This window comes from Streptomyces sp. NPDC002640 (assembly GCF_053592575.1).
On sequence record NZ_JBSFVZ010000001.1, the window covers coordinates 171,806 to 287,148 of the forward strand.

Here is a 115,343-nt window from a genome sequence, read left to right on the forward strand (position 1 = left end):
TGTAGGGCAGCAGCGCCATCTCACGGCTGTTCTTCACGGCCGTGGCGACGTCACGCTGGTGCTGCGTGCAGTTGCCGGTCACGCGGCGGGCACGGATCTTGCCGCGGTCGGAAATGAACTTCCGCAGCATGTTCGTGTCCTTGTAGTCCACGTACTGGACCTTGTCCTTGCAGAACGCGCAGACCTTCTTCTTCGGCTTGCGCACAGGCGGCTTCGCCATGGTGATTCTCCTGTGTGATCAAGAAGTGTGGGTGACGACCCCGCCCTAGAAGGGGGGCTCGTCCGAGTAGCCACCGCCGCCGCCGGAGCCGCCGCCCCAGCCGCCGCCACCACCCTGGCCACCGGCGGGAGCCCCGCCACTGGCCCACGGGTCGGGCTGCTGCGAGCCGCCGCCCTGCTGACCGCCGCCGGGGCCACCGCCCCAGCCGCCGCCACCCTGGCCGCCACCGCCGCCGTAACCGCCCTGGCCGCCACGGGCACCGCCGCCGGAGGTCTTGGTGACCTTCGCCGTGGCGCTCCGCAGGCTGGGGCCGACTTCCTCGACGTCCAGCTCGTAGACCGTCCGCCTGACGCCCTGGTTGTCGTCGTAGGACCGCTGCTTGAGCCGGCCCTGAACGACGACGCGCATGCCCTTGGTCAGGGACTCCGCGACGTTCTCCGCCATCTGCCGCCAGACCGAGCAGCTCAGGAACAGGCTTTCGCCGTCCTTCCACTCATTGGTCTGCCGGTCGAAGGTGCGGGGGGTGGACGCGACGCGGAAGTTCGCGACCGGCGCACCGGACGCGGTGAAGCGCAGCTCGGGGTCGTCGACGAGATTGCCGACGACCGTGATGACGGTCTCGCCTGCCATGGGGGAACCTCTCAGCGGGTTTGCTGCTGGCTGGTGGTGCTACTCGATTCCCGGGATCGACCGAGCCGACAGGCTCAGTGCATCTCGGGACGGAGGACCTTGGTCCGGAGGACCGACTCGTTCAGGTTCATCTGGCGGTCGAGCTCCTTGACGACCGCAGGCTCGGCCTGCAGGTCGATGACCGAGTAGATGCCCTCGGGCTTCTTCTTGATCTCGTACGAGAGACGACGACGGCCCCAGGTGTCGACCTTCTCGACCTTGCCGTTGCCCTCACGGACGACGGAGAGGAAGTTCTCGATCAGGGGGGCGACAGCGCGCTCCTCCAGATCGGGGTCGAGGATGACCATCACCTCGTAGTGACGCATGTGGAACCCACCTCCTTTGGACTCAGCGGCCACGGTCGATCCGTGGCAGGAGGGTTGTATGCGTGGTGGTGCGTGAGCAACGGTATCGGGACCCACCGACAGTCGGGCTGGTCGCCGTCGTGACGTGGGCAGACACCGGTGCAGACGGTACAGACTACCCGCACACCGGCTTCCGGTTGAAATCCGTGCGCGAACAGCGTCAATCCATCCCATATCGGGTACTCGCCGACTAGGATGCGCCGCTTCCGTCGGGAGGTGCTCATGGCACAGACAACGCGTTCGCAGCCTCGGCCCGACATCCACGGGTCCCTCTTCGCGACCGATCATCAGCCCCACCGGAAGGTGAACACCCTGCTCGGGGTGACCATGGTGCTCGGCGTGCTGGCCCTGGTGACGGCCGGTTTCCACCACCTGCACCTGATCACGTCGTGGGCCGGTCTGATCGGCATCGTCACCGGCGCCTTCGGCCAGTTCATCTCGGCGACCACCCGGGAACGGTTCGGTCTGATCGTCGGGCTCGGCGCCTGTGCGCTGGGGTTCTTCCTGGGCATGTCCCACGGAGGTCTCTTCGGTGGGGTCTTCTCCTAGACCGGCCGGTCCAGGAGGGCGCTCCCGCCCTTTCCCCGCATGTCCCGTCCGCCCCGGTCCGTTCCGGCTCCGCCGGTCACGGACCGGGGCGGACTCCCTACGTGTCCGTCAGTACGTTCGGCAGGCACAGTAGGCTTCGGCGCGAGAGCCGGAGCCCCTACATGTGGGGACACGCCAGCCCGAGGAGCGCCCCGAACATGAGCCTGACCCTGAGGACGATCAGCCGAGAACAGCATCTGGCCTACATCCAGAGCCTGCCCTCGGCCAGCCACATGCAGGTACCGGCGTGGGCCGACGTGAAGGCCGAATGGCGTGCGGAGAGCCTCGGGTGGTTCGACGACCGCACCGGTGAACTGGTCGGCGCGGGCCTGGTCCTCTACCGGCAGCTCCCCAAGATCAAGCGTTACCTGGCCTACCTGCCCGAGGGCCCGGTCATCAACTGGTTCGCGCCCAACCTGACCGACTGGCTCGAGCCGATGCTGGCGCACCTCAAGGCCCAGGGCGCCTTCTCGGTGAAGATGGGCCCGCCGGTGATCATCCGCCGCTGGGACGCCCCTTCCATCAAGAAGGGCATCCAGGACACCGACGTGAAGCGGCTGCGGGACATCGAGCCGGACTTCATCGAGCCGCGGGCCTTCGAGGTCGCCGACAAGCTGCGCCGCATGGGCTGGCAGCAGGGCGAGGACGGCGGCGCCGGCTTCGGCGACGTCCAGCCGCGGTACGTCTTCCAGGTTCCGCTGGAGAACCGTTCGCTGGAGGACGTCCACAAGAACTTCAACCAGCTGTGGCGCCGCAACATCAAGAAGGCCGAGAAGGCCGGCGTCGAGGTCGTGCAGGGCGGCTACCAGGACCTGGAGGAGTGGCAGCGGCTCTACGAGATCACCGCGGTCCGCGACCACTTCCGGCCCCGCCCGCTCTCCTACTTCCAGCGCATGTGGACGGCGCTCAACGCCGAGGACCCGAACCGCATGCGGCTGTACTTCGCCCGCAAGGACGGGGTGAACCTCTCCGCGGCGACCATGCTGATCGTCGGCGGGCACGTCTGGTACTCCTACGGCGCCTCCGACAACATCGGCCGTGAGTTCCGCCCCTCCAACGCCATGCAGTGGCGGATGCTCCGGGACGCCTACGCCCTGGGCGCCACCGTCTACGACCTGCGTGGCATCTCCGACTCGCTGGACGAGTCGGACCACCTCTTCGGACTGATCCAGTTCAAGGTCGGTACCGGCGGGCAGGCCGCGGAGTACCTGGGCGAGTGGGACTTCCCGCTCAACAAGCTGCTCCACAAGGCCCTCGACATCTACATGTCGCGCCGCTGACCGTCCCGGTGTTTGCTTCCATAGTCAGCTGAGGCCGCCACCGGGCGGCCTCGGCATTCCACACCTCCCAACCGAAGCACCTCCCATCCGAAGCCACGAGAAAGGGTCCGGACCGGCCATGGCGCTCACGCTCTACGTCGACACCGCGCGCTGGCGGGCACACCACAAGCACGTGCAGGATTCGTTCCCCGGCCTCGTCCCCGTCTGCAAGGGGAACGGTTACGGCTTCGGTCACGAGCGTCTGGCCGAGGAGGCGACCCGGCTCGGCTCCGACATCCTCGCCACCGGCACCACCTACGAGGCCGCCAGGCTCAAGGACTGGTTCGGCGGGGACCTGCTGGTCCTGACGCCGTTCCGGCGCGGCGAGGAGCCGGTGCCGCTGCCCGACCGTGTCATCCGCTCCGTCTCGTCGGTGGACGGGGTCTACGGCCTGGTGGGGGCGCGGGTGGTCATCGAGGTGATGTCCTCGATGAAGCGCCACGGCGTCAGCGAGGCGGAACTCGCGCAGCTGCACGCTGCCATAGAGAACGTCCGCCTGGAGGGCTTCGCGCTCCACCTCCCCCTGGACCGCACCGACGGCTCGGACGCCGTCGAGGAGGTCATCGGGTGGATGGACCGTCTCCGGGCCGCCCGCCTGCCGCTGCACACCATGTTCGTCAGCCACCTCAAGGCCGACGAACTGGCCCGTCTGCAGCAGCAGTTCCCGCAGACCCGCTTCCGCGCCCGGATCGGCACCCGGCTGTGGCTCGGCGACCACGAGGCGACCGAGTACCGCGGCGCCGTCCTCGACGTCACCCGGGTCTCCAAGGGCGACCGGTTCGGCTACCGCCAGCAGAAGGTCGCCTCGGACGGGTACCTGGTCGTGGTCGCCGGCGGCACCTCGCACGGCGTCGGCCTGGAGGCCCCCAAGGCGCTCCACGGCGTGATGCCGCGCGCCAAGGGCGTCGCCCGGGCGGGTCTGGCCACCGTCAACCGCAACCTGTCGCCGTTCGTCTGGGGCGGCAAGCAGCGGTGGTTCGCCGAACCCCCGCACATGCAGGTGTCCATCCTGTTCGTCCCGGCGGACGCCCCCGAGCCCAAGGTGGGCGACGAGCTGGTCGCCCACCTGCGGCACACCACCACGCAGTTCGACCGGCTCGTCGACAACTGAGCCGTTCCAGGCGTTGCCGCGCCCGGCGCCGCTCCTAGGCGTTCCCGTTCCCGGCGGTCTCCTCCTTGCGGAGGGGGCCGCCGCGGTACTTCCAGGGGTTGTCGTCGTCGCCGGGATCCTCGTCCGCCCCGTCACCGGCCTCGGCTTCGGCCCCGTCCGTGTCCTGGCCGTGGGACGCGCGGCGCAGGACGAAGACGTCGTCCGCCCCGTCGAGGACGCCGCCCGACGGGTCGTCCTGGCCCGTGCGCCGCACCACGTCGTCCTCCGGGCGGAGGATGTCCCGGACGACCACGAAGCACAGGTAGAGCGTTCCCAGCAGGTGGACGAGGATCGCGAAGTGGTACCCCTCCGGCGGCAGCCCCTTGGCCTTGTCGCCGCCGCTGGTGTACGCGAGGTGCATCCAGATGCCCAGGAAGTACATGACCTCGCAGGCCTGCCAGATCAGGAAGTCGCGCCAGCGCGGGCGCGCCAGGGCGGCCAGGGGCACCAGCCAGAGGACGTACTGCGGCGAGTAGACCTTGTTGGTGAGGATGAACGCCGCCACCGCGAGGAAGGCCAGCTGGGCGAAGCGCGGCCGCCGGGGCGCGGCCAGGGCGAGTGCCATGCCGCCGGCCAGCGCGGCGACGGTGAGGACCAGGGCGAGCGGATTCACCGTTTCCGGGGTGAGCCCCATATCCAGGCGCTGGTTCAGGAGCAGCCAGAAGGAGCCGTAGTCGACCGAGCGCTCCTGGCTGAAGCGGTAGAACTTCGACCAGCCCTCGAAGGCGAAGAGCATCACCGGCAGGTTCACCACCAGCCAGGCGCCCGCCGCGCCCGCCACGGCGGTCGCGTACTCCCGCACGCGCCCGGCCCTCCAGCAGAGGGCGAGCAGGGGCACCAGCAGGAAGACCGGGTAGAGCTTGGCGGCCGTGGCCAGGCCCAGCAGGACACCGAAGGCCAGCGGGCGGGACCGCGCCCACATCAGCATCGCCGCGGCCGTCAGGGCCACCGCCAGCAGGTCCCAGTTGATGGTGGCGGTCAGCGCGAAGGCCGGGGCCAGGGCGACCAGCAGGCCGTCCCAGGGACGCCGCGCGTGGGTGCGGGCGGCGCACACCGCGATCACCGCGGCGCAGACCATCAGCATGCCGGCGTTGACCATCCAGTAGTTCTGGCTCTGGTCCTGGTAGCTGCCTCCGTCGGGGGTCAGCCAGGAGGCCACCTCCATGAACACGCCGGTGAGCACCGGGTATTCGAGGAACTCCATCTGATCGGGCAGCCGGTCGAAGTACGGCACCAGATCCTGGGCGAATCCCCGTGCGTGGTACAGGTGCGGAATGTCCGAGTAGCAGGCGTGGGTGTACTGCGCGCCGGCGCCGAAGAACCAGGCCCCGTTGTAGCAAGGTGCCTTCTGGATCAGCCCCAGGGCGAAGAGGACCATCGCCAGCAGCACCACCACACGCGTGGGCGACCACCAGGAGCCGCCGGTCAGGGCGTGCCGTCCCAGGGGACCCCCTAGGAACTCGCTGCCGGAGGCGGACACCGGGTCCTCGCGGGTGGGGGCCACGGGCTCCTCCGCCTCCCGCGCCACGGTGGCGCCGGTCCCGGGCTCGGGGATGCTCTCGTGCGTCGTCTCAGCGCTGGGCATGGCGCACATCCTGCCGTACCGACGCCGGGAAAGGGCGAGGGCCGCCGCACTCGAAGGTGCGGCGGCCCATGTTTCACGTGAAACGGACGTGACGGCCGAATCCGGAGCTAACCGGTGGATCCGCCTCTGCCGTTACTGCCGCCGCTGTTGGTATTGCCGAAGACGGTGCCTTCGCTCACGGTGCCGGAGTCACTGCCATCGGTGGTACCACCGTTGTCGGTTTCGCCGTTCATACCTCCGCCGTCCGTCTCGGCGAGGGTCCCACCGTCGGTGGTCTGCCCGTCGGTGGTGCCACCGTCCTCTTCACACCCGAAGTCGAAGGGGCGGCAGGTGGTCGACGGCTGGGGCGGCGCACTCGGCGTCGGCTTGTCGTCCTCCTTCTCCTCCTCCTCGGTCTCGGTCTCCGAGGGGGTCGGCTCCGGGCTCGGCGACGGGTTGTACACGGTGCCCAGGGGCGCCGGGTCCGGGAAGGGCTGCGGGTTGTAGTCCTTGTCCTGCATGGCCACCGACATGTACTCCTTCCACACGTCGGCGGGGATGTCACCACCGTGGATGGAGGACAGGCCACCCACCATCTTCATGGAGAGCAGTTCCTTGTCCTTGGGGTTGGTCCGGAACATCGCCACGGCGGTGGAGAGCTCCGAGGTGTACCCCACGTACCAGGCGGACTTGTTCTCGTCGGTGGTACCGGTCTTGCCGGCGTTCGGGAAGGGCAGGTCCGCCAGCGCCTTGGCCGTACCGTTCTGGACGACGTTCTCGAGGACCTTGGTCACGTTGTCCGCGACCGCGGGGTCGAGGCCCTTCTTCTTCTCCGGCTTGTCGAAGTTCGGCAGTTCCTTGCCGGTCTTGGTGTCGACGACCTTGGTCACCGAGAACGGCTCGTAGTGCTTGCCGGAGGAGGCGAAGCCAGCGTAGGCGTCCGCCATCCGGATCGCGCTGGGGGTCGAGGTGCCCAGGGAGAACGAGGCGTTGTTCATGTTCCCCGAGTCGAAGCTCTCCTCGAGGATGCCCAGGTTCATGGCCGTCTTGCGGGTGTTGTCCAGCCCGACGTCGATGCCCAGCTGCACGAACGGCACGTTGACCGAGTGCTGCATGGCCTTGTCGAGCGTGATCATGCCCCACTGCTCGGTGCCCTCGTTCTTCTGCCGGAACGGGCCGCCCTTGTCGTTGGGGATGGGCTTGCCGTTCTGGTCGACGATCACCGAGAGGTCGTTGCCCTGGTAGAGGCTCTGCGGGGAGAGGGGCTGGCCATCGGTGTGGATGGTGCCGTACTCCATGGCGGAGGCGAGCACGAACGGCTTCCAGGTCGACCCGACGGGCACACCCAGGGTGTCCGCGTTGTTGGTGTAGTGACCCTTGTCGTACCCGTCACCTCCGTAGACGGCCACGATGGCCCCGGAGTCGGGGTCGATGGAGGCACCGCCGAACTGCACGTGGGTGTCGGTGTCGGGGCGCTTCTTCTCGTCGAGGAGCTCATCGCTCGACTTCTGGACTGCCTTCTCCAGCTCCCGCACACGGTCCTTGTCGAACGTCGTGTAGATCCGGTAGCCGCCCCGCTTCTCCAGCTCGTCCTGCGAGATGTCCGCCTTCTTCGCGACATAGCTCTTGGCGATGTCGATCAGATAACCGGTCTGTCCGGAGAGCTTGGACGTCTGCTTCTTGAGCTTCGGGAAGTCGGTGACCTCACTCCGTTCGGCGGCGGTGAGGCTGCCCACCTCGACCATGCGTCCCAGGATCCAGTTCCAGCGCTTCTCGGCGCGCTCGGCGTTCGCCTTCGGAGTCGCGGCGGAGCCCACACCACCGTCGGGGTTGTAGAGGTTCGGCCCCTTGAGGACCGAGGCCAGGAAGACGCTTTCGGCAGGCGACAGCTTCTTGGAGTCCTTGCCGAAGTACGCCTGCGCCGCGGCCTGCACACCGTAGGCGTCGCGCCCGTAGTAGGCGGTGTTCAGATAGCCGGCGAGGATCTCGTCCTTCTCCAGCTTCGCGCCGACCTTTATGGAGATGAACAGCTCCTTGAACTTACGGGTCAGCGTCTGGCTCTGGTCCAGGTACGTGTTCTTCACGTACTGCTGGGTGATGGTCGAGCCGCCCTGGACCTCTTCGCCCTGGGCCATGTTGAAGAGCGCGCGGGCGATACCCATCGGGTCGACACCCTTGTCCTCGTAGAAGGACGCGTTCTCGGCGGCGATCACCGCCTGCTGGAGCTCCTGCGGGATGTCGTCCAGCGGCACGATCTGGCGGTTGGCCTTGCCACCCGTGGTCGCCATCTGGGTTCCGTCGGCCCAGTAGAAGACGTTGCTCTGGGCCGTCGCCGCGGCCAGCTCCTGGTCCGGCACCTCCACCATGGCGTAACCGATGCCGCCCACCAGCAGCAGGCTGGCGAAGAAGCCCACGAACATGCCTGAGACCAGGCGCCAGGACGGCACCCAGCGGGCGGCCCCGTGCTTCCCGGCGCGCGGGTAGTCGATGAAGCGGTCCCGGGACGCGGCTCGGCCGCCCCGTCCCTCGGGGGCCGCTCGGCGGCGTCCGCCGCCGGCTCCTCCGGACCTCTGCGCGGCGCGCCGGGCCTCGGCCCGACCACCGTACGGGCGCTCCTCCGCCTCCGGCCCCTGATAGGAGCCGGAGGGGGATCCGGTGGCTCCTCGCGGTGCCGCGCGGCGGCCGGAGGACGAACCGGACTGGGCGCGTCGGGCCGCGGCACGTCCGCCTCCCTGCGGCTGTGGCGGTTTGCGACGGTGCTCGCTCATCGAACGATTACTCCTCGGGCAGGCACGCAGACGCGCGCCTGGAAACAGCGGCTGGTTTCCGGTCCCCCCGACGTACGGCCGATGGTCGATCGCTCAGCCGTACTACACCTGGGACGTGGACGTATCACGGACGTCACTTGGTTCCCGGCGGTATGCATGCCGCACAGACTACGCATCTTCGAATTGCGCCAAATCGGGTTCTCGCCCACGAACACCGCATAGCACTGCACCCGAATCGGCGATGTGACGCCGGTCACCGGGTCTCCCCTTGTACGCCGCTCGGAGCCGACCTATCGTCTAGATGTATCGAGTCGATACATCGGGGGAACATAAAGTCCACCGCGACAGTCCGCGGCAGAGAGGAGGCGACGATGAGCCGGCGATCCGGGATCCTCGAGTTCGCCGTACTCGGCCTGCTCCGCGAGTCACCGATGCACGGCTATGAGCTGCGCAAACGACTCAACACGTCGCTGGGCGTCTTCCGTGCCTTCAGTTACGGAACCCTCTACCCATGCCTCAAGACGCTGGTCGCAAACGGCTGGTTGATCGAGGAGCCCTCGGCCGAACCCGTGGACGCCCTGGCCGCCCCGCTCACCGGGCGCCGCGCCAAGATCGTCTACCGGCTGACGGCGGAAGGTAAGGAGAGGTTCGAGGAGCTGCTGTCGCAGACCGGACCCGACTCCTACGAGGACGAGACCTTCGCGGCTCGCTTCGCCTTCTTCGGGCAGACCTCCCGCGATGTGCGCATGCGCGTGCTGGAAGGCCGCCGCAGTCGGCTCGAGGAGCGCCTGGAGAAGATGCGCGCCTCGTTCGCGCGGACCCGGGAGCGCCTCGACGACTACACCCTTGAGCTCCAGCGCCACGGCATGGAGTCCGTGGAGCGCGAAGTGCGCTGGCTGAACGAGCTCATCGAGAGCGAGCGGGCGGGGCGTGACCAGAAGCGGTCACCCTCCCCGGACTCCGCTCAGCAGGACACGTCATCCGGAGCGACGGGCGACCAGACCCGGCGTGGGGACGGCACCCCGCCCGAGACGCCCGAAGACAACAACACGTGAAGCCACCGGGTTTCACCGAGTACACACAGGGAGCCACCGCAATGGGTTCGGTTCGCGTAGCCATCGTCGGCGTGGGCAACTGCGCCGCCTCGCTGGTGCAGGGCGTCGAGTACTACAAGGACGCCGACCCGGCGTCCAAGGTGCCTGGCCTGATGCACGTCCAGTTCGGCGACTACCACGTCGGTGACGTGGAGTTCGTCGCCGCCTTCGATGTCGACGCGAAGAAGGTCGGTCTCGACCTCGCGGACGCCATCGGAGCCTCCGAGAACAACACCATCAAGATCTGCGACGTCCCGCGCACCGGCGTCACCGTCCAGCGCGGTCACACCCTGGACGGTCTCGGCAAGTACTACCGCGAGACCATCGAGGAGTCCTCCGAGGAGCCGGTCGACGTCGTCCAGGTCCTCAAGGACCAGCAGGTCGACGTCCTGGTCTGCTACCTGCCCGTCGGCTCCGAGGACGCTGCGCGCTTCTACGCCCAGTGCGCCATCGACGCCAAGGTCGGCTTCGTCAACGCCCTGCCGGTCTTCATCGCCGGCACCAAGGAGTGGGCGGACAAGTTCACCGAGGCCGGTGTCCCGATCGTCGGTGACGACATCAAGTCCCAGGTCGGCGCCACCATCACCCACCGCGTGATGGCGAAGCTGTTCGAGGACCGCGGCGTGGTGCTGGACCGCACCATGCAGCTGAACGTCGGCGGCAACATGGACTTCAAGAACATGCTCGAGCGTGACCGCCTGGAGTCCAAGAAGATCTCGAAGACCCAGGCCGTCACCTCCCAGATCCCCGACCGGGACCTCGGCGAGAAGAACGTCCACATCGGCCCCTCCGACTACGTGGCCTGGCTCGACGACCGCAAGTGGGCCTACGTCCGCCTCGAGGGCCGTGCCTTCGGTGACGTCCCGCTGAACCTCGAGTACAAGCTCGAGGTCTGGGACTCCCCGAACTCGGCGGGCGTGATCATCGACGCCCTGCGCGCCGCGAAGATCGCCAAGGACCGGGGCATCGGTGGCCCGATCCTCTCCGCGTCCAGCTACTTCATGAAGTCCCCGCCGGTCCAGTACTTCGACGACGAGGCCCGGGCCAACGTCGAGAAGTTCATCGCGGGCGAAGTCGAGCGCTGATCCCCGCCCCCCGTCCGTCCAGGACGGGAGCACCACAGGGACCCTGGAGGGGCCCCGGGCATGTCGCCCGGGGCCCCTCCCCCCGTTCCCCGCCCCGGGTATGTGAGGCTGAGCGCCATGTCCGCCGTACGCGACCTGTCCGTCCTGCTGCGCCTCCGGGACTTCCGCCGCCTCCTCGGCGTGAGGCTGCTCTCCCAGGGAGCGGACGGGGTATACCAGGTGGCGCTCGCCACGTATGTGGTCTTTTCCCCGGAGCAGCAGACCTCGGCCGTGGCCATCGCCTCCGCCATGGCCGTGCTCCTGCTGCCGTACTCGTTCATCGGCCCGTTCGCCGGCGTCCTCCTGGACCGGTGGCGTCGCCGGCAGGTGCTCTTCTTCGGCAGCCTGCTGCGGGCGCTGCTCGCTCTGGTGACCGCCTTCCTGATGCTGGGCGGCGCACCCGGCCCGTTGTTCTACGCCTCCGCCCTCTGTGTCACCGCCGTCAACCGTTTCGTGCTGGCCGGTCTCTCCGCGGCGCTGCCCCGGGTCGTCGAGGGCGAGCACCTGGTCACCGCGAACTCCCTCACCCCGACCGCCGGCACTCTCGCGGCCACCGCCGGGGGCGGGCTGGCCTTCGTGGTCCGGCTCACGGGGGCGGACTCCGACGCAGTGGTGGTGCTGCTCGGCGCCTTCCTCTATCTCTGTGCCGCCCTGGCCTCCCTCCGGATGGCCCCCGACCTCCTGGGGCCCGACCGCGACGGAGAGCCCGCCCCTCGGCTGCGGCAGTCCCTCACCGGCACCGCGCACGGCCTCGCCGACGGACTGCGGCACCTCGCGGAGCCCGGTCGGCGGCAGGCCGCCTGGGCGCTGGCGGCGATGACGGCCATGCGCTTCTGCTACGGCGCCCAGACGGTCCTGGTCCTGATGCTGTGCCGCTATGCCTGGAACGAGGAGACCACCGTCACGGGCCGGCAGGACGGCCTGGCGCTGCTGGGAGTGGCGGTCGCGGTCTCAGGAGCGGGTTTCTTCGCCGCAGCGGTGATCACGCCGTCGGCGGCGGGCCGCCTGGGGCCGGTGCGCTGGATGACGTTCTGTGCGGCCTGTGCCACCGTTCTCGCTCCGGCCCTGGTCCTGCCGTTCGCCCCGGTCACCGTGATGGCGGCCGCCTTCGTCCTGGGCCTCGTCACCCAGGGGGCGAAGATCTCCACCGACACGGTGGTGCAGTCCAGCGTCGGGGACCGGTTCCGGGGACGGGTCTTCTCCCTGTACGACGTCCTCTTCAACGTCGCCTTCGTGGGTGCGGCAGGTGTGGCCGCGCTGATGTTGCCGCATGACGGGCGTTCACCCGCACTGGTCCTGACAGTGGCAGCGCTCTACGGGGTCACCACGCTTGCCCTGCTGCGGCTGGCGCGGAGGCACTGATGTCGGCGCAGCTCCCAGGGCACGACGGAGCCCTGAGCGCGCGGCGGAGCTCTGTACGCACGTTGGAGCTCTGCATGCACGATGGGCGATGTTTCACGTGAAACATCGCCCATCGCCACCTCGCCCCCGGACCGGGCACCGATGTTTCACGTGAAACACCGAGCCCCCGCTCCGTCGGATCCCTCAGTTCTGCGCGGCCCACCAGTCTTTGAGCGCCGCCACGGCGGCCTCGTGCTCCATGGGGCCGTTCTCCAGGCGCTGCTCCAGCAGGAACGTGTACGCCTGGCCGATCACCGGGCCGGGGCCGACGCCCAGGATCTCCATGATCTGGTTGCCGTCGAGGTCCGGGCGGATGGAGTCCAGCTCCTCCTGCTCCTGGAGCTGGGCGATGCGCTCCTCCAGCCCGTCGTAGGCGCGCGACAGAGCGGTGGCCTTCCGCTTGTTCCGCGTGGTGCAGTCGGAGCGGGTCAGCTTGTGGAGGCGGTCGAGGAGGTGGCCCGCGTCCCGCACGTAACGGCGGACCGCGGAGTCGGTCCACTCGCCGGTGCCGTAGCCGTGGAAGCGGAGGTGCAGCTCGACGAGGCGGGAGACATCCTTCACCATCTCGTTGGGGTACTTCAGCGCCGTCATTCGCTTCTTGGTCATCTTGGCACCCACCACCTCGTGGTGGTGGAAGGAGACCCGGCCGTCCGACTCGAAGCGGCGCGTCCGCGGCTTGCCGATGTCGTGCAGCAGCGCGGCCAGCCGAAGCGTGAGGTCGGGGCCGTTCTCCTCCAGGTCGATGGCCTGCTCGAGGACGATCAGCGTGTGGTCGTAGACGTCCTTGTGCCGGTGGTGTTCGTCCCGCTCCAGGCGCAGCGCCGGCAGCTCGGGGAGCACCCTGTCGGCCAGCCCGGTCTCGACCAGCAGGCTGATCCCCTTGCGGGGGTGGGCGGAGAGGATCAGCTTGTTCAGTTCGTCGCGCACCCGCTCGGCGGAGACGATCTCGATCCGCCCGGCCATCTCGGTCATCGCGGTGACGACTCCGGGATCCACCACGAAGTCGAGCTGTGCGGCGAAGCGGGCTGCGCGCATCATCCGCAGCGGGTCGTCGGAAAAGGACTCCTCCGGGGTGCCCGGCGTCCGCAGTACCTTGCGGGCCAGATCCTCCCGGCCGCCGTGCGGGTCGATGAATTCCTTCTCGGGCAGGGCGAGCGCCATGGCGTTGACAGTGAAGTCGCGGCGCACCAGGTCCTGCTCGATGGAGTCCCCGTAGGACACCTCCGGCTTGCGGGAGGTGCGGTCGTAGGCCTCCGAGCGGTAGGTGGTGACCTCGATCTGGTAGCCGCCCTTCTGACAGCCGACCGTGCCGAAGGCGATGCCCACCTCCCAGACGGCGTCGGCCCAGGGCCGCACGATCCTGAGCACGTCCTCCGGGCGGGCGTCGGTGGTGAAGTCCAGGTCATTACCCAGCCGGCCCAGCAGGGCGTCGCGGACCGATCCGCCGACCAGGGCAAGGCGGAACCCCGCCTCCTGGAATCGGCGTCCTAGGTCGTCGGCGACAGGGGCCACGCGCAGCAGTTCGCTCACCGCGAGGCTCTCGGCCTGGCTCAGGCTGGACTTGTCTTCGTTGGCGTTCGGCACAACAGAAAAGAGTACGTGTCCTGGCGCTGGGGACGCCCGCCAGTAAATTCGAGGGGACGACGTGACGGGACGACGTGACGGGCCGCACAGCGACCGGAGGCCCGCTACAGCGGTCCGTGGCACGTCCTCTTCTTCCACCTCGTTACCATGCCTGGACGCACACTCGGACAGGCACCGACGAGCGGCACGAGCCCGCGACCCGACGCCGTACGAACGGCAGCCGAAGATCCGGTACCGAAGACCATCACCGACGACGAGGGACGGACGAGCGCGTGGCCCAGGCGGCAGACTTCCAGGGGATGAGTTCCTCACCTGGCCGCCGGTTGTTGCGGCGCACCGGCGCAGTGCTGGCCGGAGCTCCGCTGCTGGCCGGCTTCCTCCACCTGCCCTCCGCGGAGCAGGCCGCAGCCGCTCCCGCGACCGCCCCGGCAGCCGCCCAGGCCGCGCAGGACGCCTCCGGGCCCGTCTCGGTCTCCCTGGACGGAGTGACGCCCGGCGTCGTCTCCGAGGGCGACACACTGACCGTCTCGGGGACCGTCACCAACACCGCCGGGCAGGCCGTCACCGACGCCCGCGTGGACCTCCGGCTGGGGCAGGCACCCCTGCAGACCCGCTCGGCCATCGATGGTGTCTCCCGGCGGACCACGTTCCAGAACGGGGTGGACGGCAACCCGGTCGGCGGCAAGTACACGACCTCCTTCGACCGGCTCGAGCCGAAGGTGTCGCAGCCCTTCACCATCACCGTCCCGGCGGACGAGCTCGACCTGGGCCAGGCGGGGGTCTACCAGTTCGGCGCCTCCGTGTCGGGCCGCACCGCCGACCAGCCCTGGGCGGAGCAGGTCCTCGGCATCCAGCGCACGGTACTGCCCTGGCAGCCGGAGGATTCGGGCACCGCCACCCGGACCACGTTCCTCTGGCCGTTGATCTCCGACGTCCGGATGACCGCGGAGACCGGCTCCGACGAGCAGCAGTCCCCGGTGTTCCTCAACGACTCGCTCGCCGCGGAGATCGCTCCTGGCGGTCGCCTGGACCGGATGGTGTCCCTGGGCGACCAGCTGGACATCACCTGGGTGCTGGACCCGGACCTGCTCGCCACCGTCGACGCCATGGCGAACGGCTCCTACGAGGTCAAGGCGGAGGACGGCCGGGTCGTCGCCGGCGCCCACCGGGACGAGGCCGTCCGCTGGCTGGCCAAGCTCTCTGCGGCCGTCAAGGACGAGGAGGTCGTGGCCCTCCCTTACGGGGACCCGGACCTGGCCTCCATCGCGCACAACGGCCGCAACGTCAGCGGCACGCTGAACCAGCTCAAGGAGGCCACCGACGTGGCCGCCGGAACGGTGTGGACCGTCCTGCATGTGAAGGCCAGCACCGAGTACGCCTGGCCCGTCGAGGGCGCCCTGGACCCGGCGATCAAGAACGTCTCGACCTCGGCCGGCGCCGACAAGATCATCACCCGGAGCGACAGCCTCAGGGACGATCTCGCCTACACCCCCTCGGCCGCCCGGCCCATCGGCGGCGGTACCACCGCCGTGGTCGCCGACGCCTGGATGTCCACGGCGTTCGAAGGCGACCTCGCCCGGGCGGAGAGCTCCACCCTGGCCGTGCAGCAGTTCCTCGGGCAGAGCGTCGCGATCAGCCAGCAGTCCAGCCGGGAACGCGACATCGTCGTCGCCCCGCAGCGGACGCCCTCCGCGAGCCAGGCGCAGGCGATGGCGGAGGCCCTCACCGCGCTGGGGAACGGGGGATGGGCGGCACCTCAGGCACTGGCGGACGCCGTGGAGGCCGATCCCGACCCCCGGGCCTCCAGCGTGCCTCCGGCCTCGGCGTACCCGTCCTCGCTCCGCAAGAAGGAGCTCCCCCGGGAGGCCTTCGAGCAGATCGCGCAGACGCAGACGAAGCTCAACAACTTCAAGGTGATCCTCAGCAACGAGGGCCGTGTGGTGATCCCCTTCGGGCGCGCCATGAACCGCGCCATGGCGGTCTCCTGGCGGGGTCACGCCGGTGCGGCGCGTGACTACCGTGCCGATGTGAAGGCGTACCTGGACGACCTCGCGGACCAGGTCTCGCTGATCGACAAGTCGGAGACCAAGCTCTCCGGGCACAGCGCCACCATCCCCGTGACGGTGCAGAACAACCTGGTGCAGGGCGTCGAGGGCCTGGTGCTCCGGCTGACCTCCACCAACCCGTCCCGGCTGGAGATCAACGGCAAGAAGTACGACGAGCAGCCGATCACCGTCTCCGGCGGGCACAGCCACTCGGTGAAGTTCACCACCTCGGCCAACGCCAACGGCCCCGTCAACGTCACCGCTCAGCTGTACACCGAGGACGGGCGGGCCTACGGCCGGCAGGTGTCGTTCGTGGTCCGCGCCACCGAGGTGACCGCCACGGTGATGCTGGTGATCGGCGGTGGAGTGCTGATCCTGGTGCTGGCCGGCTTCCGGATGTACACGCAGCGCAAGCGCGCCACCGCCCGCGGCGAGGCGGAGGCCGAGGCAGCCGAGGCAGCCGAGGCCGGGGACGGCACCGCGGACGCACCGGATGCCCCGGAGCAGGCGAGTGACCCCGGCCCGGACACCTCGGCCGAAAGCGCCGACCCGTCCGCCACGGGTGAGAAAGTGGACCGTTGAGCGATGTCGTGGCCGGTGGGCCCGGGAAACCATGAGGTGGGGTAACCATGAACGCGCCGTACGACGGTGACCGCGGCCGGTCCGCGAGCGGCTCGGGCCACCCCGGCGTGCCGCCGACCGAGCACGGGCAGGTGCCGCCGCACCCGCCCGCGGACATGTATCTCCAGGACGCCTACGACCAGGACCCCTACCGAGGGCAGGACCTCTCGACGCAGGATCCGGTCGGCGAGGCGCTGTACGACCGAGGCATGCGGCCGCCTGCCACGCCGGAGCCTCACGCCTCGTACGGGCACCACCAGCCCCAGGAGCCGCCTCGCGCCCCGGACCCACGGGTCTGGGCCCCGCCGCCGGGCCACGGGCCTGGGGGACGGCAGCCGTCGCCCGAGCACCCCGCCTCCCCGTACGTCGGCGTCGACGAACTGGTGACCGGGGCGTCCTCGCCCCAGCAGCAGAACACCGACGCCTTCGCCAACCTCTACCGCGACCAGCAGCCGAACGGGACCAGGCCGCCGGGCGACCCCGCGGCAGGCCCGGGAATGGCCCCCGTCGGCGTTCCCGGACCGGTGCAGCCCCCGACGGTCCCCGGTGTGCCCGCGGGCCCCGCAGGGCCCGCCGGGCCGCCTCGGCCCGTCCCCCAGCCGCCCGGCCCTCCGGCACCAGGCCCCGGCCCCGGCCCGGAGTCTGCGGCAGCACCGGCACCGGCACCGGCGGCCAAGAAGGGCGGCCGCGCCTCCAGCCTCTTGAAGTCGAGCGCCGTGATGGCCGCCGGCACCCTGGTGTCGCGCCTCACCGGCTTCATCCGCTCGATGCTGATCGTCAGCGCTCTCGGCCTCGGCCTGCTGGGCGAGTCCTTCCAGATCGCCTACCAGCTCCCCACGATGATCTACATCCTCACCGTGGGCGGCGGCCTGAACTCCGTGTTCGTGCCGCAACTGGTGCGCGCCATGAAGAACGACGAGGACGGGGGCGAGGCCTATGCCAACCGCCTCCTGACCTTGGTGATGGTGGCCCTCGCCGTACTCACCGGGCTCGCCATGCTGGGCGCCCCGCTGCTGGTCCGCGCCATGTCGGACTCCATCGCGGGCAACCCGGCCGCCAACGACGTCGCCGTCACCTTCACCCTGTACTTCATGCCCTCGATCTTCTTCATGGGCATCCACGTGGTGATGGGCCAGATCCTCAACGCGCGGAACCGCTTCGGCGCGATGATGTGGACGCCGGTCCTGAACAACATCGTCATCATCGTCACGCTCGGCATGTTCATCTGGGTCTACGGCACCGCCGCCGACTCGAACATGAAGGTGAACACCATCCCGCCGGAAGGCCTGCGCCTGCTCGGCATCGGCGTTCTCCTCGGCCTGGTAGTCCAGGCCCTGGCGATGATCCCCTACCTGAAGGAGAGCGGCTTCAAGCTGCGGCTGCGCTTCGACTGGCGGGGCCACGGCCTGGGCAAGGCGGCCAAGCTGGCCAAGTGGACCATCCTCTTCGTCCTCGCCAACCAGCTCGGCGCCGTGATCGTCTCCCAGCTGGCCACCGCGGCCTTCCTGGACGGTCGGCAGGTCCCCGGCACCGGCTTCAGCGCCTACGCCAACGCGCAGCTGATCTGGGGCCTGCCACAGGCCATCATCACGGTCTCGCTGATGGCCGCGCTGCTGCCCCGGCTGGCGCGTTCGGCCGCCGAGGAAGACGCCGGCGCGGTCCGTGACGACATCTCGCAGGGCCTGCGGACCACGGCGGTCGCGATCGTGCCGGTCGCCTTCGGCTTCATCGCGCTCGGCATCCCGATGTGCACCCTGATGTTCGGCGGCTCCGGTACCACCGCGGCGACCAACATGGGCTACATGCTGATGGCCTTCGGCCTCGGCCTGATCCCCTATTCGGTCCAGTACGTCGTCCTCCGCGCCTTCTACGCCTACGAGGACACCCGGACGCCCTTCTACAACACGGTGATCGTCGCGGCGGGCAACGCCGGCGCCTCGTTCCTCTGCTTCCTGCTGCTCCCCGCCCGCTGGGCCGTGGTCGGCATGGCCGCCTCCTACGGCATCGCCTACGGCATCGGCGTCGGCGTCGCCTGGCGGCGCCTGCGCAAGAAGCTGGGCGGCGACCTGGACGGCGCCCGTGTGCTGCGCACCTACGCCAGGCTCTGCATCGCGTCGGTGCCGGCCGCGGCGCTCAGCGGAGCCGTCTGTTACGGGATCGGTCAGACCCTCGGCTGGAGTTTGCTCGGATCGCTGAGCGCGCTCGTCCTGGGTGGGATCGTTCTCCTCGGGGTCTTCTTCCTCGCCGCGCGGCGGATGCGGGTGGAGGAGCTCAATTCTCTGGTCGGCATGGTCCGGGGACGCCTCGGGCGGTAAGACCGGGGTAGGCGCACAACCATCGGCCGCCACCGCTTGTCGTGCGGAGTGACGGACTGTGGGCACAATGGGTTTCGGCGTGGCGAGCACGCGATGGATGGGGAGGCAGGAACGACGGTGGCGGAACGAAGCACAGCTGCCGTCGACGTGGCAGGCAACAGCGGCGACGGGCCGCTGACCGCCGAGGCGGACCAGTCCACGGCCGACGGGGTGGCCCAGAAGCGGCGACCGGGCACGGAGCACGACCAGTCACAGGGCGACGCCGCGGCGGCGGAATCCGTCCCTGCCCGGGCGCTCGACCTCCACAGCGGCCACAAGCTGGCCAGGCGCTACCGCCTGGAGGAGTGCGTCACTCGCCTGGACGGCTTCAGCAGCTGGCGAGCGATGGACGAGATGCTCCGCCGCGCCGTCGGCGTGCACGTCCTCCCGGCCGACCACCCCCGCGCCCGTTCCGTCCTCTCCGCCGCCCGCTCGGCGGCCCTCCTCGGCGACCCCCGGTTCGTCCAGGTCCTCGACGCCGTCGAGGACGACGACCTGGTCTACGTGGTCCACGAATGGCTCCCCGACGCCAGTGCGCTCACCGGCCTGCTGGCCTCCGGCCCGCTGGAGGCGCACGAGGCCTACCAGATGGTCCTCCAGGTCTCCCAGGCCATGGCGGCCGCACACCGCGAGGGACTCGCCCACCTCTGCCTCACCCCGAGCACCGTCCTGCGCACCTCCACGGGTCAGTGGCGGATCCGTGGCCTCGCCGTGAGCTCCGCGCTGCGCGGCATCAGCACCGACACCCCCCAGCGCGCCGACACCGAAGCCATCGGCGCCCTGCTCTACGCCTCGCTCACCCACCGGTGGCCGTACGAGACCGATGCCCACGGTCTCGCCGGCCTGCCCAAGGACCTCGGACTGATCCCCCCGGACCAGGTCCGGGCCGGTGTCCACCGGGGCTTGTCCGAGCTCGCCATGCGCGCCCTCGCCAACGACGGCGCCACCGCCTCCCGCCACGAGGCCGCCTGCACGACGCCGGAGGAACTCGCCAAGGCCGTCGTCGAGATGCCCCGCGTCCGGCGGCCCGAACCGGCCTTCACCACCCCGTCGGAATACCCGCGCCCCCCGTACGCTCAGACCGCGTACGCGGCGGCGGGGCCCATCCCGCCGCCTGTGCCACCTCCGCCCGCGCCTCTGGAGACCCGCACCGGGAAAGCGCTCAAGTGGACCGTCTCGGCGCTCCTGATCGCCGCTCTCGGCCTCGGCAGCTGGCAGCTCGCGGACGTCCTGATGGGCAAGAACAAGAAGCCGCTCGACACGGTGGAGCAGACCCAGCAGCAGGACGAGAAGCCGAAGAAGCCCGAGGCCATAGCGATCAAGGGCGCCACCGACTTCGATCCCTACGGGAGCGACGGCAAGGAAAAGCCGGCGGACATAAGCAAGGTCTACGACTCCCAGTCCGGCACCTACTGGCAGACGGACTACTACGAGACGTATCCCGAGTTCGGCAACCTGAAGCCGGGCGTCGGGGTCATCCTGGACCTCGGCAAGGTCCAGCCCGTCAGCAAGGTCACCGTCGAGTTCATGGGCGAGACCTCGGTGGAGCTCCGCGCCGCGTCGAGCAAGGCCGCCTCGCAGCCGACCTCCTTCGACGACTTCACCAAGGCGGCCAAGGGATCCGGCACCACGGTCACCCTCACCCCGGGCAAGGAGCTCGAGTCCCGCTACCTCCTGGTCTGGCTGACCAAACTTCCGCCGGAGAGCGCGGGCACCTTCCGCGGACGGGTCGTGGACGTCAAGGTGACCGGCTGACACACCGAAACGGGCCGCGCCCCCAGCACCGCCGGGACGCGGCCCCACCGGGGGAGCGGACCACAGGGGGAGGACCGGATGGCCGACGCCGTCAGGTACGAGGGAACGAGCGACCAGGACCTGCTCGGTCTCCATCTCGACGGGGACCCCGATGCCTTCGGAGAACTGGTCCGCCGGCACCGCGACCGCCTCTGGGCGGTGGCGCTGCGCACCCTCGGCGACCGGGAAGAAGCCGCGGACGCCGTCCAGGACGCCCTGGTCTCCGCCTACCGCAGCGCCCACACCTTCCGCGGCCACTCCGCCGTCACCACCTGGCTCCACCGCATCACCGTGAACGCCTGCCTGGACCGCCTCCGCAAGGCGGCCACCCGCAGAACCTCACCGGTGGACGACACGGAGCGCTTGGACCAGCTGCTCGAGCCGCACGAGGCCGCCTCCGCCCCCGCCGAGCGCAACGACCTCCACCGCGAGCTCATCTCGGCCCTCGCCACCCTGCCTCCCGACCAGAGGGCCGCCTTGGTCCTGGTGGACATGCAGGGCTATCCGGTCGCCGAGGCAGCGGGCGTCCTTGACGTCCCGGTCGGCACGGTGAAGAGCCGCTGCGCCCGCGGCAGGGCCAGGCTGCTCCCTCTGCTGGCTCATCTACGACCCACCGGCGAGCGACCGAAACACCCTCCGGGTGAAGGACGGAACCGCTTGCACCGCGCTTCCGTCCCACCCAGGGCGTCAGAGACGCCCACCCCTGCATCCACCGATCCAGCTACCGCGAAGGGCGGAGGTGAACGAGCGTGACCTCCACCAAGGACACGGCCGGGCACCCGGACGTCACGGAGATCTCCGAACTGGTGGAGGGTGTGCTCGCACCCGACCGCACAGTCTCGGTGCGCGAGCACCTCGACGACTGCGCCCTGTGCGCCGATGTCCTGGCGGCGCTGGAGGAGATCCGGTGCTCCTTGGGGACCCTGCCGGGGCCGGTCCGGATGCCGGCCGATGTGGCAGGCCGGATCGACGCCGCCCTCGCCGCCGAGGCACTGCTCAGCGCCTCGGGCAACGGCACCGCAACGGCACCCGCACCCACCGTGGGCACCGCGCGCACCAGTGCCACCCATCCCCGTCGTCGCCCCACGGATGTTTCACGTGAAACATCGCCGCCCTCTCCAGCCCCAGTCCCTGGCGGACGATCCGGAGGAGCAGCGGGCTCTCCTCCGGCGCGCCGCACCGGCCCGACCGGGCCCGGCCGCGACGGCCGGAGCTCAACGCGGCCCGGTGCGGCACGCCGACGCACGCTGACCCTCGGCGCCGTCCTCGCCGCCGCCGCTCTCGGTATCGGTGTGCTCCTGACGCAACCGTTCCAGGAAGACCCGGCCCCTCCGACCGCGGCGTCCTTCTCCGGCCGCCCCCTGGATCAGCAGGTGACCGGACTTCTCGCCGAAGCCGGTCGCTCCGAGGAGTCCTCCTCCCCCCAGCCCAGAACCATGATCCGGCCCGCGGTCGAGGTCCCGTCCTGCATCCGGTCCGGCATCGCCCGTACCGAGGACGCCATCGCCGCCGAGAAGGGGAGGTATGACGGCAAGGACGCGTACCTGGTGCTCCTGCCCGACCCCAAGGCGGACTCCCGCGTTACCGCCTATGTGGTGGACGCCTCCTGCATCAGGGAGTCGTCGGCGGGCAAGGAGACAAAGGGAGACGTCCTCCTGAAGCGCTCCTACGCCCGCTCCTCGAGCTGATACGGACGGGCGGCGAAGCGTCACGTGCCCGGGCAGCGAGACACTCGCGTGCCCGCGCACAGCGGGGAATGCCCGGCCTCTAGGATCCGTTGGGGTGATGTGAAAGCACCGCACCAGGCGCACCGCATCCGACGAGCCCGCTAGCGAGCCCGCTAGAAGACCTATCCCAGAGACGAGGAATCCTGCCGTGAGCGACGTCCGTAACGTGATCATCATCGGCTCAGGGCCCGCCGGCTACACGGCGGCGCTCTACACCGCGCGCGCGTCGCTGAAGCCGCTGGTGTTCGAGGGCGCCGTCACCGCCGGTGGCGCGCTGATGAACACCACCGAGGTGGAGAACTTCCCCGGCTTCCAGAGCGGGATCATGGGACCCGAGCTCATGGACAACATGCGCGCGCAGGCCGAGCGCTTCGGCGCCGAACTGATCCCGGACGACATCGTCTCGGTGGACCTCGCCGGGGAGATCAAGACCGTCACGGACACCGCGGGCACCGTGCACCGCGCGAAGGCTGTCATCGTCGCCACCGGCTCCCAGCACCGCAAGCTGGGCCTGCCCAACGAGGACGCGCTCTCCGGTCGGGGTGTCTCATGGTGCGCCACCTGTGACGGCTTCTTCTTCCGGGAGCACGACATCGCCGTCATCGGTGGCGGCGACACCGCGATGGAGGAGGCCACCTTCCTTTCCCGGTTCGCCAAGTCGGTCACGATCGTCCACCGTCGCGACACCCTGCGCGCCTCCAAGGCGATGCAGGAGCGTGCGTTCGCCGACCCGAAGATCCGCTTCATCTGGGACAGCGAGATCGCCGAGGTGCAGGGCGACGCGAAGCTCACCGGTTTGAAGCTGCGCAACGTGAAGACCGGCGAGCTCTCGGACCTGCCGGTCACCGGCCTGTTCATCGCGATCGGCCACGACCCGCGCACCGAGCTCTTCAAGGGCCAGCTCGAGCTCGACGGCGAGGGCTACCTCAAGGTGGCCGCTCCCTCCACCCGTACCAACGTCACCGGCGTCTTCGCCGCCGGCGACGTGGTCGACCACACCTACCGTCAGGCGATCACTGCGGCCGGCACCGGTTGCTCCGCCGCGCTGGACGCCGAGCGGTACCTGGCTTCCCTCTCCGACTCCGAGCAGCAGGCGGAGCCGGAGAAGACCTCCGCCTGATTCCCCTCCCCATATCCGTAGTTAGGAGCCCTCAGTGGCTGGCAGCCTGAAGAACGTCACCGACGATACTTTCGAGGAAGAGGTCCTCAAGAGCGACAAGCCCGTCCTCGTGGACTTCTGGGCCGCGTGGTGCGGCCCGTGCCGCCAGATCGCGCCCTCGCTGGAGGCGATCGCTGCCGAGCACGCCGACAAGATCGAGGTCGTCAAGCTCAACATCGACGAGAACCCGGCAACGGCCGCCAAGTACGGCGTCATGTCGATTCCCACGCTGAACGTCTACCAGGGTGGTGAGGTCGCCAAGACCATCGTCGGCGCCAAGCCGAAGGCGATGATCGTGCGCGATCTCGACGAGTTCATCTCCGAGTGAGCGACGCAGCCTGAAAGCCTGAGAGTCATGTTTCACGTGAAACCTCGTTTCACGTGAAACATTCGGGGCCCGCGAAAGGGCCGACCCTGGGAACAGAGTCGGCCCTTTCGCGTTGCCCTTGCGCGTTCTCCCGGTCTCCCGTCCTTCAGAGGGGGCGGAGCGCCGGTTCCTTCTGCACGGCGCCCAGCAAGCGATCCAAGGCCATCTCGACGTCTTCCTTCCAGGAAAGCGTCGACCGCAACTCAAGACGCAGCCGCGGGTAGGTCGGATGCGAGCGGACCGTCTTGAAGCCCACGGCCAGGAGATGGTCTGCGGGCAGCACACAGCCGGGTTCCTTCCAGCGCGCGTCACCGAATGCTTCGATCGCCTTGAAGCCACGCCGCAGGAGGTCCTTGGCGACCGTCTGGACCAGGACCCGGCCGAGTCCCTGCCCCTGATACTCGGGGAGGACGAAGGCCGTGATCAGCTGCACCGCGTCGGGCGAGACCGGGCTGGTGGGAAACGCCGTGGAGCGCGGCACATACGCCGGTGGGGCGTAAAGCACGAAGCCGGCAGGAACGTCGTCCACATGGATCAGCCGGCCGCACGACCCCCAATCCAGCAGCACCGCCGAGATCCAGGACTCCTTCTCGACCTCTGCCGTCCCCTCCTTGAGTGCTGTCTCCCCGCTGAAGGGATCGAGCTCCCAGAAGACGCATCCCCGGCAGCGCTGGGGAAGGTCCTGGAGATTGTCCAGCGTGAGCGGAACCAGCCGACGCCCCATGAACGCTCTTCCTCGCTTCCTGTCGTCTCACCCTCCACCATGAGGCCCCAACACCTTTCCTTCAAAGCAAAGCGCGGGTCGTGTCCGGAACTCGTCGGACCCGACCCGCGCCTGCGGGGAACTGCCTGTTGGAGCCTGCTCGGCTACTCGGCCGCGGCCTCGGCTTGATCGCCTTCGGTCTCGCCCTCGACCTCGCTCGCGGAGAGCGTCTGGAGCACCGGCGTCTCGTCGGGCGCCAGCGTGGTCAGGATGCGTTCCAGGTCCTCCATGGAGGCGAACTCGACCGTGATCTTGCCCTTGGACTTGCCCAGGTCCACCTTGACCCGCGTCTCGAAGCGGTCGGAGAGGCGGGTCGCCAGCTCGGAAAGGGCCGGGGAGACCCGGGAACCGGCCCGCGGGCCCTTGGCCCGGGCAGGCTTCTCGGGGGTGGTCCCCATCAGGGTGACGATCTCCTCGACGGCCCTGACCGAGAGTCCTTCGGCGACGATCCGCCGCGCCAGCCTGTCCTGCTCCTCGGCGTCGTCGATGGAGATAAGAGCTCGGGCGTGACCGGCCGAAAGTACCCCGGCGGCCACCCGCCGCTGCACCGCAGGTGAGAGCTTCAGCAGTCGCAGCGTGTTGGACACCTGTGGCCGGGAGCGGCCGATCCGGTCCGCGAGCTGGTCATGCGTGCACTTGAAGTCCTGCAGGAGCTGATCGTAGGCCGCGGCCTCCTCCAGCGGGTTCAGCTGCGCACGGTGGAGGTTTTCCAGCAGCGCGTCCAGGAGGAGCTTCTCGTCGTCGGTGGCGCGGACGATGGCCGGGATCGCCTCCAGGCCGGCCTCCCGGCAAGCACGCCAGCGGCGCTCACCCATGATGAGCTCGTAGCGGCCCGAACCGATCTGCCGGACCACCACGGGCTGGAGCAGGCCGACCTCCTTGATGGAGGTGACCAGTTCCGCCAGGGCGTCCTCGTCGAAGACCTCACGCGGCTGTCGCGGGTTGGGAGTGATGGCGTCCAGGGGCAGCTCGGCGAAATGCGCGCCCATGGGGGAAGCCGGAAGATCAGGGCCCCCCTGAGGAGTGTCCGCCGCCTCGCGCTGGGGCTGAGAGAGGGACGCCAGCTTGGCAGCCGGCACACCGCGCTCGCCCACGGACCCAGGAACGCCCGGGGCCGTCTGGGTGGCCGTGCTCGCAGGGGCCGAAGCGCCGGCCGCCGGACCGCCGACCGGCCGGTCCCCCGTCGGCGCTGCGGGGATCAGTGCGCCAAGCCCGCGGCCCAGCCCTCTGCGTCGTTCACTCACTGGATCCCCTCCACCATGCTCTGTCCGCTCATCATCTGACCGTCCGCGACCTGGCCGCTCTGCGGTTGCCCGCTGGGCAGCTGACCCATCGCAGCGCCCGTGTGGGCCTGCGAGCCGTCGTAGTGGATGCCCACACCCCGCAGTGCGATCTCCCGGGCCGCCTCAAGGTAGGAGAGGGCACCACTCGAACCTGGATCGTAGGTCAGAACAGTCTGTCCGTAACTCGGGGCCTCCGAGATGCGGACCGATCGCGGGATGCTCGTCCGCAGCACCTCACCGCCGAAGTGGCTCCGAACCTCTTCGGCCACCTGGGACGCCAGCCGGGTACGGCCGTCATACATGGTGAGCAGGATGGTGGAGACATGCAGGTTGGTGTTCAGGTGCCCCCGAATCAGCTCGACGTTCCGCAGCAGCTGTCCCAGGCCTTCCAGCGCGTAGTACTCGCACTGGATCGGGATCAGCACTTCGGCGCCGGCGACCATCGCGTTGACGGTCAGCAGGCCCAGTGACGGCGGACAGTCGATGAGGACGTAGTCCAGCGGCTGCTCGTAGGCCTGGAGGGCCCGCTGCAGGCGGCTCTCGCGGGCCACCAGGGAGACCAGTTCGATCTCGGCGCCGGCCAGGTCGATCGTGGCGGGCGCACAGAACAGGCCCTCCACGTCCGGTACGGGCTGCACCACCTCGGAGAGGGGACGGCTGTCGACCAGGACGTCGTAGATGGACGGGACCTCGGCGTGGTGGTCGATACCCAGTGCCGTCGAGGCGTTGCCCTGGGGGTCGAGGTCGACGACCAGGACCCGGTTGCCGTGCAGAGCCAAGGAGGCGGCGACGTTGACCGTGGTGGTGGTCTTACCGACGCCGCCCTTCTGATTGGCGACCACGATGATCCGGGTCTGCTCCGGGCGAGGCAGACCTTCCCCGGCGGCACGCCCCATGGCGTCCACCGCCTGCTGGCTGGTGTGTCCCATAGGGGTGTCGTCCATGGGGGGCGGTGTTTCACGTGAAACATCGTCCCCCAACGACTCGGTGCGGGGACCGGGGACCGGATCGGTCATCGGTCCCGCGATGTTGGCGTCGGACCGCAAGGATTCACTCTCCTCGACTTCAGGCTCTCTCTGTACAGAGCGTCCCATGCCTTCGGGGGTGCGAACCAGTGAGGCCGGTTGTTCTGTGGAGAAATCCGCCTCTGTGGACAACTTGTCACCCCTGGACGGTGAAGCGCTTGAGGGCTTCCGCAGGGGCGAGGGCTTACGGTCGCGCGGTTCGGCGGCGGCGTGGCTGCGGCCAATGATGCCTTGGAGCAGTGAGCGACGTTTCACGTGAAACAACGATGCCGAGGTCGGGGCGAGGGGACCTGCCGACACTCCGGGCGACAGCTACGTCGGTCACCACAGGAACCGTGGTGGACCATCCGGACGGCCCCATGGGAGGGCTCACGAGACTCTGCGGGCTCCTGAGGCCGTGAGGCCGTGAGGCCGTGAGGCTCTGCGGGCCCTGAGGCTCAGAGGCTTTGCACGCTCTCAGGCTCAGAGGCTCTGCGGCCCTGGCCGGCCCTCCCATGGAGCGAGGATCGTCAGCGGCGACGACGCGAGGGGCGAGCGGGGCGGGCCGCCTTGGCCCGCTTGGCGGCGAACCGGACGCCACCGGGGCTCTCGCCGACCTTCACCTGGACCACCGTCGACAGCGGATCCACCACACCCTCACCGACCTGAAGAACGTCCGTCTCCACCGCACCCAGCTTGCTGAGGGCGGAGCCGGCCGCCTTCAGCTCCTCGTCGGCGGTGTCGCCCTTCAGCGCCAGCATCTCGCCGTACGGGCGCAGCAGCGGGATGCCCCACGTCGCCAGGCGGTCCAGCGGTGCCACGGCCCTGGCCGTGACCACATGGACCGGTGGCAGCTTGCCGAGCACCTCCTCGGCACGCCCGCGGACCACCGTCACGTGGTGCAGACCGAGCAGCTCGACCACCTCGGTGAGGAAGGTGGTCCGCCGCAGCAGCGGCTCCAGCAGCGTGATCTTCAGGTCGCCGCGGACCAGGGCCAGGGGGATGCCCGGGAGGCCCGCACCCGAGCCCACGTCGCACACGGTCACACCCTCCGGCACGACCTCGGAGAGCACCGCGCAGTTGAGCAGGTGGCGCTCCCACAGCCGGGGCACCTCGCGCGGGCCGATGAGCCCGCGCTGCACACCGGCGTCCGCCAGCAGTTCGGCGTACCGCACCGCATCGTCGAAGCGATCACCGAACACTGCACGCGCCTGCTCGGGCGCAGGGGGAAGCTCTGCTGCCTCCGTCACGGGGGACCGTCCTTCCGTACCGCAAAGAGCGCACTGGGCGCTGACCACGAGAACTACCAGGCTGACAAAGTACGGCCCCGTCTGCTCAACAGACGGGGCCGGTGGAACGTACGCGAACCGATCAGGCAGGCAGTACGACCACGAAGCGCTGCGGTTCCTCGCCCTCGGACTCGCTTCGCAGGCCCGCGGCCTTGACCGCGTCGTGGACGACCTTGCGCTCGAACGGGGACATGGCCCGCAGTCGCACCGGCTCGCCGGTGCTGCGCGCCTCCGCCGCGGCCTTGGCGCCGATCTCCGAGAGCTCGGCACGCTTGCGCGCCCGGAAGCCGGCGACGTCCAGCATCAGCCGACTGCGGTCACCGGTCTCCCGGTGCACGGCCAGGCGCGTGAGCTCCTGGAGGGCCTCGAGCACCTCACCGTCACGGCCGACCAGCTTCTGCAGGTCACGGCTGCCCGAGTCGCTGATGATCGACACGGACGCCCGGTCCGCCTCGACGTCCATGTCGATGTCGCCGTCGAGGTCCGCGATGTCCAGCAGACCTTCCAGGTAGTCGGCCGCGATCTCACCCTCCTGCTCCAGGCGGGTCAGGGCGTCCGCACCGTCGGCGGCGGAGGGGATGGTGCCTTCCGTCACGGGATGGGCTCCTTCTTACTTCTTGGACGAGGACTTGGAGCGCTGCTGCGGACCCTTGCGACCCGACTGGGCGCGGCTGCGGCCGCCGTTGCCGGAACCGCCGGCCTTGGTGGCACCACCCTGCGGCCTCTTGGCCTGGGGCTTGGCGCTCTCCGGACGGTCGGCCTCGGCCGTCTCCGCGGCTTCGGCTTCGGCCTCGGCCTCGGCGTCCTGGGCCGCCTTGACGGCTGCCTGGCGCTGGGCCTTGGTCTGCCGCTTGGGCTGCTGGCGCTTGGCGGTGCCAGCCGGCGTGGCGCCCGAGCCGTCGTGCGCCTGGTCGGCGGCGAGCTTGTCGCTCTTGACCACGCTGCCGTCGGGCTGGGCGGCGAAGCCCAGCTTGTTCAGCCCGTTCACGAACTTCCGCTCGGCCGGGTTGCGGTCACGGCCCTTGGCGACGATGGCCTTGACGATGGCGCGACGGCCACGGCCGCGGATCGTGCCGCTGCGCTCTACCTTCTTGGTCAGACGCTCGAGGTAGGCGGCCTGAGCCGTGGAGCCCGGGGTCGGGTTGTTGTGGATGACGTACATCTGCTGGCCCATGGTCCACACGTTGGTGGTCAGCCAGTAGACGAGGACACCGACCGGGAAGTTGATGCCGAAGACGGCGAAGATGATCGGGAAGACGTACATCAGCATCTTCTGCTGCTGCATGAACGGCGTCTTCACCGTGGTGTCGACGTTCTTCGTCATCAGCTGGCGCTGGGTGAAGAACTGCGACAGCGACATCAGAACGATCATGATGACGGTCACGACGCGGACGTCGGTGACGCTGGCGTTCAGCTGCGAGATGACGTCGGCGCTGTCGGTGAACTTGCTCGCCAGCGGGGCGCCGAAGATGTGCGCCTCACGGGCGCTGTCCACGAGGTCCTGGTTCAGGACGCCGATGGTCTTGCCCTGGGCGATGGTGTTCAGGACGTGGTACAGCGCGAAGAAGAAGGGCGACTGCGCCAGGATGGGAAGGCACGAGGAGAGCGGGTTGGTACCCGACTCCTTGTACAGCTTCATCATCTCTTCGGACTGGCGCTGCTTGTCGTTCTTGTAGCGCTCCTGGATCTTCTTCATCTCGGGCTGCAGCGTCTGCATGGCCCGGGTCGCCTTGATCTGCTTCACGAAGAGCGGGATCAGGCAGATGCGGATCAGGATCACCAGGGACACGATCGAGAGACCCCAGGCCCATCCACTGGACTCACCGAAAACGGCGCCGTACAGCGAGTGGAACTGGACGATGATCCAGGAGACGGGTGTGGTGATAAAGCTGAAGAAGCTGGCAATCGTGTCCACTAATCATGCTCCTTGGGCATGGGACGGGGTCTCTGCGGCCGGGCTCGGGGGGAGGTCGGGCCGGCTGCCCGTCTCTCCACGCTCCTCGGTGGCGGAATCGGCGGAGGGCCCGCCCTTGCGTGCGCGCCATGAGGCCCGCAGCATCTCGTGCCACCGCGGGCGCTTCCGCGGAGGCACATGGTCCACGCCGCCGAGCGACCACGGGTTGCAGCGCAGGATGCGCCACGCGGTGAGCGCCGATCCCTTGATCGCACCGTGCCGGTCGATGGCCTGGTAGCCGTAGTGGGAGCACGACGGGTAGTACTTGCACACCGGCCCGAGCAGCGGACTGATCGTCCACTGGTACAGCTTGATCAGAGCCAACAGCGGGTACTTCATCGCTTGCCCCCTCCCAGCAGCCGCTGGAGGGCGGCGTCCAGGTCTCGGGCCAGTTCTTCGTTGGCCGCACCACCCGCGGGGGGCAGCGCGCGTACCACTACCAGGCTACCGGGGGGCAGCAGAGCGACCCGCTCGCGCATCAAGTGACGAAGTCTGCGCTTCACCTTGTTGCGCACCACCGCTCCGCCCACGGCTTTGCTCACGACGAAACCCGCACGCGCCGGGGAAGCGCTCTCCCCCTGCGCGTGCGGGTCCGTGGCACCGCTACGAAAGTGGACGACGAGGTGCGGACGGCCTGCCCGGCGCCCTCGTCGTACAGCGGTCGCGAAGTCCTCGCGCCGCCTCAGCCGGTTGTCGGTGGGCAGCACGATCTCATGACCTGACCGGGATCAGGCGGACAGACGGGCGCGACCCTTGCTGCGGCGGGTCGCCAGGATCGCGCGGCCGGCACGGGTCCGCATACGCAGCCGGAAGCCGTGGGTCTTCGCGCGACGACGGTTGTTCGGCTGGAAGGTGCGCTTGCTCACTCGGGGGCTCCAGAAATGAATCGGTGGGTGGCGGGTGTCGTCTGGCTGTCACCGTGCGCCCACGAGTAGCTCGCTTACGCCCGAGTGCACCGCTTCTCGATCACTGGTGCGTGATCTTTGCCCATCGGAGGCAGGCGGCAGCAGCCATCGACAACTCGGCCTGGTTACGGTACGCGCGGCTGCGCCATCCGGTCAAACTCGACGGTCGTGTGACCCCGGCAGCTTACCCGGTGAGCGCTGCTCACGACGGGTGCGCGAGAGGTTGCGGTGCACCTGGCGCGGGGTCCGCACAGCGCTCGATTTCCGGCCCGACGTGGGGCGGCGGCACACTGTCCACAGGCTGGGGACAACGACTTGATGCACAGCCGTCGGCCTGACTACCGTGGGTGGACTCCCGATTCGTTCGGTTCCCCCCGGCCCCTACTGATTCGTTACCCGCCGTCCGCCGGACGGCCGACCTGATCCTCCCGCGCACCACGCAGACGCGGGACCTGTGAGAGAGCGTGCACTGTGGCTGACGTACCCGCTGATCTTGCCGCAGTGTGGCCTCGGGTGCTGGACGGGCTCCTGGGAGAGGGCCGCGGGCAGGGAGTGGAGCCGAAGGACGAGCGGTGGCTGCGCAGCTGCGTGCCGCTGGCCCTGGTGGCCGACACCGCGCTGCTCGCCGTGCCGAACGAGTTCGCCAAGACGGTGCTGGAGAACCGGCTGGGCCCCCTGGTCAGCGAGTCGCTGAGCCGTGAGTGCGGACGCCCGATCCGGATCGCCGTGACGGTGGACACGTCCATGGGGGAGCCGCCGGCGCCTCCCGCGGCCGCGGCGGGCGGGTCCCAGGACGACTCGGAGGGTCCCGCCTCCGCGCCGGAGTCCCGCCAGGAGCCCCTGCCCACGGCGCGTCCCGCCTATCCGGAGCACCAGCGCCCGGAGCACCAGCGGCAGGAACACCAGCGCCAGGAGCCGGGTGCCTGGCCGCGGCCCGGACAGCAGCAGGACTACGGCTGGCAGCAGCAGCCGCTCGGCTTCCCCGACCGTGACCCGTACGCCTCCCCCTCGTCGCAGGAGTACGGCGGCCAGGAGTACGGGGGTCAGGAGTACGGCACCCCGGACTACGGCGGCGGCCAGGACTACGGACGGCCCCGTCCTGCCTACGGCCGGCCCGCCGAGTACGAGCGCCAGGACTACCCGCGTCCCGAGTACGGCCGACGGGACCACGACCGCCGCGACTACGACCGGGGCGAGTACGACCGCGGCTCCGCGGACCGCTCCGAGTACGAGCGGCCCGACTACGAGCGCGCCGACCGCAAGGAGTTCGAGCGGCCGGAGTACCCCCGCTCCGACTACGACCGCCCCACCGAGGCGCGCAACGAGCGCGACGAGCGCCGTGACGAGCGCATCGACCGCGAGGGCCGGCAGGAGCGCCAGGACCGCGGTGAGTACGAGCGCCCGCAGCGCGGTGACGGCGGGCGGCCCGACTTCGACCGCAGGGGGTACGAGGGTTACCCGTCCGGGCCGTCCTCGGTCTCCTCGATGCCGTCGATGTCCTCCTCCTCGCCCTCGGCCTCCTCGCTCGTGGGTGGCGGTGCCGGATCCGGCTCGGGCGGCGCGGGGACTCCCGGGGTGGGCGAGCCCGCGGCACGGCTCAATCCCAAGTACCTGTTCGAGACGTTCGTCATCGGCGCCTCGAACCGCTTCGCGCACGCCGCCGCGGTGGCCGTCGCGGAGGCGCCGGCGAAGGCGTACAACCCCCTCTTCATCTATGGGGAGTCGGGGCTGGGCAAGACCCATCTGCTGCACGCCATCGGGCATTACGCGCGTAGCCTCTATCCCGGCACCCGGGTGCGGTACGTGAGCTCCGAGGAGTTCACCAACGAGTTCATCAACTCGATCCGCGACGGCAAGGGCGACAGCTTCCGCAAGCGCTACCGGGAGATGGACATCCTGCTGGTCGACGACATCCAGTTCCTCGCGGACAAGGAGTCGACCCAGGAGGAGTTCTTCCACACCTTCAACACCCTCCACAACGCCAACAAGCAGATCGTGCTCTCCAGCGACCGGCCGCCGAAGCAGCTGGTGACGCTGGAGGACCGGCTGCGGAACCGGTTCGAGTGGGGCCTGATCACCGACGTGCAGCCGCCGGAGCTGGAGACGCGGATCGCGATCCTCCGGAAGAAGGCGGTGCAGGAGCAGCTCAACGCCCCGCCGGAGGTACTGGAGTTCATCGCCTCGCGGATCTCGCGGAACATCCGCGAACTGGAGGGCGCGCTGATCCGGGTGACGGCCTTCGCCTCCCTCAACCGCCAGCCGGTGGACCTGGGGCTGACCGAGATCGTCCTCAAGGACCTGATCCCCGGGGGCGAGGACTCGGCCCCCGAGATCACGGCGTCGGCCATCATGGCGGCCACGGCGGACTACTTCGGACTGACCGTCGAGGACCTGTGCGGGACCTCCCGGGGCCGTGCGCTGGTGACGGCGCGGCAGATCGCCATGTATCTGTGCCGTGAGCTCACCGACCTGTCGCTGCCGAAGATCGGCGCGCAGTTCGGCGGGCGCGACCACACCACGGTGATGCACGCCGACCGGAAGATCCGCGCGCTGATGGCGGAGCGCCGCTCCATCTACAACCAGGTCACCGAGCTGACCAACCGCATCAAGAACGGCTGACACGGCCCACCGGACATACGCAGCTACACAGCTGCACAGCACGACCTGAGCGCCCCGGGAGAACCCCGGGGCGCTTCTCGTCCTCCGCGGCACTCACGCGAGGCGGCGCTCGCGGGACGGACGCCGACGCGAGGCCTGAGCCTCCTCAGTTCCCCGCCCTCGCCCCGCCCCGCCGGAGCCCCAACACACCCCCGCTACCCCCGCCCCGGAGGCCCTGCAGCGAGCCCTCAACGAGCCGCCGGCGCCCGGCCGGAGGCGGCCGGGGACGGGAACACCCGACCAACGCGTTCGAGCCGGGCCAGGGTTACGGTCTTCCTCCACAGATTTGGGCACTTTCTGGCGTCCACAGCCTGGGGAGGGTCAAGTTGTCCAGAAAGTGTCCACAGGTAACGGCCGTGAAGTCTCATCAGAACAGGTCAGCGCCATGTGGATTCGTGGACGAAGACTGTCCACAGCCTGTGGACAGTTCAGATGCCCACAACGCCCGCCTCGCGTTGTCCACCGGCAACCCACAGGTTGGGGCTCGTTGTCCCCAGCGAACCGCCGGTTCTCCACACCACTGTCCACTGTTCGACAACGCCGAGGCCCGGATCACTGCTCGGAGTGAAAGGCGTCACACGAGGCGGCTGGAGTGGGGTGTGGGAAACCTGGGAAAAGCTGGGGACGCAGCTGGGGAGAAGTCGCCCCTCCCTGTGCACGGGCTGTGCAGAACTTTCCCCCGTCCACAGAGACCCCGAGTTGTCCACCGGGCCCACCCACAGGCCCGGTGGATAAAAAACCGGCGCTGACCTGGGAAAACGGGGTTATCCACGGTATCCACAGCCCCTACTACTACTCCCAACCTGAGAGAGCCGGGAATTCGTTTCGAAGTGGGTCCTGTGCACAACTCGGCTCCGGCCGCCCGAGCGGCCTCCGGTCCGACTTGACCCGAGGGGCAACAGCTGTCAGCGGGATGCGTCAGACTGGTCCCCGGTGGTTCTCCCCTCCCAGGGAGCGAGCTACACCACCGACGAAGGCCAGCAGGGCGAGGGACGCCGGCAACAGCAGGAGGCGGCAACGGTGAAGATCCGGGTGGAACGCGACGTACTCGCGGAGGCGGTGGCCTGGGCTGCGCGCAGCCTGCCCGCCCGTCCGCCGGCCCCGGTCCTCGCGGGCCTGCTGCTGAAGGCCGAGGACGGGCAGCTGAGCCTCTCCAGCTTCGACTACGAGGTCTCGGCCCGTGTCTCCGTCGAGGCCGAGGTCGAGGAGGAGGGCACGGTGCTCGTCTCCGGCCGCCTCCTGGCCGACATCTGCCGCGCCCTCCCCAACCGCCCGGTGGAGATCTCCACCGACGGCGTGCGGGCCACCGTGGTCTGCGGCTCCTCCCGCTTCACCCTCCACACACTGCCTGTGGAGGAGTACCCGGCGCTCCCGCAGATGCCGAACGCCACCGGCACGGTCCCCGGCGAGGTCTTCGCCGCGGCCGCCGCCCAGGTCGCGATCGCCGCGGGCCGCGACGACACCCTCCCGGTGCTCACCGGTGTGCGCATCGAGATCGAGGGCGACACGGTCACCCTGGCCTCCACCGACCGCTACCGCTTCGCGGTCCGCGAGTTCCTGTGGAAGCCGGAGAACCCGGACGCCTCCGCGGTCGCCCTGGTCCCCGCCAAGACGCTGCTGGACACCGCCAAGGCGCTGACCAGCGGTGACAACGTCATCCTGGCGCTCTCCGGCTCCGGCAAGGGCGAGGGCCTGATCGGTTTCGAGGGCGCCGGCCGCCGCACCACCACGCGGCTGCTGGAGGGCGACCTCCCGAAGTACCGGACGCTCTTCCCGACCGAGTTCAACAGCGTGGCCACCATCGAGACCGCGCCGTTCGTCGAGGCCGTCAAGCGCGTGGCCCTGGTCGCCGAGCGGAACACCCCGGTGCGGCTCTCCTTCGAGCAGGGCGTGCTGATCCTCGAAGCCGGATCCAGCGACGACGCACAGGCTGTGGAAAGGGTCGACGCCAACCTGGACGGCGACGACATCTCCATCGCCTTCAACCCGACCTTCCTGCTGGACGGCCTGAGCGCCATCGACTCCCCGGTGGCCCAGCTGTCCTTCACCACGTCCACCAAGCCGGCGCTGCTCAGCGGCAAGCCGTCCGTGGACGCGGAGGCCGACGAGGCCTACAAGTACCTGATCATGCCGGTCCGCCTCAGCGGCTGACCTGCTGTCTCTCCGCGGTGCAGGGGATCCGTCCCGCGCACCGCGGAGCCGTTTTCCGGACGGGTCCGCGGTGCGCGGGCCCGCTCCGGACGGGCGTCGCCGCGTTGGCGCAGCCCGCACCGGTCGAAGCACTAGGTCAAGGGGCCGCCCATCGGGTGGCGGTGCGGAGCCGGGTTTACGCTCGGACGTGGGTGCCCACCGGCATCCACACCCCACCTCGCAACCACCTCGCAACCAAAGGGAACAACTGATGGAGCTCGGTCTCGTCGGCCTCGGCAAGATGGGCGGCAACATGCGCGAGCGGATCCGCCGCGCCGGCCACACCGTCGTGGGATACGACCGCAACCCGGACGTCTCGGACGTCCACAGCCTGCGTGAGCTTGTGGACAGCCTGCAGGCGCCGCGAGTGGTGTGGGTGATGGTTCCGGCCGGCGCCGCGACCCAGTCCACCGTCGACGAGCTGGCCGAGCTCCTCGAGCCCGGCGACGTGGTGGTGGACGGTGGCAACTCGCGCTGGACGGACGACGAGAAGCACGCCGCGGAGCTGGCCGAGAAGGGCATCGGCTTCGTGGACTGCGGCGTCTCCGGCGGCGTCCACGGCCTCGCCAACGGCTACGCGCTGATGTACGGCGGCGAGGCCGAGCACGTGGCCAAGGTCCAGCCCGTCCTGGACGCGCTCAAGCCGGAGGGCGACTTCGGCGCCGTGCACGCCGGCAAGGTCGGCGCCGGCCACTTCGCGAAGATGGTCCACAACGGCATCGAGTACGCCATGATGCAGGCTTACGCCGAGGGCTGGGAGCTGCTGGAGGCCGTGGACTCGGTCACCGACGTCCGGGAGATCTTCCGTTCCTGGCGTGAGGGCACCGTCATCCGCTCCTGGCTCCTGGACCTGGCCGTCAACGCCCTCGACGAGGACGAGCACCTCGACAAGCTCCGCGGCTACGCCCAGGACTCCGGCGAGGGCCGCTGGACGGTCGAGGCCGCCATCGACAACGCCGTCCCGCTGCCCGCCATCACCGCCTCGCTCTTCGCCCGGTTCGCCTCCCGCCAGGAGGACTCGCCCCAGATGAAGATGATCGCCGCGCTCCGCAACCAGTTCGGCGGACACGCGGTCACGCAGAAGTAGTCCGCAGCACCACGGGGTCCTGTGCGCTCTGGCCACAGGACCCCGGCACCGCCTAGCAGTCCACGCCGGGGAGGTCGGCGCCCGTCCATGCATGTCACGCATCTCTCGCTGGCCGACTTCCGCTCGTACGCCCGGGCCGAGGTCGCTCTCGGCCCGGGCGTCACGGCGTTCGTGGGGCCCAACGGGCAGGGCAAGACGAACCTGGTCGAGGCCGTCGGCTACCTGGCCACGCTGGGCAGCCACCGGGTCTCCTCCGACGCCCCGCTGGTGCGGATGGGCGCCGAGCGGGCGATCGTGCGGGCCCAGGTGCGGCAGGGCGAGCGGCAGCAGCTCATCGAGCTGGAGCTCAACCCCGGGCGCGCCAACCGGGCCCGGATCAACCGGTCGTCGCAGGTCAGACCGCGCGACGTGCTGGGCATCCTGCGCACGGTGCTGTTCGCGCCGGAGGACCTGGCCCTGGTCAAGGGCGACCCCGGTGAGCGCCGGAGGTTCCTGGACGAGCTGGTCACCGCGCGGTCCCCGCGGATGGCCGGGGTCCGCTCCGACTACGAGCGGGTTCTCAAGCAGCGCAACACCCTGCTGAAGTCCGCCGCGCTCGCCCGCCGTCACGGTGGGCGGAACATGGACATGTCGACCCTGGACATCTGGGACCAGCACCTGGCCCAGGTGGGCGCCGAGGTGCTGGCGCAGCGGCTGGACCTGGTCGCGGTGCTGCAGCCGCTCGCCGACAAGGCGTACGAGCAGCTCGCGCCGGGCGGCGGGCCGGTCGCCCTGGAGTACAAGGCGTCCGCGCCCGGTGAGGGGCACACCCGGGAGGAGCTGTACCAGCAGCTGCTGGAGGCGCTGGCCGGGGTGCGCAAGCAGGAGATCGAACGCGGCGTGACGCTGGCCGGGCCGCACCGGGACGACCTGGTGCTGCGGCTGGGCCGACTGCCCGCGAAGGGGTACGCGTCGCACGGGGAGTCCTGGTCGTACGCGCTGGCGCTGCGGCTGGCCTCCTACGAGCTGCTGCGGGCCGAGGGCAACGAGCCGGTGCTGATCCTCGACGACGTCTTCGCCGAACTCGACGCGCGGCGCCGGGACCGGCTGGCGGAGCTGGTGGCGCCCGCGGAGCAGGTGATGGTGACGGCGGCGGTCGACGAGGACGTGCCGTCGGCGCTGACCGGCGCGCGGTTCCGGGTCGCCGAGGGGACGGTGGAGCGGACGTGACGGCGGCGGGTGCGGGGGCCGAGGGTTCCTCCGGCGCGGCTCAGCCGTCCGGGGTCGACCTGGCGAGGGTGGCGCTGCGGGCCGCCCGGGAGCAGGCACGGGCGCGGGGCGAGGCCACGCGGCAGACCAAGGGCGCGGGCGCCGGGCGGCGCGGCGGGCGGTCCGGGTCGCGCGGGGACGGGCGTGACCCGATGGCCCTCGGGGCGGCGATCAACCGGCTGGTCACCGAGCGGGGCTGGGAGCGGCCGGCGGCGGTCGGCGGGGTGATGGGCCGGTGGCCGCAGATCGTCGGCGACGACGTGGCCAACCACTGTGCGCCGGAGCGGTACGACGAGGACGAGCGGGTGCTGGTCGTGCGGTGCGACTCCTCGGCGTGGGCGGCCAACCTGCGGCTGCTGGCGCCGCAGATCCTGGCGCGGATCAACGCGGACCTCGGGCACGGGACGGTACGGCTGATCAACGTGCTCGGGCCGGCGGGGGCGGTCCGTCCGCGGTACGGGCCGCTGCGGGCCCCGGGCGGCCGCGGCTCCCACGACTGGTAGCCCCCGGCCCCCTTTCTTCGACGGCCCCTTCCTTCGGCGGCTGCCGCTTTTTCCATTGCTGTCCCCTTCCATGGCTGTCCCTTTCTTGGCTGGCGCCTCTTGCATGGCTGCCGCTCCGCCGCTGCCCCCTTTCCTGGCTGCCGCGCCGCGGCGCCACTTCGGCCCGGGTTCCGCAAGGGTTCCGCTCGCGTTCCGCCCGCGCTCCGCCCGGGTCCGCCCTGGGCACGACCTCGCGGCACAGCCCCGGCGGACAGCACTGCTTCCTCTCCCCGGACCCGCCCCGCAGCCGCCCCGAACCCCGCCCCCCGGCCCGCCCCCTCCCGGCGCGATTGCGCGCGCGGACGGCGGAAAACAGGGGTAGGGCGCGTGTTCGAGTGAAGGCGGGGGCGGGAGTGAAGCCGTGGTGGCCGAGGGTTGACAGGGCGAGGCGCTGAGTGCCGCTGTGAGGCTCTTGGAGCCCCGTCCCGCATATGGGGAGTCGGTGCGGTCCGGTTCAGGGCGGCACATGCGAACTGAGGTGCCCGCAACGGCCCATCACTGTCGGCGCTACCGGTAGACTGGAGCACAATCCCGCCCCACTTGTGGGACACACACCGAGCAACGCTGATCCAGGCTTGAAAACCGCAACATGCCGCAGCCGCTCCGGTCGGGTCATCGGCCGCGAGTACGGCTTGTGCTGTGCCAGAAAGGGCGCTTCGTGGCCGATTCCGGCAACCCCAACGAGAACATTCCGTCCAACGACGCCGCCGCCGCCGAGGCGAACCCGTCCTCGTACGACGCGAGCGCCATTTCCGTGCTCGAGGGTCTGGACGCCGTCCGCAAGCGACCCGGCATGTACATCGGCTCGACCGGTGAGCGTGGTCTGCACCACATGGTGCAGGAGGTCGTGGACAACTCCGTCGACGAGGCGCTGGCCGGCCACGCGGACACGATCGACGTCACGATCCTCGCCGACGGCGGCGTGCGCGTCGTCGACAACGGCCGTGGCATCCCCGTCGGCATCGTGCCGGGCCAGGGGAAGCCGGCCGTCGAGGTCGTGCTGACCGTCCTGCACGCGGGCGGCAAGTTCGGAGGCGGCGGCTACGCCGTCTCCGGCGGTCTGCACGGCGTCGGCGTCTCCGTGGTGAACGCCCTGTCCACCCGGGTGTCCGTCGAGGTCAAGACCGACGGCCACGTGTGGACGCAGGACTACAAGGCGGGCGTGCCGACGGCCCCGCTGGCCAAGGGCGAGGCGACCGAGGAGACGGGCACCTCCGTCACCTTCTGGGCGGACCCGGAGATCTTCGAGACCACGGAGTACTCCTTCGAGACGCTCTCCCGCCGGTTCCAGGAGATGGCGTTCCTCAACAAGGGCATCTCCATCAGCCTGACCGACGAGCGGGAGACGGCGAAGGCCACGGCCGGCGCCGACGAGGCGGGCGCGGACGACAAGCCCGAGGTCAAGCGGGTCGCGTACAAGTACGACGGCGGCATCGTCGACTTCGTGAAGTACCTCAACTCCCGCAAGGGCGAGATGGTCCACCCGACCGTCATCGACATCGAGGCGGAGGACAAGGAGCGTCAGCTCTCCGTCGAGGTCGCGATGCAGTGGAACGGCGGGTACAGCGAGGGCGTCTACTCCTTCGCCAACGTCATCCACACCCACGAGGGCGGTACCCACGAGGAGGGCTTCCGCGCCGCGCTGACCACGCTGATCAACAAGTACGCGCGCGACAAGAAGCTGCTCCGCGAGAAGGACGACAACCTCACGGGCGACGACATCCGCGAGGGTCTGACCGCGATCATCTCGGTCAAGCTGGGCGAGCCGCAGTTCGAGGGCCAGACCAAGACCAAGCTGGGCAACACCGAGGTCAAGACCTTCGTCCAGCGCGTGGTGCACGAGCACCTCACGGACTGGCTGGACCGCAACCCCAACGAGGCCTCGGACATCATCCGCAAGGGCATCCAGGCCGCCACGGCCCGCGTCGCCGCCCGCAAGGCGCGTGACCTGACCCGGCGCAAGGGTCTGCTGGAGTCCGCCTCGCTGCCGGGCAAGCTGGCCGACTGCCAGTCCAACGACCCCGCGAAGTGCGAGATCTTCATCGTCGAGGGCGACTCCGCCGGCGGCTCCGCCAAGTCCGGCCGGAACCCGCAGTACCAGGCGATCCTCCCGATCCGCGGCAAGATCCTCAACGTCGAGAAGGCGCGGATCGACAAGATCCTGCAGAACCAGGAGATCCAGGCGCTGATCTCCGCCTTCGGCACCGGTGTGCACGAGGACTTCGACATCTCCAAGCTCCGCTATCACAAGATCATCCTGATGGCGGACGCCGACGTCGACGGCCAGCACATCAACACCCTGCTGCTGACCTTCCTGTTCCGCTTCATGCGGCCGCTGGTCGAGGCCGGGCACGTGTTCCTCTCCCGCCCGCCGCTCTACAAGATCAAGTGGGGCCGGGACGACTTCGAGTACGCCTACTCCGACCGCGAGCGTGACGCCCTGATCGAGCTCGGCCGCAGCAGCGGCAAGCGGATCAAGGACGACTCGGTCCAGCGCTTCAAGGGCCTCGGCGAGATGAACGCCGAGGAGCTGCGGATCACCACCATGGACCAGGAGCACCGGGTCCTCGGCCAGGTGACCCTCGACGACGCCGCCCAGGCCGACGACCTGTTCTCGGTCCTGATGGGCGAGGACGTCGAGGCCCGCCGCGCCTTCATCCAGCGCAACGCCAAGGACGTCCGGTTCCTCGACATCTGAGTCGGTCACTGCCGCGGCCGCCGCACGGCTGAGCCGCGAAGGGAACGCTGACCGCACCAGGAAGGATCTTCACCAGCAATGGCCGACGAGAACACTCCCGTCACTCCCGACCCCGAGAACGCTCCGGCGAGCCCGGTCGCACCCGTGCTCGCCGAGGGCGAGATCGCGATGCGGATCGAGCCGGTCGGGCTCGAGACGGAGATGCAGCGCTCGTACCTCGACTACGCGATGTCCGTCATCGTCTCGCGTGCGCTGCCCGACGTCCGGGACGGCCTCAAGCCCGTCCACCGCCGCGTCCTGTACGCCATGTACGACGGCGGCTACCGGCCCGAGAAGGGCTTCTACAAGTGCGCCCGCGTCGTCGGCGACGTGATGGGCAACTACCACCCGCACGGCGACTCCTCCATCTACGACGCCCTGGTCCGCCTGGCCCAGCCGTGGTCGATGCGGATGCCGCTGGTGGACTCCAACGGCAACTTCGGTTCCCCGGGCAACGACCCGGCCGCGGCCATGCGGTACACCGAGTGCAAGATGGCGCCGCTGTCGATGGAGATGGTCCGTGACATCGACGAGGAGACCGTCGACTTCACGGACAACTACGACGGCCGCTCCCAGGAGCCGACCGTCCTGCCGTCCCGCTTCCCGAACCTGCTGATCAACGGCTCCGCCGGCATCGCGGTCGGCATGGCGACCAACATCCCGCCGCACAACCTGCGCGAGGTCGCGGCCGGCGCCCAGTGGTACCTGGAGAACCCGGAGGCCTCGCACGAGGACCTCCTGGACGCCCTGATGGAGCGCATCAAGGGCCCCGACTTCCCGACCGGCGCCCTCGTGGTGGGCCGCAAGGGCATCGAGGAGGCCTACCGGACCGGCCGCGGCTCGATCACCATGCGCGCCGTGGTCGAGGTCGAGGAGATCCAGAACCGCCAGTGCCTGGTGGTCACCGAGCTGCCCTACCAGGTCAACCCGGACAACCTGGCGCAGAAGATCGCCGACCTGGTGAAGGACGGCAGGATCGGCGGCATCGCCGACGTCCGCGACGAGACCTCCTCGCGCACCGGCCAGCGCCTGGTCATCGTGCTCAAGCGGGACGCCGTCGCCAAGGTCGTCCTCAACAACCTCTACAAGCACACCGAGCTGCAGACCAACTTCGGCGCCAACATGCTGGCCCTGGTCGACGGTGTGCCGCGCACCCTCTCGCTGGACGCGTTCATCCGGCACTGGGTGGCGCACCAGATCGAGGTCATCGTCCGCCGGACCCGCTTCCGGCTGCGCAAGGCCGAGGAGCGCGCGCACATCCTGCGCGGCCTGCTGGCGGCCCTGGACGCCATCGACGAGGTCATCGCGCTGATCCGGCGCAGCGACACCGTCGAGGTGGCCCGCGCGGGCCTGATGGACCTGCTGGAGATCGACGAGATCCAGGCCAACGCGATCCTCGAGATGCAGCTCCGCCGGCTCGCCGCCCTGGAACGCCAGAAGATCATCCAGGAGCACGACGAGCTCCAGGCGAAGATCGACGAGTACCACCGGATCCTCGCCTCGCCGGTCCGGCAGCGCGGCATCGTCAGCGAGGAACTGACGGCGCTGGTCGAGAAGTTCGGCGACGACCGCAAGACCAAGCTGGTGCCGTACGACGGCGACATGTCCATCGAGGACCTGATCGCCGAGGAGGACATCGTCGTCACGGTCACCCGCGGCGGCTACATCAAGCGCACCAAGACGGTGGACTACCGCGCCCAGAAGCGCGGCGGCAAGGGCGTGCGGGGCACGAAGCTGAAGGAAGACGACATCGTCGACCACTTCTTCGTCTCCACCACCCACCACTGGCTGCTCTTCTTCACCACCAAGGGCCGGGTCTACCGGGTCAAGGGCTACGAGCTGCCGGACGCCGGCCGGGACGCGCGCGGTCAGCACGTCGCCAACCTGCTGGCCTTCCAGCCGGACGAGCAGATCGCGGGCATCCGCGCGATCCGCGATTACGACGCCGCCCCGTACCTGGTGCTGGCCACCAAGAGCGGCCTGGTGAAGAAGACCTCGCTGAAGGACTACGACTCCCCGCGCTCGGGCGGCGTCATCGCCATCAACCTCCGTCAGATGGCGGACGGCAGCGACGACGAGCTGATCGGCGCCGAGCTGGTCTCCCCCGACGACGACCTGCTCCTGATCAGCAGGAAGGCCCAGTCCCTGCGGTTCACCGCGACGGACGACTCGCTGCGCCCGATGGGCCGCGCGACCTCGGGCGTGAAGGGCATGAGCTTCCGCGAGGGCGACGAACTGCTCTCGATGAATGTCGTGCGACCGGGTACGTTCGTGTTCACCGCGACGGACGGCGGGTACGCCAAGCGGACCGTCGTCGACGAGTACCGGGTGCAGGGACGTGGCGGTCTGGGCATCAAGGCTGCCAAGATCGTCGAGGACCGCGGATCGCTGGTCGGCGCGCTGGTGGTGGAGGAGACGGACGAGATCCTCGCCATCACCCAGGCCGGCGGCGTGATCCGCACCCGGGTGAACGAGATCAGGGAAACCGGCCGTGACACCATGGGCGTCCAGCTGATCAACCTGGGCAAGCGTGACGCGGTGGTCGGCATCGCGCGCAACGCCGAGGCGGGACGCGAGGCGGAGGAGGTCGACGGTGACCTCGACGAGGCCGCCGAGACCGCCGCAAGCGCCGAGGGCACCGACGAGACCGGTCCCGAGGCGACGACCGCTGAGGCCGGGACCACCGGCCCGGACGAGGGTGACACGCCCTCGGCCGAGTAGGCACGAGGAGTGAGACGAGCGTGAACGGAGCCACGGGCGCCGGACCGACCGGTGGGGAGACGGACGGCGGCGGCCGTGGCTCCTTCGCGCAGCAGCAGGACCCGTCGCGGCAGGCGGCGGGAGACACCCCGACCCATGGATCCCAGGGGGGAACCGTGACCCAGCCCACCCAGCCCTACGAGCAGCCCGGCCAGGCCCAGGCGCAGGGACGTCCCGAGGTGACGCCGCTGCCGATGTCGCCGCTGCCCGGCGAGCGGCAGGGGCAGCAGGGCGCCTCCGGGCCGTACCACCCGCCGCAGGCCTACGAGGCCGGCACGGTCGCCGCACCGCCGGCCGGCGCGGTCCGGCGGCCCCGGACGGGGGCCAAGCCGGTCCCGCGCACCCGCAAGGCGCGACTGCGGGTCGCCAGGACGGACCCGTGGTCGGTGATGAAGGTCAGCTTCCTGCTCTCCATCGCCCTGGGCATCTGCACGATCGTGGCCGCGGCAGTGCTGTGGCTGGTCATGGACGCGATGGGCGTCTTCTCGGCGGTGGGCGGCACCATCGCCGAGGCCACCGGCTCCAACGAGTCCAACGGCTTCGACCTGCAGGCATTCCTGTCGCTGCCGAACGTCCTGATGTTCACCGCCGTGATCGCGGTGGTGGACGTGGTGCTGATGACCGCGCTGGCGACGCTCGGCGCCTTCATCTACAACCTCTCGGCCGGATTCGTGGGCGGCGTGGAGCTCACGCTGGCCGAGGACGAGTGACGCGTTCCGCGAGCGCGGCGCGGTGGGCCTGCGGCAACCGATTTTGGGAGTTCGCATGTCGTGCGCTAATCTTCAGGAGTCAGCGCGCGGGACACACACCGCACAGCGCGGCGGGGCTATAGCTCAGTTGGTTAGAGCGCATCCCTGATAAGGATGAGGCCACAGGTTCAAATCCTGTTAGCCCCACAGCAAAGACCCTCGGTCCTCGGACCGGGGGTTTCTTGTTTTCCGGGTTTCCGGGTTTCCGGGTTTTGGGGTTTTGGGGGAGACGGCCGAACGGCGAGACGGCGAAACGCCGCCGGCCCGCCGGTGAGGGCGGGCTCGAGGCGGTGGTCCGGGGAACCGCTGCCGCACGTGCGGTACGGCCCGGCCGAGTGTCGGCGGGCCTTCGGGGTGCGGTGCGCAGCGGAGCGCGGATGCGCGGCCGCGTGGGCCGTGGTGCGGCGCGTGGTGGTGCGGGGTGCGGGCTTGCGGGGACGGTCGTGCGGGCGCGCTGGCGTGCGGGCTTGCGGGAGGGGTCGGTGTCCTGCCGGGGTGGGAAGCGTGGGCCGGGGTGGTGGGGAGCGGGCGGGTGGTGCGGCCTGGGTGGGTCGGTGCGGGGCGGGGGGCTTCCGGTTGGTGCGGCGGTGTGAGGCGGTCCGGGGGCGCCGGGGGGCGGTCGCGCGGGGGGTGATCACGGGCGGGAGAGCGGTGTGGGGCGGTTCCAGGGGTCTCCGGGGCGGTTCTGAGGGGGCGTCGGCACCGGGGGAGGTGCGGGGCGTTCGGCCGCGCGGTACTGCGGGGGCGTGCTGGTGTCGGGGCGGGCCTGGCCGGGCGGTGCCGTGTCGCGGGTCCAGGGGTGGTCCGCTGCCGGCGGAGGCAGGTGGGGTGCCGGTCGGGTGGGTGGTACGGCAGGGCGTGGTGCGAGGTGTTCGGGCGCGGCGGCGGAGGCCGGCGTGCGGAGGTCGACGGGGGCCGCAGGGGCGACTCGGAGGGCTCAGGGCCCGGTGGACGGCCTTGCCGAGCTCCGGCCGGCCGGTGTCGCTCAGGAGGGCGGCCAGGGCGTCCGTGGTGTCCAGGGTGTTGCGGGCTCCCCGGGCGCTGCGGCAGGGGCCAGGGTGGCCGGTCCGGGCCTTCCGGGCAGGGGCGTGGGCGTGTGCGTGGCGGTGGTGCGGGCCGCGGAGGGCCGTGCGACGCGTGCGGGCGGTGCTCGGTGCGGTGGTGCGGTGGGGCCGTGGGGCGCCGGTGGGGGCGGTGTGTCCGGCGCGGGCGGGGTCTATGGCCGGCTCCTGCTCGGTGGCCTCGAGGAGCGGGTCGGAGGCGTCGCGGCGGGCCGCCGTGTCCGGGCCCGCGGTGGGCGCGGTGTGGAGTTCGGCGGGGGCGGCGAGGACGGCGGTGCCGACGCCGGTGCCGCCGTGCGCACGGGACTGCGGGGAGCCGCCGTGGGCCTCGGCGAGGATCCGCTGCTTCATCGTGGGCGGCAGCGCCCGGTACGAGGGCCGGACGCCGTTCCTGGGCGTCTGGCGCGGTACGGCGGCCGTGGCCGTGGCGCGGGGCGCCGGGACGTCCGCCCGGCGGCCGCTGCCGCCGCGGCGTCCGCCGTTGCGGGCCGGCTCGCTCCGGGGTACCGCGGTCGCGGCCGGGGCGGAGACGAGCCCCAGCGCCGTGAACAGCGCGAGGAACGCGGAGACCAGCAGCTGCCACATCTTCCTGACCTGGGTTCCGGCCATGGATGACCTCACATTCGGGTTGGGCGATTTGCGTACTTTCCTCATGATGTGTATGCGTGGAGCGATCCGTGGGACGCTCGCCCATGGCGCGTCGATGGTCCGATGAACACCACCCGGATGGACCCACGGGCGGGAAGGAACGGTCGGCCCGCCGCCCGGACGGGCTTCGGGGGCCGGTGATCCGTGCCGCGCGGGGGGCAGTTGGGTGGGGCCCCCTTGGTCACCGTTCGGTATCGGTCGGTGTGTATAGTCGGGCGCCAGAGGTCTCCTACGTCAACGAAAGACGAGGTCGCGCGGTGAAGAAGCTCCTCCTGGTCGCCCTGGCCGCCATCGGCGGTCTCCTCGTGTACCGCCAGATCCAGGCGGACCGCGCCGAGCAGGACCTGTGGACGGAGGCCACCGACTCCGTGCCCAGCGGTTCCTGAGCCGGCGCTACCCGAAAACACACGAAGACCCCGGCCGCCCGAAGGCGGCCGGGGTCTTCGTCCGTTACCGGAGCCACAGGAGCCACAGGAGCCACAGGAGCCACCGCAGCTCCAGCAGCTCCAGGAGCCGGTGCGGGCCGGCTCCGGGGTCAGCTCTGGTGCACCTGGTAGTGCGCGACCGCGTCGGCGGTGCGCCCGGCGCCGTACACACGCAGGAACTCCGCCAGTTCGGGGTGGCTCTCCCCGAGGCTGTCGGCGGCCTCGATGATGTCGCCGGCCGCGGCCAGCGACCGCAGGAGACTCTGTATCTCGCGCACCACCCGCTTGACCGTCGGAGCGCCCACCGGGCTCCCCACGGCCTGCTGGGCGGCCGCGCTCAGCACGGAGCCGCCCTGGGACTTCTTGATCTCCTCCATGCGCTCGGCGGCCTCGGCCGCGCTGACGCTGCCGTCGGCCACCTGGGCCGCGAGGTCCTGCAGCAGCCGCACCCGCTGCACGACCGCGGGGTTGCCGATCTTCGCCCGCTGGCCGCTCATGAGCTGGGACAGCATCGGCGCCGACAGGCCGAGCACGCCCGCGAGCCGCGCCTGGTTGAGCCCCAGGTCGTCGATCAGCCGTCGGAAGAGCTCCCCCAGAGGCTCTCCGTACCAGTTCCGCTGCAGCTCGCGCGCCCTCGCGGTGGCCTCCTGCTGTGCGGCTTCCATGCGTCTCCCCATCGCTTCCCCATGTACAGGGTTCGCTCGAGCGAACCACGTACCGAATCTTACGGAGGGCGGGGGGCGGCGGGGACCCCGCCGCCGTCCTGGTTGACCAATCCTTTTGCGGGATACCGGGGGTGACCGGGTAGTCTGGTCGTCGGCTCGCACCGGTGGTTCGCGGATCCCGGGGCGTACGCCGCCATTGAGGGGCCTTAGCTCAGTTGGTAGAGCGCTGTCTTTGCATGGCAGATGTCAGGGGTTCGACTCCCCTAGGCTCCACTTCTTCACCACGGACGTGCACGAGGCCCTCCCCACGGGGAGGGCCTTCGCACGTTCGCGGGGGGCCGCGCCGACACGGCGTCAACCGGGCCCACGGGTCCGGGCGTCGGGCCGCGGCGGCTACGAGCCCCGGATCTCCTTGGGCGGCGTGCGCCGCTCGTCCACCGGCTCCACCCGCACCAACTCGCCCCAGACGATGTACCGGTACTCGGAGGTGTACATCGGGGTGCAGGTGGTCAGCGTGATGTACTTCCCGGGCTTGTCCCGCCCGGACTCCTTCGGCACCCGGTCCAGGACGCCGACGTTGAACCGGGAGGTCTGCGGCAAGGTCTCGAAGACCTTGTAGACGTACCACTTGTCCTTGGACTCGAAGACAATCGGGTCGCCCTCGCGGATCTTGTGGATGTCGTGGAACTTGGCCCCGTGGCCGTCGCGGTGCGCGGCCAGGGAGAAGTTGCCGTTCTTGCCCGTGGTGGGCAACGTCGCCTTGATCGGGTCGGTGTAGTAGCCGGCCGCGCCGTCGTCGAGCACCTTCGGGTCGGTGCCCTTCTTGATCAGTATCTGGTCGTCGTCCATGGCCGGGACGTGGAGGAAGCCGATGCCGTCCCTGGTGTCCAGCTTGCCGGGGGCGCCGGCGCCCTCGATCTCCTGCTCCCACTGCTCGCGGATCCGGTCGCTCTCCTGGTCCGCCGCGCGGTCGGCCAGCAGGTTGGTCCACCACAGCGAGTAGGCGACGAAGAGGCCGAGCACGACGCCCGCCGTCATCAGCAGCTCGCCCAGGACGCTGACCACCGTGGCCACCGGTCCCCGGCCGGGGCGACGACCGCCGGGCCGCTGCGCGCGGGTGTCCTCGCCGCGCCGGTCGTGCTCTACCGCTGCCACTGTGGCCGTCCCCCGTCGAGTGCCGTGTTCACGCTGTCACGGGTTCACCAGCGCGTCGGGCTTCCCCTTGCCGCGCGGGCGTTCCTCGTCCATCTTGCCCCAGACGATCATCCGGTAGGTGCTGGTGAACTCCGGGGTGCAGGTGGTCAGTGTGATGTAACGGCCGGGCCCGGTGAAACCCGACCCCGGCGGCACCGGGTCCAGTACGGAGACGTTGCTGGGCGAGGTCGAGGGAAGGATCGAGGTCATCCGGTACACGTAGTACGTGTCACGCGTCTCCACCACGATCGGGTCACCCGGCTTCAGGCGGTTGATGTAGCGGAACGGCTCGCCGTGGGTGTTGCGGTGGCCGGCGATGCCGAAGTTGCCCTTCTCCCCCGGCATGGCGGTCGGGATGCTGTCCTCGCCGTAGTGGCCGACCATGCCGCGGTCCAGGACGCGCTCCTTGTCGATGCTCTCCGCGACCGGCACGACCACGTCCAGGGTCGGCATGTGCAGGAGGGCGAAGCCCTGGCCCGCCTCGAAGGTGCCGGGGTCGCGGGCGCCCTTGTCCCAGTCGTCCTGGAGCTGGACGGTCTCCCGGTCCACGTCGGCGGCGGCCAGGACGTTGGTCCACCAGAGCTGGTAGGCGACGAAGAGGATCATCAGCACGCCGGTGGTGATGAACAGCTCGCCCACGGCACGGCTGATCACCACGGCCGGCCCGGGTCTGCGGGCCCGTTCGGCGCGGCGGCGCTCCACGCGGGAGAGCGGGGGGCCGTCCCCGGCGGTCCCGGAGGCGGCCTCGGAGGCAGTCCCGGAGGCGGCAGCCTCCTCCGGGGCGCGGGGCGCCGCACGGCGCCCGCGGCGGCCCTTGGCGGCCGCCGCGGCCCGTCTGCGGGCCGCCCGGCCCCCTTCGGCGGGCGGCACGGCGGTGTCCGTGGACGACGCGGCGCCGGGCGGGGACACGGCGGCCAGCCGCATGGTGCTCGCCGGGTCGGTGGTACCCGGGGCCGTGGTGCCCGGGTCGGTGATACCCAGGTCGGTGATACCCAGGTCGGTGGTACGGGCACCGTGACGCGGCTCGTCGAGCTCCGGTGGGGCCGCCGCGTCGGGGCGGGTGACGGTGTGGAGCGTGCCGTCGGCGCGCAGCGGGTCGCCGGCGGTGCGACGGGTGGGACCGAGGGGTCCGGTGGGGTCGGTGGGGATCCCCGGGGTGCCCGGGGGTATGCGCAGCGCCACCGTCTCGTCGTCCTCGGGGCGCCACCCGGTCACGCCGTGGACCTGCCGACGACCGGGGCCAGGCCCTCGGAGCGCGCCACCGCGTCCGGGTCGCCGCACTCGGCCAGCCAGTTGGCCAGCATCCGGTGCCCGTGCTCGGTCAGCACCGACTCCGGGTGGAACTGGACGCCTTCGACGGCGAGTTCGCGGTGTCGCAGGCCCATGACGATGCCGTCGGACGTCCGCGCGGTCACCTCGAGCTCCTCCGGCACGGTCACCGGGTCGGCGGCCAGCGAGTGGTAGCGGGTGGCGGTGAACGGCGAGGGCAGGCCGGCGAAGACGCCCCTGCCCTCGTGCTCCACCGGCGAGGTCTTGCCGTGCAGCAGCTCCGGCGCGCGGTTCACCACGCCGCCGTACGCCACCTGCATCGACTGCATGCCGAGGCACACGCCGAAGACCGGGATGCCGGCCGCGGCGCAGTGCCGCACCATGTCGACGCAGACCCCGGCCTCCTCGGGCGAGCCCGGGCCGGGCGACAGGAGCACGCCGTCGAAGCCCTGCTCGGCGTGGGAGAGGGACACCTCGTCGTTGCGCAGCACCTCGCACTCGGCGCCGAGCTGGTACAGGTACTGCACGAGGTTGAAGACGAAGCTGTCGTAGTTGTCGACAACCAGGATCCGCGCGCTCACTGTTCGTCCACCGTCACATCGCCGAAGGGAAGGAGCGGCTCGGCCCACGGGAAGACGTACTGGAAGAGCACGTACACCGTGGCCAGCACGAGAAGCAGCGCGAGCAGGGCCTTCACCCAGGTGTTGCCCGGCAGATGCCGCCAGATCCAGCCGTACACGGGTCCCAGCCCCTCCCCATCGTCACCATCGCATCGCGCCAGCCGCGGTACGCCGCCGTGCGTCACGGAGCCGTACAGCAACCAGACTAGGGCCTTTCGGAGGCGTTTCCGGCGGGCTTGGCGTACTGGAGGTCGACGGCGCCGGTGTAGCCGGGCAGGGTGCGCACGCCCTCCTCCTCGACCTTCCAGCCCAGGCCGTAGACGTTCACGTAGACCATGTAGTTCTGGACGGCCGGCGACTTGGCGAGGGCCTTCTGCAGCCGCTCCGGGTCGCCGACGGCGGTGACCTTGTAGGGAGGGGAGTAGACCCGGCCCTGGAGGATCAGGGTGTTGCCCACGCAGCGCACCGCGCTGGTGGAGATCAGCCGCTGGTCCATGACGCGGATGCCCTCGGCGCCGCCCTTCCAGAGCGCGTTCACCACGGCCTGCAGGTCCTGCTGGTGGATGACCAGGTAGTCCGGTTCCGGCTCGGGGTAGCCGGGCAGCTTCGCGGTGGCGTCCGGCGGGGCGTCGTTGAGCGTGACGGTGACCGCCTCGCCCTTGACCGGCTCGGTGCCGGCGGCCCGCTCCAGCTCCTTCAGTTCGGCGTCCTCGGCCTCGGTGGCGCCGTGCTCGCGGGCGGCGAGTCCGTCGACCTCCTCGCGCAGGCCGGCGTTGGACTCCTGCAGCGCGGCGTTCTCGCGGCTGCGCTCCTGGATCAGGTCCGAGAGCCGCAGCAGGGAGTCGTCGGTGCGGAGGTTGGTGCCCTTGGCGGTGTGGAAGCTGGTCGCGAAGAGCAGGCCGGCCAAGGCGAACACGGCCAGTGTCAGCCCCTTGACCGGACGGAACCGGGAGCGGCCGGGGCTGGTGCCCGTCCCGGGGGAGTCGGCAGAATTGCTCAACGTACCCTTGTCTCCTTCGGCGCCGCGGAAGCACTACGCTAACCGACGCCCGGGGGAGTGCTCAGTCGTCCCTTGTTGTACATCTGAACATCCCTACGCAGCTGCCCCGGAGCGTGCACCGTTCCAGCGCGGCACGCAGCGCATCGACAGGAGAGACCCTCGTGCCGAAGTCACGTATTCGCAAGAAGGCCGACTACACGCCGCCCGCGACCAGGACGCAGCCGACGGCGATCAAGCTGACCAACCGCGCCTGGGTCGCGCCGGTGATGCTGGCGCTTTTCCTCATCGGTCTGGCCTGGATCGTCGTCTTCTACGTGACGGACGGCTCGCTGCCGCTGGAGGCCCTCGGCAACTGGAACATCGTGGTGGGCTTCGGCTTCATCGCGGCGGGCTTCGCGGTCTCCACGCAGTGGAAGTAGAGGCCCCGATCCTCACCGAGCCTCGTCGTCGCACGCGGCACGGGGGAGTTATCCACAGGAGTTATCCACAGGTGGAAAAGAAAAGACGATCTGTGGATAACCGCCGGACTCCGATCCGGATGTGATCGATCCCTCACTGCTCGAATACCTGTTCCCCCTGGTTCTGACCTGCGGAAATCGCGGTCGAGCGCAGGGGGTTCGGTATTTCCCCAGGTGGGCGGGGCAGCACCCCAAACCTGTGGACAAAGCTGTGACGCTGGGCGATGACTCAGGTGAGCTGTGCAGTTCTCAACAGAGTGCCGACGACCACCACGAGCAGCACCAGGGCGCAGCTTCCGTACTGGATCAGCGTCCGCCGGGGACCGCGGGCCGTCAGCATCGCGAAACCCATCACTCCGCCCGCGACGAGTCCGCCGATGTGGGCCTGCCAGCCGATCGAGGAGCCGGGGAGGAACGGCAGCGCCAGGTTGAGCACCAGGAGGACCAGCATGGGGCCCTGGTCGCGCTTGAGCCGGCGCTGCAGCGCGATCGTGGCGCCGAAGAGGCCGAAGACCGCTCCCGAGGCGCCCAGCGCGGTGCCCGCCGGGTCCATCAGCAGGTAACCGAGCGCACTTCCCGCCAGCCCCGAGATCAGATAGAGCGCCAGGTACCGGACGCGGCCCAGCATCTCCTCGAGCGGGCCGCCCACCAGCCAGAGGCTCAGTATGTTCAGCGCGAGGTGCCAGACCTCCAGGTGACTGAAGACCGGGGTGATCATCCGGTACCAGTCGCCCAGGTAGGCGATGCCCGCCGGCCACATCACCAGGTCCCGGGACAGGTCCGGCACGATCATGAGGGCCAGGAAGACCGCGAGGTTGACCCCGATCAGGATCTTGGTGACCAGCCGGGTGTCCGCCACCACCGGCGCTCCGGCCAGCGTCCGAGGGGCCGACGAGCCGCTCTTCGCGCCGTCGCGCACGCACTCCGGGCACTGGAACCCGACGGAGGCGTTGATCATGCAGTCGGTGCAGATGGGACGGTCGCAGCGGGTGCACCGTATGCCGGTCTCACGGTCGGGATGGCGGTAGCACCCGGGCAGGGCGTGGGCCTGCTCCTGCTGTCCCGGACCGTTCCCCTGGCCGTTCCCCGCGTCCATACCGATCCCCTCGCTCCCGGCGGCGGCGCGTCCAGCGGCCGCGGGCGGAAAGACGTCCCGCCCCGCCCGCCTCTACGGGCGAGCGGGGCGAAAGGTTCCCTCGACGGTCTGCGTCAGCGGGACTCGATGACGACCGACTCGATGACCACGTCCTTCGCGGGGCGGTCGGAGCGGTTGGTCTCGACCTCCGCGATGGCGTCCACGACGTTCTGGCCGTTGGTGACCTCGCCGAAGATGGTGTGCTTGCGGTTCAGCCAGGCCGTCGGCGCGACGGTGATGAAGAACTGCGAGCCGTTGGTGCCCGGACCGGCGTTGGCCATGGCCAGCAGGTAGGGCTTGTCGAAGGACAGGTCCGGGTGGAACTCGTCCTCGAACTGGTAACCGGGACCGCCGGTGCCGTTGCCGAGCGGGTCACCGCCCTGGAGCATGAAGCCGCTGATCACCCGGTGGAAGACGGTGCCGTCGTAGAGCTTGTCGGTCGTCTTCTGGCCGGTGGCGGGGTTGACCCACTCGCGCTCGCCCTTGGCGAGCTCGACGAAGTTCTTGACCGTCTTGGGCGCGTGGTCCGGGAAGAGCCGGATCTCGATGTCGCCGTGGTTGGTCTTCAGGGTGGCGTAGAGCTGCTCGGCCACGATCTGCCTTCCGTTGTCGTCTGTGACTCTCCGATCCTCCCACGCCCCGTGGTGGGAGGCGGGCACCGGTCGCCGTCCGGAGCGGATCGGTGGGTTTCGGTTGCGCCCGCCGGACCGACTCGTCGCGGAAGCGGTCTCTTTCGGCCGCCTATGACCCGGATCGTGACCCGGATGCCCGCCGCGGCATGCCCGATAACGCGCCCAGAGGCATGATCCGACAAAGGGTGGAAAGCCGATGGAAACCGTACGCCACCGAGGAGGAGGAACCCGTGACCCGCAAAGATTGCGCGCGCGCCCGGTCCGGTTCGGCGAAGGACAGCGTGCTGCACGCCGGTCAGGCGCTGGCGCCCTACGCCGACACGGCCAGGGTCAGGGCCGCGCAGTACGCCAACGAGGCGCGCGTACGGCTCGCGCCCGTGGTGACCCAGGCCGCCGGGCAGGCCCGCGCCCAGTACGGAGCCCATGTGGCCCCGCGACTGGCACAGGCATCCACGTATGTGCCGGCCAAGGTCGATACGGCCGCCCGGGAGGCGGCGCTGCGCACGCGGCTGGCGGCTCAGCAGGCCGTCGAGTACTCCCGGCCGGTGATCGAGCAGGCCCGGGCCAACGCCGGCCCGGTCAAGGAGGAGGCCGCCGCACGGAGCGCCGCCGCGGTGGCCGCGCTGCGCGGCCAGGTGTCCGCCAAGGACATCCAGCGCCTGGTGAAGAAGCGCCGTCGCCGGTCCGCGATGGGCCGTTTCGCCAAGAAGACGTTCGTGCTGAGCCTGGTGGGCGCGGCCGCGTTCGCCGCCTGGAAGTGGTGGGACGAGCAGGCCAACCCCGACTGGCTGGTGGAGCCGCCGGAGGCCACCGAGGTCCCGGACGACGCGAGCAGCCTCACGTCGGAGGACGACACCAGCGGTCCGATCGCTCCCACCCCGGAGAACGCCCGTACCGACGAAACCACCGGGCCGTCGACGGTCGGCGAGCAGAACACCCCGGCCTCGTCGGAGGACGAGGAGCGCCGCTGACGTCTGCCGCACCGTGACACCGTGATGTTTCACGTGGAACATCACACCGTCGGGCCCCGTCCGGTCCTCACCTCGGTGAGGCGGGTGGGGCCCGGTGCTGTTCCTCACTCCCCTGTTCGAACAGCATTCCCTCTATAGTTCGATGACGGCTCCGGCCGGAACGTTGCCGAGCGCCACTCCACACGCACCCCGATGCCGCGCGCCCGGCCAGGGGGTCGGGGCAGGAACTGGGGAGAGCTCGGCGATGACACACGCCGCGAACGAGGGGCCCGCGTGCCCCGACGACCGGTCCGACGAGGGCCACAGAACCGAGGGCCGCAGAGCCGGGGGCCGTGGAGCCGGGGGCCGCAGGGCCGCGGGCCGCCGTCGTCCACGACGCAGGGGCCTGCGGAACGTCCTGATCGGCTGTGCCGTGCTGGCACTGGCCGCGGGCGGCACGGCCTGGTGGCTGTACGAGGACCTGGACGGCAACATCGCCTCCGTCGACCTCGACAAGGCACTGGGCGACGACCGGCCCACCAAGGAGCCGGGCACCACCGAGGCGCTGAACATCCTGGTGCTGGGTTCCGACTCCCGCGCCGGTGACAACGCCGAGCTGGACGGCGCCAAGGTGGGCGGTGCCCGCTCCGACACCGCTCTGGTGGTGCACGTGGCCCAGGGCCGCAGTGAGGCCGTCGCCGTCTCGATCCCCCGCGACACCCTGGTCGACCGGCCGGCCTGCGTGCGCGCCGACGGCACCGAGGTGGGCCCCGCGAAGCGGGTGATGTTCAACTCGGTCTACTCCGAGGCCGGTTCCGCCTGCACGCTGAAGACCGTGGAGACGATGTCGGGGGTCCGGATCGACCACCTGATGGAGATCGACTTCGCGGGCTTCAAGTCGCTGGTGGACGAGCTGGGCGGGGTCACGGTCACCGTCGACGAGCCCATCAGGAACGCCAAGGGCGGCCTCAGCCTGGAGCCCGGACAGCACCGCCTCGACGGCACCCAGTCGCTGGCGTTCGTCCGCACCCGCTACGGCTACAAGGACGGCAGTGACCTGGGCCGGATCGGCCTCCAGCAGCAGTTCCTGGTCGCGCTGATCGGCGAGGTGAGGCGGCAGGACCTGCTGGGCGACCCGCTCAAGACGTACAAGATCGCCGACTCGCTGACCGGCGCGCTGACCACCGACTCGGAGCTGGCCTCGCTGACCTCGCTGGCCGACTTCGGGCAGTCGCTGCAGGGGATCGACCCGGCGGCCCTGGACACCGTGATGCTGCCGGTGAAGTACGACCCGGCCGACCCCAACCGGGTGGTGCCGGCGCAGCCGCTGGCCGACAAGGTGTGGGACGCGCTCCGCAACGACCAGCCGATACCCGAGTCGGCCCGGAAGTCGCCGGCCGACGGCTGACGGCTGACGGCTGACGAGGGGCCCGCAGGCCCGCACGTCGTGGATACGCGAGAGGGCCCGCTCACCGTGGGGTGAGCGGGCCCTCTCGCTGCGTCCTGTCGACCGCGGCCGAAAGGTGACACGGCCAAGCGGTCACGCGGTCACGCGGTCACGCGGTCACGAGCAGATCAGCATGATCGGCTGGTTCGGGTCCGGAGTGCTGTTCGGCGGCGTCACCTGGACGGCCACCGTGGCGTTCGGCTCGTCCCTGCCGGTCACCTGGATGTTGCGGTACCCGGCGTCCTCCAGCATCTTCCGGGCTTCCTGCAGCTTCTTGCCCTGCACGTCCGGGACCGGCTTCTGCTCCGCCTTCAGCTTGCCGGTCTTCAGGGTGATCTTGGTGCCGAGGTCGACCTTCTGGCCCGGCGCGAGCGACATCTCCGCGACCTTGCCGTCGAGGTTCGGGTCGGTCGTCTCGACCTCGCCCGCGCACTCGCCGGTGAGACCGTCCTGCGAGAGGGCCTGCTTGGCCTCCTCGCAGCTCCTGCCGCGGACCTCGGGCACGTTCACCTGCTGCGGAGCCTGGGCCACCGTGATGGTGATCTCGGTGCCCTTCTCCCGCTCGACGCCGTCGCCCGGGTCCTGGTCGAGGACCGTGCCCGCCTCCTGCTGGCCGTTGACCTCGTTCTCGACGGCGACCTCGAAGCCCTCCGCCTCCAGCTTCTCGGTGGCCTCGTCCTCGGTCATGCCGACCACGTCAGGGACCTCGGCCTTGGGCGCACCGGTGGAGACGACCAGCGCGACGGACTCGCCCTTGTCGAGCTTGGTGCCCTTGTCCGGGTTCTGCGAGCAGACCCGGTTCTTGGGCTGGTCCTCGCACTCGCGTTCGGTGAAGGTGACCTCGAGACCCACGTTGCCCGCGCGTTCCCGCGCCTCCGCCTTGGTGTCGCCCACGAAGGAGGGGACCGCGGCCTGGGCCGGGGTGTCGTCGCCGGTGGCGATCCAGCGGCCGATCAGGATCGCGCCGATCAGCACCAGCACCGCCGCCGCGATCAGCAGGATCGTCGACTGCTGGTTCTTCTTCTGGCGCCGCCGGTCGGGACGGTCGTCGCCGTAGCCGTAGCCGCCGTCGTCCGGGTTCATCGGCGGCAGCATCGAGGTGGCGCCGCCCGCCGGGGACATCGCGGTGGTGGGCTGGTCGTCGCCGTAGCCCTGGTTGTAGCCGCCGTAGCCGGCGCCGTACCCGACCGAGCCCATGGCCGCGGCGGCCGCCACCGGCTGGCCGTCGAGGCAGGCCTCGATGTCGGCCCGCATCTCGTCGGCCGACTGGTAGCGGTAGTTCGGGTCCTTGACGAGCGCCTTCAGCACGATCGCGTCCATCTCGGGCGTGATCTCGGGGTCGAAGACGCTCGGCGGCTGGGCCTCCTCGCGCACGTGCTGGTAGGCGACGGCGACCGGCGAGTCTCCCACGAACGGGGGACGGACCGTGAGGAGTTCGTAGAGCAGGCAGCCCGTGGAGTACAGGTCGGACCGCGCGTCGACCTGCTCGCCCTTGGCCTGCTCCGGGGAGAGGTACTGGGCGGTGCCGATCACGGCGGCGGTCTGGGTCATCGTCATGCCGGAGTCGCCCATGGCGCGGGCGATGCCGAAGTCCATCACCTTGACCTGGCCGTTGCGCGTCAGCATGACGTTCGCCGGCTTGATGTCACGGTGGACGATGCCGGCGCGGTGCGAGTACTCCAGGGCCTGGAGGATCCCGATGGTCATCTCCATGGACCGCTCCGGCAGCAGCTTGCGACCGCTGTGGAGGAGTTCACGGAGCGTCGAGCCGTCGACGTACTCCATGACGATGTACGGGATGGAGACCCCGTCGATGTAGTCCTCGCCCGTGTCGTAGACCGCGACGATCGCGGGATGGTTGAGCGAGGCGGCCGACTGGGCCTCCCGGCGGAAGCGGGCCTGGAACGACGGGTCGCGTGCGAGGTCCGCCCGCAGCGTCTTCACCGCCACGGTGCGGCCGAGCCGGGTGTCCTGCGCGAGGTAGACCTCGGCCATGCCACCACGGCCGAGCACATGGCCCAGCTCGTACCGGCCGCCGAGGCGACGCGGCTCTTCCATAGCTACCTACCAGCCCTCTCCGTCGGTACCGACCGCACCCTTCATGGATTCGGCAGGTGTGCCGTCCGGGCATACCGTACCCGGATCGCGGTGTCCCGCCGGGCCACGCCCGTCACCCGATACACGACCGGTATGGACGGCCCGGGCGGGCGTCGCGGTCCGTGACGGAAAGGCGGCGGATGTCAGTTCCCCCGTGCTCGTCACCTGCCGAGCGCGGCCTCCATGACGCTCTTGGCGATGGGCGCCGCGAGGCCGCCACCGGAGATGTTCTCGCGGACCGCGGAGCCGTCCTCGACGACCACGGCGACCGCGACGGACTTGCCGTTGGAGTCCTTGGCGTAGGAGATGAACCACGCGTACGGGTTCTTCTCGTTGTTCTCGCCGTGCTGGGCCGTACCGGTCTTGCCGCCCACGGTGAGACCGGGGATCTTCGCGGTGGTGCCGGTGCCCTCCTCGACGACCGTCTCCATCATCTCCTGGAGCTTCTGGGCGTTCTCCGGCGAGACCGACTGGGAGAGCTCCTCCGGCTCGGTCTCGTCGATGACGTCGAGGTTGGCGGACCGCAGCTGGTCGACCATGTACGGCTTCATCAGCTTGCCGTCGTTGGCGACCGCGGCGGCCACCATGGCCATCTGCAGCGGGGTGGCCCGGTTGGACGCCTGACCGATGCCGGCCATGGCGTTCTGCGGCGGGACGTCCTTGGGGTACACGCTCTCGGAGACGCGGACCGGCGTGAACTGCTCCTCGTTGAAGCCGAACTTGTCCGAGTGCTCGATCATCTTCTCGTTGCCGAGCTCGTCGCTGATCTTGCCGAAGACCGTGTTGCAGGAGATCCGCATCGCCTCGCGCAGGCTCACGTTCTTGCAGACGCCGTGGTCGTTGGTGAGCTCCGTCGACGACTGCGGCAGCGGGAACGGGTCCGGGCTGTCGGTGGAGGCGTCGATGTCGTCGATCAGCCCCTCCTCCAGCGCCGCGGCCGCGGTGACGACCTTGAAGGTGGAGCCGGGCGGGTAGGTCTCGCGCAGCGCCCGGTTGAGCATCGGGTCGTCCGGGTTGTTCTTCTTCTGCAGCGAGTTCCACGCCTCGGAGTCCTTGTCCGAGGTGCCGGCGAACTTCGACGGGTCGTAGGAGGGCGCGGAGACCAGGGCGAGGATCTTGCCGGTCGCCGGGTCCAGCGCGGCGACCGCGCCCTTCTTGCCCTTGAGACCCTCGTAGGCGGCCTTCTGGGCGGCGCCGCTCAGCGTGGTGACGACGTTGCCGCCCTGGCGCTCCTTGCCGGTGAGCATGTCCAGGGTGTTGCGGAAGAAGAGCCGGTCGTCGTTGCCGGTGAGGATGCCGTCCTGCAGGGACTCCAGCTGGTTGGAGCCGAAGGCCTGCGAGGAGTAGCCGGTGACCGGCGCCCACATCGGGCCGTTCTTCCAGGTCCGCTTGAACTGGAACTCGCCGTCGGTGGGCGTCGACCCGGTGACGGCCTTGCCGTCGACGATGATGTCGCCGCGCGGCACCGAGTAGCGCTCGATCCGCACCCGGCGGTTGTCCGGGTCGGTGCGCAGCGCGTCCGCCTGGGCGTACTGGAGCCAGTTGTCGCGGAGCAGCAGGGCCAGCATGAGCAGCCCGCAGAAGATCGCGATCCGGCGCAGGGGCTTGTTCACGGTCGGACCACCTGGGTCATCTCGGCGTCGGGGTTGGGGGCCGGGGCGGGAGCGGGCCGCCGCGCCGTGTCGCTGATCCTCAGCAGCACGCCGATCAGCGCCCAGTTGGCGATGACGGACGAACCACCGGAGGCCACGAACGGCAGGGTCATGCCGGTCAGCGGGATGAGGCCCATCACACCGCCGGCGACCACGAAGACCTGCAGCGCGAAGGCGCCGGACAGGCCCACCGCCAGCAGCTTGCCGAACGGGTCACGGGCGGCCAGGGCGGTGCGGATGCCGCGCTGCACGATGAGCACGTACAGCAGCAGGATCGCCATCACGCCGGTGAGCCCGATCTCCTCGGCGAAGGTCGCGAGGATGAAGTCGGAGTTGGCGGCGAAGCCGATCAGGTCGGAGTGGCCCTGGCCCCAGCCGCTGCCCAGGGTGCCGCCCGAACCGAAGGCCCACAGGGCTTCCTGCGACTGCTCGGTGTGCCCGGCCACGCCCTGGCGGCTGAGCTGCCACTCGCGCATCGGGTCGAGCCAGGCCTGCACACGCTGCTGGACGTGGGACTCGAAGCTGGCCACCGTCACCGCGCCGACCGCGGACATCAGCAGACCGAAGACGATCCAGCTGGTCCGCTCCGTCGCCACGTACAGCATGATCACGAACATGCCGAAGAACAGCAGCGAGGTACCGAGGTCCGTCTCGAAGACCAGGATCAGGATCGAGACCGCCCAGACCACCAGGATGGGGCCGAGGTCGCGGCCGCGCGGCAGGTAGAGCCCCAGGAAGCGGCGGCTGGCCAGGGCCAGCGCGTCCCGCTTCACCATCAGGTAGCCGGCGAAGAAGACCGCGATGACGATCTTGGCGAACTCCGCGGGCTGGATGGTGAAACCGGCGACGCTGATCCAGATCTTGGCGCCGTAGAGGTTCTTGCCGAGCCCCGGGACCAGCGGCAGCAGCAGGAGGACCAGGGCCCCCAGCATGGAGATGTAGGTGTAGCGCTGCAGCACGCGGTGGTCCTTGAGCAGGAACAGCACGATCGCGAACAGCACGATGCCGAGGCCGGAGTAGATCAGCTGGTTGGTCGCGGCCTCGACGAAACCGGAGCGCGCCTGCAGCCGCTCGGACTGGTCCAGCCGCCAGATGGCGACCAGCCCCAGCCCGTTCAGCAGGGTGGCCAGCGGCAGCAGCAGCGGGTCGGCGTAGGGCGCCAGCTTGCGCACCGCGAGGTGGCCGAGGCCGGCCATGGCGCCGAGGCTCAGCCCGTAGGTGGCCAGTCCCGCCGGGATCGAACCGTCCATCGCCAGGCCCACGTTGATGTAGGCGAAGACCGGGATGACGACGGCGAACACCAGCAGCGCCAGCTCGGTGTTGCGCCGGCTGGGCGCGCCGACCGCGCCGATGGTGGACGTCTGATGGGTACTACTACTGCTCATCGTGTTCCAGGGCCCCTCACGGCTTGCCTACTGATCGCCGCACAGCGAGACCAGCTTCTTCTCCTCCTCGGAGAGGCTGGGGCCGGGGCTGGGAGCGGACGTCGTGTTCTTGGACGGCGAAGGGCTGGCGCCCACCGCGTCCGGGTTGGTGGCCTCGGCGTTCTCCTCGGGCTTCTTCGGCGCGGGGTTCTGCTCCTCGGCCGCCTGCTGCTCCGCGTTCTTGCGGCAGGCGGTGGCCTGGGTCTTCAGCTCCTCGAGCTTCTCGACCGCCTCGTCCCGGCCGCCCTCGGCGATGGTCGCCTCGACCTTCTTCTGCTGGTAGGCGGGCAGGTACTTGAGTTCGATCTCGGGGTGGTCCTTCTCCACCTTCGAGAGCGAGACCGGTCCCAGGGTCTGGTTGATGCCCCGGTAGAGCGCCACGTGCTCGTCGTTGGTGCCGATGTAGAACTGCGTCTGCGTCCAGCGCCAGCCGCCGTAGAGGCCGCCGCCGATCACACCGAGGGCCAGCACCGTGTAGAAGCTTCTCTTCAGCCAGCGGCGTCCCTTGCGGGGCTTGGTGACGTCCTCGTCCGTCCAGTCGCCGAAGTTCGCGTCGCCGGAGGGCAGGTAGCCGTTGTCCCCGCTGCCGGGCGGGCCGAACTGGCCGCCCTCGCCGCCCTGGGCGGGCACCTGGCGCCCCAGGCCGGCCGCGCGGCCGGCGGGCGTCTGCATGGCGCCGTTGTCGTTGCTGACCTGGTTCTCGGCGACCGCGCCGACCACCACGGGGGTGTCCGACAGGCGCGCCCCGGCGAGGGTCTCGCCGGTGTCCAGGTCCAGGACGTCGGCGACGATCACGGTGATGTTGTCCGGGCCGCCGCCGCGCAGGGCGAGCTGGATCAGCTCCTGGACGGTCTCCTCGGGGCCCTGGTAGCTGGCGAGGGTGTCCTCCAGGGTCTGGTGGGACACCACGCCGCTCAGGCCGTCGGAGCAGATCAGGTACCGGTCGCCGGCCCGCACCTCGCGGATCGACAGGTCGGGCTCGACGTGGTCGCCGCTGCCCAGCGCGCGCATCAGCAGGGAGCGCTGCGGGTGGGTGGTGGCCTCCTCCTCGGTGATCCGGCCCTCGTCCACCAGACGCTGCACCCAGGTGTGGTCCTGGGTGATCTGGGTGAGGACGCCGTCCCGCAGGAGGTAGGCGCGGGAGTCGCCGACGTGCACCAGGCCGAGGCGCTGGCCCGTCCACAGCAGGGCGGTGAGCGTGGTGCCCATGCCCTCGAGGCGGGGGTCCTCCTCGACCATGATCCGCAGCTGCTCGTTGGCGCGCTGCACGGCCGTGCCGAGGGAGGTGAGGATGTCGGAGCCGGGCACGTCGTCGTCCAGGGCGACGATGGTGGAGATCACCTCGGAGGAGGCCACCTCACCGGCGGCCTGGCCGCCCATGCCGTCGGCGATGGCGAGCAGGCGGGGACCGGCGTAGCCGGAGTCCTCGTTCCCCTCCCGGATCATGCCCTTGTGGGATCCGGCGGCGAAGCGCAGTGACAGACTCATGCGCACCTCGCCCGTCGGCTGTTGCCCCGTCGGCTGCTGCCCGGTCGGCTGCTGCTGGGAAAGCCGCAGCCGGTCGTGTCGAGCCACCCTGCCCACCCTCCGGTTGGGAGCGCGCCGGCGTCCTGGGTGGGGACTGGTGCCGCGTGCTCGCTCCGCTCGCTCATTCTCGTACTACTTCCGCAGCTCGATGACGGTCTTGCCGATGCGGATCGGCGCGCCCAGCGGGATCGGCACGGGGGTCGTCAGCCGGTTCCGGTTCATGAACGTGCCGTTGGTGGATCCGAGGTCCTCGACGATCCACTGGCCGTCGCGGTCCGGGTAGATCCTGGCATGACGGCTGGACGCGTAGTCGTCGTCCAGCACGATCGTGCTGTCGTGCGCGCGGCCGAGCGTGATGGTCTGCCCCTGCAGGGCGACGGTGGTACCGGTCAGGGTGCCCTCGGTCACCACCAGCTTGGTCGGGGTGTTGCGTCCGCGGCGGCCTCCCGCGGCGGCCTGGCGGCCCTGCGGAGCGGGCGCCGCCGCCTGGCGGCCGGGCCGCTCGGCGGGCCGTGCGGCCTCCCTGCGGGCGCCGCGCTGGGTGACCCGCACGCCGAACAGGTCACTGCGGATGACCTGCACGGCCACGATCACGAACAGCCACAGGACGGCCAGAAAACCCAGCCGCATGACCGTGAGGGTCAGCTCTGACATTGCCCCCGCTTCACCCTTCGGCTTGCCGGTAAATGATGGTGGTGCTGCCCACGACGATCCGCGAGCCGTCGCGGAGCGTAGCGCGGGTGGTGTGCTGTCCGTCCACCACGATGCCGTTGGTGGACCCCAGGTCCTGGATCACGGACGGGTTCCCGGTGTGGATCTCGCAGTGCCGCCGCGAGACGCCCGGGTCGTCGATGCGCACGTCCGCCTCGGTGGACCGGCCGAGGACCAGCGACGGGCGCGAGATCTGGTGGCGGTTGCCGTTGACCTCGATCCAGAAGCGGGTGCGCGCGCCGGCGCCGGGGACGGCCGCCGGACGGGCGGCCGCGGGCGGGTAGCCGTAGCCGCCGGGGGCGCCGGGGGCACCCATGCCGGGCGGCGTGGAGGGCATCGGGGGCGGCGGAACGGCCGCTCCCGGCCGGCCCGCCGGACCGGGGTAGCCGTAGCCGCCGGGGGCCGCGCCGCCCGCCGGGTTCGGGTGCGCCGGGGCGCCGGGGCCCTGCTGGTCCGTGGTCCCGGCGAGGGTGCGGCTGCGGACGCGGTACAGGCCGGTGTCCAGGTCGTCGGCCTTGGACAGGTGCACCTTGATGGGGCCCATGAACGTGTACCGCTGGTGCTTGGCGTAGTCGCGGACCATGCCGGCCAGCTCGTCGCCCAGCTGGCCCGAGTACGGGCTGAGCCGCTCGTAGTCGGGTGTGCTGAGTTCCACGACGAAGTCGTTCGGGACGACGGTGCGGTCCCGGTTCCAGATCGTGGCGTTGTTGTCGCACTCGCGCTGCAGCGCTCCGGCGATCTCCACGGGCTGGACCTCGGCCTTGAACACCTTGGCGAAGGTGCCGTTGACCAGACCTTCGAGACGCTGCTCGAACTTCTTCAGGACTCCCATGGGGCACCTCCTCCGTCCCAGTCGTCGGCGTGCTCGCCGTACGGCCTGTCCTGCTTCCGGTCCTGCTTCCGGTACTGCTTACTGATCGTATCCACGCGGCAGTGAATCGCCTGGTTCCCCCTGTCGGCCCAAGTCCGGCTCCGTGCTGCCCTCGCTCCCGGCCGCTCGGACCGACTGCGCTGACTGCGAAGGTTCCCTGCGAAGTCCGCCTTCGAACTTGCTCGGCGGGTCTTGCCGTGTCCTGCTCTTCAACCGCTACTGCCGGGTACCGCCCCTGGATCGTACGGGCGGCCCCCGACCAGTGTCCCGCACCTGTGGACGGAGCGGTCTCCTCTGCGGGGAGGAGGGGCCGACCGGTACAGGGTTGATACGTAAACCAGCCTGTACGCCTGGAGGGCGAGGGCCTCGACCCGGTGGGCGGGGGTGGCACCGGGCGGTCGGGGCGGGAGGGGCGGAGGGGTGCCGGTGGGGTGCCGGTGGGTGCCGGTGGGGTTTTCGATCATGGACGGAAAGCGATGTGAATCCACCCCGCGGGGCGTGCTAATGTTCTGCATGTCGGAAGGCCGCGGCACCGAAATGGAGCCGAAGCCGGAAGGCAACACCCAATGCGCGGGTGGCGGAATAGGCAGACGCGCTGGATTCAGGTTCCAGTGCCCGCAAGGGCGTGGGGGTTCAACTCCCCCCTCGCGCACCACGACGAAACGGTCGTCATCGGAAACGATGGCGGCCGTTTCGCGTTGCCCGGACCCGGCTCTGTTGTGGGGAATGCCACGGCGGTAGCGTCGCGCCATTCGCTTGTTCGGCGGCGCGTGGGGAGGCGGTCCGGTGACCGGAACCGGGACGGAGAGGGGAACGCAGACGGGGACGGGGACGGGGACCGAGCCGGGCGCGGGCACGCGTGCGGCGGTGCCGCCCGCGCGGGGGCAGGGCGGTGCGGCGGACGGTGACCCGGCGGGTGGCGGTGCGGCGGGCGGCGGTGGGGGTGTGGCCGGTGGCGCGGCGGGCGGTGGCCTTCCGCGGGTGCCGGTGGTGCGCGGGTTCGCTCCCCGGTCGGCGCCCGGTGGCGAGGGCGGGGCGAAGGCGCGGGGCAAGGCGCTGCGCCGCTCGACGCCGCGGGCCGAGCACGCGCGCCTCGAGCTCGACCCCGGGCGGCCCGACGCGGTCGCGGCGGTCGAGGAGTCCGGCCGTGGCCGCATACCCGAGCTGACCCCGCTGCGGGTGGGACGCATGGCCGCCGGACCGTTCGCCTTCCTGCGCGGCACGGCCGGCCTGATGGCGTACGACCTGGCCCGCACCCCTGTGACCGGTGTCACCGCGCAGATCTGCGGCGACGCCCACGCCGCGAACTTCGGCCTCTACGGCGACGCCCGCGGCGGCCTGGTGATGGACCTCAACGACTTCGACGAGACGGTGCGCGGCCCCTGGGAATGGGACCTGAAACGGCTCGCCACCTCGCTGGTGCTGGCCGGCCGGGAGGCGGGCCTGGGCGAGGAGGGCTGCCGGGAGGCCGCCGGGGACGTGGCCGGGTCCTACCGGCGCACCCTGCGGCTGCTGGCCAAGATGCCCGCCGCGGAGGCCTGGAACGCCATCGCCGACGAGCGGCTGGTCTCCCACGCCGACGCCCGTGACCTGCTCGGAACGCTGGAGGCGGTGTCCGAGAAGGCGAGGTCCAACACCAGCGGCCGGTTCGCCGCCAAGTCCACCGAGGAGGCCCCGGACGGCGGACGGCGGTTCGTGGAGGCGCTGCCGGTGCTGCGACGGGTGCCGGACGCCGAGGCCGCGGCGGTGGCGCTCGCGCTGGAGGGCTACGCGGAGACCCTGTCCGAGGACCGGCTGCCGCTGCTCGCCCGGTACGCGGTGCACGACGTGGCGTTCCGCGTGGTGGGCACCGGGAGCGTCGGCACGCGCTCCTACGTGGTGCTGCTGCTGGACCACCGCGGCGAGCCGCTGGTCCTGCAGGTGAAGGAGGCCCGGCCCTCGGCGCTGGTGCCGCACCTGGCGACCGCCGGGATCGGCACGCCGCCGGTGGAGCACGAGGGCCGCCGGGTGGTGCTGGGGCAGCGGCACATGCAGGTGGTCAGCGACGTCCTGCTCGGCTGGACCACGGTGGAGGGCCGGCACTACCAGGTGCGCCAGTTCCGCAACCGCAAGGGCAGCGTGGACCCCGCCGCGCTCGCCGCCGACCAGGTCGACGACTACGCGCGGATGACGGGGGCCCTGCTGGCCCGGGCCCACAGCCACAGCGCCGACCCGCGGCTGCTGGCCGGCTACTGCGGCAAGAACACGGAGCTGGACGAGGCGGTGGCCTCCTTCGCGGTGGCCTACGCCGACCGTATGGAGGCCGACCACGCGGATCTGGTGGCCGCGGTGCGGGCGGGACGGATCGCGGCGGAGACGGGGGCGTAGGGGGGGGCTCGGTTCTTCCTGGACCGGGGGTTCGGGCGTGGGTGCGGGCGTGGTGGCGGGGCCTCGGTTCCGCTCGGGCTTCGGTGGTCCGCACCGGGCGACGCGGCAGGGGCGGTGGCGCGGGCGGCACCGCGGGGTCGGTGCGGCGGGCGGCTTGGTGTGCTCGGTGTGGCGGCGTGGGCGGCGCACGGGGACCGGCAGGGCGCCGGCGGTGCACGGGGTACCGGCAGGGCGTGGGCGGCGCACGGGGGACCGGCAGGGCTCGGGCGGTCGGCGCGGTGGGGTCGGCGCGGTGGGGGTGGCGGTCCTTGATCGGCTTGTGGGGCACGGCACTTGGCGGGTGGCCTACGCTGGTCGGATGACCACCGAGGAAGCTGATCGGACTCCCGAGCACTCGGAGGGAGCCGCCGAAGCGGCTCCCCGTCCCGAGGAGCGTCTGGAGCGCGCCGTCATGGCCGCGGAGAAGGCGCTGATCGACTACGAGATCGCCGTGGAGACCTTCCGCGTCGAGATCGAGAACTTCTCCCGCCTGCACGAGCAGCGGCTCGGCCCGCTGTACGCGCGGCTGGAGGAGCTGGACGCCCTGATCGCCGAGGCCCGCGCGGTCCGCACCGGTGACCCGGAGGACCTGCGCCTGGCCCAGGAGGCGCGGGCCCGCCTGGCGCCCATCCCCGGCGTGGAGGACCTGCTGCACGGCTGGATGGACGGCCAGGGCCTGTTCCCCGAGTCGGTGGCCATGCTCACCGACCGGAGCGTGCAGCCTCCGCCGCGGGTCCGGCCGGGGGAGGAGGCGCGCCGCCTCTACCGCGAGCTGGTCCGCAAGGCGCACCCGGACCTGGCCCAGGACGAGGGCGAGCGCGCGCGGCGTGACGAGTTCATCTCCCGGGTGAACGCCGCCTACGCCCGTGGTGACGAGGGGGCGCTGCTCGCCCTGCAGGAGGAGTGGGCGGCAGGGCCGGTACAGGAGCGCCGTGCCACTCCCGCGGACGAGCTGTACGCCCGCCTCGAGTGGCTCGCGGCCCGCAAGGAACTGCTGTCCGAGCTGGCGGGGAAGCTGGAGGAGAGCGCCATCGCCTCCATGCTGCGGCTGGCGCCGGACGATCCGGACGCGCTGCTGGACGACATCGCCCAGCGGCTCAACGGCGAGATCGCCGAGCGCGAGGCCGAGCTGGTGGCGCTGCGGCAGGCGTAGCCCGGTCCGCCGGGGGAGGTCGGGTAGCGTCGGGCGTATGAACTTTGGAGCTGGTGTGCCCACGGTGCAGGTCACGGACCTGAAGGACGGCGACTTCCTGCTGGACGTCCGCGAGGACGACGAGTGGCGTGCCGGTCACGCCGCCGGGGCGCTGCACATCCCCATGAGCGAGTTCGTGGCCCGCTACGGCGAGCTCACCGAGGCCGCGCCGCAGGACGGCCGGGTGAACGTGATCTGTCGCTCCGGCGCGCGCTCCGCCCAGGTCACCATGTACCTGACGCAGCAGGGCATCGACGCCGCGAACGTGGGCGGCGGCATGGGCGCGTGGGCCGCCTCGGGCCGGCCGGTCGTCGACGACGAGGGCAAGCCGGGCCAGGTGATCTGACCCGGCCCGACCGGGCGGCTCGACCCGGTGGGGATCGGCTCGGGCGGGTGGCCGGATGTGTCCGTCCGGACCACGCCGCCCCGTGGCCCGGCCGCCGCGTGGCCCGGCCTCCCACCGCCCGAGCGGGAGGCGGCCGCCCCTATCGGTCGAAGTCGAGCTCCACCCGCTCCGTCACCGGGTGCGACTGGCAGGCCAGGACGTATCCCGCCTCCGTCTCCTCCGGCTCCAGGGCGTAGTTGCGGTCCATCCGCACCTCGCCGGAGACCAGGAAGGCCCGGCAGGTGCCGCAGACGCCGCCCTTGCAGGCGTACGGGGCGTCCGGGCGGTTGCGCAGCACCGCCTCCAGCAGCGACTCCCGCTCGTCCACGGCCCAGGTGCCGCTGCGGCCGTCCAGCCGGGCGGTGACCGAGGCCCGGGCGGGCCCTGCCACAGCGCCGCCCGCCGTTGCCGGCCTCGCCGCCGCGTCCGTCGCCCCTCCCCCGGCGTCGTCCGTCCCGGCGTCGTCCACGTGGAAGATCTCCTCGTGGACCCGCGCCCTCGGCACGCCGAGTTCGTGCAGCGCGCTCTCCGCCTCCCGCACCAGGCCGAAGGGGCCGCAGAGGTACCAGCCCGCCACGTCGTCGACCGGCAGCAGCGCCGGCAGGAGTGACGTCAGCCGTTCCCGGTCGAGACGGCCCGAGGGGAGGCCCGCCTCCTGCTCCTCGCGGGAGAGCGCCGTGACCAGCTGGAAGCGGTCCGGGTAGCGGTCCTTGAGGTCGGCGACCTCCTCGAGGAACATCGTCGACGCCGCCGTCCGGTCGCCGCGCACCAGGCAGAACCGGGCATCGGGCTCCCGCTCCAGCAGGGTGGCGGCGATGGAGAGCACGGGGGTGATCCCGCTGCCGCCCACCACGGCCGCGTACCGGCCGGGCGCCGGCTCCAGCGTGAAGCGGCCGGTGGGGGTGCCGACCTCCAGGGTGTCCCCGAGGTTGATCTCCTTGAACGCGTGGGTGGAGAAGACGCCGTCGGCGACCAGGCGGATGCCGATACGCACCTCGCGGGGGCCGTCGGAGCCGGCGGCCGGGGCGGGGGAGCAGATCGAGTAGGTGCGGCGTATCTCGCGGCCGTCGGCGAGGTGGCGCACCGGGATGTGCTGGCCGGGCGTGAAGCGGTAGAGCTCGCGGAGTTCCGCGGGTACCGCCAGGGTGAGCGCGACGGAGTCGTCGGTGAGCCGGTCGGCCCCGGTCACCCGAAGGGCGTGGAAGCGGGACGGACGCGCCATCACAACTCCTTGAAGTGGTCGAACGGTTCCCGGCAGGCCAGGCAGCGGCGGAGCGCCTTGCAGGCCGTGGACGAGAAGCGGCTGAGCAGTTCGGTGTCCGCCGAGCCGCAGAGCGGGCAGCGCACCGGGTCGTCCCCGGACTGCTCGCCGCCGGCCGCCCGCGTGGGGCCGAGGGAGACGGGCACCGGCCCGGCACCGCGGCCGCCGGTGGAACGGGGCGGCGCGATGCCGGCGGCGTGCAGCTTGCGGCGTCCCTCGGCGGTGATGTCGTCCGTGGACCAGGCCGGGCCGAGCACCGTCCGCACCGAGACCTCGGGCACGCCGCGCTCGCGCAGTACGCGCTCTATGTCCGCGGCCATGGTCTGCACGGCGGGGCAGCCCGTGTAGGTGGGCGTCAGGTCGACCTCCACCGCACGGGGGCGGCCGTCCTCGGCGGCCAGCGTCCGCAGGGCGCGGACGACGCCCAGCTCGGCCAGGGTGAGCATGGGCAGCTCCGGGTCCGGGACCGATCCGGCGAGCTCCAGCAGTTCCTCCTCGGCGGCGGTGAGCGGTGACGGGTCGGTCACCATGTCGCCCCCGGATGGCTGCGGTGCAGGTGCTGCATCTCGGCGAGCATCCGGCCGAACGGCTCGGTGTGCACGCCCTGCCGGCCCAGGCCCGCCGACCAGACCGGGGACCGGGGGCCCTCGGGAAGGGTCAGGGTGGCCTGGTGGAGCACGGCGCCGACGGAGGTGAGCCACTCGGACTCCAGGCGGTCCAGGTCCACCTCCAGGCCCTCCACGGGCTGGAACAGCTCGCCGGTGTACCGCCAGAGGCCGTCGCAGGCGTCGGCCATCCGCCGGTGGCTCTCCTCGGTGCCGTCGCCCAGGCGCAGCGCCCACTGCTCGGCGTGGTCGCGGTGGTAGGCCGACTCCTTGACCGCCTTGGCCGCCAGCTCCGCGAAGGGGCCGGTGCCCTCGGCCAGCTGACCGTGGAGCAGGTGCTGGTAGGTGGAGAAGTAGAGCTGGCGGGCGATGGTGCGGGCGAAGTCGCCGTTGGGCTGCTCGGCGAGCTGGGTGTTCCGGAATGCCCGCTCGTCACGGAGGAAGGCGAGCTCGTCCTCGTCGCCCACCATCGACAGCAGCAGCCGGGCCTGGCCCAGCAGGTCGAGGGCGATGTTGGCGAGGGCGACCTCCTCCTCCAGGACGGGGGCGTGCCCAGCCCACTCGCCGAGGCGGTGGGAGAGCACCAGGGCGTCGTCGGCGAGGGCCAGCGCCGCCGTCAGGGGGACCGTGGGAGCGGTGGTCACAGGTGCCGCACCCCTTCCGGGATCTCGTAGAAGGTGGGGTGCCGGTAGGGCTTGTCGGCGGAGGGCTGGAAGAAGGGGTCCTTCTCGTCGGGCGAGGAGGCCGTGATCGCCGAGGAGGGCACGACCCAGAGGGAGACGCCCTCGTTGCGCCGGGTGTAGAGGTCCCGGGCGTTGCGCAGGGCGAGCTCGGCGTCCGGGGCGTGCAGGCTGCCGGCGTGGGTGTGCGACAGCCCTCGGCGGGAGCGGACGAAGACCTCCCACAGCGGCCACTCGCTGGTGCTCATCGGTCGGTCTCCTTTTCCGTGCCCGGGCTCGAGGCCCGCGGGGTGTCCTTCGGGACGTGCTGCGGGGTGTGCCGGGCGACGTGCTTGCGGGCGTGGGCGGCGGCGGCCTCGCGGACCCAGGCGCCTTCCTCGTGGGCCCGGCGGCGCTGACCGATGCGCTGGTCGTTGCACGGGCCGTTGCCCTTGAGGACCTGCTGGAACTCGGACCAGTCGATGGCCCCGAAGTCGTGCTGCCCGCGCTCCTCGTTCCACCGCAGGTCGGGGTCGGGGAGCGTCAGGCCCAGGGACTCGGCCTGCGGGACGCAGATGTCCACGAAGCGCTGGCGCAGCTCGTCGTTGGAGAACCGCTTGATCCGCCAGTCCATGGACTGCGCCGAGTGCGCCGACTCCGCGTCGGGCGGGCCGAACATCATCAGCGACGGCCACCACCAGCGGTTCACCGCGTCCTGGGCCATCTCGTGCTGCTCGGGGGTGCCCCGGCTCAGGGCCAGCAGCAGCTCGTAGCCCTGGCGCTGGTGGAAGGACTCCTCCTTGCAGATGCGGATCATCGCCCGCGCGTAGGGGCCGTACGAGCAGCGGCACAGCGGGACCTGGTTGGTGATCGCCGCGCCGTCCACCAGCCAACCGATGGCGCCGACGTCGGCCCAGGTCAGCGTCGGGTAGTTGAAGATCGAGGAGTACTTCTGGCGGCCGCTGTGAAGCTTGTCCAGCAGCTCCTCCCGGCTGACGCCGAGGGTCTCGGCCGCGCTGTAGAGGTACAGGCCGTGGCCCGCCTCGTCCTGCACCTTCGCCATCAGGATCGCCTTGCGGCGCAGCGAGGGCGCGCGGGTGATCCAGTTGGCCTCCGGCTGCATGCCGATGATCTCGGAGTGCGCGTGCTGGGCGATCTGGCGGACCAGCGTCGCCCGGTAGGCGTCGGGCATCCAGTCGCGCGGCTCGATGCGCTCCTCCGCGGCGACCGCCGCCTCGAACGCGGCCTCCAGTTCTTCGGGCGGTGCGGGACCGTCGGCCACCCGAACGGCTGCTGTCGCCATGGATCCCCCTCGGATACGTTCCGGGACGTCTGCGGATACCGCCCGACCGGCCTCCCGACCGATCGTTCGGTTAGTTCGATTCAATGGTGGGTCGGTACGCCGTAAGGTGTCAACCGCTGTGGAAAACCCCGGCATCCTGTTGTCCACAGGGGTGTCCCGGGGTCGCTGGGACTCAGTACGGTGCGTGCGAACCACCGGAACGGGGGAGACGGGGCGCGGATGGAAGCACACGAGGGCGGTTCTCCTCCCGAGGAGACGCATCCCCCGGCCGGAGTGGCGTCGCTGCGCCTGCCCTACCGGATCGCCGCCGCGGTGGCGCTGGCGGCGGTGGCGGGCCTCGCCTGCGTGCACCTGGGCATGGTCTTCCTCCACGTGGCGCCGTCGAACACGCTCAGCAAGCGGCACGCGGAGACGGTGGACGACTGGGTCTACCCCGAGTTCGAACAGAACTGGAAGCTCTTCGCCCCCAACCCGCTCCAGCAGAACATCGCCGTGCAGGTCCGCGCGGAGGTGCGGCCCGAGGGCGGGGAGCCCCGGCAGGTCGGCTGGACCGACCTCTCCGCTGAGGACGGGCGCGCCATCGACGGCAACCCGGCACCCAGCCACACCCAGCAGAACGAGCTGCGCCGCGCGTGGGACTTCTACGTCTCCTCGCACGACGACGAGAACCGCGCGGTCGGCTCGCGGGGCCGCCTCGCCGAGGAGTACCTGCGGCGCATCGTGGTGATGCGCCTGACCCGGACCCACGGGGCGGAGGTCGAGCGGATACAGATACGGTCCCGGACCCTGCAGGTGCCGCCGCCGTCCTGGAGCGGTGAGACCGCCGAGACGGAGCCGCGGTACCGGGTGCTGCCCTGGTGGAACGTGATCGCGGACGACACCCCGGGAGGCACCCAGTGAACCGTCCGGCCCTCGCCTTCGGAAAGCTGGTCTCCCGGGTCACCGACAGCGCGCTCGGCCCGTACCAGAGCGCGGTCATACGCATAGGCTTCGCCGCCACCTGGCTGCTCTTCCTGCTGCGCGAGTTCCCGCACCGGCACGAGCTGTACGGGCCGGACAGCCCGTGGAGCTGGGAGCTCGGGGAACGGCTGGTCGCGGACAACGGCGCGTTCACCGTGCTGCTGTGGACCCGCTCGGAGCTCTGGTTCGAGGCCGTCTACCTCTTCGCGATCCTGGCGAGCCTGCTGCTGGCGCTGGGCTGGCGGACCCGGACGATGTCGGTCCTCTTCATGGTGGGCGTGCTCTCGCTGCAGAACCGCAGCGTCTTCATGGGCGACGGCGGGGACAACGTCCTCCACCTGATGGCCGTCTACCTGGTCTTCACCCGGTGCGGGCAGGTCTGGTCCCTGGACGCGCGCCGGGCGCGACGCGACCGGCGCGGTGCGCCGGGGGCGGCCCCGGACGCGGCGGCGGGCGCGGTGGTGGACCCGGGCGAGGAGGCGGACGCAGGTCCGGAGCGTGCGGACCGGGTGGAGGGTGCCGGCCGGCCGCGTGCCGACCGGGTCGGGCCCCTGCTGTGGACGCTGTCCGGGCTGGTGCTGGTGCCGGCGACGCTGCTGGACGCCTTCGACGGTGATCCGTTCGTCCCCCGGGTGCTGTGGCTGATGTGGATCGCGCTCGCCGTGCGGTGGGTCGTCGAGCGGCGGGCTCCGCGGTCCCAGGCGCGGATCCTCACCGACGTGGTGGGCAACGTCGTCCACAACACGGCCCTGCTGGTGATCATGGCGGAGGCATGCCTGATCTACGCCACGGCCGGCTGGTACAAGATCCAGGGTTCGCGTTGGCAGGACGGCACCGCCCTGCACTATCCGCTCCACCTCGACTACTTCTCGCCCTGGCCGGCGCTGGCCGAACTGCTCGCGTCCAACGGCACGATGGTGATGCTGATCACCTACGGCACGGTGGCGGTGCAGGTCGCGTTCCCGTTCACCCTGTTCAACCGCCGGGTCAAGAACGTCCTGCTCGCGCTGATGATCACGGAGCACGTGGCGATCGCGGTGGTCCTGGGGCTGCCGTTCTTCTCGCTGGCGATGATCGTGGCCGACTCCGTGTTCCTGCCCACGACGTTTCTGCGGCGTATCGGCCGGGCGGCGGGGCGCATGACCGACCGCCTCCGGCCGAAGGGCGAGGGCAAGGGGAAGGCGGGGGCCCAGGGAGCCTGGTCCGGTTCCGAGCCGGCCACCGCCGCGCCGGGCGCGACCGTCACGGTGCCCGCGCAGGGCCGTGGCCCGGAGGGGACCGGCGAGGACCCCGGGGCGCCAGGGGCGGGCGACGCCGCCGAGCCGCCGAGGGACACCGCCGCACGGAACTGACGGGAACGCCCCGGCACGGCGGTGCAAGCTGCCCGCCGCCGGCTTTCCACGCGAGCCATACATCGCCGGCTGTCCTACGCCGGCCGCCCGCTGCCAGCCGTCCACCGTCAGCCGCCCGCCACTTGTCGCCTCTGCCTGTCGCCCCGTCCGCCGTGGGACGGAGGCTGGGCCCGGGGTGGTGCGCCTAGGCTTTCGGGTCGTGACCGCCCTCCCCGACATCCCGCGCGCCTGGCACCGTGCCGCCGAGGACCTGGTGCTCCTCGACGGCTTCCACGCGCTCAAGCACGCCCTCCGCTTCGGGGCCGCCGTGCCGATGGCCGTCGCGACCGACCGGGCCGCGGCGCTGGCTCTCGCCGACGACCTCGCCCCGGACGTCAGGGACGCACTCGAGGCGCTGCTGACCGAGGTGGACGAGACGGTCTACCGGAACCTGGTGCCCCGGCCCCACCCCACGGGCGTGGCGGCGCTGGCCGAGCGACCGGACCGTGCGGCGGGACTGCGCACCCTGGGCACGCTCCCCCGCACCGCGCCCGTCGTGGTGCTGGACCAGCCCCGGAACCTCGGCAACGCGGGTGCCGTGGTCCGGCTGGCCGCCGGTTTCGGCGCGACCGGTGTCGTCACCACCGGGCCCCTCGACCCGTGGCACCCCACCGTGGTGCGCGGCGGCGCGGGGCTGCACTTCGCCACCGTCGTGGAACGGCTGGACGTCGAGGAACTGCCGGCCGGACCGCTGTTCGCGCTGGACGCCGAGGGGGAGGACCTCCGGGACGTCCGGCTGCCGGACGACGCGGTCCTGGCCTTCGGATCCGAGCGCAGCGGTCTCACGCCGGAGCTGCGGGCCCGGGCCGACCGGCTGCTGTCGCTGCCGATGCGGCCCCAGGTGTCCAGCTACAACCTGGCCACCAGTGTGGCGATGACCCTGTACCACTGGAGTGCGCAGTCCCCCGCGGGACCGCCCCGGACGTGACGGGGCCGCCCGCGGGGCACCGGCGGGAGCCCCCGCGGGCGGCGGCGGGAGGCTACGCCTCGCGGCGGACCTCCACCGTGCGGAAGCGGTTGGCCACGAACGCGGCGTCGCACAGGGCCGCGTTGGCCGCCGGGTTGCCGCCCGAGCCGTGGAAGTCGGAGAACGCGGCCGTCTGGTTGACGAAGACGCCGCCGGTGAGGTTCAGGGAGAGCTGGGCGCACTCCTCCAGGCAGACCTCCTCGACGGCGCGCTCCACCTCGGCGGAGGTGGTGTAGGCGGCGACCGTCATCGCGCCCTTCTCGCGGACCGTGCGGCGCAGCAGCTCCACGGCGGCGTCCACGGAGTCCACGGCCACGGCGAAGGAGACGGGGCCGAAGCACTCCTCCAGGTAGGCGGGGTCCTCGTCGGACTTGGCGGCGTCCAGGCGGACCATCACCGGCGTGCGCACGACCGCGTCGGGGAACTCCGGGTGGGGCACCTCGCGCGAGGGGAGCACGACCTCGCCCAGGTCGGCGGCGGCCTCCAGCCGAGCCTGCACGTCCGGATTGACGATCGCGCCGAGCAGCCCGGCCGCGCGGGCGTCGTCGCCCAGTAGCTTGGAGACGGCGGCGGCCAGGTCGGCCGTCACCTCCTCGAAGGAGCGGTGGCCCTGGTCGGTCCCGATGCCGTCCCGCGGGATCAGCAGGTTCTGCGGGGTGGTGCACATCTGGCCGCTGTAGAGGGACAGGGAGAAGGCGAGGTTGGAGAGCATCCCCCGGTAGTCGGCGGCCGATTCGATCAGCACCGTGTTGACGCCGGCCTTCTCCGTGTAGACCTGTGCCTGGCGGGCCGTGGTCTCCAGCCAGTCGCCGAAGGCGGTGGAACCGGTGTAGTCGATGAGGCGGATCTCCGGGCGGACCGCCAGCGTCTTGGCCAGTCCCTCGCCGGGCCGCTCGGCCGCCAGCGCGACCAGGTTCGGCTCGAAGCCGGCCTCGGCGAGCACCTCGCGCGCGATGCGCACCGTCAGCGCCAGCGGGAGCACGGCCCGCGGGTGCGGCTTGACGAGCACCGGGTTGCCGGTGGCCAGCGAGGCGAAGAAGCCGGGGAAGCCGTTCCAGGTGGGGAAGGTGTTGCAGCCGATCATCAGCGCGACACCGCGCGGCACGGCCGTGAACTCCTTGATCAGGTGGAGCGGGTCGCGCTTGCCCTGCGGCTTGCTCCAGTCCGCCGAGCCCGGCACCCGGGTCTGCTCCTGGTAGGCGTAGGCGACCGCCTCGAGGCCGCGGTCCTGCGCGTGCGGGCCGCCGGCCTGCAGGGCCATTACGAAGGCCTGGCCGCTGGTGTGCATCACCGCGTGCGCGAACTCGTGGGTGCGGGCGTTGATCCGCCGGATGATCTCCAGGCAGACCAGGGCGCGCACCCGCGGACCGGCCTCGCGCCAGCCGCGCATCCCCGCCCGCATGGCCGGCAGCAGCACGTCCACGTCCGGGTGCGGGTAGGTCACGCCCAGCTCGAGGCCGTAGGGGGAGGTCTCGCCGCCCACCCAGTCGTCGGTGCCGGGCTGGTCGAGCTCGAAGCGGTGGCCCAGCAGCGCCTGGAAGGCGGCCTGGCCCTCCTCGGCGGACAGGGTGCCGTTCTCGCCGTACGCCTTGGGGTGTTCGGGATGGGGGGACCAGTAGGCGCGGGTCCGGATCGCCTTCAGGGCCTGGTCGAGCGTGGTCTGGTGGCGGGCCGTCAGCTCGGCGGCGGTCAGGCCGTCGTCGGTGGACGGGGACGCGGCGGGGACGTGCGCGGTCGGTGCGGTGGCCATGGGTGGACCCACCTCCTCCTCGGACCGGCTCCTCTTCGAACCGGCGCGCTGGGCAGGAACAGAAGGACAGGGCTAGAGTAACCGAACGATCGGTCGGGACAAGGGGGTCCGCCGCGGCTGTGGAAAACCCCGTGCGGGAGGATCGCGCCCATGACAGCACTCGACCTGAACAGCCCCGTGGCAGTAGTCGGTACCGGCACCATGGGCCAGGGCATCGCCCAGGTCGCACTGGTCGCCGGACACCCCGTACGGCTCTTCGACGCCGCCCCCGGCCGGGCCGCCGAGGCAGCGGCGGCGATCGTGTCCCGCCTGGACCGGCTCGTCGAGAAGGGCCGTCTCCCCGCAGCCGACCGGGACGCCGCCCGGGATCGGCTGACACCGGCCGGCACCCTGTCCGACCTGGCCGGATGCGGTCTGGTGGTCGAGGCGATCCTGGAGCGCCTCGATGTCAAGCAGCAGCTCTTCCGGGACCTCGAGGAGGTGGTCGGCGAGGAGTGCCTGTTGGCCACCAACACCTCGTCCCTGTCTGTCACGGCCATCGGCGGCGCGCTGCGCCGGCCCGGCCGCTTCGTCGGGCTGCACTTCTTCAACCCGGCCCCGCTGATGCCGCTGGTCGAGGTGGTGTCGGGCTTCGCGACCGACGCCGAGGCCGCCGGACGGGCCCTGGAGACCGCCCGGGCCTGGGGAAAGAGCCCGGTCTCCTGCGCCGACCAGCCCGGATTCGTCGTCAACCGGATCGCCCGGCCCTTCTATGCCGAGGCCTTCGAGCTGTACGAGACGGGCGCCGCCGACCCGGCGACCATCGACGCGGTGCTGCGCGAGAGCGGCGGCTTCCGGATGGGCGCCTTCGAGCTCACCGACCTGATCGGCCAGGACGTCAACGAGGCCGTCACCCGTTCGGTGTGGGAGTCCTTCTTCCAGGACGTCCGCTTCCGCCCCTCGCTCGCCCAGCGCCGCCTGGTCGAGTCCGGCCGCCTGGGACGCAAGTCCGGGCGCGGCTGGTACCCCTACGCCGACGGGGCCGAGCGGCCCGAGCCGCGCACGGCCGGTCCCGAGGAGGCGCCCGGCCACGTCACCCTCCTGGGTGAGCTCGGCCCGGCAGTCGGGCTCGTCGACCTGATCCGCGAGGCCGGCATCGAGGTCCGCACCGAGGACGACAGCTTCGCCGAGGAGGAGAAGGGCCGCCTGGTGCTCCCCGGCGGCGGCACCCTGGTCCTCGCCGACGGTGAGACGGTCGGCGAGTACGGCCCCGACCTGGTCTCCTTCGACCTCGCCCTGGACTACCGGGCGGCCACCCGGATCGCCCTGGCCGCGGCCCCGGTCACCGCGCCGGACACCCTCGCCGAGGCGGTCGGGCTCTTCCAGGCGCTGGGCAAGAAGGTCAGCGTGATCGGCGACGTGCCCGGCATGATCGTCGCCCGCACGGTCGCCCGGATCATCGACCTCGCCTTCGACGCGGTGGCCCGTGGCGTGGCCGCGGAGGAGGACGTCGACACCGCCATGCGGCTGGGCGTCAACTACCCGCTCGGCCCCTTCGAGTGGAGCCGCCGGCTCGGCCACGACTGGGCCTACGGGGTCCTGGACGCGGTGCACGAGCGGGAACCGTCCGGTCGCTGCGCCCCGTCCCTCGCGTCGCTGCGGCACGCGTTCGCCGCGGCGAAGTGACGGAGGCCCTGCCATGACCACGCCCAAGCGCGACACCTACACGCCGGACTCGCTGCTCCAGGTGGCCGTCCAGGTGTTCAACGACCGCGGGTACGACGGCACGTCCATGGAGCACCTGGCCAAGGCGGCCGGGATCTCCAAGTCGTCGATCTACCACCACGTCTCCGGCAAGGAGGAGCTGCTCCGGCGGGCGGTGAGCCGGGCGCTGGAGGGGCTCTTCGGCATCCTCGACGAGCCTCGGGCCCAGGAGGGGAGGGCCGCCGACCGCCTGGAGTACGTGGTCCGGCGGATGGTCGAGGTGCTGATCGCCGAGCTTCCCTACGTGACGCTGCTGCTGCGGGTGCGCGGCAACACCGGGACCGAGCGGTGGGCGCTGGAGCGGCGGCGCGAGTTCGACCACCGGGTGGCGGAGCTGCTGAAGAACGCCGCCGCGGAGGGCGACGTCCGGGGCGACATCGAGGTGCGGCTGGCCACCCGGCTGGTCTTCGGCATGATCAACTCGATCGTCGAGTGGTACCGCCCCGACGGGCGCACCGGCGCCCGCCGGGAGATCGCCGACGCGGTGGTGCAGCTCGTCCTCACCGGCCTGCGCGGCTGACGGGCGGCTGACGGGGAGCTCAGGCCGGGCGGGCGGGGTCTCTCAGGCCTCCGGCGGCGTGCCCGCGGCGTTCGCCGGGGCCGGCGCGCCCGTTGTCCGCTCCGTGTCCGCGGAGCCTGCTGTGCTCTCGAGGTCCTCGACCTCGAAGACCAGCAGGGTCCGCGTGGAGAGCACCTCGGGCATGGAGTGCAGCCGGGTGAGGACCAGTTCCCGCAGCGTCCGGTTGTCGGGGGCGTGCACCAGCATCAGCACGTCGAAGTCGCCGCCCACCAGGGCCAGGTGCGACGCCCCCGGCAGGGAACGCAGCCGCTCCCGCACGGTGCGCCAGGAGTTCTGCACGATCTTCAGCGTGATGTAGGCGGAGGTGCCCTGACCGGCCCGTTCGTGATCGATCCGGGCGCCGAAGCCGCGGATCACCCCGTCCTCGATCAGCCGGTTGATCCGGGCGTAGGCATTGGCGCGGGAGACGTGCACCCGCTCGGCGACCGACCGTATGGAGGCACGCCCGTCCTTCTGGAGCATCCGAAGAATGTCCTGATCGATGGCGTCCAGGGCCCTTCTGGGCGGCAGGGGGCGCGGCGGTCCGGCGGGTGCCGGCAGGACCGCCTCCTGTGGGCCGTCGGCCATTTGTTCAGGTCGCATGGTTCGCCGACTCCCTCCCCTGGACACCGTGCCTCCATCTCAGGCTGTGGAGAACCGTTTGTCCACAGGCTGAAGCCGCCTGTAGCCAAAATGCGCCGACGACCGAACAATCGGTAGGTGAGGTGCGTCACACCCGGCGGGCCTCGTCAGCCACTCCCACGAGGAGGTGCCGTCATGACGGTGATGGAGCAGCGGGACACCTACCGGCCCGCTCCGCCGCCCGCCTGGAAGCCGCGTACGGATCCGACGCCCCTGCTGCCCGACGCCGAGCCCTTCCGCGTCCTGGGCACACCGGCGGCCGACGAGGTCGCCGAGGCCGATCCCGGCCTGCTGCGCCGCCTGTACGCCGAGGTGGTGCGCGGCCGCCGCTACAACGCCCAGGCGACGGCACTGACCAAGCAGGGCCGTCTCGCGGTCTATCCGTCCAGCACCGGGCAGGAGGCCTGCGAGGTGGCCGCCGCGATGGTGCTCGCCGACCAGGACTGGCTCTTCCCCAGCTACCGGGACACCCTCGCCGTGGTCACCCGCGGCGTGGACCCGGTGGAGGCGCTGACGCTGCTGCGCGGTGACCGGCACACCGGCTACGACCCGTACGCGCACCGCGTCGCCCCGCTGAGCACGCCGCTGGCCACCCAGCTCCCGCACGCCGTGGGGCTCGCCCACGCCGCCCGCCTCAAGGGCGACGACGTGGTGGCCCTGGCGATGATCGGCGACGGCGGGACCAGCGAGGGCGACTTCCACGAGGCCCTCAACTTCGCCGCCGTCTGGCAGGCCCCCGTGGTCTTCCTGGTGCAGAACAACGGCTTCGCCATCTCGGTGCCGCTCGCCAAGCAGTCCGCCGCGCCCTCCCTGGCCCACAAGGCCGTCGGGTACGGCATACCGGGGCGGCTGGTGGACGGCAACGACGCCGTCGCCGTGCACCAGGTGCTGGGCGAGGCCGTCCGGCACGCCCGCGAGGGCGGCGGCCCTGTCCTGGTCGAGGCCATCACCTACCGCCTGGACGCCCACACCAACGCCGACGACGCCACCCGCTACCGGGACGCGGCCGAGGTCGACGCCTGGCGCGACCACGACCCGGTGCCGCTGCTGGAGCGGGAGCTCACCGCCCGCGGCGTGCTGGACGAGGACGCGATCCGCGCGGTCCGCGACGATGCCGAGGCGATGGCCGCCGACCTGCGGGCCCGGATAAACCAGGACCCCGAGATCGACCCCATGGAACTGTTCGCGCACGTCTACGCCGAGCCCACGCCGCAGCTGCTGGAGCAGCAGGCGACGCTGCGGGCCGAGCTGGACGCCGAGGCGCACGCGAAGCGGGAGGACACGGCCCGATGACCACCGTCGACACCGCCGTCGCGGTCAAGCAGACGCCCATGGCGCAGGCGCTCAACCGCGCCCTGCGCGACTCCATGGCCGAGGACCCGTCGGTCCACGTCCTCGGCGAGGACGTGGGAACCCTGGGCGGCGTCTTCCGGATCACCGACGGTCTCGCCGCCGAGTTCGGCGACCACCGCTGCACGGACACCCCGCTCGCCGAGGCGGGCATCCTCGGCTCGGCCGTCGGCATGGCGATGTACGGGCTGCGGCCGGTGGTCGAGATGCAGTTCGACGCCTTCGCCTATCCGGCGTTCGAGCAGCTCCTCTCGCACGTCGCGAAGATGCGCAACCGCACCCGCGGCGCGATGCCGCTGCCGATCACCGTGCGCGTGCCGTACGGCGGCGGCATCGGTGGCGTGGAGCACCACAGCGACTCCTCCGAGGCCTACTACATGGCGACCCCGGGTCTCCACGTGGTCACGCCGGCCACGGTCGCCGACGCCTACGGCATGCTGCGGCAGGCCATCGCCTCCGACGACCCGGTGGTCTTCCTCGAGCCCAAGCGGCTGTACTGGGGCAAGGACGCCTGGGACCCGGAGGCCCCCACGGAGGTCGAGCCGATCGGCAGGGCCGTGGTCCGCCGGAGCGGGCGCAGCGCCACGCTGGTCACCTACGGGCCGTCGCTGCCGGTCTGCCTGGAGGCCGCCGACGCGGCCCGGGCGGAGGGCTGGGACCTGGGCGTGGTCGACCTGCGGTCGCTGGTGCCGTTCGACGACGAGACGGTCTGCGCCGAGGTCCGGCGCACCGGGCGCGCGGTGGTGGTGCACGAGTCGGGCGGCTTCGGCGGGCCGGGCGGGGAGATGGCGGCGCGGATCACCGAGCGCTGCTTCCACCACCTGGAGGCCCCCGTTCTGCGGGTCGCCGGATTCGACATCCCGTATCCTCCGCCGATGGCGGAGCGGCATCATCTGCCCGGCGTGGACCGGATTCTGGACGCGGTGGGGCGGCTGCAGTGGGAGGCGGGCGACTGATGGCCGAGGTACTCGAGTTCAAGCTGCCCGACCTGGGCGAAGGTCTGACCGAGGCGCAGATCGTGCACTGGATGGTCGAGGTCGGCGACGTGGTCGTCGTCGACCAGCCCGTGGTCGAGGTCGAGACGGCCAAGGCGATGGTGGAGGTGCCCTGCCCGTACGGCGGTGTGGTCACCGCGCGGTACGGCGAGGAGGGCGGTTCGCTGCCGGTGGGCGCGCCGCTGCTGACGGTCGCCGTCGGCGCCGACCCGGGCGACGCCCCGGCCGCGTCCTCCGGCGCGGCCGTCGGCACGGTGAACGGCACGGCCGTCGAGGGGGGCGCCGAGAGCTCGGGGAACGTCCTGGTCGGCTACGGCACCTCGGCGCCGCCGGCCCGGCGCCGGCGGGTCCCTCCGTCGTCCCCGGTGCGGGCCCGGCCGCAGCCCGAGGCGCCCCGACCGGCGCCGGAGCCGGCCGCGGAGGCGACGCCGTCCCGGGCGCGCGCCGCGCGGTCCGGGTCCGACCATGCCGGCGTCCCGTCCGCGCAGGACGGTCCGGTCCCGGTCATCTCCCCGCTGGTGCGCCGTCTCGCCCGGGACAACGGGCTGGACCTGCGGGAGATCACCGGATCCGGGCCCGACGGCCTGATCCTGCGCGCCGACGTCGAGTACGCGCTGCGTGCCGCGGCGTCGCGGGAGCAGGTCCAGGAGACGGCGCCGACGGCCGCCGCACCGTCCGCCGTCCGTCCGGCGGGTGCGGGCGTCGGTGCGGGTGCCGCGGCCTCGGCGGTCGCCGGCAGGATTCCGCTGCGGGGCCTGCTGGGCGCGGCGGCCGACAAGTTCACCCGGAGCCGGAGCGAGATCCCGGACGCCACGTGCTGGGTGGACGCCGACGCCACGGAGTTGCTGAACGCCCGCGCGGCCATGAACGCGGGGTCCGGTCCGAAGATCTCGCTGATCGCGCTGCTGGCGAGGATCTGTGTCGCCGCCCTCGACCGCTTCCCGGAACTGAACGCCACGGTCGACACCGCGGCCCGGGAGATCGTGCGGTTCGAGGAGGTGCACATCGGCTTCGCCGCGCAGACCGAGCGGGGCCTGGTGGTGCCGGTGGTCCGCGACGCCCACCGGCGCAACGCGGAGTCGCTGAGCGCGGAGTTCGCCCGGCTCACCGAGGCCGCGCGCGGCGGCGGGCTGCGGCCGGCCGAGCTCACCGGCTCGACCTTCACCCTCAACAACTACGGGGTGTTCGGCGTCGACGGTTCGACACCGATCCTCAACCACCCCGAGGCGGCGATGCTGGGCGTGGGGCGGATAACCCCCAAGCCCTGGGTCCACCAGGGCGAGTTGGCGGTGCGTCAGGTCACGCAGTTGTCGCTCACCTTCGACCACCGGGTCTGCGACGGCGGCACGGCGGGCGGGTTCCTCCGCCATGTGGCCGACTGCGTCGAGCAGCCGGCGGTACTCCTCCGTTCCTTGTGATCGGGGATCCCTCCATACTCGTGGGGTGACCGACCACGAGAGTTCCCCCGCGACGCGGGGCGACGAGCACCACGGCTACGACGCCGTGGTGCTCGCGGGCGGCGCCGCCCGCAGGCTGGGCGGCGCGGACAAGCCCGGCGTGCGGGTGGGCGGCAGGGCGCTGCTCGACCGGGTCCTGGCCGCGTGCGAGGACGCCGGTCGTACGGTCGTGGTGGCCGGTCCGCGCCCCACCGTGCGGCCGGTGCGGTGGGCCCGCGAGGAGCCGCCCGGTGGTGGGCCGCTCGCCGCGTTGGCGGCGGGCCTCGAGCAGACCGCCGCCGAGGTGGTCGTGGTCCTCTCCGCCGACCTCCCCTTCCTGGGCCGCGACACGGTCCACCACCTGGTGACCACCCTGGCGACGGCCCCTGCCCCAGCCGTCCCAGCCGTCGCTCCCTCCCCCGAGCCGGACCCCGCGCCGGACGCCGTGCTGGACTCCCCCCGGACCGCACTCACCGGCACCGCCGAGCCCTCCGCCCCGGCCGCCCCCGCGCCGAGCGCCGCAACCGCCGGTCCCGTCGCCGCGCCGGACGCCGCGACCATCGTTCCCGCCGCCGCGGATTCCGCGCCGGGGACCGCTGCCGTTGCCGTACCGGCTGATCCCGGGGCTGTCGCGGGGGACCGGGCGGAGGCTGTGCTGGTCGTCGACGGGGAGGGGCGGCGGCAGCCGTTGGTGGCCGCGTACCGGACCGCGTCGTTGCGGCGGGTGCTCGCCGAGGTGGCCCGGACGCACGGTGGCCTCACCGGCCTGCCCCTGCGGCGACTGACCGAGGCGCTTCGGGTCACACTCGTCAGGGACCCGGCCGCGTCCTTCGACTGCGACACCTGGGAAGACATCGACACCGCCCGCGCGCGTATCAGGGAGCATGAGCACGTGTTGGATGAATGGATCACCGCAGCCAAGGACGAACTGGGCATCGACCTGGACGTCGACACCGCCCTGCTCCTCGATCTCGCCCGGGACGCCGCGCACGGCGTGGCCCGTCCCGCGGCGCCGCTGACCACCTTCCTGGTGGGTTACGCGGCCGGTCGCGCGGGCGGTGGCCCCGAGGCGGTCGCCGAGACGGTCCGCAAGGCCGTCGCCCTCGCCCAGCGGTGGGCCGAGGAGAGCGAGGCCCAGGAGAGCGCCGCCGTGAAGACCACGGACGCGGGATGACAGCCCCCGGCAATCCGGCCGCCCGGCCGCCCCTCGACGGCGGGGAGCTGGACGAGCTGGGGGTGCAGGAGGCCCTGAGCCTGGTCAACGAGGCGGCCAGGAGCACGTCCGTGCCCGCGGCCGTACCCGCCCCCGGCGGTCCCCAGGCGCCCGCACCGTCCGGGGCGTCGACACCGCCCGCGCCGCCCGCACCGTCCGGGGCCTCCGCACCGTCCACCCCGTCCACCCCGTCCACCCCGTCCGCGCCGTCCCCCGCGTCCGCGCCGCCCGCGGAGGCCGGTCACCGGCACTCCGGTGGGCTCCCATGGCGCCAGGCCCGCGCCGTCGCCGACCGGGCCGGTCACGCCTCCCGTGCCGCACGCCACCGCAACCGCCCTCCCGCACAGGTCCCGCTGGACGAGGCCCTCGGCCTGGTGCTGGCCGCCCCGCTGACCGCGCTGACCGACCTGCCGCCGTTCGACACCTCCGCCATGGACGGCTGGGCGGTGGCCGGCCCCGGCCCCTGGCAGGTGCGGGAGGACGGCGTGCTGGCCGGGGACGCCGAACCCGCCCCGCTGGCCGACGGCGAGGCGGCCCCCATCGCCACCGGCGCCCGTGTCCCCCGGGACACCACCGCGGTCCTGCGCAGCGAGCACGGCCGCCTCGACCCCTCGGGGCGGCTGCACGCTCAGCGGGACACCGGCCACGGCCAGGACATCCGCCCCCGCGGCCAGGAGTGCCGTAGCGGTGACCAGTTGCTGCCCGGCGGCACCCCGGTCACCCCGCCCGTCCTCGGCCTCGCCGCCGCGGCCGGCTACGACACGCTCGGCGTCAGCCCCAGGCCCCGTGCCGAGATCCTGGTGCTGGGCGACGAACTGCTCACCGAGGGCCGCCCCCGGGACGGTCTGATCCGCGATGCCCTCGGCCCCATGCTGCCGCCCTGGCTGCGGGTGCTCGGCGCCGAGGTGACCGCTGTCCGCCGCCTGGGCGACGACGCCGAGGCGCTGCGTCGCGCGGTGGTCGGCAGCGAGGCCGACCTGATCGTCACCACCGGCGGCACCGCCTCGGGACCGGTCGACCACGTCCACCCGATCCTGCGCGAGGCCGGGGCCGAGCTGCTGGTCGACGGCGTCCAGGTGCGCCCCGGCCATCCCATGCTGCTGGCCCGTCTCCAGGACGGGCGTCTCCTCGTCGGGCTGCCGGGGAACCCCCTGGCCGCCGTCTCGGGCCTGCTCACCCTCGCCCAGCCCTTGCTCCGCGCCCTGGGTGAGCACCCGGCGCCGGAGCCCTACGCGCTGCCCCTGGCCGAAGGCGTCCAGGGGCATCCGCACGACACCCGGCTGGTTCCGGTGGTCATCCGTGCGGACCGGGCCCAGCCCTTGCACTACACAGGCCCCGCCATGCTCCGCGGTATGGCGGCGGCCGACGCTCTCGCCGTGATCCCGCCGGGCGGGTTGCGGGCGGGAGAGGACAGCGAACTCCTGGATCTCCCCTGGACGCTCGCCGGAACTGGAGTGTGTTTCACGTGAAACTGCCGGGACAGGACGTCATCGCCCGACAGGCGGGCGAACGTCTGGTCACCCACCGGGTGAAACTTCCGCAGAAGGAAGTGCCGCACCCCCTGCGCCAGGTCAGCAAACGACTGTCCATGGCGCTGTTCGTGCTGGTACTGACCGCGTTCATCGTGTACCTGGACCGTGACGGTTACAACGACAACGCCGGCGGCGGGCTGACCCTGCTCGACAGCTTCTACTACGCGACCGTCACCCTCTCGACCACGGGTTACGGCGACATCACCCCCGCCAGCGAGACCGCGCGGCTGACCAACATCCTCGTCATCACCCCCCTGCGCGTGCTGTTCCTGATCATCCTCGTCGGCACCACCCTCGAGGCGCTCACCGAACGCACGCGGGAAGAACTGCGCCTGAACCGCTGGAGGCACACCTTGCGGGACCACACCGTCGTCGTCGGCTTCGGTACCAAGGGCCGGTCGGCCCTGCAGACGGTCACTGCCTCCGGCGTGCCCAAGGAGCAGATCGTGGTGGTGGACGCCAGCAGCAAGGTGGTCGACTCCGCCGCCGCCGAGGGGTACGCGGGCGTGGCCGGCGACGCCACCCGCAGCGACGTGCTGATGCGCGCCGAAGCCCAGCGGGCACGTCAGATCATCATCGCCACCCAGCGCGACGACACGGCGGTGCTGGTCACGCTGACCGCCCGGCAGATGAACCGCGGCGCCAAGATCGTGGCCGCCGTCCGCGAGGAGGAGAACGCGCCGCTGCTGAGGCAGTCGGGCGCCGACGCCGTCATCACCAGCGCCAGTGCGGCCGGCCGCCTGCTGGGACTCTCGGTGCTGAGCCCGGCGGCGGGCATGGTGATGGAGGACCTCATCCAGCAGGGCAGCGGGCTGGACATCGTGGAACGGCCGGTCATAAAGGCCGAGGTGGGCAAGACGCTCAGGGAACTCGACGAGATGGTGATCAGCGTGCTGCGCGGTCACCGGGTCCTCGGCTACGACGACGACTCGATCGGCACGCTGCAGATCGCGGACCGCATCATCACCATCGTGCGGTCCTCCCAGGGGGCTCAGGTCGCTCCCGACCAGCGGCCGCTGCCGTACCCGGACCGGCAGACGGGCACCATCGACCGTCCGTGACACGTCGGTCTGGGGGATCACCGGCCGAAGGAGTAGCGTCGCTTCCATGCATGCGATCACGATTCCCGAGGCGGGTGGTCCCGAGGTCCTGGTCTGGGCCGAGGTGCCGGACCCGGTGCCCGGAGAGGGCGAGGTCCTGGTCGAGGTGGCGGCGGCGGCTGTGAACCGCGCCGACGTGATGCAGCGGCAGGGGTTCTACGACCCGCCGCCGGGCGCCTCGCCGTATCCCGGGCTGGAGTGCTCCGGCCGGGTCGCGGCCGTGGGCCCGGGGGTGTCCGGCTGGAGCGTCGGCGACGAGGTGGCCGCCCTGCTGTCCGGGGGCGGCTACGCCGAGAAGGTGGCGGTTCCGGCCGGTCAGCTGCTGCCGGTGCCCGCGGGGCTCTCCCTCACGGAGGCGGCGGCGCTTCCCGAGGTGACCTGCACCGTCTGGTCGAACGTCTTCATGGTCGCCCACCTGCGGCCGGGCGAGACGCTGCTGGTCCACGGCGGCTCCAGCGGCATCGGGACCATGGCCATCCAGCTCGCCAAGGCGGTCGGGGCGAAGGTGGCGGTGACCGCGGGCAGCCAGGAGAAGCTGGACCGCTGCGCGGAGCTCGGCGCGGACATCCTGATCAACTACCGCGAGCAGGACTTCGTCGAGGAGATCTCCAAGGCGACGGACGGCGCCGGGGCGGACGTCATCCTCGACAACATGGGGGCGAAGTACCTGGACCGCAACGTCAGGGCGCTCGCGGTCAACGGACGCCTGGCGATCATCGGGATGCAGGGTGGCGTCAAGGGCGAGCTGAACATCGGCACGCTGCTGAGCAAGCGGGCGGCGGTCAGCGCGACGTCGTTGCGGGCCCGGCCGCTGCAGGAGAAGGCGGCGATCGTGGCGGCGGTGCGGGAGCACGTGTGGCCGCTGGTGGCCGACGGGCACGTGCGGCCGGTGATCGACCGCGAGCTGCCGCTGGCCGACGCGGCCGAGGGACACCGGGTGCTGGAGGCCAGCGGTCACGTGGGCAAGGTCCTGCTGATCGCCCCGCCTGCGGGTCCCGACGCGTCGTGACGCCCCCCTGACCTCACGGCCCCGGCGCGGGGGCAGCGGGTCCTCCGGCACCGCCCTCAGTCGCGGCGGAGGCGGAGGGCCTGGCAGGTGAGGGCGAAGGCGAGGCCGGTGAGGATCAGGCCGATGCCGAGCGGTGCCGTGCTGCGCGGGTGCTCGCGGGTGCGGGGCGTGGAGGCCGCGTCGCCGTGGGGGCCCTGGTCGGCGGTGTCCGGGGGGACGGACGGCGGCGCGAAGTCCCCGGGCGGGACGCTCGGCACGGGGAAGTGGTGCGGCGGCGCGTCCGGACCGTGGTCGGACCCGGACGGACCCGAGGGCGCCCCCGCGGAGGCCGACGGTGCGGACGGCACCGAGGGCACCGAGGGCGCCGCAGACGCCTCGGGCGGGCCGGACGGCCCTGGGACCGTCCCCGGCGGCGCGGACGGCAGGGCGGACGCCTCCGCGGCCCCGGACGGCCCCGCCGACCCGCCGGGCGGGCCGGAGGAGGAGCCGGAGGGAAAGCCCGGAACCGCACCCGTGGGAGAGCCCGACGGCAGGCCGGACGGGGCAGGGGTCGGCGACGGCGGCGGACCCTTCCGGCCAGGCCGTTCCTGCCCCTCACCGGCCACGCTGCCCGCCCGTGACGGCTCCGCCGCCGAGGGAGCGGGCGGGCCCGGCGGCCCGGCCGCGGCGGCCGGCATGGGAAGGAGAAGACCGGGCAGGAGCAGTGCGGCCGCGAGTGCCCGTCGGCCGTGGGTGGCCATGGCGATGCCCCCCTGCTGGTACGGAGCCCGAGAGCGACAGCCCCAGCGTCACACGCGGCCATGGTCACGGCATGCTGGGTGATCCGGACGGTGGATCAAGCGACGCGTTGGGCAAGGACGGTATTGACCGTGTGGGGACAACAGGTGCGAGACAATGGCGGCATGGAGATGCCGAGGAACGAGAGGTCGCCCGAGAACCCGCAGATCCTGGTCGTCGGCCAGGACGGTATGGCTCTCGGAGGCGGCGGGGACGACGAGTCCCGCGAAACCCCGGTGACCGAGCAGGTGGAACAGCCTGCGAAGGTCATGCGGATCGGCAGCATGATCAAGCAGCTGCTGGAGGAGGTGCGGGCGGCGCCTCTCGACGAGGCCAGCCGCGTGCGCCTGAAGGAGATCCACGCCAGCTCCGTGAAGGAGCTGGAGGACGGCCTGGCCCCGCAACTCGTGGAGGAGCTGGAGCGGCTCTCGCTCCCGTTCACCGACGAGGGCACGCCGAGCGACGCGGAACTGCGGATCGCCCAGGCCCAGCTCGTGGGCTGGCTGGAAGGGCTGTTCCACGGGATCCAGACGACGCTGTTCGCCCAGCAGATGGCCGCGCGGGCCCAGCTGGAGCAGATGCGCCGCGCCCTGCCGCCGGGTGTCGGCGGTGACGGCGACGACGGGCCCGGCGCCGGCCGCACGGGCGGCCCCTACCTGTGACCGTGACGCCCTGACGGGGCGTCCCGGCGGGAGCAACGACGGCCACACGACAGGAACACGGCGGGCCGGGACCCGCGCCTCGCGCGCGGATCCCGGCCCGCCGCCGTCCACCGGGGTTCCCGTCCACCGGGGTTCTCGTCCGCCGCGTGCCGCGTGCTGCGTGCCGCCCGAGCCGCAAGCCGCGTGCCGCCTGAGTAGCCGAGCCGCCGGAGTAACCAGAGCCGCCTGGGCCGCCGATCCGCCTCTGCCGCGGAAGCCGCCCGAGTCACCAGGGCAGCCGATCCGCCGGAGTAACCAGAGCCGCCTTGGCCGCCGGAGCCGCCTGTGCCGCGGAAGCCGGCCGAGTCACCAGGGCAGCCGAGCCGCCGGAGTAACCAGAGCCGCCTGGGCAGCCGAGCCGCCTGTGCCGCCGGTTCCGCCTGTGCCGCGGAAGTCGCCCGAGTCACCAGGGCAGCCGATCCGTCGGAGCCGCCGGAGCCGCCGGAGCCGCCAGAGCCCCCGGGCAGCCGCGAGGAGCTACTCGGGGCGCCCGGTCGAGACCTCCACCTCGATCTCGACATCGTTCTCGTCGACCTCGGTGCCCGGGGCCGGGAACTGCCGGACGACCATGTCCTCGCCCCACGTGGCGTCCGGGACGTCCTTGTCGTCGTAGTGCCAGCCGCCCGCCTGGAAGCAGGCCTGGACCGAGGGCCAGTACTTGTACCGGAAGTCGGGCACGACGATCTTGTCCTCGTCGTCGTACGCCTCGTCCGGTTCGCTGCACTCCTCGGAGTCGATGGTCTTCTCCTTCTCCGGCCCCTTGTACTCGCCGGCCGGGTCGGCGGACGCGGACGCGGTGGAGCCGCCGCCGGTGACCTTCTTGTCGTCCTCGCCCGGGAGGTTCAGCGCGGCGATCACGCCGCCGGCCACCAGCACCGCGGCCACGGCCGCGCCGATGAGCACGGAGCGGTTCCTGCCGCCCCGGCCGGCGGCCGCGCCGCCGCCCGGCGTGCCCGCGGGGCCCGTGGCGTAACCCGGGCCGCCCGGGCCGGTGGCCATCGGGGTCGGGTAGCCCTGCTGCGGGTGCTGGTAGCCGCCGGAGTGCGGGTAGCCGTAGGCCGGCTGCGGCGTCGCGTACGGGCCGGGCGTGGGTGTCGGCGGCTGGTACGGGGTGTGCACGCCCGCGGGCGGCGGGGTCTGCTGGCCCACCGGCGGGAACACCGCCGATCCGACGCCCGCCCCGCTCTGGGCCTGCGTGCCCGGCACGATGCTGGGCGCCACCTGCTGGAGGGACTGCATCACCCGCAGGCACTCGTCGCGCATGGCGACGGCGCTCGGGAAGCGCTCGTTGGGGTTCTTGCGCAGCGCCCGGGCGACCAGCGCGTCCACCGCCGGCGGCAGCGACCGGTTGATCGAGGAGGGCGCGGCCGGTTCCTCCTGGACGTGCGCGTAGGCGATGGCCAGGGGCGAGTCGGCGTCGAACGGCAGCCGGCCGGTCACCAGCTGGAAGAGCATGATGCCGACCGAGTACAGGTCGGAGCGCGCGTCCACGCCGCGGCCCAGCGCCTGCTCGGGCGACAGGTACTGCGGGGTGCCGACCACCATGCCGGTCTGGGTCATCGAGGTGACGCCGGACTGCATGGCGCGGGCGATGCCGAAGTCCATCACCTTGACCACGCCGCGCTTGGTGATCATCACGTTGCCGGGCTTGATGTCCCGGTGGACCAGGCCCTCCTCGTGGCTGATCTCCAGCGCGGCCAGGACGTCGGCGGTGACCTTGAGCGCCTTGTCGGCGGGCATGGCGCCGTACTGGTCGATGTCGGCCTGGAGCACGGAGCCGAGCGGGCGGCCCTCGACGTACTCCATGACGATGTAGGGGGTGGTCAGCTCGCCGAGGACGTCCTCGCCGGTGTCGAAGACCGAGACGATGTTGGTGTGCGCCAGCTTGGCGACGGACTGGGCCTCGCGGCGGAACCGCTCGCGGAACGCCTGCTCGCGGCCCAGCTCGGTGTGTAGCGTCTTGACGGCGACCTGGCGGTCGAGCACCGCGTCGTAGGCGAGGTGGACGGAGGCCATGCCGCCCTGGCCGAGGAGGTCGCGCAGCTGGTAGCGCCCGCCCGCGAGCGACTGTCCCGCGTACCGGCCATGGCTCTGTGCGCCGTCCTGGCTCATTTGTGTGCTTCCCCCATCGGCTTCGGCACGGCGGCAGCGGCCGGGGCCCTCCCGCGAGTGGGTGTCGACCGTGATCGACCGTATGTTTCCCGGCCAAGTCTGCCGTAGGTCACAGACACGTCAAGCGTGGTGCCCGTTCCGTGACCGTACGCGAAGGAAGCGTCGCGGAAGCGTTACGCGATCCCCTCCACGGTCACCGGGAATTTGCATGTCAGGCATGCCACCGGGTTTGATGACCGGTCCGTCTCCAGCCGGGCCGGCGGGGTGTCTCCCCGACCGGGACCTGGGTCCGACCCCGGACGGAGGGGTGCGGGAAGGCTGTAGCGTGGCTGACGGAGACCGCAACAACACTGCCGCGCACCGCGGGCAGAAAGACGGCGAGGACTGATGGCACAGCAGCATCCCGCTCAGGGCCCGTCCGATCCCGAGGCGGCCGGCGGCGGCATGTCTGACGCGCCGGATAATTGGGGCAACGGCGGACTGGTAGGCGACGGACGGTACCGGCTGACCCGCAGACTCGGGCGGGGCGGCATGGCCGAGGTGTTCGCGGCCGAGGACGTCCGTCTGGGGCGGACCGTGGCGGTGAAGCTGCTCCGCGCCGATCTCGCCGAGGACCCGGTGTCCAAGGCGCGCTTCACCCGCGAGGCCCAGTCGGTGGCCGGGCTCAACCACCACGCGATCGTCGCCGTGTACGACTCCGGCGAGGACCGGGTCGCCGACGGTTCCTCGGTGCCGTACATCGTGATGGAGCTGGTCGAGGGCCGCACCATCCGCGAGCTCCTGATCGAGTCCGAGGCCCCGGGGCCGGAGCAGGCGCTGATCATCGTCTCGGGCGTCCTCGAGGCCCTGGCCTACTCGCACCAGCACGGCATCGTGCACCGCGACATCAAGCCGGCCAACGTGATCATCACGCACAACGGCGCGGTGAAGGTCATGGACTTCGGCATCGCGCGGGCCCTGCACGGCGCGCAGTCGACCATGACGCAGACCGGCATGGTGATGGGCACCCCCCAGTACCTGTCCCCGGAGCAGGCGCTCGGCAAGGCGGTCGACCACCGGTCCGACCTGTACGCCACGGGCTGCCTGCTCTACGAGCTGCTGGCGCTGCGGCCCCCGTTCACGGGCGAGACCCCGCTGTCGGTGGTCTACCAGCACGTCCAGGACATCCCGCGGCCGCCGTCCGACACGAGCTCCGAGGTGCCGCCGGAGCTCGACGGCCTGGTGATGCGCTCCCTCGCCAAGGACCCGGACGACCGGTTCCAGACGGCGGAGGAGATGCGCGGGCTGGTCCAGTACGCGCTGGAGATGCTCTACGAGCAGGGCGGTCACACCGGCACCTGGAACACCGGCCCGGTCCTCGCCAACGGCGGCCCCCGGGGCGGCGCGGGCGTCGGCGCGGGCACGGCCGCGGCGACAGCCATGCTGCCGCAGGGCGGCGGCCGCGGCGGATCGTCGACCGCGCAGATCCCGCAGCCGATGATCCCGGCGTACGACCCCCACGACGACGGCGGCTACACCGGCGGCCAGGGCGGGTCCGGCGGCCGGGGCAAGCTGCTGCTGCTCGCCGCGCTGGCGCTGATCGCCGTCGTGGCGGGTGTCGCGCTGGCGATGAACACGGTGAACGGCGACGACACCAAGGGCAAGCAGGACCCGAAGCCCACGGCCACCAGCCGGTCCAGCGAGCCGGAGGAGGAGTCCAAGGCCCCGGAGGAGACCCCCACCGAGGAGGACACCACGGACAGCGGCACCGGCGGCGAGTGGGACGACTACCCGCCCCAGGAGGAGTCGCCGCTGCCCAGCGTGACGCCGGAGTCCCCGGCCCCGGGGGGCAGCGGCACCGGCGGGAACACGGGATCCGGCGGCAACACCGACACCTCCGGCGGCACCGACGGCGGCACCGACGGCGGCGAGACCGAGGGCGCCACCGAGGGGACGACCGAGGGCACGACGGAGGGCGCCACCGAGGGCGCGACCGAGGGCGGCCAGACCGAGGGCACGACCGAGGGGGCCCTCCAGGGCCAGCTCGGGTCGATGACCGGTGGCGGCGGCTGACGGACGACCGGCGGGTCCGCGGGAGGGCGGAGGGGACGAGGCGTCCCCTCCGCCCTCCGCCGTTTTCGTGGGGCCCTTCGCGCGCTCCGGGAAAGGGGTGCACGAAGAGGAGAAAAAGAGTCCGTACGGAGTCTTCCGCAGAACCCGTGTCCGTTATACGGTGCGCGATGTTCCGGCCCCCTGCGGGTCCGTTCCAAGGCTGCCACCAGCGGTTCTTCCCGGCATTCGCGATGTGGTCGGACTTCCGAGCTTTTTTACTTGGATATCCAATCAACATCGCAGGTCAGGCGTGGTTTCACAGAATTGCGGAACCGCGGGTAACGTGATTTCTCGCAGGGCTCTCGCCGGGGCACTGTCACGCCTGATCCCGGTCGAGGGCACCCACCCCGCGCCGCTGCCGGGGCCGGGCGAGCCGTTCCCCCGCGCCCCAAAGGGCGAGGGGGGCATCCCCAGGTCACCCGGCAACCCCGGGGACCGGACGACGGAGGAGCAACGTGACCGTGGAGAGCACTGCCGCGCGCACCCAGCGACGCAGCGCCGCATCGGGCAAGGCGGCCGGGGCGTCCCGTGGCCGTACGGCGGCCAAGAAGTCCGCCAAGGGGGCCGGCCCCGCCGCGGCGGAGCCGGAGCTCGTACAGCTGCTGACTCCCGAGGGGCAGCGGGTGAGCCACCCGGAGTACGACGCGTACGTCGCCTCGATCACCCCGGAGGAGCTGCGCGGCCTGTACCGGGACATGGTGCTGACCCGCCGTTTCGACGCCGAGGCCACCGCCCTGCAGCGCCAGGGCGAGCTGGGCCTGTGGGCGTCGCTGCTCGGCCAGGAGGCCGCGCAGATCGGTTCCGGCCGGGCCCTGGACGACGACGACTACGTCTTCCCGACCTACCGCGAGCACGGCGTCGCCTGGTGCCGCGGGGTCGACCCCACCAACCTGCTGGGCATGTTCCGCGGCGTGAACCACGGCGGCTGGGACCCCAACAGCAACAACTTCCACCTGTACACGATCGTCATCGGCTCGCAGGCCCTGCACGCCACCGGCTACGCGATGGGCGTGGCCAAGGACGGCGCGGAGAGCGCGGTCATCGCCTACTTCGGCGACGGCGCCTCCAGCCAGGGCGACGTGGCGGAGGCCTTCACCTTCTCGGCCGTCTACAACGCGCCGGTGGTGTTCTTCTGCCAGAACAACCAGTGGGCCATCTCGGAGCCGACCCACCGCCAGACCCGGGTGCCGCTGTACCAGCGCGCCCAGGGCTACGGCTTCCCCGGCGTCCGCGTCGACGGCAACGACGTGCTGGCCTGCCTCGCGGTGACCAAGCAGGCCCTGGAGCGCGCCCGGCGCGGCGAGGGCCCGACCCTGGTCGAGGCCTTCACCTACCGCATGGGCGCCCACACCACCTCCGACGACCCGACCCGCTACCGCGGTGACGACGAGCGGGCCGCCTGGGAGGCCAAGGACCCGATCGCCCGCCTGCGCGCCTACCTCCTCGCCGAAACGGACACGAACGAGGGATTCTTCGAGGAACTCGAGACCGAGAGCGAAGCGTTGGGCAAGCGGGTGCGCGAAGCGGTCCGGGCGATGCCCGAGCCGGACAAGTTCGCCATGTTCGAGCACACCTACGCCGACGGACACGCGCTCGTCGACGAGGAGCGGGCCGAGTTCGCCGCCTACCAGGCGTCGTTCTCCGACGGTGAGGAGGTCTGACCATGGCTGTGAACACCGTGGCTTCCAGCACGGCGCCGGCGTCCGGCGCGAAGAACCTGCCGATCGCCAAGGCGATCAACGAGTCGCTGCGCAAGGCCCTGGAGACGGACCCCAAGGTCATCGTCATGGGCGAGGACGTCGGCAAGCTCGGCGGCGTCTTCCGGGTCACCGACGGCCTGCAGAAGGACTTCGGGGAGGAGCGGGTCATCGACACCCCGCTCGCCGAGTCCGGCATCGTCGGCACGGCCATCGGCATGGCGCTGCGCGGCTACCGGCCGGTCGTGGAGATCCAGTTCGACGGGTTCGTCTTCCCCGCGTACGACCAGATCGTCACCCAGCTCGCCAAGATGCACGCGCGGTCGCTGGGCAAGGTCAAGATGCCGGTCGTCGTCCGCATCCCCTACGGCGGCGGCATCGGCGCGGTCGAGCACCACAGCGAGTCCCCCGAGGCGCTGTTCGCGCACGTCGCGGGCCTGAAGATCGTGACGCCGTCGAACGCGTCGGACGCCTACTGGATGATGCAGCAGGCGATCGAGTGCGACGACCCGGTGATCTTCTTCGAGCCCAAGCGCCGCTACTGGGACAAGGGCCAGGTCGACACCGAGGCCATCCCGGGTCCGCTGCACAAGGCCCGGGTCGTCCGCCAGGGCACCGACCTGACGCTCGCCGCGTACGGTCCGATGGTCAAGCTCTGCCAGGAGGCCGCCGACGTGGCAGCCGAGGAGGGGCGCTCGCTGGAGGTCCTGGACCTGCGGTCCGTCTCCCCGCTCGACTTCGACGCCGTCCAGGCCTCGGTGGAGCGCACCGGCCGCCTGGTCGTGGTCCACGAGGCGCCGGTCTTCTTCGGCTCCGGCGCGGAGATCGCCGCCCGGATCACCGAGCGGTGCTTCTACCACCTGGAGTCCCCCGTGCTGCGGGTCGGCGGCTACCACGCCCCGTACCCGCCGGCCCGGCTGGAGGAGGAGTACCTGCCCAGCCTGGACCGGGTGCTCGACGCCGTCGACCGCGCGCTCGCGTACTGAGGGGAGCCGGAACATGAGCACCTCCGTGCGTGAGTTCAAGATGCCCGACGTGGGCGAGGGCCTCACCGAGGCCGAGATCCTCAAGTGGTACGTCCAGCCCGGTGACACCGTCACCGACGGCCAGGTCGTCTGCGAGGTCGAGACCGCCAAGGCGGCCGTGGAACTGCCCATCCCGTACGACGGGGTGGTGCGCGCCCTGCACTTCCCCGAGGGCACCACGGTCGACGTGGGCACCTCGATCATCGCCGTGGACGTGGCCGGCGGCGCCCCCGCCGAGCCCGGGGCGGCGCCCGCCGCCGAGCAGCCCGCGGCGGCCCCGGCGGCCCCCGCCGCTCCGGCGGCTCCGGCCGAGGAGGCCAAGCCGCAGGGCCGGCAGCCGGTGCTGGTCGGGTACGGCGTGGTGGAGTCCTCCACCCGCCGCCGCCCCCGGAAGAACGGTTCCGCACCCGCCGTCGCCGCGCCGGCCGCCGCGCCCGCGGCTCCGGCCGCGCTCAACGGCAGCGCCGCCCAGGTGGCCGTCCCCGGCGCCCCGGAGCGGCCGCTGGCCAAGCCGCCGGTGCGGAAGCTGGCGAAGGACCTCGGGGTCGACCTGTGGTCGGTGAAGCCGACCGGCCCCGACGGCGTCATCACCCGCGCCGACGTCCAGGCCGCCGCGGCCGCCGCCGTGCCCGAGGTGCAGGCGCCGGTCCCGGTGGAGTCCCCGCAGGCCGCTCCGGCCGCTCCCGTCACGGCCGCGGCGCCCGCCGCGTCCTTCGACGGCGCGCGGGAGACCCGGATCCCGGTCAAGGGCGTCCGCAAGGCCACCGCGCAGGCGATGGTCGGCTCCGCCTTCACCGCCCCGCACGTCACCGAGTTCGTCACGGTCGACGTGACGCGCACGATGAAGCTGGTCCAGGAGCTGAAGCAGGACCCGGACATGGCGGGGCTGCGGGTCAACCCGCTGCTGCTGGTCGCCAAGGCGCTGCTGGTGGCGATCCGGCGCAACCCGTCGATCAACGCGTCCTGGGACGAGGCCAACCAGGAGATCGTCGAGAAGCACTACGTCAACCTGGGCATCGCCGCGGCGACGCCGCGCGGTCTGATCGTGCCGAACATCAAGGACGCGCACGCGAAGACGCTGCCGGAGCTGGCGAAGGCGCTGGGCGAGCTGGTCGGCACGGCCCGCGAGGGCCGTACCGCCCCGGCCGACATGCAGGGCGGCACCGTCACCATCACCAACGTCGGCGTCTTCGGCGTCGACACCGGTACGCCGATCCTGAACCCGGGCGAGGCGGCGATCCTCGCCTTCGGCGCGGTCAAGCTCCAGCCGTGGGTCCACAAGGGCAAGGTCAGGCCGCGGCAGGTCACCACCCTGGCGCTCTCCTTCGACCACCGGCTGGTCGACGGCGAGCTGGGCTCCAAGGTGCTGGCCGACGTCGCGGCGGTGCTGGAGCACCCCAAGCGGCTGATCACCTGGGCCTGACGGACCGGACCTGGGCCTGACGGACCGGACCTGGGCCTGACGGCCCACCGCGGCCCGAGAACGACACGGGGCCCGCCACGCACACGCGTGGCGGGCCCCGTGCCCGTTCGCCGGGGGCCTCAGCCCAGGCGGGCGAAGCCGTGGTTCAGCAGCCGGGTCGCGTCGGTGGTGCGCTGCGCCGACGAGGTCGAGGCCAGCACCGTGCCGATCACCGTCTTGCCGTTCCGGGTGGCCGCGAACACCAGGCAGTAGCCGGCGACCTGGCCCGAGCCCGTCTTCACACCGATCGTCCCGCTGTAGCTGCCGAGCAGCGGGTTGGTGTTCTTCCAGGCGCCCATGGTGCGGGTGGTGCCGCTCCTGGTGGTGGTCTTCGCGGTGTACGACGTGGTCTTCACGACGGTCTTGAAGGTGCTGTTGCCCAGCGCGTTGCGGGCCAGCTTGGTGAGGTCGCGCGGCGTCGAGTAGTTGGAGCCGTTGCTGATGCCGTCGAACGAGTCGAAGTGCGTGTTGGTCATGCCGAGGCTCTTCGCGGTGGAGTTCATCTTGCCGATGAACGACTTCACGCGCGCCGACCGCGAGCTGCCGGTGCCGAACTTGTCGGCGAGGGCGTAGGCCGCGTCGCAGCCGGAGGGCAGCATCAGCCCGTAGAGGAGCTGGCGGACGGTGACCTTGTCGCCGACGACCAGGTTGGCCGAGGAGGCGCCCTTGCGGACCACGTAGTCGCGGTAGTCCTGCTGGATGGTCACCTTGGCGTCGAGGTTCAGGTTCGGCTGGCTGAGCACCACCTTGGCCGTCATGATCTTGGTGGTCGAGCCGGTGGGCCGCCGGGTGTCGCCGCCCTTGCTGAAGGTGGTCCTGCCCTGCAGGCCCTCCATCACGAAGCCGCCCTTGGCGACGATGCTGGGCGCGGTCACGCTCTTCAGCGGCGGCGCGACCGCGGTGCCGGTCGCCCCGGTCCGGGCGTGCGCGGGCGCAGCGGCGAGCGTCCCGCCGAGGAGCGTCGCGCCGGTGACGAGGGAGACCGCCGCGGTGCGCAGGCGACCTCTGCCGATGCCGGTCTTCACGTGGGGAACCCCCGGATGTGATGTGCCCCCGAACAGTCCCCGGGGCAGGGCGCCGCCGCGGGATACGGCGGTGCGTGATGTCCGACGACTGTGGGCGGCCTTTGGTTGTGCGGAAAGGCGGGGGACTTTCCCCGGTTCCGGCGGTCACGGGCGGTGGGACCGGATCGTCCACATGCCGGAAGCGGGCACGGCTTGCGCACGTGTTGTATCTATCCTGTCCGCATGACCTCCCCGCCGAAGCAGCCACCCGCCGCCGAGCGGGTCTACAGCCACGTCAAGCAGGCCGTCCTCGACCGGAGGTACGAGGGAGGCAGCCTGCTCACCGAGGGCGAGCTCGCGGAGGCCGTGGGCGTGTCCCGGACGCCGGTGCGGGAGGCCCTGCTGCGGCTGGAGGCCGAGGGGCTGCTGAGGCTCTACCCGAAGAAGGGCGCGCTGGTGCTGCCCGTCACCGCGCAGGAGATCGCGGACGTGGTGGAGACCCGGCTGCTGGTGGAGGAGCACGCGGCCCGCAAGGCGGTGCCCGCCTCGCCGCGGCTGATCGCCCGCCTGGAGGAACTGCTGGAGCGGCAGCGGGAGCAGGCGGCCGCCGGTGACTACGCCGCGGCCTCGGTGACCGACCGCTGCTTCCACGCCGAGATCGTCCGCAGCGGAGGGAACGCGATCCTCTCCCACCTCTACGACCAGCTCCGCGACCGGCAGCTGCGGATGGGCGCCGCGGTGATGCACTCGCACCCCGACCGGGTCGCCAAGACCCTGGTCGAGCACGGGGAGATCCTCGAGGCGCTGCGGGCCGGTGACGCCGACCGGGCGGTCGCCGCCGTGCACGGGCACGTGGGCTGGTTCTCCCACCTGGCGCGGGGAGAGGCCCGATGAGCGACGGATCCCCGGCGCGGGCCACCGGCGCCGAGCGTGTCGGGCCGCACGCCCCGCCGCCGGACCCGCCGGGCGGCGGGCGGGCCGTGGCCGTGTGGTCGGTGGGCATCTCGGTCTACTTCGTGGCCGTCCTCTTCCGGACCTCGCTCGGCGTGGCCGGCCTCGACGCGGTCGAGCGGTTCCACGTCAGCGCCTCCGCGCTGTCCACGTTCTCGATGCTGCAGCTGCTCGTCTACGCCGCGATGCAGATCCCGGTGGGCCTGCTGGTGGACCGGTACGGCACCAAGAAGGTGCTGGTGGCGGGCTGTGTGCTGTTCACCCTGGGGCAGCTCGGCTTCGCCCTGGCGCCCTCGTACGGCATGGCGCTGGTCTCCCGCGCGCTGCTGGGCTGCGGCGACGCGCTCACCTTCCTCAGCGTGCTCCGGCTGGGGGCGCGCTGGTTCCCCGCGCGGCGCGGGCCGCTGATCGGCCAGCTCGCCGGTCTGATCGGCCAGGGCGGCAACGTGGTCTCCACGCTGGTGCTCTCCCGGGCGCTGACCGAGTTCGGGTGGACGGCCTCGTTCGTCGGCAGCGCGTTGTGCGGCGTGGTGGTGCTGGTGCTGACCCTGCTCTTCCTGAAGGACCACCCGGACGGCTACGGCACCGAACGGGGCGGCCACCGGGGCGTGGCGTACGTGCGGCGGCAGATCGCGGAGTCCTGGCGGGAGCCGGGGACGCGGCTGGGGATGTGGACGCACTTCACGACGCAGTTCCCGGCGATGGTGTTCCTGCTGCTGTGGGGCATGCCGTTCCTGGTCGAGGACCAGGGCATGGACCGGGCCCGGGCCGGCACGCTGCTGACGGTGATCGTGCTGTGCAACATGGCCGTCGGCGTGCTCTACGGACAGCTCATCGCCCGCCGCCACGGGGCGCGGATGCCGCTGGCACTGGGCACGATCGGGTCCACGGCGGTGGTGTGGGCGGTGCTGCTGGCCTGGCCGGGGCGGGCGCCGGTCGCCGTGTTCGTGCTGCTGTGCCTGGTGCTGGGGGCGTGCGGCCCCGCGTCGATGATCGGGTTCGACTTCTCCCGGCCGGCGAATCCCGCGGAGCGGCAGGGGACGGCGTCGGGCATCACCAACATCGGGGGCTTCACCGCGTCGATGACCACGCTGCTGGCCGTCGGGGTGCTGCTGGACCTCACGGGGGACGACTACCGGGTGGCGTTCTGCGTGGTGTTCCTGATCCAGGCGGTGGGGGTCTCGCAGATGCTGCGGCTGGGCGGCGCGGCGGCCCGGCGCGAGCGGGAACGGCTCGGCGCGGGGCGCGTCGCGGCGATGCACAAGCCGTAGCCGCGCGGGGGCGACGGGGGCGGGGGCGACGGGGGCGCCGCCAGGTCGCGGTGCGGGGCCGGTGCCGCACCTGGGTGCGCGGGGGCCTTCCCGCGATCCGCCCGCGCGGGGCCGGGCCGGGCCCCACGGCGCCGCGCTGCCCGTCGCGCCGCCTCGTGGCCTCGCGCTGCCCGTCGCGCCGCCTCGTGGCCTCGCGCTGCCCGTCGCGCCGCCTCGTGGCCCCGCGCTGCCCGTCGCGCCGCCTCGTGGGGCCCGCCGTCGCGTGGGCACCGTCCGTGCCGGGACCCCGCCGGAGGCCGGACCTACAGCGTGACCGGGAATTCGCGGAGGATGGCGGACGCCAGGTCGAGGTCGCCCTCCTGCTTGACGTGGTCGGCGACCGCGGCCGGCTTCACGCGGCCGCAGGCGAGGAGCACGTAGGTCTCCCAGTCGAGGGTGAGGGTGGCCGCCGGGCCCAGCGCCGGGGCGGTCTCGACGGTGCCGCGGCCGCGGATGTCGACCCGCACCGTGCGCAGGAACTCCACGGGGCCGTGGACGTCGAAGACCACGGCCGAGCTCCGCGGGGCGCCCGCCCGCTCGGCGACGACCTCGGGCAGCGCGTCCAGCAGGTGGTCGCGGGCGACCAGGGCGCCCGGCGAGTCGAGGTTCCCCGGCACCCCGAGCGCGGCCCGCAGGTCCTGCTCGTGGACCCAGACGTCGAAGGCGTGGCGGCGCATCGACTCCTCCAGCGTGATCTCGCGGCCCATGGGGCCGCGCACCACCGTGTCCGGCTGCCGGGACTCGTTGCGCAGCTGCCGGTTGCGCCGGATGACCGTGTACTCCAGCTCGGAGGTCATCTCCGGCGCCGTGTGGTGGCGCCGGACGTCGACCTGCATCTCCACGTACCGCTGGTGGTCGGTGGTCACGTGGTACAGGTCGCGCGGCAGGGAGTGGATCGGACGGGGGTCGCCGAGCATCTCGCAGTCCAGCCCGATGACGTGGGAGACGATGTCGCGGACGGACCAGCCCGGGCACGGCGTCCGCCGGTTCCACTCGGGCTCCGGGAGGGACTGCACCAGCGCGGATATCGCCTCGATCGAGTGAGTCCAGGCGTCGGCGTAGGGCTGAAGGGCAGGATGCAGACTCACGGAACGGGACCCCTCGGGCGGTTGGTACTCGGGCAGTGCCAGCGTCTTGGAGAGCTAAGTTACGCTGCGGGGAGGTGCCCCGGCAGATGTTTCGTGTGACGATCGTAGAGCCGGGCGGACAACTCGACGGCCAGGACGGTGGTACGGTGCGCGCCTCTCTTCTCCAGATGCGTGTGGACGGGAGCGAGTCGGCCGAGGAGCGCCGGGTGCGCGCCTCCGCGCTGGTGCGGGAGCAGGCCGGGGCGGACCTGGTCGTGCTGCCGGAGCTGTGGACCACCGGGGCGTTCGCCTTCGAGGAGTTCGACGCCCACGCCGAGCCGCTGCGGGGTCCCACCCACGAGGTCATGGCGCGGGCCGCCCGCGAGGCCGGGGTCTGGCTGCACGCCGGGTCGGTCCCGGAGCGCGCCGAGGACGGGACGCTGTACAACACCGCCCTGGTCTTCGCGCCCACCGGCGAACTCGCCGCCTCCTACCGGAAGATCCACCGCTTCGGCTTCGACCGGGGCGAGGCCGTGCTGATGGGCGCGGGCGGTGACCTGGTCACCGTGGAGCTGCCGGAGACCACGCTGGGGCTGGCCACCTGTTACGACCTCCGTTTCCCGGAACTCTTCCGCGGGCTCGTCGACGCGGGCGCGCAGACGCTGGTCGTGCCGGCGGGGTGGCCGGAACGGCGCCGCGCGCACTGGACGTTGCTCGCCCGGGCGCGGGCGGTGGAGAACCAGTGCTTCGTCCTCGCCTGTGGAACGGCGGGGACGCACGCGGGGGTTCCGCAGGCGGGGCACTCGGTCGTGGTGGATCCGTGGGGCGAGGTCCTCGCCGAGGCGGGCGCCGACGAGGAGGTCCTGACCGTGGAGTTCGACCCGGCGGGGACCGTCGCCGACACCCGCGAGAAGTTCCCCGTGCTCAAGGACCGCCTGCTGGGCCTGCCGAAGCCGCCCCGACCGGTGGTCTGACGGCGCCCCTGCCCGCCGCGCCGCGAACGGCACGACGCCGTGCCCCGGAGTCCGGGACACGGCGTCGTCTCGTACCGCGTTGTCTCGTAGAGCTGTGACGCGGGCGTCAGTTGGTGAAGTACAGGTACTTCCAGGAGCCGTGCGTCGTGGAGTTGACGTTGTCGCCGGACGACTTGTTGATGTAGCTCGTGCGGACACGGAACTTGACGCCGGCCTGACCGGAGGCGCCCAGGTTCACCGTCACCTTGCCGGTGCTGGGGATCCGGAAGTACTCCGAGACGCCGCTGCGCCAGGCGCCGTTGTAGTACATCTGCACCTCGTACCGCACCGACCGGCCCGGGTAGTAGCTCATCGTGGTGCCGACGAGCACGTCCTTGGTCTTCCGGAACCAGTAGTAGTTCGTCGAGCCGACGTAACCGGTCTTGTAGTGGCCGGAGACCGAGTTGGAGAGGCTGACCTTGGCGTAGCCGACCGACGTGACCGTCTTGCCGGCGTACTTGGCGTCGCCCTTGAACACGGCGGTCACCGTGGTGTCGCGCTTCATGTCCACGACGGCCGAGATGTTGCCGCTGGAGTTGACCTTGCCGGTCTTGATCAGCTTGTTCGGCTTGTCGGAGCCGTACGGGTTGGCCCAGATCTCGACCGTGCGGTTGGAGTACGTCTTGCCCAGGTGGGCGGTGAACGTGACGTCCTTGCCGTACGAGTACACCTTGCCGTTGTTGTTCAGGGTCAGCGAGGTGGCCGTGCGCGGGATGGACACGGTGTCCGACTTGACCGCCGAGGTGTGCTTGGCGTCGCCCGCGTACGTCACCCGGTAGACGACGTTGCCGCCGGCCGGCGGGGTGTCGCTGAAGCTGAACGTGCCGTCCGCCTTGGCCGTCACGCTCGGCAGCGCCTTGCCGCTGGGGCTGGCCACGTCGATGCGGGCGACCGACAGCTTCACCCCGGCCGGCAGCGGGACCGTGGCCGTGATCTTGCCGGTGACGGTGAGCTTGGTGCCGATCTTGCCCTGGGAGGGCGCGCTGACCGTCAGCGTCGGGACGTTGAGCTTCGGGCCGCTGAAGGACTTCAGGACGTACGTCCCGTTCGACGCGACGAGCGCGAAGAGCCGGGAGGAGTCCGGCGCCCACTCGACGTCGGCGGTGTTGCCGCCGGCCGAGAGGGTGCGCAGTGGCTTGGTGCTCTTGGGGGCGAAGACGGAGATCGTCCCGCTGCCGTAGGGGTCGAAGGCGGCGACGGTGCCGTCCGCGTGGATCTCCGCGCGGGCGCCGTAGTACGCGTCCGACGGGTACTCGCCGGCGACGGAGAACGTGCCGCCCGCGTAGGTCAGGCGCCGGGTGCCGTCGACCAGCAGCTCGCCGCCGGGAGCCACGTCCACGTCGTTGAGGAATTCGCCCCACGGCTTGCCGCTGCCACTGGCCAGCACCACCGGCGTACCGGAGGTGACGTCCAGGACGAGGGTGTGGCTGCCGCTGGTGGTGGTCGAGCCCATGGCCAGGAGGCCGGGGGAGGACGGGTCGGTGTCCAGCAGGGCCGCGCCGTGCAGCTGACCGGAGGGGATGAGTCCCATCCTGACCGGGCCGTCGGCCTCCGCCGCCGCGGAGAGGTCCGCCGCGGAGAGGTCCGCCGGGGCGGGCTCGGTGGGCTCGGTGGGCTCCGCGGGCGGCTCGGTGGGCTCGACCGGGGGCTCGGTCGGCTCGACGGGAGGCTCGGTCGGGTCGACCGGGGGCTCCGTGGGCTCGACGGGAGGCTCGGTCGGCTCCACGGGAGGCTCCGTGGGCTCGACCGGGGGCTCGGTGGGCTCCACGGGAGGCTCCGTGGGCTCGACCGGGGGCTCGGTGGGCTCCACGGGAGGCTCCGTGGGCTCGACCGGAGGCTCGGTCGGGTCGACGGGAGGCTCGGTGGGCTCGACCGGCGGGGTCCAGTTCGGGTCGACCGACCCGAGGTTGCCGTCCCACTGGTCGCCGTAGCTGAACCAGACCTTGCCCGCGGTGAAGGCGATGTGCCGCGGGCCCTCGGTGGTGTCGACCGCCCAGCGGTTCTTGACGGTGAGCGTGCCGGCGTCGAAGGCCACGATCTCGTGGCTGCCGCCGGCCGCCGCGTACAGCGTCGAACCGTCGTCGGACAGGACGAGGCCGGTGACGTCGGGGACGCCCGAGACCTTCTTGATCGTGGCGCCGGACCAGTCGGCGACGGTGATGGTGCCGCTGCTGCGGTCGGCGAGGAAGACGCGCTGGAGGCCCGCGTGGGCCACCATGCCGCCGGGAGAGGTGACGGATGCGGCGGCCGAGGCGGTGCCGGCCGCGGTGACGGTCAGTGCCGCCGAGCTGAAGAGGACGGCCAGAGCCGTCGCGGTGGAGATGCTGCGCCTACGCACAGGTGGTGTACCCCCCAAGGGCCCCGGTGATCGCCGGGCACGAGGAGCGCGCGGGAACACACGCGTGACAGCGCCATCGACTGGCGCGTGGTGCACGCGGGGCGCGACTGCCGGGGGCAGCATATGTCGTGGCTGCGACAACCACCCACAGGGTTTCCCCTCAGAATCTCCTAACCGTCCGCACGCTCCTTCTCCGCCAGCTGGATCACGCAGATGGCGACCGCGGACAGCAGCGCCGGATCGGCGTCCTCGCGGACGACGTCGATGCCGTAGGTGTCCCGCAGGGTGAGCCAGCGGCGGGAGATCACCGCGAGCATCTCGCCGCGGTGCTCCACGACGAACTCGCGGTCCGCGATCCTGCCGCTGACGTCCATCTCGGTGCCGTCGGTCAGGGTGACCTTGTAGTGGTTCCGCAGCAGCGACAGCGACTTCTTGCGGACGGTGGCCAGGGTCTCGCCCTCGCGCTCGATCACCATCGTCCCGCGCAGGGCGACCATCTTGCGGTGGATCCGGTACAGCACCTGACCGGTGCGGCCGTGCTTCAGCTCGAAGGTCGCCCGCAGTCGCATCGCCTTGCCGTCGACCAGGTAGACCTTGTTGCCGTGCTCGTCCTCGATCCAGTAGTCGTCGCCCACGGCGACCATGCGTTCACGCACCACGAGTCTCATGTCACAGGGGGTTCCCCGTGCGCGGGCCGAGGACGCGGCGGGTCGTCCGAACGGCCTCACGGTCCCAGCCGTCCGCCGCGCGATCCCGCGACGCGGAGGGCGTCCGGGAGGCAGGGGCGGAGCGGCGGCGTGACGGGGGCGGGGCGGGACCTCGCGCGGGGCCGTCGGCGCCGCGTGGCACCCTGGAGGGATGAACGACTCCGCGCCCCGTCGCGCCCGCGTTCGCGCCCCCGAGCTGATCGGCAAGGGCGGCTGGCTGAACACGGGCGGCACGCAGTACTCCCTCTCCGACCTGCGAGGACGCATCGTCGTCCTCGACTTCTGGACGTTCTGCTGCATCAACTGCCTGCACGTCCTGGACGAGCTGCGGGAGCTGGAGGAGAAACACCGCGACACCGTGGTGATCATCGGCGTGCACTCGCCGAAGTTCGTCCACGAGGCGGAGCACCAGGCGGTCGTCGACGCCGTCGAGCGCTACCACGTCGAGCACCCGGTGCTGGACGACCCGGAGCTGGCCACCTGGAAGCAGTACGCGGTCCGCGCCTGGCCGACGCTGGTCGTCGTCGACCCCGAGGGCTACATCGTCGCCCAGCACGCCGGCGAGGGCCACGCCCACGCCATCGAGAAGCTGGTGGAGGAGCTGGAGGCCGAGCACGAGGCCAAGGGCACCCTGCGCCGCGGCGACGGCCCCTACGTGCCGCCGGAGCCCGAGCCGACCACCCTCCGCTTCCCCGGCAAGGCCCTGCTGCTGCCCACCGGCAACCTGCTGGTCAGCGACACCACCCGGCACCGGCTCGTGGAGCTCGAGGCGGACGGCGAGACGGTCGTGCGGGTGATCGGCGCCGGTGACCGCGGCCTGGCCGACGGCGACGCCGCCACCGCCCGGTTCAACGAGCCGCAGGGCCTGGCCCTGCTGGACGACACCACCGTGGTCGTCGCGGACACCGTCAACCACGCGCTGCGGCGCCTGGACCTCACCACCGGCGAGGTCACCACGGTCGCCGGCACGGGCCGGCAGTGGATGCAGGGCGAGCCGACCTCCGGGTCCGCCCGCGAGGTCAGCCTCTCCTCGCCGTGGGACGTCGCCCACTGGCGCGGCCGGGTGTGGATCGCCATGGCCGGTGTCCACCAGCTGTGGGCCTGGGACCCGGCGACGGGCACGGTCGAGGTGACCGCGGGCACCACCAACGAGGGCCTGGTCGACGGACCCGGTCGTGAGGCGTGGTTCGCGCAGCCCTCCGGACTGGCGGTCTCCGTGGACGGCGAGCGGCTGTGGCTGGCGGACTCCGAGACCAGCGCGCTGCGGTGGGTGGACGCCGAGGGCGCCGTGCACACGGCGGTCGGCACCGGCCTGTTCGACTTCGGCCACCGTGACGGGGAGGCGGGGCAGGCGCTCCTCCAGCATCCGCTGGGCGTGACCCCGCTGCCCGACGGCTCGGTGGCGGTCAGCGACACCTACAACCACGCGCTGCGCCGCTTCGACCCCGCCTCCGGCGAGGTCACCACGCTCGCCACCGATCTGCGCGAGCCCAGCGACGCCGTCCTGGTGGGCGAGGACATCGTGGTCGTGGAGTCGGCCCGGCACCGGCTGACCCGGCTGCGGCTGCCCGAGGAGGCGGTGCGGGTGGAGTCGGTCGCGCACCGCACGCAGCGCGCGGCGACCGAGGTGGCCCCGGGCAAGCTGGAACTGGACGTGATCTTCCAGGCGCCCGCCGGCCAGAAGCTGGACACCCGCTACGGGCCGTCCACCCGGCTGCTGGTCTCCTCGACCCCGCCGGAGCTGCTGCTCGCGGGCGAGGGCGCGGACACCGACCTGGGCCGGGTCCTGGAGCTGAACCCCGCCGTCACGGAGGGCGTGCTCCACGTCTCCGCGATGGCCGCCTCCTGCGACGACGACCCGGAGAACGAGTACCCCGCCTGCCACGTGCACCAGCAGGACTGGGGTGTCCCGGTGCGCCTCACGGCCGACGGGGCGACCCGCCTGCCGCTGGTGCTGGCCGGGCTGGACGCGTAAGGACGCGTCAGGACGCACGTCGGACGCGAGGACGCGTCGGGCGCGAGGTCACGGACGCGTGAGGCGAGCGGGAGCCCCGTCAGTAGTGACGGCGGGGCTCCTCCTCGACCACCGGGGCGGTGGGGGGCATGACCACGCGCCGGCGCCGCGCGATGCTGGTGAACGTCGCCACGCCGATCAGGCCGACCAGCATGAGGATGATGCCGACGAGGTCGACGTTGACCCCGCTCATCTCCCAGTCGGTGGCGAAGGTGAGAATCGCTCCCACCGCGATCAGGACGATGCAGCCGCCGAGTCCCATGAGGTGTGTCTCCTTCGTGAGGATCCGTGTCAACTCCGGATACCCGGGCGGCTGTCGCCCATGTGTCACAAGGCTTCCGCCGGGCAGGCCCTACCCCCGCAGGAACGCCGCCAGCGCGTTGGCGAGCAGGAACGGGTCGTCGGCGGCGCACAGTTCGCGCGCGCTGTGCATCGACAGAATGGCCACGCCGATGTCGACGGTGCGGATGCCGTGCCGGGCCGCGGTGATCGGGCCGATGGTGGTGCCGCACGGCATCGAGTTGTTGGACACGAAGGACTGGTAGGGCACTTCGCCCCTCTCGCAGGCGTCCACGAACACCGCGCGGCCCGAACCGTCGGTCGCGTAGCGGTTGTTGACGTTCACCTTGAGGATCGGACCGCCGCCCGCGCGCGGGTGGTGCGTCGGGTCGTGCCGCTCCGCGTAGTTGGGGTGCACCGCGTGACCGGTGTCGGAGGAGAGGCAGACGGTGCCGGCGAGGGCGCGCGCCCGGTCCTCCACGGTGCCGCCGCGGGCCAGCACGGTGCGCTCCAGCACCGTGCCCAGCAGCGGGCCGTCGGCGCCGGTGTCGGACTGGGAGCCGGTCTCCTCGTGGTCGAAGGCGGCCAGCACCGGGATGTACGGCAGGTCGTCGAGACCGGCCACGGCGGCCAGCGCGGCCGTCCCCGCGTGCACCGAGAGCAGGTTGTCCATGCGCGGGCCGGCGACGAGTTCGCGGTCGCGGCCCAGGTAGGCGGGCGCCTCCACCGAGTGCGTCATCAGGTCCCACCCGACGGTGGAACCGCTCTCCAGGCCGGCCTCCTGCTCCAGGAAGGAGATCAGGTCGCCCTCGGCGACGTCGTCGCCCAGGCCCCAGACGGGCTGCATGTGGCGCTGCTGGTCCAGCTTGAGGCCCTCGGTGTGCACCGAGCGGTCCATGTGGACGGCGAGCTGCGGCACGCGCAGCAGCGGGCGGTCCACGTTCACCAGGCGGGTGGAGCCGTCGCGCAGGGTCAGCCGGCCGGCCAGGCCCAGGTCGCGGTCGAGCCAGGAGTTGAGCAGCGGCCCGCCGTAGATCTCCACGGCCACCTGGCGCCAGCCGTGCGCCCCGGAGTCCGGGAGCGGCTTGACCCGCAGGTTGGGGGAGTCGGTGTGGGCGCCGACGATGCGGAAGGGGGTGTGCGGGGCCGCGCCCTCCGGCACGTACCAGGCGATCAGCGCGCCGCCGCGGATCACGTAGCGGCCACCGGCCGACCCGTCCCAGGCGTCCGTCTCCGACAACTCCCGGAAGCCTGCCTCCCGCAGCTTCCCGGCGGCGTTGGCCACCGCGTGGTACGGCGACGGGGAGGCCGCCAGGTAGGACATCAGGTCGTCGGTGTGCCCGCGGTCGAAGCGGATGGTTGCGCTCATGGGAGTCAGCCTAGAACCAGGGGAACGACGCGGGGCGGGGCGGTGCCGTGGCACCGCCCCGCCCCTGACGCGTGGACCGCCCGGGAGACCCGGTACGGAGGTCAGAAGGCCTCTTCGGGCAGCTCCATGACGTCCAGGTCGACGCTCTGGGCGACCTTGCGGGCGTAGGTCACGCCCGGCAGCACGGTCCTGGCGAAGAACTTCGCCGCCGCGATCTTGCCGGTGTAGAACGCGACGTCCTTGCCGGTGGCGGTCTGCAGCTTCTCGACGGCCACGGCCGCGCCCTTGAGCAGCAGGTAACCGACGATCACGTCACCGGCGGCCATCAGCAGGCCGGTGGTGTTCAGGCCGACCTTGTAGATGTTCTTGACGTCCTCCTGCGAGGCCATCAGGTCGTTGAGCATCTGGCCGACGATCGCCTCGAGTTCACCGGCCGCGCGGCCGAGCTGCTCGCGGGCGGCGGCCAGGTCGTCGCCGCCGATGTTCTGGCCGACGAAGGACTTGATGTCCTCGGCGATGGCGGTCAGCGGGGCGCCGCCGGTGCGGACGATCTTCCGGAAGAAGAAGTCCTGGCCCTGGATCGCCGTGGTGCCCTCGTAGAGGGTGTCGATCTTGGAGTCCCGGATGTACTGCTCGATCGGGTACTCCTGCAGGAAGCCGGAGCCGCCGAAGGTCTGCAGCGACTGGGCGAGCTGCTCGTAGCCCTTCTCGGAGCCGTAGCCCTTGACGATCGGGAGCAGCAGGTCGTTGAGGGCGTGCTCGGCGGAGGCGTCCTCGCCGTTCGCCTCCTTGACCTGGATGGCGTCCTGCACGGAGGCGGTGTACATCACCAGGGCGCGCATGCCCTCGGCGTACGCCTTCTGCGTGAGCAGGGAGCGGCGGACGTCGGGGTGGTGGGTGATGGTGACCTTCGGGGAGCCCTTGCCGCCGGCCAGGTCGTTGCCCTGGACGCGCTCCTTGGCGTACTCCAGCGCGTTCAGGTAGCCGGTGGAGAGGGTGGAGATCGCCTTCGTGCCGACCATCATGCGGGCGAACTCGATGATGAGGAACATCTGGCGGATGCCGTCGTGCTTGTCGCCGACCAGCCAGCCCTTGGCGGGGTGCTGGTCGCCGAAGGTCATCTCGCAGGTGTTGGAGGCCTTGAGGCCCATCTTGTGCTCGACGTTGGTGGCGTAGACGCCGTTGCGCTCGCCCAGCTCGCCGGTCTCGAAGTCGAACTGGTACTTCGGCACCATGAAGAGGGACAGGCCCTTGGTGCCGGGGCCGGCGCCCTCGGGGCGGGCGAGCACGTAGTGGAGGATGTTCTCCGACATGTCGTGCTCACCGGACGTGATGAAGCGCTTCACGCCCTCGATGTGCCAGGAGCCGTCCTCCTGCTGGACCGCCTTGGTGCGGCCGGCGCCGACGTCGGAGCCCGCGTCGGGCTCGGTGAGCACCATGGTGGAGCCCCACTGCCGCTCGACGGCGATCTGCGCGATCTTCTTCTGGACCTCGTTGCCCTCGTCGAAGAGGACGCCGGCGAAGGCCGGGCCGGAGGAGTACATCCAAATGGCCGGGTTCGAGCCGAGCAGCAGCTCCGCGTAGGACCAGATGAGCGAGCGCGGCGCCGGGGTGCCGCCGATCTCCTCGGGCAGGCCGAGACGCCAGTACTCGGAGTCCATGAAGGCCTGGTAGCTCTTCTTGAAGGACGCCGGGACCGGCGCGGTGTTGGTGGCGGGGTCGAACACCGGCGGGTTGCGGTCCGCGTCGGCGAAGGACTCGGCCAGCTCGTTCTCCGCGAGGCGGGCGACCTCCTCGAGGATGCTGCGCGCGGTGTCGACGTCCATCTCCGCGAACGGGCCGGTGCCGTACAGCTTGTCGCGCCCGAGCACCTCGAAGAGGTTGAACTCGATGTCGCGGAGGTTCGACTTGTAGTGCCCCATCGACGGCTCCGTAAGGGATCGGTAGCGGATTCCGGCGGTCTACCGGCAAGTAACAAAGATGATGCTACCCGTCGGTAATAAGCCGCAACCCCGCTTGGGTCATCTGTGACTCAGTAGTCTTTGTCGTATGTACGGCTACGACCCGAACGCCGGCGCCCAGCAGCAGTACGCCCCGCCGCCGCAGCAGCACCAGCAGCAGCCGATGGGCGGCATGAGCGGCGGTTACGGTCAGCCGCAGCAGCCGCTCTATCCCGAGCCCTCCGCGCCCGCCCCGCCCTCGCTGGCGGACGCGGTGCGCGCCTTCACCACCGGGGCGATGTCGGCCGAGGACTTCCACCAGGTCTTCGCCACCTCCAAGGTCTACTGCCCGCGCGGTGACAACCCGGGCTTCCTGGCGCTGCACAACACCCAGCAGCCGGTCATCCCGATGTTCACCTCGCTCAAGGAGCTGCGCCGGTACGCGGGCAAGGAGTCCAAGTACTTCGTGATCACCGGGTCCGAGGTGCTGGATCTGCTGCCCTCGGGCTACGGCTTCGTGCTCGACATGGAGGGCGAGCACCGGATGGTGTTCGACGCCCACACCGTGGAACAGATGGTCGATTTCGCGATGCGGCGAATGTACAGCTGACGGCTCGGACGCACGCGGATCCGTGGTGGATCCGCGAGGGAGCCGGGACGGACCGCGAGGGCCCGGAGGCAGCCGCCTCCGGGCCCTTTCGCGTGCCGTCACGCGCCCCGGGGGGAGGGCCGGAGAAGAAGGTTGAAGAATCAACTAGCGGAAAGTTCAACGATCAACTAATCTGAGGTCGTCGAGGAACGCGCCGCACAGGAGGTAGCACGCCATGCCCGCCGTGACCGTAGAGAACACCCTGGCCCTGCCGCGCGTCACCGCGCCCGCCGAGGCCGCCGCCCGCCCCGTGCTGACCGTCACCACCGCGCCCACCGGCTTCGAGGGCGAGGGCTTCCCGGTGCGCCGCGCCTTCGCCGGGATCGCGTACCGGCACCTGGACCCGTTCATCCTGATGGACCAGATGGGTGAGGTGGAGTACGCGCCGGGCGAGCCGAAGGGCACACCCTGGCACCCGCACCGCGGCTTCGAGACCGTCACCTACATCATCGACGGCGCCTTCGACCACCAGGACACCCACGGCGGCGGCGGCTCCATCACCAACGGCGACACCCAGTGGATGACGGCGGGCAGCGGCCTGCTGCACATCGAGGCGCCGCCGGAGCAGCTGGTGGTCTCCGGCGGGCTCTTCCACGGGCTCCAGCTCTGGGTGAACCTGCCGGCCAAGGACAAGATGATGACCCCCCGCTACCAGGACATCCGCGGCGGCACGGTCAAGCTGCTGACCACCCCCGACGGCGGCGCGCTGCTGCGCGTCATCGCCGGCGAGCTGGACGGCCACCGCGGCCCGGGCATCACCCACACGCCCATCACGATGATCCACGCGACCGTCGCCCCGGGCGCCGAGGTCACGCTGCCGTGGCGCGAGGACTTCAACGCCCTCGCCTACGTGCTGGCCGGGCGCGGCTCGGTGGGCGCGGAGCGGCGGCCGCTGCACATGGGCCAGGCGGCCGTCTACGGCAACGGGTCCTCGCTGACCTTCCGGGCGGACGAGCGGCAGGACGCGAACACCCCCGACCTGGAGATCGTCCTGCTGGGCGGGCAGCCCATCCGGGAGCCGATGCAGCAGTACGGGCCGTTCGTGATGAACACCCGCCAGGAGCTGGCGCAGGCCTTCGAGGACTTCCAGAAGGGCCGCTTCGGCCAGATCCCGGCGGCGCACGGGATGACCGCGGAGGGCCCGCAGGGCTGATCCCGCCGCACTCCGCCGCGGACGCCGGAAGGGTCCCTCAGGCCTCGGGCCCGGGGGACCCCGGCGTCGGCGGGGCGGGAGTCCCGGGGATGCCGGGGGTCCCGGGCGGGTCGAGGGCCTCGGGGATGCCGGGGGCCTCGGGAACGTCCTTGGCCTCGGTGGTCGCGCCGGGGGGCTCGTGGAGTTCGAACCAGATGGTCTTGCCGGAGCCGCGCGGGTCGACGCCCCAGGTGTTGGCGAGGATCTCGATCAGGAACAGGCCGCGCCCCGAGGAGGCCAGCTCCCCGGGGTCGCGACGGTGCGGCAGCGCGTCGCTGGCGTCGGTGACCTCCACCCGCAGCCGTCGCGCCCCCGGCGC

General features: G+C 71.4%; 97 protein-coding genes and 3 tRNA genes (2 of these 100 running past the window's edge). 54 read left to right on the forward strand and 46 right to left on the reverse strand.

Features of this window, described 5'->3' with window-relative positions; translation table 11 throughout:
* The 3 genes from rpsR to rpsF all read right to left on the reverse strand — a co-directional run.
* Positions 1–220, reverse strand: the 5' portion of a protein-coding gene (gene rpsR / locus ACWD3O_RS00790) for a 30S ribosomal protein S18 (RefSeq protein WP_006381652.1). Its footprint begins 17 nt before the window's first position; the window shows 220 of its 237 coding nt (coding positions 1–220); it begins with the start codon at positions 218–220; its stop codon lies beyond the left edge, outside the window.
* A gap of 45 nt (positions 221–265) precedes the next feature.
* Entirely contained in the window at positions 266–850 is a 585-nt protein-coding gene (locus ACWD3O_RS00795) for a single-stranded DNA-binding protein (RefSeq protein WP_451411501.1), read from the reverse strand.
* 74 nt (positions 851–924) lie between these two features.
* On the reverse strand, positions 925–1,215 hold the full coding sequence (gene rpsF, locus ACWD3O_RS00800) for a 30S ribosomal protein S6 (RefSeq protein WP_086797674.1): 291 nt from the start codon (positions 1,213–1,215) through the stop codon (positions 925–927).
* Between the two features lie 261 nt (positions 1,216–1,476).
* On the opposite strand from rpsF, the gene ACWD3O_RS00805 reads away from it, so the two are divergent.
* The 3 genes from ACWD3O_RS00805 (at position 1,477) to ACWD3O_RS00815 (ending at position 4,272) form a co-directional block, all read left to right on the forward strand.
* Entirely contained in the window at positions 1,477–1,803 is a 327-nt protein-coding gene (locus ACWD3O_RS00805; RefSeq protein ID WP_451411502.1) for a hypothetical protein, read from the forward strand.
* 197 nt (positions 1,804–2,000) lie between these two features.
* A complete protein-coding gene (gene femX / locus ACWD3O_RS00810; protein ID WP_356132576.1) occupies positions 2,001–3,122 on the forward strand; it encodes a peptidoglycan bridge formation glycyltransferase FemX in 1,122 nt (373 codons plus the stop codon).
* Between the two features lie 118 nt (positions 3,123–3,240).
* Positions 3,241–4,272 (forward strand): alanine racemase, encoded by a 1,032-nt coding sequence (locus tag ACWD3O_RS00815; RefSeq protein WP_451411503.1) that lies wholly within the window; start codon positions 3,241–3,243, stop codon positions 4,270–4,272.
* A gap of 34 nt (positions 4,273–4,306) precedes the next feature.
* Here ACWD3O_RS00815 and ACWD3O_RS00820 read toward each other — a convergent pair whose 3' ends face one another.
* Together ACWD3O_RS00820 and ACWD3O_RS00825 are read right to left on the reverse strand one after the other, a co-directional pair.
* Positions 4,307–5,905 (reverse strand): glycosyltransferase family 87 protein, encoded by a 1,599-nt coding sequence (locus tag ACWD3O_RS00820; RefSeq protein ID WP_451414424.1) that lies wholly within the window; start codon positions 5,903–5,905, stop codon positions 4,307–4,309.
* 98 nt (positions 5,906–6,003) lie between these two features.
* The gene (locus ACWD3O_RS00825; RefSeq protein ID WP_451411505.1) at positions 6,004–8,643 is read right to left on the reverse strand and encodes a transglycosylase domain-containing protein; all 2,640 of its coding nucleotides are present in this window, start codon (positions 8,641–8,643) and stop codon (positions 6,004–6,006) included.
* A 371-nt stretch (positions 8,644–9,014) separates the two neighbouring features.
* Here ACWD3O_RS00825 and ACWD3O_RS00830 point away from each other — a divergent pair, with 371 nt between their 5' ends.
* From ACWD3O_RS00830 to ACWD3O_RS00840, 3 genes are all read left to right on the forward strand, one after another.
* The gene (locus tag ACWD3O_RS00830; RefSeq protein ID WP_356132584.1) at positions 9,015–9,698 is read left to right on the forward strand and encodes a PadR family transcriptional regulator; all 684 of its coding nucleotides are present in this window, start codon (positions 9,015–9,017) and stop codon (positions 9,696–9,698) included.
* 41 nt (positions 9,699–9,739) lie between these two features.
* Complete coding sequence (locus tag ACWD3O_RS00835) at positions 9,740–10,822, forward strand: inositol-3-phosphate synthase (protein WP_451411507.1); 1,083 nt, start codon at positions 9,740–9,742, stop codon at positions 10,820–10,822.
* A 117-nt stretch (positions 10,823–10,939) separates the two neighbouring features.
* Positions 10,940–12,223 (forward strand): MFS transporter, encoded by a 1,284-nt coding sequence (locus ACWD3O_RS00840; RefSeq protein ID WP_451411508.1) that lies wholly within the window; start codon positions 10,940–10,942, stop codon positions 12,221–12,223.
* 183 nt (positions 12,224–12,406) lie between these two features.
* On the opposite strand, the gene ACWD3O_RS00845 is transcribed toward ACWD3O_RS00840, so the two are convergent.
* The gene (locus tag ACWD3O_RS00845) at positions 12,407–13,846 is read right to left on the reverse strand and encodes a CCA tRNA nucleotidyltransferase (protein WP_451414425.1); all 1,440 of its coding nucleotides are present in this window, start codon (positions 13,844–13,846) and stop codon (positions 12,407–12,409) included.
* 272 nt (positions 13,847–14,118) lie between these two features.
* Here ACWD3O_RS00845 and ACWD3O_RS00850 point away from each other — a divergent pair, with 272 nt between their 5' ends.
* The 7 genes from ACWD3O_RS00850 to trxA all read left to right on the forward strand — a co-directional run bounded on the left by ACWD3O_RS00850 (position 14,119) and on the right by trxA (position 23,874).
* A complete protein-coding gene (locus tag ACWD3O_RS00850; RefSeq protein ID WP_451414426.1) occupies positions 14,119–16,473 on the forward strand; it encodes a DUF6049 family protein in 2,355 nt (784 codons plus the stop codon).
* 47 nt (positions 16,474–16,520) lie between these two features.
* A complete protein-coding gene (gene murJ, locus ACWD3O_RS00855; RefSeq protein WP_451414427.1) occupies positions 16,521–18,827 on the forward strand; it encodes a murein biosynthesis integral membrane protein MurJ in 2,307 nt (768 codons plus the stop codon).
* A 117-nt stretch (positions 18,828–18,944) separates the two neighbouring features.
* Positions 18,945–20,621, forward strand: coding sequence for a protein kinase family protein (locus tag ACWD3O_RS00860; RefSeq protein WP_451414428.1), 1,677 nt, complete (start codon positions 18,945–18,947; stop codon positions 20,619–20,621).
* A 78-nt stretch (positions 20,622–20,699) separates the two neighbouring features.
* A complete protein-coding gene (sigM, locus tag ACWD3O_RS00865) occupies positions 20,700–21,413 on the forward strand; it encodes an RNA polymerase sigma factor SigM (RefSeq protein ID WP_451414429.1) in 714 nt (237 codons plus the stop codon).
* Positions 21,410–22,348, forward strand: coding sequence for an anti-sigma factor family protein (locus ACWD3O_RS00870; RefSeq protein ID WP_451414430.1), 939 nt, complete (start codon positions 21,410–21,412; stop codon positions 22,346–22,348). The genes sigM and ACWD3O_RS00870 overlap by 4 nt, the downstream gene beginning before the upstream one ends.
* A 187-nt stretch (positions 22,349–22,535) precedes the next feature.
* Positions 22,536–23,507, forward strand: coding sequence for a thioredoxin-disulfide reductase (gene trxB, locus ACWD3O_RS00875; RefSeq protein ID WP_451414431.1), 972 nt, complete (start codon positions 22,536–22,538; stop codon positions 23,505–23,507).
* A 34-nt stretch (positions 23,508–23,541) separates the two neighbouring features.
* Positions 23,542–23,874, forward strand: coding sequence for a thioredoxin (gene trxA / locus ACWD3O_RS00880; protein WP_451411516.1), 333 nt, complete (start codon positions 23,542–23,544; stop codon positions 23,872–23,874).
* 145 nt (positions 23,875–24,019) lie between these two features.
* Here the strand turns inward: trxA and ACWD3O_RS00885 are convergent, their stop codons facing one another.
* The 9 genes from ACWD3O_RS00885 to rpmH form a co-directional block, all read right to left on the reverse strand.
* Positions 24,020–24,637, reverse strand: a complete 618-nt coding sequence (locus ACWD3O_RS00885; RefSeq protein ID WP_451411517.1) for an N-acetyltransferase family protein — start codon at positions 24,635–24,637, stop codon at positions 24,020–24,022.
* 143 nt (positions 24,638–24,780) lie between these two features.
* Positions 24,781–25,920: a ParB/RepB/Spo0J family partition protein gene (locus ACWD3O_RS00890; RefSeq protein WP_451414432.1), complete on the reverse strand. Its 1,140-nt coding sequence runs from the start codon at positions 25,918–25,920 to the stop codon at positions 24,781–24,783.
* Positions 25,917–27,053, reverse strand: coding sequence for a ParA family protein (locus ACWD3O_RS00895; protein ID WP_451414433.1), 1,137 nt, complete (start codon positions 27,051–27,053; stop codon positions 25,917–25,919). Before ACWD3O_RS00895 ends, ACWD3O_RS00890 begins: the two co-directional genes overlap by 4 nt.
* Positions 27,054–27,493: 440 nt before the next feature.
* Positions 27,494–28,213, reverse strand: coding sequence for a 16S rRNA (guanine(527)-N(7))-methyltransferase RsmG (gene rsmG / locus ACWD3O_RS00900; RefSeq protein ID WP_451411520.1), 720 nt, complete (start codon positions 28,211–28,213; stop codon positions 27,494–27,496).
* A gap of 121 nt (positions 28,214–28,334) precedes the next feature.
* Positions 28,335–28,847, reverse strand: coding sequence for a Jag family protein (locus tag ACWD3O_RS00905; RefSeq protein WP_356132613.1), 513 nt, complete (start codon positions 28,845–28,847; stop codon positions 28,335–28,337).
* 15 nt (positions 28,848–28,862) lie between these two features.
* Positions 28,863–30,167, reverse strand: a complete 1,305-nt coding sequence (gene yidC / locus ACWD3O_RS00910; RefSeq protein WP_451414434.1) for a membrane protein insertase YidC — start codon at positions 30,165–30,167, stop codon at positions 28,863–28,865.
* Positions 30,168–30,170: 3 nt separating this feature from the next.
* Complete coding sequence (gene yidD, locus ACWD3O_RS00915) at positions 30,171–30,545, reverse strand: membrane protein insertion efficiency factor YidD (RefSeq protein WP_451411522.1); 375 nt, start codon at positions 30,543–30,545, stop codon at positions 30,171–30,173.
* Entirely contained in the window at positions 30,542–30,913 is a 372-nt protein-coding gene (rnpA, locus tag ACWD3O_RS00920; protein ID WP_451411523.1) for a ribonuclease P protein component, read from the reverse strand. Before rnpA ends, yidD begins: the two co-directional genes overlap by 4 nt.
* A gap of 21 nt (positions 30,914–30,934) precedes the next feature.
* A complete protein-coding gene (gene rpmH, locus ACWD3O_RS00925) occupies positions 30,935–31,072 on the reverse strand; it encodes a 50S ribosomal protein L34 (protein ID WP_003975051.1) in 138 nt (45 codons plus the stop codon).
* A 510-nt stretch (positions 31,073–31,582) separates the two neighbouring features.
* Here rpmH and dnaA point away from each other — a divergent pair.
* The 10 genes from dnaA (at position 31,583) to ACWD3O_RS00975 (ending at position 47,177) form a co-directional block, all read left to right on the forward strand.
* Complete coding sequence (gene dnaA / locus ACWD3O_RS00930; protein WP_451414435.1) at positions 31,583–33,730, forward strand: chromosomal replication initiator protein DnaA; 2,148 nt, start codon at positions 31,583–31,585, stop codon at positions 33,728–33,730.
* Between the two features lie 1,059 nt (positions 33,731–34,789).
* Entirely contained in the window at positions 34,790–35,920 is a 1,131-nt protein-coding gene (dnaN, locus tag ACWD3O_RS00935; protein WP_451411574.1) for a DNA polymerase III subunit beta, read from the forward strand.
* 250 nt (positions 35,921–36,170) lie between these two features.
* Positions 36,171–37,046 carry a phosphogluconate dehydrogenase (NAD(+)-dependent, decarboxylating) gene (gene gnd, locus ACWD3O_RS00940; protein ID WP_451411525.1) on the forward strand — a complete coding sequence of 292 codons (876 nt, stop codon included), beginning with the start codon at positions 36,171–36,173 and terminating at the stop codon, positions 37,044–37,046.
* Between the two features lie 87 nt (positions 37,047–37,133).
* Complete coding sequence (recF, locus tag ACWD3O_RS00945) at positions 37,134–38,255, forward strand: DNA replication/repair protein RecF (protein ID WP_451414436.1); 1,122 nt, start codon at positions 37,134–37,136, stop codon at positions 38,253–38,255.
* Positions 38,252–38,797 carry a DUF721 domain-containing protein gene (locus ACWD3O_RS00950; protein WP_451414437.1) on the forward strand — a complete coding sequence of 182 codons (546 nt, stop codon included), beginning with the start codon at positions 38,252–38,254 and terminating at the stop codon, positions 38,795–38,797. Before recF ends, ACWD3O_RS00950 begins: the two co-directional genes overlap by 4 nt.
* 673 nt (positions 38,798–39,470) lie before the next feature.
* Positions 39,471–41,534 (forward strand): DNA topoisomerase (ATP-hydrolyzing) subunit B, encoded by a 2,064-nt coding sequence (gene gyrB, locus ACWD3O_RS00955; protein ID WP_451411528.1) that lies wholly within the window; start codon positions 39,471–39,473, stop codon positions 41,532–41,534.
* Positions 41,535–41,612: 78 nt separating this feature from the next.
* Positions 41,613–44,294, forward strand: coding sequence for a DNA gyrase subunit A (gene gyrA / locus ACWD3O_RS00960; protein ID WP_451411529.1), 2,682 nt, complete (start codon positions 41,613–41,615; stop codon positions 44,292–44,294).
* Between the two features lie 20 nt (positions 44,295–44,314).
* Positions 44,315–45,043, forward strand: coding sequence for a DUF3566 domain-containing protein (locus ACWD3O_RS00965; protein WP_451414438.1), 729 nt, complete (start codon positions 44,315–44,317; stop codon positions 45,041–45,043).
* A 112-nt stretch (positions 45,044–45,155) separates the two neighbouring features.
* Positions 45,156–45,229, forward strand: a tRNA-Ile gene (locus ACWD3O_RS00970).
* A 1,819-nt stretch (positions 45,230–47,048) separates the two neighbouring features.
* A complete protein-coding gene (locus ACWD3O_RS00975) occupies positions 47,049–47,177 on the forward strand; it encodes a DLW-39 family protein (RefSeq protein WP_007824483.1) in 129 nt (42 codons plus the stop codon).
* A gap of 149 nt (positions 47,178–47,326) precedes the next feature.
* On the opposite strand, the gene ACWD3O_RS00980 is transcribed toward ACWD3O_RS00975, so the two are convergent.
* Entirely contained in the window at positions 47,327–47,881 is a 555-nt protein-coding gene (locus ACWD3O_RS00980) for a helix-turn-helix domain-containing protein (protein WP_451411531.1), read from the reverse strand.
* 200 nt (positions 47,882–48,081) lie between these two features.
* Between ACWD3O_RS00980 and ACWD3O_RS00985 the strand changes: the two genes are divergently transcribed.
* Positions 48,082–48,154: transfer RNA gene (locus ACWD3O_RS00985), tRNA-Ala, on the forward strand.
* A gap of 120 nt (positions 48,155–48,274) precedes the next feature.
* On the opposite strand, the gene ACWD3O_RS00990 is transcribed toward ACWD3O_RS00985, so the two are convergent.
* The 5 genes from ACWD3O_RS00990 to ACWD3O_RS01010 are packed head-to-tail and all read right to left on the reverse strand — an operon-like array spanning position 48,275 to position 51,964.
* Positions 48,275–49,036 (reverse strand): class E sortase, encoded by a 762-nt coding sequence (locus tag ACWD3O_RS00990; RefSeq protein ID WP_451414439.1) that lies wholly within the window; start codon positions 49,034–49,036, stop codon positions 48,275–48,277.
* 36 nt (positions 49,037–49,072) lie between these two features.
* The gene (locus ACWD3O_RS00995; RefSeq protein ID WP_451414440.1) at positions 49,073–50,290 is read right to left on the reverse strand and encodes a class E sortase; all 1,218 of its coding nucleotides are present in this window, start codon (positions 50,288–50,290) and stop codon (positions 49,073–49,075) included.
* A complete protein-coding gene (locus ACWD3O_RS01000; protein WP_451414441.1) occupies positions 50,287–50,925 on the reverse strand; it encodes an aminodeoxychorismate/anthranilate synthase component II in 639 nt (212 codons plus the stop codon). Before ACWD3O_RS01000 ends, ACWD3O_RS00995 begins: the two co-directional genes overlap by 4 nt.
* Positions 50,922–51,125 (reverse strand): hypothetical protein, encoded by a 204-nt coding sequence (locus ACWD3O_RS01005; RefSeq protein WP_451411575.1) that lies wholly within the window; start codon positions 51,123–51,125, stop codon positions 50,922–50,924. The genes ACWD3O_RS01000 and ACWD3O_RS01005 overlap by 4 nt, the downstream gene beginning before the upstream one ends.
* 44 nt (positions 51,126–51,169) lie before the next feature.
* A complete protein-coding gene (locus ACWD3O_RS01010; protein ID WP_451411535.1) occupies positions 51,170–51,964 on the reverse strand; it encodes a DUF881 domain-containing protein in 795 nt (264 codons plus the stop codon).
* Positions 51,965–52,125: 161 nt separating this feature from the next.
* On the opposite strand from ACWD3O_RS01010, the gene crgA reads away from it, so the two are divergent.
* Positions 52,126–52,383, forward strand: a complete 258-nt coding sequence (gene crgA / locus ACWD3O_RS01015; RefSeq protein WP_451411536.1) for a cell division protein CrgA — start codon at positions 52,126–52,128, stop codon at positions 52,381–52,383.
* A 268-nt stretch (positions 52,384–52,651) separates the two neighbouring features.
* On the opposite strand, the gene ACWD3O_RS01020 is transcribed toward crgA, so the two are convergent.
* Complete coding sequence (locus tag ACWD3O_RS01020) at positions 52,652–53,518, reverse strand: rhomboid family intramembrane serine protease (RefSeq protein WP_451414442.1); 867 nt, start codon at positions 53,516–53,518, stop codon at positions 52,652–52,654.
* Between the two features lie 113 nt (positions 53,519–53,631).
* Entirely contained in the window at positions 53,632–54,150 is a 519-nt protein-coding gene (locus ACWD3O_RS01025) for a peptidylprolyl isomerase (protein ID WP_451414443.1), read from the reverse strand.
* A gap of 269 nt (positions 54,151–54,419) precedes the next feature.
* Between ACWD3O_RS01025 and ACWD3O_RS01030 the strand changes: the two genes are divergently transcribed.
* Positions 54,420–55,160, forward strand: a complete 741-nt coding sequence (locus ACWD3O_RS01030; protein ID WP_451411539.1) for a DUF5324 family protein — start codon at positions 54,420–54,422, stop codon at positions 55,158–55,160.
* 412 nt (positions 55,161–55,572) lie between these two features.
* Positions 55,573–56,547: an LCP family protein gene (locus tag ACWD3O_RS01035; protein ID WP_451414444.1), complete on the forward strand. Its 975-nt coding sequence runs from the start codon at positions 55,573–55,575 to the stop codon at positions 56,545–56,547.
* 156 nt (positions 56,548–56,703) lie between these two features.
* Here the strand turns inward: ACWD3O_RS01035 and pknB are convergent, their stop codons facing one another.
* The 6 genes from pknB to ACWD3O_RS01065 form a co-directional block, all read right to left on the reverse strand.
* Complete coding sequence (gene pknB / locus ACWD3O_RS01040; RefSeq protein WP_451414445.1) at positions 56,704–58,644, reverse strand: Stk1 family PASTA domain-containing Ser/Thr kinase; 1,941 nt, start codon at positions 58,642–58,644, stop codon at positions 56,704–56,706.
* A gap of 200 nt (positions 58,645–58,844) precedes the next feature.
* Entirely contained in the window at positions 58,845–60,296 is a 1,452-nt protein-coding gene (locus tag ACWD3O_RS01045; RefSeq protein ID WP_451411542.1) for a peptidoglycan D,D-transpeptidase FtsI family protein, read from the reverse strand.
* Entirely contained in the window at positions 60,293–61,720 is a 1,428-nt protein-coding gene (locus ACWD3O_RS01050; protein WP_451411543.1) for an FtsW/RodA/SpoVE family cell cycle protein, read from the reverse strand. Before ACWD3O_RS01050 ends, ACWD3O_RS01045 begins: the two co-directional genes overlap by 4 nt.
* A gap of 27 nt (positions 61,721–61,747) precedes the next feature.
* On the reverse strand, positions 61,748–63,334 hold the full coding sequence (locus tag ACWD3O_RS01055) for a Stp1/IreP family PP2C-type Ser/Thr phosphatase (protein WP_451411544.1): 1,587 nt from the start codon (positions 63,332–63,334) through the stop codon (positions 61,748–61,750).
* Between the two features lie 84 nt (positions 63,335–63,418).
* A complete protein-coding gene (locus tag ACWD3O_RS01060) occupies positions 63,419–63,940 on the reverse strand; it encodes an FHA domain-containing protein FhaB/FipA (protein WP_451411545.1) in 522 nt (173 codons plus the stop codon).
* A gap of 10 nt (positions 63,941–63,950) precedes the next feature.
* Positions 63,951–64,829 (reverse strand): FhaA domain-containing protein, encoded by an 879-nt coding sequence (locus ACWD3O_RS01065; protein ID WP_451411546.1) that lies wholly within the window; start codon positions 64,827–64,829, stop codon positions 63,951–63,953.
* Positions 64,830–65,436: 607 nt separating this feature from the next.
* On the opposite strand from ACWD3O_RS01065, the gene ACWD3O_RS01070 reads away from it, so the two are divergent.
* The 4 genes from ACWD3O_RS01070 to ACWD3O_RS01085 all read left to right on the forward strand — a co-directional run bounded on the left by ACWD3O_RS01070 (position 65,437) and on the right by ACWD3O_RS01085 (position 68,812).
* A tRNA-Leu gene (locus ACWD3O_RS01070) sits at positions 65,437–65,523 on the forward strand.
* Positions 65,524–65,813: 290 nt separating this feature from the next.
* Positions 65,814–67,235, forward strand: a complete 1,422-nt coding sequence (locus ACWD3O_RS01075) for a DUF2252 domain-containing protein (RefSeq protein ID WP_451414446.1) — start codon at positions 65,814–65,816, stop codon at positions 67,233–67,235.
* 358 nt (positions 67,236–67,593) lie between these two features.
* Positions 67,594–68,427, forward strand: a complete 834-nt coding sequence (locus ACWD3O_RS01080) for a hypothetical protein (RefSeq protein WP_451414447.1) — start codon at positions 67,594–67,596, stop codon at positions 68,425–68,427.
* Between the two features lie 55 nt (positions 68,428–68,482).
* A complete protein-coding gene (locus ACWD3O_RS01085) occupies positions 68,483–68,812 on the forward strand; it encodes a rhodanese-like domain-containing protein (RefSeq protein WP_451411576.1) in 330 nt (109 codons plus the stop codon).
* Positions 68,813–68,951: 139 nt separating this feature from the next.
* On the opposite strand, the gene ACWD3O_RS01090 is transcribed toward ACWD3O_RS01085, so the two are convergent.
* From ACWD3O_RS01090 to paaA, 5 genes are read right to left on the reverse strand one after another with little or no spacing between them, the layout of a single operon-like run.
* The gene (locus ACWD3O_RS01090; protein ID WP_451414448.1) at positions 68,952–70,073 is read right to left on the reverse strand and encodes a 2Fe-2S iron-sulfur cluster-binding protein; all 1,122 of its coding nucleotides are present in this window, start codon (positions 70,071–70,073) and stop codon (positions 68,952–68,954) included.
* Complete coding sequence (paaD, locus tag ACWD3O_RS01095; RefSeq protein WP_451414449.1) at positions 70,073–70,642, reverse strand: 1,2-phenylacetyl-CoA epoxidase subunit PaaD; 570 nt, start codon at positions 70,640–70,642, stop codon at positions 70,073–70,075. The genes ACWD3O_RS01090 and paaD overlap by 1 nt, the downstream gene beginning before the upstream one ends.
* On the reverse strand, positions 70,636–71,361 hold the full coding sequence (paaC, locus tag ACWD3O_RS01100; RefSeq protein ID WP_451411551.1) for a 1,2-phenylacetyl-CoA epoxidase subunit PaaC: 726 nt from the start codon (positions 71,359–71,361) through the stop codon (positions 70,636–70,638). Before paaC ends, paaD begins: the two co-directional genes overlap by 7 nt.
* Positions 71,358–71,645, reverse strand: coding sequence for a 1,2-phenylacetyl-CoA epoxidase subunit PaaB (gene paaB, locus ACWD3O_RS01105; protein ID WP_451414450.1), 288 nt, complete (start codon positions 71,643–71,645; stop codon positions 71,358–71,360). The genes paaC and paaB overlap by 4 nt, the downstream gene beginning before the upstream one ends.
* Complete coding sequence (gene paaA, locus ACWD3O_RS01110) at positions 71,642–72,679, reverse strand: 1,2-phenylacetyl-CoA epoxidase subunit PaaA (RefSeq protein WP_451414451.1); 1,038 nt, start codon at positions 72,677–72,679, stop codon at positions 71,642–71,644. The genes paaB and paaA overlap by 4 nt, the downstream gene beginning before the upstream one ends.
* A 180-nt stretch (positions 72,680–72,859) precedes the next feature.
* On the opposite strand from paaA, the gene ACWD3O_RS01115 reads away from it, so the two are divergent.
* The 3 genes from ACWD3O_RS01115 (at position 72,860) to ACWD3O_RS01125 (ending at position 75,958) form a co-directional block, all read left to right on the forward strand.
* Positions 72,860–73,579, forward strand: coding sequence for a DUF5819 family protein (locus ACWD3O_RS01115; protein ID WP_451411554.1), 720 nt, complete (start codon positions 72,860–72,862; stop codon positions 73,577–73,579).
* Positions 73,576–74,991, forward strand: a complete 1,416-nt coding sequence (locus ACWD3O_RS01120; RefSeq protein ID WP_451414452.1) for an HTTM domain-containing protein — start codon at positions 73,576–73,578, stop codon at positions 74,989–74,991. Before ACWD3O_RS01115 ends, ACWD3O_RS01120 begins: the two co-directional genes overlap by 4 nt.
* Before the next feature lie 199 nt (positions 74,992–75,190).
* Positions 75,191–75,958, forward strand: a complete 768-nt coding sequence (locus ACWD3O_RS01125; RefSeq protein WP_451411556.1) for a TrmH family RNA methyltransferase — start codon at positions 75,191–75,193, stop codon at positions 75,956–75,958.
* Positions 75,959–76,010: 52 nt separating this feature from the next.
* On the opposite strand, the gene paaN is transcribed toward ACWD3O_RS01125, so the two are convergent.
* The gene (paaN, locus tag ACWD3O_RS01130; RefSeq protein WP_451414453.1) at positions 76,011–77,747 is read right to left on the reverse strand and encodes a phenylacetic acid degradation protein PaaN; all 1,737 of its coding nucleotides are present in this window, start codon (positions 77,745–77,747) and stop codon (positions 76,011–76,013) included.
* Positions 77,748–77,897: 150 nt separating this feature from the next.
* Between paaN and ACWD3O_RS01135 the strand changes: the two genes are divergently transcribed.
* Positions 77,898–79,412 (forward strand): 3-hydroxyacyl-CoA dehydrogenase, encoded by a 1,515-nt coding sequence (locus tag ACWD3O_RS01135; RefSeq protein ID WP_451411558.1) that lies wholly within the window; start codon positions 77,898–77,900, stop codon positions 79,410–79,412.
* Between the two features lie 13 nt (positions 79,413–79,425).
* Complete coding sequence (locus ACWD3O_RS01140) at positions 79,426–80,010, forward strand: TetR/AcrR family transcriptional regulator (RefSeq protein WP_451411559.1); 585 nt, start codon at positions 79,426–79,428, stop codon at positions 80,008–80,010.
* 42 nt (positions 80,011–80,052) lie between these two features.
* On the opposite strand, the gene ACWD3O_RS01145 is transcribed toward ACWD3O_RS01140, so the two are convergent.
* Positions 80,053–80,652 carry an Lrp/AsnC family transcriptional regulator gene (locus ACWD3O_RS01145; protein WP_451414454.1) on the reverse strand — a complete coding sequence of 200 codons (600 nt, stop codon included), beginning with the start codon at positions 80,650–80,652 and terminating at the stop codon, positions 80,053–80,055.
* A 174-nt stretch (positions 80,653–80,826) separates the two neighbouring features.
* On the opposite strand from ACWD3O_RS01145, the gene pdhA (ACWD3O_RS01150) reads away from it, so the two are divergent.
* Genes pdhA (ACWD3O_RS01150) through ACWD3O_RS01180 form a run of 7 tightly spaced genes read left to right on the forward strand, consistent with a single transcriptional unit; the run spans position 80,827 to position 89,326 of the window.
* Positions 80,827–81,984, forward strand: coding sequence for a pyruvate dehydrogenase (acetyl-transferring) E1 component subunit alpha (gene pdhA, locus ACWD3O_RS01150; protein ID WP_451414455.1), 1,158 nt, complete (start codon positions 80,827–80,829; stop codon positions 81,982–81,984).
* Complete coding sequence (locus tag ACWD3O_RS01155) at positions 81,981–82,997, forward strand: alpha-ketoacid dehydrogenase subunit beta (protein ID WP_451414456.1); 1,017 nt, start codon at positions 81,981–81,983, stop codon at positions 82,995–82,997. Before pdhA (ACWD3O_RS01150) ends, ACWD3O_RS01155 begins: the two co-directional genes overlap by 4 nt.
* Entirely contained in the window at positions 82,997–84,454 is a 1,458-nt protein-coding gene (locus ACWD3O_RS01160; protein WP_451414457.1) for a dihydrolipoamide acetyltransferase family protein, read from the forward strand. The genes ACWD3O_RS01155 and ACWD3O_RS01160 overlap by 1 nt, the downstream gene beginning before the upstream one ends.
* A 25-nt stretch (positions 84,455–84,479) precedes the next feature.
* Entirely contained in the window at positions 84,480–85,646 is a 1,167-nt protein-coding gene (locus ACWD3O_RS01165) for a DUF6457 domain-containing protein (protein WP_451414458.1), read from the forward strand.
* Entirely contained in the window at positions 85,643–87,154 is a 1,512-nt protein-coding gene (locus ACWD3O_RS01170; RefSeq protein ID WP_451414459.1) for a molybdopterin molybdotransferase MoeA, read from the forward strand. Before ACWD3O_RS01165 ends, ACWD3O_RS01170 begins: the two co-directional genes overlap by 4 nt.
* Complete coding sequence (locus tag ACWD3O_RS01175; protein WP_451411566.1) at positions 87,142–88,278, forward strand: potassium channel family protein; 1,137 nt, start codon at positions 87,142–87,144, stop codon at positions 88,276–88,278. The genes ACWD3O_RS01170 and ACWD3O_RS01175 overlap by 13 nt, the downstream gene beginning before the upstream one ends.
* Before the next feature lie 46 nt (positions 88,279–88,324).
* On the forward strand, positions 88,325–89,326 hold the full coding sequence (locus ACWD3O_RS01180; protein ID WP_451414460.1) for an NAD(P)H-quinone oxidoreductase: 1,002 nt from the start codon (positions 88,325–88,327) through the stop codon (positions 89,324–89,326).
* A gap of 56 nt (positions 89,327–89,382) precedes the next feature.
* Here ACWD3O_RS01180 and ACWD3O_RS01185 read toward each other — a convergent pair whose 3' ends face one another.
* Positions 89,383–89,583, reverse strand: coding sequence for a hypothetical protein (locus ACWD3O_RS01185; protein WP_451411568.1), 201 nt, complete (start codon positions 89,581–89,583; stop codon positions 89,383–89,385).
* 645 nt (positions 89,584–90,228) lie between these two features.
* Here ACWD3O_RS01185 and ACWD3O_RS01190 point away from each other — a divergent pair.
* Positions 90,229–90,765, forward strand: coding sequence for a bacterial proteasome activator family protein (locus ACWD3O_RS01190; RefSeq protein WP_451411569.1), 537 nt, complete (start codon positions 90,229–90,231; stop codon positions 90,763–90,765).
* Between the two features lie 516 nt (positions 90,766–91,281).
* Here ACWD3O_RS01190 and ACWD3O_RS01195 read toward each other — a convergent pair.
* Positions 91,282–92,916 (reverse strand): protein kinase domain-containing protein, encoded by a 1,635-nt coding sequence (locus ACWD3O_RS01195; RefSeq protein ID WP_451414461.1) that lies wholly within the window; start codon positions 92,914–92,916, stop codon positions 91,282–91,284.
* A 387-nt stretch (positions 92,917–93,303) separates the two neighbouring features.
* Here ACWD3O_RS01195 and ACWD3O_RS01200 point away from each other — a divergent pair, with 387 nt between their 5' ends.
* The 4 genes from ACWD3O_RS01200 (at position 93,304) to ACWD3O_RS01215 (ending at position 99,152) form a co-directional block, all read left to right on the forward strand.
* On the forward strand, positions 93,304–94,968 hold the full coding sequence (locus tag ACWD3O_RS01200) for a protein kinase domain-containing protein (RefSeq protein ID WP_451414462.1): 1,665 nt from the start codon (positions 93,304–93,306) through the stop codon (positions 94,966–94,968).
* Positions 94,969–95,462: 494 nt separating this feature from the next.
* Positions 95,463–96,668 (forward strand): pyruvate dehydrogenase (acetyl-transferring) E1 component subunit alpha, encoded by a 1,206-nt coding sequence (gene pdhA / locus ACWD3O_RS01205; protein ID WP_451409553.1) that lies wholly within the window; start codon positions 95,463–95,465, stop codon positions 96,666–96,668.
* Positions 96,669–96,670: 2 nt separating this feature from the next.
* On the forward strand, positions 96,671–97,690 hold the full coding sequence (locus tag ACWD3O_RS01210) for an alpha-ketoacid dehydrogenase subunit beta (protein WP_451409554.1): 1,020 nt from the start codon (positions 96,671–96,673) through the stop codon (positions 97,688–97,690).
* A 13-nt stretch (positions 97,691–97,703) separates the two neighbouring features.
* Entirely contained in the window at positions 97,704–99,152 is a 1,449-nt protein-coding gene (locus ACWD3O_RS01215) for a dihydrolipoamide acetyltransferase family protein (protein ID WP_451414463.1), read from the forward strand.
* A gap of 119 nt (positions 99,153–99,271) precedes the next feature.
* Here the strand turns inward: ACWD3O_RS01215 and ACWD3O_RS01220 are convergent, their stop codons facing one another.
* On the reverse strand, positions 99,272–100,216 hold the full coding sequence (locus ACWD3O_RS01220; protein ID WP_451409556.1) for a D-alanyl-D-alanine carboxypeptidase family protein: 945 nt from the start codon (positions 100,214–100,216) through the stop codon (positions 99,272–99,274).
* Positions 100,217–100,438: 222 nt separating this feature from the next.
* Here ACWD3O_RS01220 and ACWD3O_RS01225 point away from each other — a divergent pair, with 222 nt between their 5' ends.
* A complete protein-coding gene (locus ACWD3O_RS01225; RefSeq protein WP_451409557.1) occupies positions 100,439–101,089 on the forward strand; it encodes a GntR family transcriptional regulator in 651 nt (216 codons plus the stop codon).
* A complete protein-coding gene (locus ACWD3O_RS01230; RefSeq protein WP_451409558.1) occupies positions 101,086–102,417 on the forward strand; it encodes an MFS transporter in 1,332 nt (443 codons plus the stop codon). The genes ACWD3O_RS01225 and ACWD3O_RS01230 overlap by 4 nt, the downstream gene beginning before the upstream one ends.
* Before the next feature lie 302 nt (positions 102,418–102,719).
* On the opposite strand, the gene ACWD3O_RS01235 is transcribed toward ACWD3O_RS01230, so the two are convergent.
* Positions 102,720–103,544 carry a maleylpyruvate isomerase family mycothiol-dependent enzyme gene (locus ACWD3O_RS01235; RefSeq protein WP_451414464.1) on the reverse strand — a complete coding sequence of 275 codons (825 nt, stop codon included), beginning with the start codon at positions 103,542–103,544 and terminating at the stop codon, positions 102,720–102,722.
* A 146-nt stretch (positions 103,545–103,690) separates the two neighbouring features.
* Between ACWD3O_RS01235 and ACWD3O_RS01240 the strand changes: the two genes are divergently transcribed.
* Entirely contained in the window at positions 103,691–104,497 is an 807-nt protein-coding gene (locus ACWD3O_RS01240; protein WP_451414640.1) for a carbon-nitrogen family hydrolase, read from the forward strand.
* 106 nt (positions 104,498–104,603) lie between these two features.
* Here ACWD3O_RS01240 and ACWD3O_RS01245 read toward each other — a convergent pair whose 3' ends face one another.
* Both ACWD3O_RS01245 and ACWD3O_RS01250 read right to left on the reverse strand, forming a co-directional pair.
* Complete coding sequence (locus ACWD3O_RS01245; protein ID WP_451414465.1) at positions 104,604–106,874, reverse strand: YncE family protein; 2,271 nt, start codon at positions 106,872–106,874, stop codon at positions 104,604–104,606.
* A 170-nt stretch (positions 106,875–107,044) separates the two neighbouring features.
* Positions 107,045–107,542, reverse strand: a complete 498-nt coding sequence (locus tag ACWD3O_RS01250) for an LURP-one-related/scramblase family protein (RefSeq protein WP_451414466.1) — start codon at positions 107,540–107,542, stop codon at positions 107,045–107,047.
* A 190-nt stretch (positions 107,543–107,732) separates the two neighbouring features.
* Here ACWD3O_RS01250 and ACWD3O_RS01255 point away from each other — a divergent pair, with 190 nt between their 5' ends.
* A complete protein-coding gene (locus ACWD3O_RS01255; protein ID WP_451414467.1) occupies positions 107,733–109,556 on the forward strand; it encodes an NHL domain-containing thioredoxin family protein in 1,824 nt (607 codons plus the stop codon).
* Positions 109,557–109,635: 79 nt separating this feature from the next.
* Here the strand turns inward: ACWD3O_RS01255 and ACWD3O_RS01260 are convergent, their stop codons facing one another.
* The 3 genes from ACWD3O_RS01260 to ACWD3O_RS01270 form a co-directional block, all read right to left on the reverse strand.
* A complete protein-coding gene (locus tag ACWD3O_RS01260; RefSeq protein ID WP_451409563.1) occupies positions 109,636–109,857 on the reverse strand; it encodes a DUF6458 family protein in 222 nt (73 codons plus the stop codon).
* A gap of 90 nt (positions 109,858–109,947) precedes the next feature.
* Positions 109,948–111,243, reverse strand: coding sequence for a M18 family aminopeptidase (locus ACWD3O_RS01265; RefSeq protein WP_451409564.1), 1,296 nt, complete (start codon positions 111,241–111,243; stop codon positions 109,948–109,950).
* Positions 111,244–111,344: 101 nt separating this feature from the next.
* Positions 111,345–113,165 (reverse strand): acyl-CoA dehydrogenase, encoded by a 1,821-nt coding sequence (locus ACWD3O_RS01270; protein ID WP_451414468.1) that lies wholly within the window; start codon positions 113,163–113,165, stop codon positions 111,345–111,347.
* Between the two features lie 127 nt (positions 113,166–113,292).
* Here ACWD3O_RS01270 and ACWD3O_RS01275 point away from each other — a divergent pair, with 127 nt between their 5' ends.
* On the forward strand, positions 113,293–113,793 hold the full coding sequence (locus ACWD3O_RS01275; protein ID WP_451409566.1) for an SseB family protein: 501 nt from the start codon (positions 113,293–113,295) through the stop codon (positions 113,791–113,793).
* Between the two features lie 214 nt (positions 113,794–114,007).
* Positions 114,008–114,985: a pirin family protein gene (locus ACWD3O_RS01280; protein ID WP_451414469.1), complete on the forward strand. Its 978-nt coding sequence runs from the start codon at positions 114,008–114,010 to the stop codon at positions 114,983–114,985.
* A 37-nt stretch (positions 114,986–115,022) separates the two neighbouring features.
* Here the strand turns inward: ACWD3O_RS01280 and ACWD3O_RS01285 are convergent, their stop codons facing one another.
* Positions 115,023–115,343 carry the 3' portion of a SpoIIE family protein phosphatase gene (locus ACWD3O_RS01285; RefSeq protein ID WP_451414470.1) on the reverse strand. It continues 1,929 nt past the right edge of the window, so 321 of the gene's 2,250 nt are visible here — the last part of the coding sequence; its start codon lies beyond the right edge, outside the window — the gene reads right to left on this strand; it ends in the stop codon at positions 115,023–115,025.

Coding starts and splice junctions, on each gene's coding strand:
- ACWD3O_RS00795 (WP_451411501.1), bottom strand. CDS start 850: ATGGCAGGCGAGACCGTCATCACGGTCGTCGGCAATCTCGTCGACGAC.
- rpsF (WP_086797674.1), bottom strand. CDS start 1,215: ATGCGTCACTACGAGGTGATGGTCATCCTCGACCCCGATCTGGAGGAG.
- ACWD3O_RS00805 (WP_451411502.1), top strand. CDS start 1,477: ATGGCACAGACAACGCGTTCGCAGCCTCGGCCCGACATCCACGGGTCC.
- femX (WP_356132576.1), top strand. CDS start 2,001: ATGAGCCTGACCCTGAGGACGATCAGCCGAGAACAGCATCTGGCCTAC.
- ACWD3O_RS00815 (WP_451411503.1), top strand. CDS start 3,241: ATGGCGCTCACGCTCTACGTCGACACCGCGCGCTGGCGGGCACACCAC.
- ACWD3O_RS00820 (WP_451414424.1), bottom strand. CDS start 5,905: ATGTGCGCCATGCCCAGCGCTGAGACGACGCACGAGAGCATCCCCGAG.
- ACWD3O_RS00825 (WP_451411505.1), bottom strand. CDS start 8,643: ATGAGCGAGCACCGTCGCAAACCGCCACAGCCGCAGGGAGGCGGACGT.
- ACWD3O_RS00830 (WP_356132584.1), top strand. CDS start 9,015: ATGAGCCGGCGATCCGGGATCCTCGAGTTCGCCGTACTCGGCCTGCTC.
- ACWD3O_RS00835 (WP_451411507.1), top strand. CDS start 9,740: ATGGGTTCGGTTCGCGTAGCCATCGTCGGCGTGGGCAACTGCGCCGCC.
- ACWD3O_RS00840 (WP_451411508.1), top strand. CDS start 10,940: ATGTCCGCCGTACGCGACCTGTCCGTCCTGCTGCGCCTCCGGGACTTC.
- murJ (WP_451414427.1), top strand. CDS start 16,521: ATGAACGCGCCGTACGACGGTGACCGCGGCCGGTCCGCGAGCGGCTCG.
- sigM (WP_451414429.1), top strand. CDS start 20,700: ATGGCCGACGCCGTCAGGTACGAGGGAACGAGCGACCAGGACCTGCTC.
- ACWD3O_RS00885 (WP_451411517.1), bottom strand. CDS start 24,637: ATGGGGCGTCGGCTGGTTCCGCTCACGCTGGACAATCTCCAGGACCTT.
- ACWD3O_RS00895 (WP_451414433.1), bottom strand. CDS start 27,053: ATGGGACGCTCTGTACAGAGAGAGCCTGAAGTCGAGGAGAGTGAATCC.
- yidD (WP_451411522.1), bottom strand. CDS start 30,545: ATGAAGTACCCGCTGTTGGCTCTGATCAAGCTGTACCAGTGGACGATC.
- gnd (WP_451411525.1), top strand. CDS start 36,171: ATGGAGCTCGGTCTCGTCGGCCTCGGCAAGATGGGCGGCAACATGCGC.
- recF (WP_451414436.1), top strand. CDS start 37,134: ATGCATGTCACGCATCTCTCGCTGGCCGACTTCCGCTCGTACGCCCGG.
- gyrA (WP_451411529.1), top strand. CDS start 41,613: ATGGCCGACGAGAACACTCCCGTCACTCCCGACCCCGAGAACGCTCCG.
- ACWD3O_RS00980 (WP_451411531.1), bottom strand. CDS start 47,881: ATGGAAGCCGCACAGCAGGAGGCCACCGCGAGGGCGCGCGAGCTGCAG.
- ACWD3O_RS01020 (WP_451414442.1), bottom strand. CDS start 53,518: ATGGACGCGGGGAACGGCCAGGGGAACGGTCCGGGACAGCAGGAGCAG.
- pknB (WP_451414445.1), bottom strand. CDS start 58,644: ATGGAAGAGCCGCGTCGCCTCGGCGGCCGGTACGAGCTGGGCCATGTG.
- ACWD3O_RS01050 (WP_451411543.1), bottom strand. CDS start 61,720: ATGAGCAGTAGTAGTACCCATCAGACGTCCACCATCGGCGCGGTCGGC.
- ACWD3O_RS01060 (WP_451411545.1), bottom strand. CDS start 63,940: ATGTCAGAGCTGACCCTCACGGTCATGCGGCTGGGTTTTCTGGCCGTC.
- ACWD3O_RS01065 (WP_451411546.1), bottom strand. CDS start 64,829: ATGGGAGTCCTGAAGAAGTTCGAGCAGCGTCTCGAAGGTCTGGTCAAC.
- ACWD3O_RS01080 (WP_451414447.1), top strand. CDS start 67,594: ATGACCACCGAGGAAGCTGATCGGACTCCCGAGCACTCGGAGGGAGCC.
- ACWD3O_RS01090 (WP_451414448.1), bottom strand. CDS start 70,073: ATGGCGCGTCCGTCCCGCTTCCACGCCCTTCGGGTGACCGGGGCCGAC.
- paaD (WP_451414449.1), bottom strand. CDS start 70,642: ATGGTGACCGACCCGTCACCGCTCACCGCCGCCGAGGAGGAACTGCTG.
- paaB (WP_451414450.1), bottom strand. CDS start 71,645: ATGAGCACCAGCGAGTGGCCGCTGTGGGAGGTCTTCGTCCGCTCCCGC.
- paaA (WP_451414451.1), bottom strand. CDS start 72,679: ATGGCGACAGCAGCCGTTCGGGTGGCCGACGGTCCCGCACCGCCCGAA.
- paaN (WP_451414453.1), bottom strand. CDS start 77,747: ATGGCCACCGCACCGACCGCGCACGTCCCCGCCGCGTCCCCGTCCACC.
- ACWD3O_RS01135 (WP_451411558.1), top strand. CDS start 77,898: ATGACAGCACTCGACCTGAACAGCCCCGTGGCAGTAGTCGGTACCGGC.
- ACWD3O_RS01140 (WP_451411559.1), top strand. CDS start 79,426: ATGACCACGCCCAAGCGCGACACCTACACGCCGGACTCGCTGCTCCAG.
- ACWD3O_RS01145 (WP_451414454.1), bottom strand. CDS start 80,652: ATGCGACCTGAACAAATGGCCGACGGCCCACAGGAGGCGGTCCTGCCG.
- pdhA (WP_451414455.1), top strand. CDS start 80,827: ATGACGGTGATGGAGCAGCGGGACACCTACCGGCCCGCTCCGCCGCCC.
- ACWD3O_RS01155 (WP_451414456.1), top strand. CDS start 81,981: ATGACCACCGTCGACACCGCCGTCGCGGTCAAGCAGACGCCCATGGCG.
- ACWD3O_RS01160 (WP_451414457.1), top strand. CDS start 82,997: ATGGCCGAGGTACTCGAGTTCAAGCTGCCCGACCTGGGCGAAGGTCTG.
- ACWD3O_RS01170 (WP_451414459.1), top strand. CDS start 85,643: ATGACAGCCCCCGGCAATCCGGCCGCCCGGCCGCCCCTCGACGGCGGG.
- ACWD3O_RS01180 (WP_451414460.1), top strand. CDS start 88,325: ATGCATGCGATCACGATTCCCGAGGCGGGTGGTCCCGAGGTCCTGGTC.
- ACWD3O_RS01190 (WP_451411569.1), top strand. CDS start 90,229: ATGGAGATGCCGAGGAACGAGAGGTCGCCCGAGAACCCGCAGATCCTG.
- ACWD3O_RS01195 (WP_451414461.1), bottom strand. CDS start 92,916: ATGAGCCAGGACGGCGCACAGAGCCATGGCCGGTACGCGGGACAGTCG.
- ACWD3O_RS01200 (WP_451414462.1), top strand. CDS start 93,304: ATGGCACAGCAGCATCCCGCTCAGGGCCCGTCCGATCCCGAGGCGGCC.
- ACWD3O_RS01210 (WP_451409554.1), top strand. CDS start 96,671: ATGGCTGTGAACACCGTGGCTTCCAGCACGGCGCCGGCGTCCGGCGCG.
- ACWD3O_RS01215 (WP_451414463.1), top strand. CDS start 97,704: ATGAGCACCTCCGTGCGTGAGTTCAAGATGCCCGACGTGGGCGAGGGC.
- ACWD3O_RS01225 (WP_451409557.1), top strand. CDS start 100,439: ATGACCTCCCCGCCGAAGCAGCCACCCGCCGCCGAGCGGGTCTACAGC.
- ACWD3O_RS01230 (WP_451409558.1), top strand. CDS start 101,086: ATGAGCGACGGATCCCCGGCGCGGGCCACCGGCGCCGAGCGTGTCGGG.
- ACWD3O_RS01250 (WP_451414466.1), bottom strand. CDS start 107,542: ATGAGACTCGTGGTGCGTGAACGCATGGTCGCCGTGGGCGACGACTAC.
- ACWD3O_RS01255 (WP_451414467.1), top strand. CDS start 107,733: ATGAACGACTCCGCGCCCCGTCGCGCCCGCGTTCGCGCCCCCGAGCTG.
- ACWD3O_RS01260 (WP_451409563.1), bottom strand. CDS start 109,857: ATGGGACTCGGCGGCTGCATCGTCCTGATCGCGGTGGGAGCGATTCTC.
- ACWD3O_RS01265 (WP_451409564.1), bottom strand. CDS start 111,243: ATGAGCGCAACCATCCGCTTCGACCGCGGGCACACCGACGACCTGATG.
- ACWD3O_RS01270 (WP_451414468.1), bottom strand. CDS start 113,165: ATGGGGCACTACAAGTCGAACCTCCGCGACATCGAGTTCAACCTCTTC.
- ACWD3O_RS01275 (WP_451409566.1), top strand. CDS start 113,293: ATGTACGGCTACGACCCGAACGCCGGCGCCCAGCAGCAGTACGCCCCG.
- ACWD3O_RS01280 (WP_451414469.1), top strand. CDS start 114,008: ATGCCCGCCGTGACCGTAGAGAACACCCTGGCCCTGCCGCGCGTCACC.